Origin of the sequence: Shewanella psychromarinicola (assembly GCF_003855155.1) — a bacterium.
Classification (GTDB): Bacteria; Pseudomonadota; Gammaproteobacteria; order Enterobacterales; family Shewanellaceae; genus Shewanella; species Shewanella psychromarinicola.
The window spans coordinates 4786734-4902076 of the sequence record NZ_CP034073.1; the positions used below are offsets into that span (position 1 = coordinate 4786734).

The following is a 115343-nucleotide window of genomic DNA, read 5'->3' on the forward strand; positions in this document are numbered from 1 at the left end:
TTATATTGGGAGGGCAACGTCCATGATCATATTAGTTGGTGGTGAAAAAGGCGGCAGTGGTAAAAGCTGTCTTGCGCAAAATATTGCGGTATTCCTGACCAAAGAGGCGAATGCAAGCGTGATTATGGTCGACTGTGATCCACAACGAACCACATCAGACTGGATCCAAGCCCGTAACAATAATCCTAAATTACCTGCTATTAACTGCGTGCAACTCTATGGAAAAATTCGTAATGACTTACTCAGCTTAGAGCAACATTACGACTACGTTATTGTCGATTGCGGTGGCCAAGATAATTTAGCCCTTAGAGCAACCATGTCAGTGGCATCCCATGTGTTAATGCCATTACGCCCCAAACGACGCGACTTAAAAACCGTCAGTCATTTAGACGATATCGTCGCCACTTGTTTGATGATTAACCCAAAAATGAAAGCGTCATTCGTGATCACGCAGTGCCCAAGTTTACCTAATCAGGCAAGCAGAATTATAGAAGCAAAAGATGTTTGTCGTACCTACGACATTAACGTGTTAGATGCGGTTAACTACAGTCGTAATATTTACGACGATAGTGAAGAATCGGGATTATCTGTATTTGAATTAGAGCCAAAAGGTAAAGCGGCATTAGAAATGCGCAGTATTGCCTGCGAATTACTCGAAATTACCGATGCAAAACAACTCATCGAACAGCGCAATACTGCATCAAATGTGACCACATTGAGAGGAAATTATGGGACTAGCCGATCTCAAGAAAAACGCTTCGTTATGTAAAAATACCACTAACATTGCGGTATCGATTGATGACTTTATTGCGGCAGCCGATTTATATGCTGCGGGTCAAGACCGTCCTCAACATGATGCAAAGCAAACAATTACGACAACCAATGCCGATAACCAGAGCAATATAATCGATTTTCTACAGCGTAAATATCCACAGTATCTTGAACCAATGGTGTCTGCGAATAAAAGCAAAAAACAGCCTTACAAACACTGTACATTTACCTTAAGTGAAACGGCAATAAATGAACTAACATTACTGAGCCAACAAGGAGTCATAGCAAAATCAAAACTCATCAGGCAATTGATTTCACAACATTTCAGTCTATCACCACAACAACAAAAAATGTTAGAGGCTAATTTTTCAGACCAGTAATACATCTTAAATACACCTAATAATTGCAAATAAGTACTCTTTTCTCCCCACCCTTTTGCTGGCAACAAATATGAGGTTAATATTTGTTAGTCAGTGCTTTTTTTTAAAGTTTAATGCCTTCATTCCAACCAAAAAGTTAATAGCCGACACCCTGATCACTATTTAGTTTTCACTAAAGCTTGAATTTGTTCAATCGCTACCCCATTAATTATTAATACTCACAGTATGAAAAAATGAGCAATGCACTCATCGGCAAGCTCCAGTAATCAATAATGATGGGTTCGAGACAATAATTTAACTCCCCTTCGACCACCAGGACATGTCTATGATCGCGATTATAATATTGCTCGTTATATCAATGATAGCCGTGGGGTGGATCGTCAGTAGTCAATGGCGTATCAACCGTCAACGTAATATCGTCACCCGTCAGCCATTTCCCACACGATGGCGTAACATATTGAAAACCCGCTTTCCATACTTTAAAGCCATGCCGACGGATTTGCAGCTTCAGCTCAAAAAACATATTCAAATCTTTATCGATGAAAAACAATTTGTGGGTTGTAACGGATTCGAAATTAATGACGAAGTAAAAGTCACCATCGCAGCCCAAGCCTGTTTATTATTACTCAACCGTAAAACCGACTATTACCCTAAACTGAAGCAAATTTTAGTCTACCCAAGTGCATTTATTGTTGAGCAAAACCGAACTGGCCTCGGGGGAGTACAATCGACCCAACGTAATGTCTTGCTAGGTGAATCATGGGAGTATGGTAAAGTTGTTTTATCATGGAACAGCACTGTAGAAGGCGCGGCAGATCCATTTGATGGCAGTAATGTGGTCATACACGAATTTGCTCATCAACTTGATCAAGAAGATGGCAGCGCCAATGGCGCTCCTCCACTGCGAGATATCACTTCATATCGCTCATGGTCAACAACACTGGGGCAAGAGTTTCAGCAACTTCAGTATTGCGCTCAGCATCATATCCCGTCATTATTCAATTATTATGGCGCGACCAATCCGGCGGAGTTTTTTGCGGTGATCAGTGAAACTTTTTTCGAACGACCTGTAGAGTTTTATCAACAACATCAACAATTGTATAAAGAATTGAGCCAATTTTATCAGCTAGATCCCATAAATTGGCACTAGAATACTAATAGTAAAAACATCATAATAATTCACAATATGAAAAGGGATACTATGCAATCAATTATCCACCGACTCGGTTTTATTGCCGTGTTAATGACCACAGTGACGGCTTTTGACTTACACGCAACGCAGGCGGAAGAATTAACCACAGAACAAAGTCAAACCGAGCCGAAAAATGAACACGTGAGTCAACAAGTGAGCTCCGAAAGCGAAGCTGTGATTAAAGACATCAATCAAAAAAACGAGTTAATTGACAGCCAAGGTTTATCTGCAAAAGACAGCCAAGCTGTTAGTGGCTTATTAAATCAATTACATGAAAGTGCTGCTGCAGCAGACTGGAGTACTTATTTTAGTCTTTATCACCCACAAGCCGTGTTTATTGGCACCGATGCATCAGAGCGTTGGAATATGATTGAATTTGAGCGCTATGCTAAACCCACTCAAGGTTGGCACTACGATGTAAAATCGCGTCACTTGTTACAAATTGACGATACGATTGTATTTGACGAACAGCTCTACAGCCCAGCTTATGGCGTCAGCCGTGGTACTGGCGCGTTAGTACAAACAGTTGATGGTTGGAAAATTGCTCAGTATCATTTGAGTTTCCCAATCCCAAACGACAAAGCTAAACGTATTACCAGCTTAATTATGCAATAAGGATTTAAGGATATGGTGGCCATTGTCGATTATCATGACCACCATAAAACTGAATACCTAATACCTAATACCTAATACCTAATACCTAATATCTAAAGCTTAGCTTTTAAGATTGTCGGTAATTGCACAACATTCAGCATTCAAGAATCAATAATCCTTCTATGTCATTGACACCCTAAAACACACATTCGCTAGTTCACTAAAGTGTGTAAAACTGTCGAAATCTTCTTGCTCAAAATGACGTTCAGAACCCTGCCTATCGGCATAGAATAACCCTAACACTTTATGACCTACACAGAGTGGCGCTAATAAAAAACCATGTTGAGAAAAACGTTCAACTAGCACATCATCAACTTGTACTTTGCATTCATTACTGGTTGGTGTATTTACCCAAAAGCTCTTTTTTTGCCCCACACATTGAGTGAAAACCGATGTTGGATCATCAAGTTCAATCACAAAGGCTTGTTTTAATAACTCTGCACCATCACCCATCATCACTCTGGGTTGTAATAATTTACGGCTCGGTGATAGTAACAACACGCCACAACGATCCAAGCCAACACCGGTTAGCATCCCTTCTAATGTGGTGTGCATTATTTGATTAAAATCAGTTTTCTCCACCGCATAATGAGTGAGTTGCCTCAATTTTCTTAATTGATAACCTTGGTTGGTTTGTCGTATCTCTGTGGGCTCAATCGGAGAATCGGCTTTTTCTAATACGTCGCCAGTATTAGGTAAATAAGACACTATGGCTTTGGCACCATATTCAATGGCTAACTTATGGGTGATGTCACTGCAATCAATGAATCGTTGTGTAAACTCATCCACACTGATGTCTAACATGTCTGCGGCTTGGGATAAGCGCTTATGTAATTCTTCAGCATTAACGTTAGGCTGAGAAACAATTTCTGATAACTTATTCGCTAAAAATATACAACGGATCTCAGGCATGCGCTCATCAGGTTGTGCTAAAGACTTAATCAATACTTCACCTAAACCCCAACTTCTGGCAATACTTTGGGTAAGCTGAGGAAATGAGGTGCCAAGTTCAGCTCGGATCAGTGATTTTTGCTCAATGTTATCCTCAATGGTTAATAATTTTTTATCCAGTTGCTCGGTCTGCTCACCACCCATACTCCAAAAAGCACTTTCACCTATCCGATATAACAAAGAGGCAATAAACACTTCTTCACGCAACGACTCGCCCTTGTCGCTCATCATCATTCGAGCCAACATCGCCGCTTGAAATGACTGCGCCATCAGCTTTAATAAACGCTGGTAAACACCTTCTGAAAGGTGTTTATTTTCTAATAAGCTGGTCAGTAATTTAGCGGTAAGACAGATATTGCGAATAGTATCAAAACCTAGCACCACAGCCGCGCGGCTAACCGTTGAGACTTGACTAATGCCTTTGTTGTATATGGCGCTGTTAGCCACTCGTAAAATACGTGACGTTAATGCGTTATCGTGCATCACACTTCGACCTAATAAAGATAACGAAGACACATCGTCTTTTGCCAGCCTTTCTAAATCAAGCACGGTTGAACATAATGCAGGCATTTCTTGATCACTGATCCGTTTAGTCCAGTAATCAGCCCCTTTTTGCGGAGTCATAGGTTTCAAAAAAACAGCCTAAATGTAACAAATATTATTTTCAGTATACTCAATTTCATCACAGTGTCTTGTAGATATTGTTACTCGCTCAAGCTAGCTCACGTATCAACGCAAAAACAACACTTTCGGCATCCTCAATCATACTGACTGGCAAGTTAACAAAATTGACTCTAGCACACTGAATAAACGACAATTTATATTGTGATTAATCACTTTATTTAGGCTCTGCTTATCTTTTTGCTTAGGAGTGGTCTGAGGTGCAACCCACCAATGCCATATTAAGGTCAATCCGTGGGATTTTTGGATAAATGAGTAGGTAAAAAAAAACGGCTCGCAAGAGCCGCAATCACAAATAATGTGGTTAAAAAAGCTTACCGGGAGGAAGTACCCAAACAATCAGGATCAACAACTAAGCATATACTTATAATCCATCATACTTGGATAAAAATCCCGTACGACCTGTAGGTGAGCCGCACGGGGTTACAACAGTCACAAAGTGACTAAGCTTGTAAAATGGTCAGGCAACTATCTTAGAACTGTTCTTCTTCAGTAGAGCCCGTTAGTGCAGTTACTGAAGACTTACCGCCTTGGATACATGTTGTTACTTGATCGAAGTAACCAGTACCCACTTCTTGCTGATGCGACACGAAAGTGTAACCTTTCTTAGCTGCAGCAAATTCAAGTTCTTGTACTTTTTCAACATAATGCTTCATGCCTTCGCCACGTGCATAGTCATAGGCTAAATCGAACATGTTGTACCACATGTTATGAATGCCTGCTAACGTGATGAACTGGTACTTGTAGCCCATGTTTGATAACTCTTGCTGGAATTTAGCAATTGTTACATCATCCAAGTTCTTCTTCCAGTTGAACGAAGGAGAACAGTTATAAGCAAGTAGTTGATCTGGGTACTGTGCATGAATGGCATCAGCAAACTTCTTCGCTTCTTCAAGACAAGGTTTAGCGGTTTCACACCAAATTAAGTCAGCATAAGGTGCGTAGGCAAGACCACGAGAAATCGCTTGGTCTAAGCCAGCTTTAACGCGGTAGAAACCTTCGTTAGTTCGCTCGCCTGTCACAAAGTCACGGTCATATTCATCACAATCTGAAGTCATTAAATCGGCAGCATTAGCATCAGTACGTGCAATAACTAACGTATCTACACCGCTCACATCTGCAGCTAAACGGGCAGCAACAAGCTTTTGTACTGCTTCTTGGGTTGGCACTAGAACTTTACCGCCCATGTGACCACACTTTTTAACAGACGCGAGTTGGTCTTCAAAGTGAACCCCAGCAGCACCAGCATCAATCATCGACTTCATTAGTTCGAAAGCATTTAGTACGCCACCAAAACCCGCTTCTGCATCTGCAATAATAGGTAGGAAATAGTCAGTGTAATTGTCATCACCAGGATTGACTTCTTTGCCCCATTGAATTTGGTCAGCGCGGCGGAATGAGTTATTAATACGGCTTACTACTGCTGGTACAGAGTTAGCTGGGTATAGTGATTGGTCAGGATACATAGTGCCCGCTAAGTTAGCGTCCGCAGCAACCTGCCAGCCTGATAAATAAATCGCTTCAATACCCGCTTTTGCTTGTTGTACAGCTTGACCACCTGTAAGTGCACCAAGAGAGTTAACGTAGCCTTTCTTAGCGCCGCCATTAACCAGAGCCCACAATCTTGCGGCACCCAGTTTCGCAATCGTATTTTCTGGCACGACAGAGCCACGTAATGCGACGACTTCTTCAGCGGTAAAAGGACGCTTAACCGATTTCCAACGTGGATTTTCAGCCCAATCTTTCTTAATAGCATCAACCTGTTGCTGACGAGTTAGTTGTGTAGTCATAATGTCGCTCCTTCCTGTGTAATGGGTCGGCAAAGTGAATTTTTCGACTTTGCCTAATTCAGTAGTGTTGTAATTAATATTCTGATAACTGGCGTATTAAGCCGTTAGCAGTTCATATCCTGGTAATGTTAAGAAATCGACTAGCTCATCTGAAGTGGTAATTTGCTCGAACAGCCCTGCTGCTACAGTGAACTTGCCAGCATTAAAACGTTCAGCACCGAGCTCTTTCTTCACGTTGGCCATTTCTTCTTTCAACATGTCTTTAAATAATGTTTTGGTGACTAATTTGCCATTTGATAAGCTCTTGCCGTGTTGGATCCACTGCCAAATTGAAGTGCGCGATATCTCTGCTGTAGCAGCATCTTCCATCAAACCGTAAATCGGTACGCAACCATTACCCTGGATCCATGCTTCGATGTACTGCAAAGCAATGCGGATGTTCAAACGCATTCCCGCTTCCGTCTTCTCTCCATCGCAAGGCTCAAGTAATTCGCTGGCTAAAATCGGCGCATCCACATCACGGGTAATATGCAATTGATTGGTTCTATCGCCACCAATATAATCATTAAAAATTTTCATTGCGGTGTCGGCTAAACCTGGATGAGCAACCCAAGTACCATCGTGACCATTTCGGGCTTCTAACTCTTTATCGCCACGTACTTTTTGCAATACGAGTTCGTTAGTCGCTTCATCTTTGGCTGGAATAAACGCCGCCATACCACCCATCGCTAATGCGCCGCGTTTATGGCAGGTTTTAATCAGTAAGCGTGAATAGGCGCTTAAAAACTTAGTGTCCATGGTCACGGCTTGACGGTCTGGTAACACACGATCAGGGTATTTCTTTAATGTCTTAATATAGCTAAAGATATAGTCCCAACGACCACAATTAAGCGCGACAATGTTCGAACGAAGCTCATAAAGGATCTCCTCCATTTCAAACACCGCAGGTAAAGTCTCAATTAAACACGTACATTTAATCGTGCCAGGCTGTAAGCAAAAACGCTCTTCCACAAAGGCAAAGACTTTCGCCCACCAACGCGCTTCCAGATGGCTTTCTAACTTAGGAATATAAAAGTAAGGTCCTGAGTTGTTAGCTAACAGTTGGCGATAGTTATGATAAAAGTACATTGCAAAATCAACTAAACCACCAGGAATAGGTTTACCTTTGTATTCAATGTGTTTTTCAATAAGATGCAAACCACGTACACGTGCAATTAATACCGCAGGGTCTGGATTAAGCGAATAATGCTTACCTGTTCCTGGGGCGGTAAAATCAATATCACCACGTACGGCATCACGAAGGTTAATTTGACCTTCTACAATCTTTAGCCAGCTTGGTGCTAAGGAGTCCTCAAAGTCAGCCATAAACACTTTTACATTGGCGTTCATCGCGTTGATGATCATTTTACGGTCAACCGGACCGGTAATTTCAACACGTCGGTCAGTTAGATCTTCAGGCATGCCGCGAATAGTCCAATCACCATCACGTATCGCACGAGTTTCAGGTAAAAAGTCTGGCAACTCACCGCCATCAATACGAGCTTGTTTATGTTGACGTTTACTTAACAACTCAGGTACTTCATCAACAAACTTTGCGCATAACGAATCAAGGAAAGTCACGGCGCCAGAGTTAAAGACCTCATCTTGGCCGTTGACAGTGGGACCAATAAACGTGAGATCGGTTTTAAGCGAATCATCAGCATTTGCTGTGGACTTACTGTATTGAGCTACCAATTGTTCTGCGGTCATATTTGGCTCCCTAAGTGCTATCAGTGTTGATAGTGCTATATGTGTTGATGTTGGTTGTCATGCTTCATTACTTAAACAGACTAGTTATTGCTATCACTCACATTGAATCGTAAAGCTAAGCACCACTATCACGGCCTACGCTTAAATGTTTCAAATCAAGTTCAATAAAAAGTATGCCCATAATCGTTAACTGAAACTGACGGTTAACCTGAAAGTTAAAAATACAAACGTTCAAATGTTTGTTTCGTACTAAAAACTAACCAAAAACGTTTGTAATTGCAACAGTTAATACTTTACCAAAACCGCCTTAAACACAGTGTCGACGATCACACAAATTGGTAATACCAAAGAATAAAAAGCAATTAAGCTAATGATTAATATTAACTTTAATAATTAGAGTTTATACTTTAAACGAGTGGGTACAAATTCATCTTACCAATTGACCAGTAAACTGAAATAGTATAAAAGCTTGTAATTTAATTACTTAATGTAAATATATATTTACATAACTTTAGTCTAAATTGTTGAATTAAACAATTTGATAACGTTTTTAACTTACCTATACGTAACTACATTTTATTGTTTAAAAACAAGATACTAAACTAAAGCAGTCAACTCAAAAATTTAAACAACCGTTTTAAATTTACGTTCACGTAAACGTTATAAAAAAAGACATTAGGACGTTTAAAAGTGTGAGTTACGTCACCCGATCAACAAGATCAAGCAGATTGGTCTGTTTTAAATAAAATTAAATTTTTTTTTTAAAAAATGAAAAAAGTTCACGAATGGGGCAATAGAGAACCAAAATGGTGCAGTCGAAAGTATTAAACAGCGGTGATCGCAACGCTACGCTCACTGCATGGCAGTAAGCGGTCAATTAAGCGGTGGAGCCCGATATCATCAAGCTTTTAGATCGGCATGCCAAGGTAATAAATCACTTAAATCAGCAAATTTATCCCGTTGTGGCAGTTCCGTGAAAAGTTTTTGGAAGTAAAAGTACGGGTTAATATCGTTGGCACGGCAAGTCATCACCAAGCTATAAAGTGCAGCACTGGCTTTTGCACCATTTACCGATTGGCAGAACATCCAGTTTTTCCGCCCCGTCGTAAACGGCCTGATATCGCGTTCAGTGACATTATTATCAATGCCTAATTCACCTGATTCAAGGTAACGCCTCAGTTTTTCCCACTGATTCAATGTGTACTTGATTGCTACCCCAATTTTACTTTTGGGCAGGACTGTTTTCTCGCTTTTTTCTAACCATTCATGCAACGATGTTAAGATTGGCTCAGCCTTTTCCTGCCGGAGTGATTTTCGCTTATCGGGCGGTAATGTTTTTGCCCGCTTTTCTATTGCATACAGTTTTTGAATATAATTGATACCGACTGTTGCTTTGCCGGTTTTCTTCGGTTGCACCGCTAAGGCATCGTGGAATTTGCGTCTGGCGTGTGCCCAGCACCCGACTGGCATTATTCCTTCTATATTGTCGTAAACACTGTAACCATCACATTGTAAATATCCGGCATAATCTGCTAGAAATGCTTCTGGGCAACTGCGTGCACGACTCGGTTGATAATCATAAATAACAACAGGGTTATCGCTAAATTCATTGCTGCGATAGACCCACATATAGGATTTAGTTGCTGCTTTTCTATCTGGTTCATCCAATACTTGCACCGTTGTTTCATCTGCGCACAGCGTTGATTGAGCGAGTAGATTAGCTTTCATCGCAGCAATTAACGGCCTAACTAATTCGGCACTGGCTATGCACCAATTGGCCAGTGTAGCGCGGCTAATATTTAAACCGCCACGGGCAAATATGTCGGTTAACCGATAAAGCGGTAGGGCATCACAGTATTTGGCGGTCACCACAGCCGCAAGCGCTTCAGGGCTGGCGATACTCTGGGGGATCGGCTGTGCAGGCTTAGGCGCGGTAATGACAGAGGTACTGGTTGATGTTGTTTCACATTCACGGCAAGCATACTTGGTTTGCCTGTGCTTAATGACGCTGATCTTCTCTGGAATAATGTTGACTTGTTCGCTTTCTTGCACACCGCATTCACGCATCACATGACCACAGCAATCGCACATAGGGCTGTCAAGAGTATAAGATCTTTCTTCACGTTCAAGGTGCTCAGGTAATCGTTTTCGACCCGTTTTACCTTGTTGTTTATTTTCATTTTTATTTGTGGATTGATCCTGCTCAGCTTCATTGAATGTGCCTTTCGGCATTTTCTCACTGCGTTGACCAAACTGCTTATTGCGGTTGAGTTGCAATTGTTCCAAAGCGATATTAAGGCGGTTTTCCAAGTCTTTATTTTTAGCATTGAGCACCTGATTTTCATGCTGCAACATTGCCAGCATTTTTTTTAGTTGTTCAATATTATCAGGCTGTTCAGTTGTCATTAATTAGCGTTCAAGACCAATAGATAGCGCTAGTTTGCCTGCTGTATTTGATCATGCAACCGCTATTTAGCGATCCAGTGATGATCACCTCACTGTCAGGCCATTTAAGGGTTTATGCCCATGGGATACTTCTAACGATAAGCCTGATAGTAACCAATTTAGCTGATGCTGGTTGATTGTCAGCGCGTCTTGTTCGTCGTTAGCGCCAGGCCACTTAAAGCGACCTTTTTCTAGCCGCCGATAGTAAAGCCAAAAACCATTAGTATCCCAAAATAAAATCTTAATTTTGTCCCGGTGGCGATTACAAAAAATAAACCAGGCTTGATTCAACGGATCCATTTCCAATACATCACTGACGATTAAAGATAAGCCATCAATGGCTTTACGCATGTCGGTATGGCCGGTAACAAGATAAATCTGCTTATGTGGTGTCATGCTGATAGCACGCGTAAAAATTGTTGTAATTTGCTTGGCGCTAATGAGGCTGGAAAAGAAAACAGATAGCCGTTGGGCAATGCCAGCGTGAGTGGCTGGTCAGGTTTAATTTCAAGAAAAATCAGCGGCACCACTTTTTGCTTAGTTGATGACGAATGCGGGTTAAGTTTTTTAGTCCACGCATAAAATGTAGATAGGGTTAAGTCATTGGTTTTACAAAATTCAGCTTTGGTTAATTTACTTTCAGTTTGCTGCTGAAAAATGCGTTGCCAGTATTGTATTTTATCGTTTTTTGACATGATTATTTTCCTAGATTTAGTTAGGAAATAATCATGTCACATTTGAAGATTATTGGTATGTGCGGTTAATTGAGCGCTTACGCATGGCAGTTATCGACTTATCGATAATTCATCAACCATTTCTAGCGTGAACAGAGTCATGCTTATACGCTACGTGGCGGGAAAAATTGAGAAAGCGTTGAGAAAGAGCTAACAAAGAGAGTCATAAGGTGGGCGGTTAATGTTTGCTACAAGGGGGCTTGATAGGATTTTGCTTTAAGCAACTTGGGGCAGAGACTTTACCCTCTTAACCACAACAGCTGGGGGCCGATTTTAGCCGCAATGACATGGGGTGCTATCATAAGCCTGATTCGATTATTGTCAGCTTGTCTGATGACGGCGGTTTCATGGTGTCGTTGTAACATACCGCACAATTTCGACCGTTATGTTTGGCCTTATAAAGGGCTAAATCGGCACGGTGAATTAATGGATCAAGGCTTAAATCATTTTTATCGACACTGCTAATGCCACAACTGATGGTAACCGTAAAATCGTGGCCAGAGAAACGAGTGTTAATATTGGCAACTTCACTGCGGATCTGTTCGGCTAAATCAGCAGCTATATTTTCAGTCTGCTTGGGCATAAAGATAGCAAACTCTTCCCCGCCCATTCGAGTAAAAATATGAGTAGAGTTCAACATATCACCAATCACATGAGTCACCTTTTTTAATACCCAGTCACCGGTGGCATGGCCATATTGATCATTAATATTTTTAAATAAGTCCAAATCCATCAACATAACTGAGAATGACTCGCCAAGCGTTTGAGCTTGAATGAATTCATTTTCCGCCATCTCTTGTCCTGTACGGCGGTTAAAAATCCCCGTTAATCCATCTCGCTGCGCTTGTTTCATAAATTGATTACGTTGCAACCAAGCAGATACCAATAACAATAATAAACCAACAGAAAGACCCACAAGTAACGTTGAGATCATGATGGAGGAGCTTTTTTCCTTCATGACTAAATCTTTTTGTTTTATCAGTAACTCGTGATCTTGGATCAAACTGGTATTCTCACGATTTTTTTCAACGCTATCAAAGCGGGCCATTTGATAAGCATTTTCTTTTACTTTCTGTTCATCAAGCAATTGCTTAGCCAGTGCAGAAGCGACAACTTGATATTGGTACGCTTTATCAAAGTGACCACGTTTACCTGCAATCAAAGAAAGGACTTCATTAACACGCTTTTTTACTTGCATGTTACTGGGTTTATTAGGTAAAGCATTGACTAATTGGGCAAACATTTTAGCTTGTTGGTAATCGCCTGAATGAAAATAAATAACGCTTAAATAAGACTGTATTTCATTTATTTCAACTTTAAATTTAAACTTTTGGTAGCGTTCTAAAGCCACTAGGTACAAACTTTCGGCTGCCGCATATTGTCCTTTATCAAACAGCACATTGCCTTGCCCCTTAATAGACATAATCTCAATTAAAGGAAGGCCATGATCTTTACAATACACTCGGGTGTCTTTGAATAATGTTTCAGCTTGATCAAAGTGCTGTAATTTTAAATGCGCTACAGAAAGGAGTAGCATTGAAAAACATTGATTTCGTGGATCTGCACCCTGGTTTAAACTCAGTGCTAATTGTGAAATTCGTAGCATTTCGTCATAAGCACCGAGTTGTAAGTACACGTTCGACAAGCGATTATAAGACTTTATTTTTATGCTGTTATCTTGATAATTTTCGATACGAGAAAAATTTTCCTCTAAGAGAGAAAAAGCTCGTTGATAGTTTCGCTGCGCTATATTTACGGTAATTTTAAATAAATAAATATTTGTCAGAACTTCCCCTGTTGGGTTAAACGTTAACGCTTTATCTAATGCCTTATCCGCTTCAACAAAATCGCCCAAATAAATATACTTTGCACTTAATAACCCATACAAACGACTGTGTTGTTGAGCCGTTAACAATGACTCAGAAGATAATGCAGCATCAATTTGTTCAATGGCTTGATTAATATCAGTCTGCAATGACTTTTCAATAGCATCTAAGCCTTTATCATAATCAATGCTAGCGGCAATCGCCGTACAGCTCAAAAACGATACAAAGATTATAAATATGTAGGGTAATTTTTTTAACAAAATAACTACTCTGTTGGATTTAGCACAATCAAATACATCGCCATTTCTTTGTCGCCGGACAACTGGCTGATGCGCGTTTTGTCGCCAGACATTACCGCTTCAATCTCTTCTTCTGTTAATCCATTTGATTTCATTACGCCGCGAGGATCACGCTTATATGCTTCTAATAGCGCAGCATTAGTCCCCAGTTTAGTAAAAAATGTACTTATGTTCGACATGTTATTGCTCTCTATTTTAAGAATTTATTATAGTTTTTTATTGTTAATTCATAATCATAATGACATAACAGGTTGCAACTCAACACCTAAAGAGCATGCTACTGATTTAGCTAGCGTTCATAAGCTGGAGTGTACTTTACACTCCAGTGGAATTAACAACAAACGGTGCTAGTTGTTACCCTTACATTAGCTGACAATTTCAATGAGCCATATTCTAAATGTGCCGATTAACATTGGCAAAAGGGTATTCCATCATTGCTGCATCCATATCCAGCATTATAAAAAAATCGTCATGTTAACCATAATAACTCTCTTATTGTATCGTATAATCTTTTAATTTTAACAGTCACTTACCCCATATCTAATGCTGTTATGCCTAATTTAGCCAACATTTCATGGTTAAGAGTGATTTGGCTCGCAGGAGGGATCAATAATGTGCTAATCGTCGTTAACCTAGCCTCTGGCAATGCCGACAGCGATATACGCTCTATCACTGGTGATTGAAATGGCAAATTTGCTGCTTCATATATAATCACTTGATGGTTAAGCGGATACCACTGAGATAAATGTTCAACCAAAACCTGCAATCTCGCTTCAGTGGTACTAAATTGAGTCAAGGTGTGTTCGCCAGCAAGGGCTATCTGCCAAAGTAACAGGTGCGTGGTAGGATCAGGGACATGGTGATAAAGCATGAATTGAGTAGCCTCAAAGCTTTGGTGACCACTATTGCCAGGATCGATGCCTAAATCGGCCCACAAACACGCTTCGGCTGAAATCCCCGGTAACATGCTCGCGTCGTAACCTTCAGCACGGGCTTGTTTAATGGATAAATGCGCCACACAAGCAAACACCCCTGGGTGCCCATATAATGCGCACACAACTAATTTCCCTAGGCGCACTTCATCTAAAACGGCATTGATCATTTCAGCATAAGTATCACGGCGATTTTTTATCTCATCGTGTTGAGCATAGTAAACTTGTAGTGAACGCACATCAGCATTAAGCGACATCAGCCACCGTTCAGAAAAACCATCGGGCACTAACGAAAACACCACATCAGCATGTTCAATATAACTCAAACTTAATAAGCCTATTTGCCCAGCAAGCTGTAACCCGGTTCCAACACAAATAAGCTTACCTTGGTTTGCACTAGCTAATGTTGTTACCTGCGATGGATGAATAGTCATGGTGGTTTCTTATTATTGTAATCACTACAACTTATATAAAATATAAATTATCAGTGACTTATACATAAATAGCATTTGATATCGACAAATATTAGCTCGAGCGTTTTAAATCGAACAATTTAACAACATCTTACCAACATTTCTGCTGTAACGATAAATAAAAATGAAAATTTACTATAAATTTATTTCTCCGAAAAATGGAACTTAGCGCGCTAAATTGACTCAAAGCCACAACATCTTCTAATAGCCCCTTGTCAGCATAGGGACAGCTTGGGTATGATGACCGACAGAATTTAGGAAGTAGCGCAGACAATGATAAACAAAAAACAAAGTCTTACCCTTGTAAGCGCAGTAGCGCTTTCATTATCTCTTAGCGGATGCAGTGTGTTTGATTGGTTGATTTATAAACCAGACGTGCCGCAAGGCAACTACATGGAAACACAGCAAGTCGATAAACTTCGTATCGACATGACTAAAGAGCAAACCGAATATATTTTAGGTCGCCCAGTATTGCGCGACAGCTTCTCCGATGACACTTGGTATTATGTGTATCATTTCAAAAGTGGTCGAGATGCTAGCATTACCCATAAAGAATTGATTATTCACTTTAATGGCGACAAAGTTTCCAGTGTTGTCGGTGATTATGACCTCAGTAACGATTTTAATACCCCGCTTGGGCAAAGCTCATTACCCTCGGTCAACCAGCCTGATCTTAAGCCTTTATTACCTGAAGTTCGCCCAGATGCGAAACCTTTGGTTGAAGAGCAACGTCCGACGTTAAAAAATCAAGCTAAAACCGATAATGAAGCGTTATAAGTCAAATGCCACCATGTGATTTAAGCAAAAAAAAGCAGGACCTCTATTGAGGAGCCTGCTTTTTTTTTGCTATATAGCTCATCTCTTAGCCCGAGTTGAGATTGATTAACCTTAGTTCGGCATAAGGGCGGTTTGATAACCGTTTAGTATCCTAAGCGAAGGTTAGTTGACTTTGGCACCGGTAATTTTATTAATACGACCTTCATCTTTGGCCTTTTCGGCGCGCTTACGACGCACATCTTTAGGATCTGCAATTAACGGGCGATAAATTTCGACACGCTGCCCAGGAACGAGCACTTCATCATGTTTAGCCTGACGGCTAAATACCCCAAGCTTAACCTCTTCAAGGTTAATATCAGGAAAAAATAGCACCATATCACTTTGCTTAACGGCTTCAATAAATGTGGTTCCTGGCGACACCATAATCGGAATAATTTTCTGTTGTTTTGGCAATGCATAAATAACATCTACCGAGAATTTTTCTGTTGCATTAATCACGATAAATCACCTTTGCCCTGTCGGTAAATGCCATCACCATCGACGACATTAAATCCTTAAATACCTTACCAAACGCCATATCAACAAGCACACTAGAAAATTCGAAGTCTAAATCGAATTCAACTTTACAGGCATCTTCAGTCAGCTCGGTAAATGTCCACAAGCCATGCATATACTTAAACGGGCCATTTTCCAATTCAAGTGAAATCGATTTGGCGCGAACAACTTGATTGCGCGTGGTAAATGTTTTACTGATCCCCGCTTTACTGACATCAACCGAAGCCACCATGGTTTTACCATCAAACTCAAGCACCTTCCCCCCAACACATCCGGGTAGAAAAGCATGATACGATTCAACATCATTGACTAAATCATACATCTGTAAGGCACTAAATCTAACCAGTACATTCTTGGAAATCTTGGGCATCTGACATCACTATCCTTAATACAATAGCCCGATTTTATCACGTTAAACAAAAAAGGCATCTTTGAGAGTGTTAAATCACGTTGGAAATAACACAATCACTAAGAAACTGGGTATAATCGTTGAAAGATCAAAAATCTCCCCCATATCTATTAGTTAATAGATTAACTTAATAGAGTTTATCAAATGGGCTCACTGCGGGTTGTCCAGCACCATCCTTCAGGTCAATAACGGCAATCAGACGGTAATAACTATGGTAAAAAAGAAATCAGCAAAAAATTCCTCAGCGAGCATCGCACGTAATAAACGCGCGACCTTTGAATACCGCATCGAAGAAAAGGTCGAAGCGGGATTACAACTTATGGGCTGGGAAGTTAAGTCCATTCGTATGGGGAAAGTCAACTTATCTGATTGTTATGTATATATTAAAGAGGGTGAAGCCTTTATGCATGGTTGTACTATTCAACCACTTAATACCGCTTCAACCCATGTAATATGTGATCCCATCAGAACAAAAAAACTGCTATTAAAGCGCAAAGAAATTGACAAACTTGCCGGCCTAATTGAACGTCAAGGCTACACCTTAGTGCCATTATCAATGTACTGGCGTAAAGGCGCTTGGGTAAAAGTAGAAATAGGTTTAGGTAAAGGTAAAAAAGATCACGATAAACGTGAAGACACCAAAGAACGCGAATGGAAAATTGAAAAAGCGCGTGTCATGAAAAAAGACAAAGAGAACGCTTAATCTCATCAATAGACCTTTGAAGTGAATAACACTGATAAGTCTTTAACTAACAGAGCTCTATTACGAAGTTGAGCCTATTACGAACAGATAGTGAACAAACGATTATATTTTGTTAATGGACGCTAGGTATTCATCTAACAACACGCTATAGTTAACTCAATTGGGGGCGATTCTGGATTCGACAGGATTCACGAAACCCAAGGAGCATGTCGAGGGGCGGTTGGCCTCGTAAAAAGCCGCACCGTTATAGTTGCAAACGACTCTAACTACTCTCTAGCAGCTTAGGCTAGCTAGCCATCAACCACACGTTTCGCACGTGGACAGTGGATTCTGATGGTCATATTACAGTGTGCTAGCGAGGGAACTCCGTCCGGGGGTGAACCGCGAAACAGTACCGGACTCACCAAGTAGCATCCTGTCTTTCGGAGACTGCTTGGTTAAATAAAAGAGAGACTAAACATGTAGTGCCGAGGATGTAGGCTTTCTGGACGCGGGTTCAAGTCCCGCCGCCTCCACCAATTTATAGAAGGGCTTAGCAGCAATGCTAAGCCCTTTTTGTTTGTCTATTTTTGGGTGGCAACATTTTATACTTCGATTAACTGGTCGTAATCATTCAATTTAAAAAATAACATCAACGTCGTGGCGCTTCGCCCACACCAGACCAAGAGGAAATCAACGGCTATTCCCTCTTGGAACTCCCAGCCGCCCCGCAACATTTTCAAACAGCGAAAAGGTCGCCATGGGGTCAGATCCAGCTTTTAACCTCATTTGAATCTTGCCTCGGTCTTATTCGAAAATGCTAACGCTTCCGATAGGCCATCCTTGGCCAACGAAAGCTAGCCTGACGTCCTGTCAGGCTCACGCTATTTTCTTCAACGTCCTCAAGTTCAGAGTTGAATTTGTCCCTTTTAAAGTCAGTATATCTGACACGTTTATGCCCCATTACGCGTTAGCAAGGGAACGAAGCACCGCCAATATAGCCTTATATTATCTAATCCATTGTGACTAAAGTCAGTATCAATCTAAAAGTACTAGTTAGATAATTACGCTGTTAGAGTTCTACACTGATATCCATGTGAAAAAAGAGCTAAAAACTGTCATTTAATGCTCGATTATCCTCCTCTATTTCGATAGGCTGTTATGTAACCAGTTAAATTTTGAGAAAAAATGAAGCCAGTAGTTCCTGCGAGTGAAAGAGTTTTTAGACTCTATCTATCATATTGTGTAAGTCCAACCCTAGACACGTTGTTTAACTTACTAAACGCAATAGCTCACTTATTTGCAGGGCGTTATAATTACAGGAATTAGTATTGTGAGAAAATTTATATCCATATTTATTCTGTTTATTTTCCCATTAGATATTTTAGCCTCTCCAATTGAGGATCAGGTTATCATAGATCTTGCAATGGCCAATGTAGCATGTGCCGCAGTCCAAAGCGTTAACCCAGAGGCCGTTAACTCCTCATATGGTAATTTTTTCAATGATTCAGTTCATTTATATCATCAGTTTCATGGTATGAGTAAAGAAAAATCAGAAAAAAATCAAAAGGCTTTTTACAAAATAATAACCTCAGAAAATGCTGTTAAAGCCCAGTCATTAAATTCAGTTGTTGGTGCAAAAAAATATCTATCACAATATTTAATTAAAACTGATGCAAACTCATGTAGTGAGTTGAAAAAAATAGCAAACAAAGTTTTAGTTAAATACGATGTCGAGTTATAACAAGGTCAAGCAACATCGTTCGCTTCGCTCTCTGGACAGACTTGCGCTTGCACCTTTAGTACATGGCTTCGACATTGTTGCACAAAATTCACAATCACAGGACTGCCGTTGGCGGCGATATAAGTGCGAGTAGTTTTATGGAAAAATCAAAACAAAATTTGCTTCTGCTAGAGAAAGCACTCGATCGTATCAAGTTACCACGTTCCGATAATGTAATGGTTTCTAGCTCGTATTACTCGATATGTATGGAGCATTATCGTTCAATTTTAATCTTGCTTGAATTACGCCTCTACAGTTCAGCAAGTGCACTGTTAAGAAGCCTTTTCGAAAGTTATGTTAGAGGGTTATGGTTTTACTATTGTTCTAGTGACAGCGATATTACTTTGTTAAAAAAGGACAAATTTGAAAAGGAATTTGGGATGTTGGTAAAAGAAATTGAAAAGAATACTGTAGCGGGCTTATTAAGTGCCAAGAAAAATAATTGGGGCACTCTAAATGGGTTAACACACTCAGGAGCAGGACAAGTTTTTCGAAGAGTTTCTGATGATAATATATCTTCTAATTTTGATGCCGGATTTATTGAAGACACTATGAAATTTGCGAATAACTACGGTTTGCTTGCTGCTGGTCAGCTTGCCTTGATAAGTGGTGATAAGAAAGCTCAGGCAGCAGTCCTTGAAATAAAGAAAGCTTCAGATATAGATAAATAGTACTTATCAGCTAATCAAGAGTGATTCGGTACTGGTGGCGTTTTGGTATTTAAGTACTATGCTGCTTGGTTATTGTGCTTCACTGCTTAAATGAGCGTTACAGTGTGCTCGAACACCATATATTTACTAATCCCACGACATATCTTTAGACCCTTTACTCTAAGTTATTTTTGTCCAAAAGAGAGCTTGGAAGTGACCAAACATTATTATGGTGGTAAAAATAGGACTCAGTTCGATTTGTTGGACTAATCCCTACTATGGCTTCCGATTTGAATGTATCCATACCATCAGCAGGGTTGCTAGTTAGCCTTTATGCCCTTGGTGTAGCCATCGGCGCACCTGTTTTGACCGCGTTAACTGGAAGGTTGAACCGTAAATATGTATTGCTCGCCGTGATGTCTTCATTTGTGGTTGGCAACTTGTTGTCATGGCTAGCTCCAAGTTATGATACTTTGATTGTGGCCCCGTATTTTGATCAACTAGTCATTTTATGTTCAGTATTTTCCTCCTTTTGCTTTCGCGTAACTATCTTTGTAGATTAAATTACGCAAAAGCAAAAAGGTTTACTGAATTTAGGTGAAAAGGCTAATTAAATATATACCTTTTAGTGTTTACTTCTAATAAAGTTTCTATAATTTTGATTTTGTTATGGATTACTTAAGATTTAAATCCTGCCGCAGTCATCAATAATTTAAATCCCATAGATACTATGCCTAACGAAAGCACACTTATAACCCAGATACTCAGAAGCCATAGCCATTGCTGGAGTGCTCTATTGAGTTTCATTTTAACCTCCGTAATGATTAATTAGTGGTAAGCTTCGCCTTCTTTTACTTTTCCGGCGAAGACGTAATAACTCCAAAATGTATATGCAAGGATCACAGGAAGAATGATCAACGCACCATAAAGCATGAAACTGAGGCTTTCTTTTGGGGGCTGCAGCTTGCCATATTGAAATGTTAGGAGGAATGATGTTGGGCCATAGGCTGATCCCAAGACCAGCAAAGCCAAGAAAAAAAATCATTAATGCCATTAAAAAGGGTGATGTTTCTTTTTGCTTTTTGACTGAATCAAATGTTTTCCAGCACAAAACAGCAGTCAGTAAGGGCACTGGAGCTAATAGGAATAGATTGGGTAGCGTAAACCAACGTTCGGCAATGGATACGCTAGTAAGTGGTGTCCATACGCTCACAACAATTATCGCAACAATAAGTAAGCTGAGAATGTTAGGCACGAAAGTAAATATGGTCTGTTGCAGCTCACCTTCAGTTTTCGTTAGCAACCAAGTGCTACCAAGTAATGCATATGCTGCCAACAGACCAAAGCCACAAAATAGTGGGAATGGAGTGAGCCAATCTAACTGCCCACCTGCAAATACACAACCTTCAACAGTAAATCCTTGAACGACAGCACCAACGACGACACCTTGGCAATAGGTGGTAATAATTGAGCCTACCATAAAGGCGCGATCCCAGAATTTAAGGTGACTAGGTAGTGCTTTAAAACGAAACTCAAAGGCAACGCCCCGAAAAATTAGTGCGACTAGCATCAGTGTCAGTGGAATGGTTAACGCTTCAAGAATTATCGAGTAAGCGAGTGGGAAGGCGCCAAATAGCGCTGCGCCACCAAGTACTATCCACGTTTCATTACCATCCCAAACGGGGGCAACACTATTAACCATGACATCTTTTTGTGAACTGCTTTGAACAAAAGGCATCACAATTCCTATGCCTAAATCAAAACCATCCATGAAAATGTACATCAAGGTAGCAAAGATGATGATACCAAACCAAACAACCGAAAGATCCAATTCCATAACGATTACCTCAAGTCATGCCGTAAATTTAAAGTCGACCAGAAATTGTAGAAATTTCATGGGAGCCAGTGTTGTGAGCATCATCTAGCTGAGGCCCCTGTTTCATTTGGCGTATCATGTAGAAGTAACCAAATCCAAAGACGAGGCTGTAAACAATGAAGAAACATAGAAGGCTAATACTCATTTGTAAGTCACTATGGGCCGATACAGCATCTTTAGTTTTCATCAGTCCGTATACAACCCAAGGCTGACGACCGACTTCGGTGGTAAACCAACCTGCAAGTATGGCAATTAACCCGGCTGGCCCCATTAAAAGACAGAACTTTAGATACCAACCTGTATTATAAAGGCGCTGTTTTTTACGCAGCCAAAGACTGTAGAAACCTTGTAAAATCATGAGTATTCCAAGTGCGACCATAATTCTAAAAGACCAAAATACGACTAGTGAGTTAGGTCTTTCATCCTTTGGAAAGTCTTTCAATGCTGGAATGGGTTCTACCAAACTGTGTTTGAGTATCAAGCTGCCAAGGACTGGTATTTCAAGCGCGTAGTCAGTACGTTCTGTTTCCATATTCGGGAATCCAAACAGAATCAATGGACTTGGGCCACCGTCAGAGTTATCCCAGTGCCCTTCTATCGCTGCAATTTTTGCAGGTTGATGTTCAAGCGTATTAAGGCCATGTATGTCCCCTATATAGGCTTGGATCGGTGCAACAAGAACTAACATCCACATTGCCATCGAAAACATTTTCTTTACTGGGCCAGTTTTGTTGCCCTTGAGCAGATGCCAGGCTGCGCAAGCACCGACAAATACAGCAGTGCTGAGAAATGCTGCGACACCCATATGAACTAATCTGTATGGAAATGAAGGGTTAAAAATGACAGCAAACCAATCGGTTGGGACTACTTGACCATTGATAATCTCGTAACCGGTTGGGGTTTGCATCCAACTGTTAGAGGCGAGGATCCAAAAAGTGGAGAGTATGGTTCCCAGAGCTACCATACAGGTGGCAAAAAAGTGTAGCTTATCGCCTACTCGCTGCCAGCCAAAGAGCATAACACCAAGAAAACCTGCTTCTAAGAAAAAAGCGGTCAGCACTTCATAGGTGAGTAACGGCCCTGTAATACTACCGGCAAAATATGAAAAACCACTCCAATTTGTTCCAAATTGATAGGCCATAACAAGGCCTGAAACAACACCCATACCAAAGTTTACAGCAAAAATCTTTGACCAAAAAAGGTAGAGAATTTTGTAGTCAGGATTGCGTGTTTTGAGGCTTAAACCCTCCAAAACGGCAAGATAGCTAGCCAGTCCAATGGTTATTGTTGGAAAAATAATGTGGAAAGATACTGTAAATGCAAACTGTATCCGTGCTAATAAAAAAGCATCGAACTCGAACATAAGCTAGCCTTATTCATTTTAGAAGGTCGTAATATTAATTGATGGACAAGGAGATCAGTAGACACAGAAATTAAGTCTGAATATATAACAGATGGTTTTTATCGGTGTTATAATCTGGAAGGTGTTAATTGTTATGGTGAATTCGAATTGGCAAAGTATGAAGATCTGGTTTATCAACTCAAACGTCAGATAAAATCTGGAGTCTGGCGTGCGGGCGATAAATTACCGTCGCTTAGAAAACAGTCTGCACATAGTGGTCTAAGTTTGATGACAGTTTTACATGCTTATCAAGTCTTGGAGTCTCAAGGTTATGTGGTTTCTCAAGCGCGTTCAGGCTATCGTGTGACACCTGAGTTAAAAGAAACTGAACCTCATCTGCATGCTGCGGTGTCGTTAACTGAAAAAGTTGATATTAACGACTTTGTGTTTGAAGTGCTGCAAGCAGGTCGTAACCCGTATATGGTTAATTTTGGTTTCGCGTATCCAGATCCTAGTTTGTATCCACGCCAACAAGTTAATCGTTCGCTAATGTCTGCCGCCCGAAATCTACCTATTTCTAGTACATTCGATAATTTACCGCCTGGTAATGAAGAGTTAAGAACGATCCTTGCTAAACGGTATGCGACAAAAGGAGTTAACATATCGCCTGAGGAGATTGTGATTACCGCCGGAGCACTCGAAGCGTTAAATCTCAGCTTGCAAGTGTGCACCAAACCGGGTGATTGGGTGGTGGTTGAATCTCCCACGTTTTATGGTGCGCTTCAATCATTAGAGCGACTGGGATTAAAGGCCTTGTCGGTAAGAACGGATACAATAACAGGAATTGATCTCGATGCTTTGGAAAAGGCATTTCAATCCCATGATGTAAAGGCGTGTTGGTTGATGAGCAATCATCAGAATCCACTGGGTTTTACACTGACATTAGAGAAGAAGCAGTCGTTAAATGATCTGCTTAATCGTTATAACGTGGCCTTGATTGAAGATGATGTCTATGGAGAGCTTTATCAAGAAGGCACTCCCGTTATGCCAGTCAAACAGTTTGATCAAATCGGAAACGTAATGCTTTGTTCTTCTTTTTCAAAATCTTTGGTTTCGGGGTTCAGAATAGGTTGGGTAGCAGCAGGGAAACGTGCGTTGGAGATGCAAAAGTTGCAATTAATGAGCACGCTCGCAACAAGTGCGCCAATTCAATTAGCGCTAACTGATTACTTAAGTAAGTGTAATTACGAAACCCATTTAAAGCAGTTGAGAAAAAAACTTCACGAACGAAAAGGGCAGATGGAGTGTTTACTTACTAAGTACTTACCTTCAGGAGTTAATATAACGAGTCAGCTGGGAGGTTATTTTATTTGGGTAGAACTTCCGCTTGGTATTGATGCTGTGGATGTATTTCATGCTGCTATAAAACAAAACATCAGCATTGCGCCGGGAAAAATGTTCAGTGTGACCGAACACTACAATCATTGTATGAGATTGAACGCGTCCTTTGCACTGAATGACAAAACAGTACAAGCAATAATGACATTAGGACAAATAATCAGTGAATGTATGGTGGCGAATGAATCAACAATATTAGCAACTTCGGTATAACGCTTTAAATTCATGTGTAAAATGATGAAAGATTTTTATATTACTAGCACCCATTAGTTAGTTTTAAACTTGAGATAACGCATCTAAGTTCTAACCCGAAAGCTCTGATGCTCAAGATCTGATATAGATATAGCCGTCATTTCTGTATCTACTTTCGTATGCCCTCTACTTTTATAATGCCGTTCCTTTATTTGTGTTCAAGGTTTGTAGAGCCTTGGGTATAGATTTTTACTACGTATCGGAAATACTAATGAGTAATGTAAAAACAGCAGCACTACGTGCGCTCCAATTGATGGACCTAACAACCTTAAGCGACAGTGATACCGATGATAAAATTATCGAGTTGTGTAAGCTTGCTAAAACCCTTGTCGGTAATACCGCTGGCATATGCATCTATCCGCGCTTCATTCCTATCGCCAAAAAACAACTGAGAGCACAAGGTACATCCAACATTCGAGTGGTCACTGTGACTAATTTTCCTCATGGAAATGATGATGTTGAAATAGCCGTTGCTGAAACAAAAGCTGCAGTTGCCTATGGCGCAGATGATGTCGATGTTGTGTTTCCATATCGCGCGTTAATATCGGGTAATGAGGATGTTTGTTTTGAGCTTATTGAGCAATGTAAAGCTGCTTGCGGTAGTAATATTTTCTTCAAAGTGATTATTGAGTCTGGTGAGCTAAAAACGCCTGAACTAATCAAAAGAGCCTCCGAAATATCCATTAAAGCGGGTGCTGATATGATCAAAACCTCTACGGGGAAAGTGCCCGTCAATGCGACGCCAGAAGCTGCTGAAATTATGTTATCAGTCATCAAACAGATGGGCGTTGAAAGTAGCGTTGGTTTTAAGGCCTCTGGTGGCGTTCAGACTGCAGAAGAAGCCAAACTATATTTAGATATGGTTGATAATATTATTGGGGACGGTTGGGCCGACAACTCTAAACACTATCGTTTTGGTGCTTCTAGCTTGTTATCTAATCTACTTCATACGCTAGGTGAAGCAAAAATAGACGTTGACGCTAAATATTAGATTGAGCATTTATGAGCGTTCCGATTCGACAAGATGTTATCGATAACTCTTCGCTGTGCTAGTAGCAAATCATCGCTATTGACCATAAGCACTTTGACTAAATACTACATAAATCGTGGTGGTTTTTTTTGAATAATACCAAGGGCAGTTTTTTTATGGTTGCTTCGATGGCGGCGTTTTCCGTTGAAGATATGCTTATCAAAGCGGCGGCAGAGACGGCATCAATTGGCCAAATTTTAGCATTATTTGGTCTAGGTGGAATGCTTGTGTTTATATTTTTAACTTGGCGTAAGGGAGGGCGAGTTTTTCATCCTGCCATACTCTCAGCACCATTATTAATACGCGCCGTTTGTGAAGTTATTGGTCGATTCTGTTTCGCTTTAGCGATCACGTTAACACCGTTATCGAGTGCATCGGCGATTTTGCAGGCCACACCATTGATAGCAATGGTTGGTGCAGCTTTGTTGTTCGGTGAGAGTATCGGATTTAAGAGGTGGTTGGCTGTTTTCGTCGGTTTTGTGGGCGTACTGATGATTATTCGCCCCGGTTTCGCCGGCTTTGAGGTCAACTCTATTTTTGCGGTGGTGGCTACCTTAGGCTTTGCTGGCCGTGATTTAGCGACACGTGCCGCTCCACCTGTGCTTTCTAACACTCAAATTGGAGTCTATGGTTTTTCGGTGTTAATTCCAACAGGTTTGGTGATAATGGCTTATCAAGGTCAACCATTTCAATTTGGTTTTATGTTAGCGGCGCAGATTGTAGGGGCAATAGTCTTTGGTGTTATGGCCTATAATGCGTTGACCATCGCTATGCGTACTGGTGATGTATCAGTAGTGTCTCCATTTCGTTATTCCCGTTTATTATTTGCTTTGATTTTAGGTATTTTCATTTTTGGAGAGTCTCTTGATGTGCCCACTTTACTCGGGAGTCTGCTAATCGTGTTGAGTGGTGGTTATACGCTAATTCAAAATCGTAAAAAAGTACCTGAAAATCTAAGTATCTAGTATGTGTAATGGCTAACTGAATCTAGCCTCTTGTTTCGAAGTTATCAGTACTGTAGTGGCATAGTTATTTTGGCCACTACAATGCAACCTTCACTGTCCAGTTGTGCGCATTAGTAAATTCGTCTCGATTCAACGCTATACCACTAAAGTTTAGAATCTTATAAAAAAACACTTTCAAAGTAATGTAACCAATATCAAATACATTAATATATTTCTGTATTTGATATTGGATACAAAATATTATCTATGTCTCTATTTAAGATTGCAATGTAACTAAGAAGTCTCTCGAACGTAAGTGGTTTGAACTAAGGTTTTTTGTACTAACACTTTAACATGGCCATATATGGACGCTCCCGGTGAGTCAAGATAATACTCTGCTCACCGAAGGCTTTTGGGCCTTAGTTTTCTATTCTACTGCTTCACTCTTGTCATTGCTTTTGATGCGACTCATTTACCGCTAAAAGCGGTTGTACTGTCATATATACGGGCTTAACAGTCTAGCTGCGCCCCTAATGAAATCCGTACCACTGCGCCTGTATATGTCACTTTTTACATGGCCACCCATGATTACTGGCTAAATATCTAACAATAACCTACGCTTTATTTACCCTTTCAAAATGGTAATTGAAGATGGCCAGACCAAGACGAACAATTGTTAGTTTAGATGACACACCTTATTACCACTGCTGTTCACGTGTGGTGCGTAAGGCTTTTCTGTGTGGTATCGATAATTCAACAGGCGAGAATTTTGAGCATCGGCGTGAATGGGTTGGTTTACGCATCCTTGAATTGGCGACCATCTTTGCTATTGATATATGTGCCTACGCAGTCATGAGCAATCACTTAGATGTCGTGATTAAGGTTAATGCAGATAAAGTGAAACACTGGTCAGATAAAGACGTGCTGGTACAGTGGCACAAAGGTTTTAAAGGGACATTACTGACGCAGAAATTTGTTAAGGGTGAAGACCTAAACCAATTTGAGCGACAAACGGTCAATGAATGCATCACAGAGTATCGTAAACGGTTAATTGATATCAGTTGGTTTATGCGCTCCCTGAGTGAGCCGATTGCCAGACAGGCAAATAAAGAAGATAAATGTACTGGCAGATTCTGGGAAGGGCGGTTTAAATCGCAAGCATTATTAGACGAAGCAGCCGTTCTGAGCTGTATGGCTTATGTCGATTTGAATCCTATCCGGGCCAAAATGGCCAGCACACCAGAAATGTCAGATTACACCAGTATTCAACGCCGAATAAACTCAGCGATAAAAGGTGAACAACCAACAGCGTTATTGCGTTTTGTCGGTAATGAGCGTGTAAACATGCCTAATGGTTTAATGTTCAGTGTAAAAGACTATATTGTGCTGGTGGAAGATACTGGGCGAATTATTCGAGAGGATAAACGGGGTGCAATTAGTTCAAGCAGCCAAGCTATTCTCAATAGACTCAACATACCTGCCGAGAACTGGCTAAAAATTACTACAGAGTTTGGCTCATTATTCAAAGGCGCGGTAGGGGCGTTACCTGCCTTAACAGAATATTGTGAGCATTTAGAACGGAAGCGACGCCAAGGCGCGGCAAACTGCCAGCGTTGGTTGTGTGCTTAAACGCTAACTCTTAACTCTATAACACCACTTTCCACTTGATTGATATCAGGCTTTTCTGCTGTGTTAAATCGACCATAAACTTTATAAACTTTATAAACTTTGTGGGGTCAGTGTAAACTTTGTTTGAACACCATACATTTACTAATCCCACGATCCACCTTTAGACCCTTTGCTCTAAATGATTTATGTCCAAAAGTGAGTTAGAGCGCTTAGTTACAAACAAGGTTGAATCGAAGATAACTAAACGACAGGTGCAATCGCGGCTGTGACCATCGAGAACATGGATGTTTTCGCAGAGCGCCCATGGATGGGTTTACAGCGTGTCACAGAAGTGATTTCACTTGGGGATCACCACTGGGCAAGCATGCGTTCGGGCATTTCTAAACAATATACCTTTGGAACAACAAGAACCCGTTCAGGTGTGGCGGCGGGACTTGAACCGGTGTCCATAAAAAATCCCCGTTGGCATTGCTGCCTGCGGGGATTTTTTGTTAATCAGCCTAAAGCTGATTAATGGTCACTTACATGTGATTTACTATGTTCTGCTCAATCGTTATTAGCTTTGTTTTTTAACAAACTTTGATTTCAGCATCATTTGGCCATTGCCATCGACTTTACAATCGATGTCGTGGTCGCCATCGACAAGGTGGTTAATCACGGCTTTGGTGCCAACTTTAAGCACTAGCGATGAGCCTTTGACTTTAAGATCTTTGATTAAGGTGACTTTGTCGCCTTCTGCTAATAAGTTGCCGTTGGCATCTTTTAAAATGATAGCGTCTGGATCAACCACTTCTTCATTTGGGTTCCATTCATTAGCACATTCTGGGCAAATTAATAATGTACCGTCTGAATAAGCGTACGGAGACTCACATTTTGGGCATGGCGGGATTACATCACTCATATCTTTACTCTCTGTGTTCTTGGCAGTTGTCGAACATGTTAATAGCGCTAATACGCAGTTCGACAGGCTTTATCGATTGGCGTGAGATAGAAAAGTATCTACCCTGCCGAATATTGTAATGGCATTATAATGCTATTATCACAAGTTGACTACCCTAGGCAGTGCAGCAACCGAATTAACTTAACGATAGTGAAGACCAACGTTAGCTTTTCACTTGTGGATTGGGACGACTTTGGCTATCACTAAAACTCACATCGTGCTTTTGCAGATATTCACGAATAAGCTGACGAGTGACTTGTGATGGCGTGAGATCTTGAGCGGCACACAGCTGCTCAAATGCCTGCTTTTTTAACGGGTCCATTAATACGGTAAAACGTGCAGTTTTATTTTCCACTGTGGGCGAGCCTTTAATGACAACATGATAATTTGATTGTAATGCAGTGTGTTGATAAAGGCCATATTCTGTATTGGTTATTTACGCTGAAATTCATTCGAACTCAGGCGTCATTAGGTTGATTTACCTAAATGAGCCTTAACTCGAATGTTTATGGTTTAAGCAATACTCGCTATACGCGGTAACAATGTATTAAAGCACGGTCTGGACGATACATCATCTAGCAGGCAATCTTGCACTACCTGGCGCAACATCGTGGCTTGTGACGTATCTGGGTTATCGATGAGGTTTAGCATATCATCGACCAAATAACCAAACGCCCTAACCTCAATCGCTTGGATTAACTGCCGCCGCTGTGGGGTAAATTGTTTTAAATTTGATGCCGCGCCAAAATCGCCAAATAATACATAATCGTCTTGGTTTATCATGATGTTGTGGGCATAAAGATCACCATGGCTAATGCCATTTTGATGTAAATGAGCCAAAATATCAGCCATTTGGCTAGCAATATAAGTAATGCGCTGCCAAGTAAATACCGTTTGCGGCTCAAAAGTGTCGCGGCTACAGGTTTGCAACGACGGTGGTAAACCTAAATTGCCGAAGCTTGGCGGAATAAGTTGCATCACTAAGCCCAGTTGATCGGGCTGATTAATTTGTGCCACCACATTAATTAAATTAGGGTGTTCACCCGCGGTTAGGCAGCAATCAAGCTCATCTGCTGGATAACCGTCACTGGTGATCATACCTTTAAACAGCTTAATGGCGATATCTACGTCGCTGCTAAAGTGGCTAATGTTTGAGTTTCCTGCATGGTGACCTGCTTGATAAATTAGCCCAGATGCACCCTGACCGAGCAACTGACCTAAGCTAAATTGGCGTAATGGCACGGTGGGAACTCGAGTATTGTCGCAATGTTCAACATGACTAAATGCATTACCCGCAAAAGCCAGCCAGGCTAAGTTAGGTAATTGAAATAACCACTCAGGTAAATCGGTAAGCTGGTTTGCAGATAAACGAATAAGTGCCAATTGATGGCAATTTGCCATGCTAGCGGGTAGCGAGGTGAGCCTATTACCTGCTAGTGCCAGCTTCTCGAGGCGATAACATTGACCTAAACTGTCAGGCAACTGCTCTATCTGGTTGTCGGTTAAGATTAACCAGCGGGTTTGTTTTGGAATGGCACTGTCTGGCACGCTGCGGATTTGATTGGCTTTAAAACCTATCATCTCTAAATTAGGACATTGACCTAATACTGCTGGCAGATGATCAAATAGGTTATTAGACAAAAATAGGATTTTAAGTTGATGCAAGTCGGCAAAGTTAGCCGGCAATGACGACAATTGGTTGTTGCTAAGATCAAGTACTTCTAAGGTATCGGCTAGCTCAAACAAGTTAACCGGAAACTCAGTGAGTTGTGCTGCGATATTGACCCGTTGATAACCCAGTAACAAACCATCGTTTAATTGTTGCAGTGTTTGCATCATGCATCTCTTTGCCTAAAATTGCCGACATAGTAATAGACAGCACTCACTGAGACAAATTTCTGACAAAAAAAAGACCACAGCAAAAGCAGTGGCCAAGACGGAAACTAAAAAACACAAATTGGGGTTGATAATTTTAGCGCCACTTCTCACACATAAAATAGCTGTTAGAAGTGGATTCCTACAAAATACGTTTAACTAACCTCTACTGAAGTTAATAACGCAAAAAACAACAAACAAAAAACAAAAACAAGGTTAAATCAATTCAGCTAACATAGCGCCGTCGTAGCTGACTAATTCAACGCCATCACGTATTTTTGCTACGTAATCAGGATTGGCAATAAATGGACGACCAATAGCCAGTAAATCAAACTTGTTCTCGCTAATCGCTGTGCTACCCGTTTCAGCAGTGTAGCTACCCACACCCACTAACGTACCGGTATAAACACTGCGCATATAAGCCGATATACTGCCACCTAAGTAATCAAACTGCATTGAGTCGTCAAAAATACCACCATGTAAAAAGGCTAAATTTCGTTTCGCCAACTCAGGTAATAAATAGTCAAAAACATCACGGTCGCGAGGATCTGCTGCCATATTGAAATAGGCGCCAGGAGAGACTCGAAGAGCGGTGCGATCTGCGCCAATTCTGGCAACCACAGCATCAACCACTTCTAAGGCAAAGCGAGACATGTTTTCTGGTGTTTGACCGTATTCGTCTACACGACGGTTGTTATCATAGTGTAAGAATTGGTCAATTAAATAGCCATTTGCACCATGAATTTCGACACCATCAAAGCCAGCATCAATTGCGTTTGCAGCGGCTTGGGAATAATCAGCTACTAATTGCTTAATATCGTCTACCGTGGCGGCCTTTGGGGTTTGATAAACCAATTCGCGCATTCTAGGCACAGTGCCTTCCACGACTTGTGCTGAAGAAGATAATACATCGCCACCACCAAAAAAGTGCGGGTGTGCAACACGGCCGGTATGCCAAAGCTGAGCAAAGATTTTACCGTTATTTTTGTGTACGGCATCGGTAACGACACGCCAGCCATCAATTTGAGCCGGGGTAAATAAACCTGGGGTATTTGGGTAGCCCTGGCCATCTGGACGAATAATTGTCGCTTCGCTGATAATAAGACCCGCTTCAGCTCGGCGTGCATAATAATCGGCAATCATCTGTGTCGGCACAAGGTCATCATCTGCCATACAACGCGTTAATGGTGCCATTAAAATCTTGTTTGATAATGTTAGGGTGTCGTTAAGTTTGTAAGGGGTAAATAAACTCGCCGTCATGTGATAATCTCCTTTCTTGAATATGCGTTCAAGATTAATCTTATTTGAATACACATTCAAGTAATTTTTGAATAGTCGAGCTATTTTAGTTAGACTAAACCGAAATGAGTTATCACGCTTTGTTGTTACCAGAAGTGACAGAATATGAGACATGCTGAATTTGATAGAGAAAAAGTATTAAGAGCAGCCATGAGTGCTTTTACGGTGAACGGTTATGCCAAAACCAGCATGCAGGATCTTACCAAAGCCACTGGCTTACATCCTGGGTCAATTTATTGTGCGTTTGACAATAAAAAAGGCTTACTGCTTGCAGCCATAGGTCAATATCAACAAGACAGAGGCCAGCAATTTCAGCAACTGTTTACTGATGAAAACTCGATAATAGACAACTTACGTCGATACTTGGATAGCATTTTACAGGAATGCTTAAGTTGCGATGCTAGCCAATCATGTTTATTAACTAAAACACTCAGTGAAATGGGCGAGCAAGATGACGATATTCGCCAAATGTCGGCCCAATGTTTAGCCACTTGGCATGGCTCATTAGTGCAAGTATTCGAACAAGTAAAAGCAAAAAAATTAATTCCTGCCGACAGCGACTGTGATTTTTTAGCCCAATATATGATGATGGGAATATATGGGATGCGCACCATCGCTCATACCAATCCTAGCAAAACGCTATTGCAGGCGTTAGCGGATAAACTGCTCGATGATTTACTACGATGTGATTAGCATTATTATTTCATGCTAAACAACATAAAACGTGCATAAAAAACACCAAAAAAGCATAAAAAAAAGACACACTCGGTGTCTTCTTGGTTATGTTAGCTTGATGACTACTATCTTTAGCTCACGACACGTTGTGAAAAAACACGTTCACCCAATGAGTTAAGTATTTTGCACTCGCCTTCTAATACCGCAATAATCGATTTACCTCGGCGAAACGACTCAGGGATAATTACGCGTCCACTGTGACTGACTTGCAGATCGGTCATCACAGCATTATGCATTTCTAAGCCAACAGGGGCTTCGTAATACAAAATAGTCACTGTCGGATTTGAAGTTTGACCTTCGGCAGATACAGATTTCATATTCGGACTCTCATTTCAACATACTGATTCAGTGTAGAAATGATATTGATAATGTCACTTATCAACACATCTCAGAGTAAAATGGATGAACCAATAGACTCTTTGTACTGAATTCATCCAGGGAGAGAAGTCCTTTCTCATTATTTTTATATTTTGGTTTTAAACAACCTTTTACAATTAAATCGTATTTTAGATTTATTATCGATGGTAGGCGTTTAAACATGAACTTAACACATTTGATGTGTAAATATGAATAGTGATAGCCTAAAAGTATGACGTGCTAGATCTAAATTCTATAATACCTATCGGGTTATCAAGCCTATTTATGTGAAATTTAGAACCAGCACCTAAACAGCACAACTTATTCCTGCTAGAATCGGTGACAATTTTTAGCCTTAAACATTTAATAAAACGAGATTAAGATGGGCAGAGCATATCAAAATAAAAAAGAGGACATGGCGAAAACCGCTGGCCAAAAGACACGTATTTACTCACGTTATGGTAAAGAGATTTATATTTGCGCTAAAGGTGGCGTTGACCCAGAGGGCAACTTAGCCCTACGTAGCTTGATCGCCCGCGCGAAGAAAGATCAAGTTCCGGCACACGTTATTGAACGTGCCATTGAAAAAGCACGTGGTGGTGGTGGTGAAGATTATGATACCGCCCGCTATGAAGGTTTTGGTCCTGGCGGATGTATGGTTATTGTTGACTGTTTAACTGACAACAGTAACCGCACATTTACTCAAGTTCGCCAAGCGTTTGTTAAAAATGATGCCAAGCTGGGCGGCCCTGGTACTGTTGGCCATATGTTCGAACATCAAGCAGTATTTGTGTTTGATGGTGATGATGATGATGATGAAGCCATTTTAGAACTGCTTATGATGGCTGACGTCGACGTTGCCGATGTAGAACTAGAAGATGGTATCATCAGCGTATTTACGCCAGTATCAGAGTTTAATAATGCCCGCACTGTGTTAATTGAAGCCTTTCCTAAGATTGACTTTAAGGTAGAAAACTTAGCCTTTGTGCCACAAACCATGACTGAACTGACTGGTGAAGATATTGAAAATTTTGATAAGTTCTTAGCGGCTCTTGATGATTGTGATGACGTGCAACACGTGTATCACAATGCTGAGATTGATGAAGAATAAATCAAACTAGAACGAGAGACTATAAAAGCCTAGGAACTAGATCGCTTCGCTGCTAGATGCTATAAAATCTAAAGCATAGAGCCTAGTACGCTAGGCGGCTAGATCCTATAACAGAGATGACAAGCGCTGACAGTCGATGGCAAGCCAAGAGCCTAGAACGCTGCTAGTACGCTACGCGGCTAGAGACTATAAAATCTTGGTAGCTAGCGATAACGAGCGATGACATCCGATAACAAGCCAAGTGCTAGACCGTTCTATCCGTGAGCGTAGCGTTCGCTTGTTATCGTTTCCTAGCAGGACGCAGTCCGCCCTAGCAGCGAAGCGATACTAGCAGGACGCAGTCCGTCCTAGCAGCGAAGCGATACTAGCAGGACGCAGTCCGTCCTAGCAGCGAAGCGATACTAGCAGGACGCAGTCCGCCCTAGCATCTAGCCTTCTTACCTTTACCGAATCAAACAAAAAAACGCAGCTTAAGCTGCGTTTTTTGGCGTCGTTTAATAAACGATTTTGGTTAGCGTAAGTCCATTTCTTGAACTTTTTCGTAGGCGATTTCAGGCGCAGTGACATCTGGTTTTTCATGTAAATCTGCTTTTAATTGGCCTTTACGATGCTTTAGTGCCGCATCTAATTTTCTAGCGGCGCTCGTAATAGCCGGATACATGACTAAATCAGTACCTTTAGCTGCAATGCTAGTTCCTTCATAGTTAGTTCTAATTTCAACATCATACTCACCATGCTCTTTAGCAATGATGATATCTAGCGAGATAAGCGTGGGAAAATGGTTAGCTATTTTAGCGAATTTTTCATCTACGTGTTGTTTGACAGTATCCGTAACATCAACATGGTGACCAGAAAGATTTATTTTCATAGATTGTCCTTAAAAGAATTTACTTGCCAAATTTATCGCGTGTTACAACTGCATGCTGACATAAATAGGCTTGTTGTACAAATGCAGGCTGACATATTTAGACATGGGACATGAGCTTTGTGTCACAAGTACTCAAGTCTACAAAGTGTTTTATATCTACTTGTGAACTTCAACTACTATGCCATTAATAAAAGTTGATTAAAACGTGCATGGGGTATATCAAACTGACCTAACCCTTACTTGATTAAACACCAGATTACTGATTAAGTATAGACACAATTTAGTGACAAAGGTTGCAACTTTTGGGTTGTTTACACAAGTGATTACAAACCAAACAAATAATTACTAAAAGCAGTTGTTTTATAAACAACTATACATTTTTTGCCTGTTAAGGCTTATATAAATGAAACCGAATTAATCATTAGAAAGGATAATTATGGCCACTAATCAACTCCAAATCGATATTATTTCAGACGTAATGTGCCCTTGGTGTATTGTCGGCTACCGTCGTCTTGAACAAGCACTAAGTCAATTTAATGATTTAGAGGTTAAAATACAGTGGCATCCGTTTGAACTTAACCCCACGATGGGGCCAGAAGGTCAACACTTAGGCGAACACATTGCTGAGAAATACGGTTCAACACCGGAGCAAAGTGCTCAAAATCGTCAACGATTAACCCAAATGGGTGCTGATTTAGGCTTTGAATTTAATTTTTCTGATTCATCACGCATTTACAACACGCTACTTGCCCACCAGCTGCTGTATTGGGCTGCAGAGTCAGGTAAGCAAACCGAATTAAAACTGGCTTTATTTAGCAGCTACTTTACTCAGCAGCAGAATCCCGATGACATTGAAGTCTTAATTAATATTGCCACGCAGGTTGGCTTAGATGCCGATGAAGCTAGAGTTGTACTCAGCGACAAGCGCTATGAAAAAGCCGTTAAAGAAGCAGAGCAACTTTGGATCAGTCGCGGGATTCAAGCTGTGCCAGCTATAGTGTTTAATCAGCAATATCTAGTGTCTGGGGCACAAGAACCCGCCACTATTGCTGAATTGATCACCAAGCTGACCACCGAAGAAGCTTAATTGGTTTACCTCACCTCAACTCGGGTTAAAAAATGGGGAGAATAAGCTAACATCGGAATAATTGATTATCTCAGTTTAAAACCCAAACTGAGTTTAGTGAGCCTCAGTGGGCAACTCATGGCGTTCACATAGACTGATTTATCTTTATAGCCCTATTTAAAGCCAAACTGTGGCTAAATAAACAAAACCAGCGCAAGCTAGTTTTTGTTTATTTAAAGAGATAGGCGTAGCCTCTTTGCCCTCGGTTTTAAAATTCGTGATATCAAACCGAACAGTAGCTTGCCTGTAGTGAATAGATGCCATTTTTATATCTGTTTTCTCGAGCGAGTCCATGGACATTCAGCTACGCTTGGTGTTGAATCAACAGATGTTAGTTATCGTTTAAGTCAGCATCTATAAACGGTATGTTAAATCGTTATAAATACCACTATTAGGTGGTTTTGGGAGTACAAAATGAGCTTTAAATTAACGGTGAATTGGCAATCTTCACCAAGTGAAGACGGTGAATTTAATCGCGACCATGAGGTGAAATTTGGCAGTGGACAAACGATCCAAGCCTCGTCGGCATCAGAATACAAAGGCAATGCAGACAAAGTTAACCCAGAAGAAAGCTTACTAGCAGCTTTGTCGTCGTGCCACATGTTGACCTTTTTAGCGATTGCCCATTTAAAGCGACTGCCAGTGACCCATTATGTTGATAATGCCACCGCTGATTTAGGTAAAAATGATGCCGGTAAAGTCGCCGTGGTCAAAATGACGCTTGAACCCAAAGTCACTTTTGCTGAAGGGATTGAAGTAGACCAAGAGACATTGGCAAAAATTCATGCCAAGGCCCATGCAAACTGCTTTATTGCCAATTCATTAGCGTGTGTAGTTGAGATAAAATAGCGCAAGCGTAATGGTTGCAATAGCTTCATATGCCCGCGCAACATAAGTACATTGAACCCATATCTACAAAAACCCCAAGTAATCACTTGGGGTTTTGTCAATAAGCTAATCATTATCGCGGTTTTATATCCGCAGCCGGCCCTATTTTAGGTAAAGGCTGACCTTGTAAAGGGTTGATCGGTTGTTGTACTAACTCATCTTTTAAATAGCTAATCGCCGCATTCAGCTGAGCGTCTTTACCGTTAAAAGTCGCATAAGGTAAATTATCAACCTCAATGTCGGGGTCAACCCCATGACCTTCGACGATCCAACGCCCATCAATGGCATATTGTGGATATTCTGCCACCCTCGCCATGCCATTATCGGTCACCGAATTACGCCCCGATAACCACACGCCAGCGCCGGCAGTTTGTTTACCAATAATCGGCGCGATGCTTAATGCTTTGATCCCAGCGGAAAAGGTTTCACCATCTGAGTAAGTCATTTGATCAGCCAACACCACTAAGTGACCTCTGAACGTTTGCTGCATATTGGCATTGGTGCTGCCGTGTGTTGGCTGCCAAAATGCCCATGCACGGCGCAATAGCTTTTCAATAATCCAACTGTCAATGTTGCCACCGCGATTTCGGCGCACATCAATAATTAACCCGTCTTTGTCGTAATTGGTATAAAACTCGCGGGCAAAACTTTCTACATCACCAGAGCCCATGGCATACAAATGTAAATAGCCAATGTTGCCATTGGAGGCTTTGGCGACTTTGTCGCCATTATGCTCTACCCAGTCCAGATAACGTAGTTTGGCATCGGTGCCAATATCGTGCGGCGTCACTACGGTATTAATGGCCGTTTTACCCCGCATCAGTCCCAGTAGCACTTGTTTATTGCCTTGGTTACGCAGCAATTGAGTCACATCGGCAATATTAGTCACTTTTTTACCGTTAATGGCGCGAATAATATCCTCTTCTTGGGCATCCACTTCAATACGCGCCAGCGGTGATGCAGACAATGGCAATTCGGCATCGGTTTGATAAATATGGCTAATAAGCACACCTTTATCGGTTTGAGTCAGCCTAGCACCTAATGCAGCTGCTTTGGCAGCATCCGCGTCTTGGGTAATATCACCGCCGCGCACTTGTGAATGTAACGAGTTAAGCTCGCCCATCATTTGCATAAAAATATCATTGAGCTCGTTGCGATCGGTTAACCTATCAACCAAAGGTTGGTACTTGGTTTTGGCGGCTTGCCAATCTACCCCACGCATTTTAGGGTCAAAAAACGAGTCACGGTGCATTAGCCATGCATCTTCAAAGATCTGCTGCCATTCTTGCGGTGGTGATATACTCAATTGCCATTGATCTGTACTGACTTTCGCTCGCGATACATCGCTTGGCAGTTTGTCGCCCGCATCCACAATCATGATGTTTTTAGGATCTGATTGCTTACGCAGCATTAATTTACTGCCATCTTTTGATAACGAATATTGGCCCACATCCTCGCTAAAGGTATCGACTTTAAGGTTTAGCGGATCAAACTTAATCAGTTTTAGCTCGCTGCTTTGTTCATTGCCATCAAGTAAATACAGTTTGTCTTTTGCCGCCGTTAAGCTTTGGTAATTACCCGCATCAACAGGCACTTGCCATAGGCGTTGGTTTAATCCATCCCAATCCACCTTGGTTCTACCGCCCATTTCCTGCTCTTTATCCGTTTTTTTAGCCTCTTTTTTGACAGTCAGTTCCGTTGGTTTTGCAAATGGGAATGACGCTTTAGCATCTAACGCTAAAGCAAATATTTGGGTCCGTTTGTCAAAAATAGGCCCCATATTGCGGTCGCCCCATGGCGAGCCAGGATTGGCTTTAAATTCGCGATTAGACAAGAAATACAACCATTTACCGTCGTGGCTAAAACTCGGTGAAAACGACTCGTATTTGTCTGTGGTTAAGGTTTGTGCTTTTGACTCGTTAATTGAATACAACACGATTTGTGGCCGCTGTTTACCAATTTCAGCTTTTGTCAGGGCAATAAACCGACTGTCACCAGACCATTTAATGTCTTGATAAGGACCAAGGCCTTCGCCATTTTTGATGATTTTCTGGTTATTGTCGCGAGTTAAATCCAGTAACCACACGTTGCCCATGTAATCGTCGGAGACCAAATAACGTCCATTAGGTGATAACGACAAGCTGGTACGCAAGGTGTTGCCATCTTTGGTTAACTGTTTGGCCCCAGCAGAGCCGTCTGCAGGATATTGCCAAATTTCTTGCTCTCCCGATGCATCGCTAATGCCATAAACCCATTTACCATCATCACTAAGCAGTGCATCGCGCACGCGGCTATTGGCTGATGAGTCTATTTGCACTAAGCGGCGGCCATCATTACTGGCAATAGCCACATGGCTACGGGCAGTAATTACCACGTTGTCGCCTTGATGGGCAAAGACGGTTGAGGTGGCGAAATCCATTGGGTCGTTAACCCATTGCTCGCGGCGATGGGCAAAGTCACTGGTGAGTTCGATATTTAACCTTGATTGGGCAAGATCGGCTAAGTTTAACAACTTGATATCGGCGCCCTGCTGGAACACAATGCGGCCATTATTAAGCTGGGCATCGCGCACCTGCCAATCGGTATATTGAGTGTGTTGTTTACTATCTTTGCCATCTAGGGTCATCGACCAAATATTGTCATTACCAGACTTATCACTGACAAAATAGACCCGTTGATTCCATAACATCGGCTGCTTAACAGAACCCTCATGGGCACTGGTTAACTGCTGTGCTTCTTGTTTACTACCCAGCTTATAACGCCAAATTTCACCTTTAGCGCCGCCGCGATAGACTTTGACATTATCGCCACTGACTTGCAGACCAAATTGAGTAAAGTAAACATACTCACCTTTGTCATCAATAGTGCCTTCTACGGCGTCAGCTAAGGGTAAGTCTGTGATGGTTAACGTTTGCGGGTTAACGGTTTTTAACACCCAAAAATTAGCGGGCCCAAAGGCATTGTCGGTGGAATATAACACCTCTCCTGATGCGGTCCAGCCTTGCAGGCGCACCCGGCTGTTTTCAAAACTTACCCGCTTAGCCACTCCGCCCTGAATAGGCATCACATACACTTCGGTTGCGCCTTCATAATTGGCGGTGTAAGCCACCCACTTGCCGTCTTTTGAAATAGTTGCGTCCATTTCTTCGGCGGCCAAACTGGTTAAGCGACTGGCTTTAGTTTGGTTGAGTTGGGTTATCCACAGATCGCCTTCGGCGGTAAACACTAAGGTTTGATCGTGCAATGCTGGGGCGCGGTAATAGCCTTGATTTGAGGCATTAGCCACGACTATTGATGAGCAAGCTAAAGTACCTAAAACCAACATACAATGCACAACGGAGCGACGAAGTTTCATGGTGAGGAGCGTCCTTATAAAGTCGATATCTAGAGTTAAATCAATATCAATTAACGTATTATATTTATCCGTTCACATTATCAGAGTTGTGGCTAATTTTGCAGCAAAAATATGTAACGAACCACAATTTGAAATAATAAACAGCTCAGCAGTAATTCAATTTGAGATAATAAACGGCTAAGCAGTGATCGCTTAGCCGTTAGTGTTTTAATGTCTCGTATTTCCCTTACTGCGAAGTCAGTTGCAGTACAATTTTATGGTATTGCTCATAAAGTGGGTGGGACGGATCAGATAGCTCAGGGAAGCGTTGATCTATGGTGATCATATAACGTTCAGCCTGAATCAGTTTATTGTCGGCCATTAGTGCTTGTAACCGAGCCAAGGCGACATCAGCAGTATCTAATTGAATGTCCCCTTTTAACGATCCATTAAATGACTGTTTCACTTGTAGTCCCTCCTTGGCATGGCTGCTTGAGTGCAGTTCTAGTACTTTCTTTTGTCCTTCTTCATTTACTTTGGCAGGTGTTGGCGCCGCACTCATTACCGCGGATGATTTATCTGCCATTTGAGATTCAACTGTTCCGTTGTTATCAGATGCTTCACTCATTGCTTCACGATTAACACGTTCGTTATTCATTGGCGCTGAACTCATCGATAATCCCTGAACGGCAATTGATTCTGCTGCTGCGGCATCTTCAACTGGTGACTCAGTTAGTTTAGGCACGTCCGATGTCGATTTGGCCTGCTTAAATGATGACTGCTGAGCAGGTACGCCTTGTTCAATATCAATTCCAACTTGTTTTTGCAGGCTTGGGGTTAACATAAACAATCCCGCCACCAGCAATACCGACGCCGCGCTTGAAAACACCCATGCATTGCGTTGCCACATTGATTTTTTAGGTGAACTGACTTTAGATACATTCGCATCCGAACGCGCTTTGGTTAATATGGCCTCATCCAGTTCAGCCGATGGTTGTTCCAGTGGTTTCTGGTGATAAGCATCTTTGATTTCTGTTTGTAATGCAGTGAACTCTGCATCATGATCTAATTGTTTATTCATAATGTTGTCTCCTGCCTTTGGGTAGCAATACATTGCTTAATACTCTGATAAGCATAACGAATACGGCTTTTGGTGGCTTCTAAGGTGACGTTGGCGATGTCGCTGATCATCGCAGCGGTCATGCCCATTTCGATGTTGAGTAAAAAAGCCTCTTTTTGCACTGGCGGCAGTTTGGCAATGCAATTTTTCATCATCTCAACTTGTTGCTGTTGCTGTACTTGTGGCTCAGGCGAGGCTTGATCATCTGCTTGTAGGCTATCCATGGTTTCACCTTCACCAAGCGGTGTCACCTTGTCGAGCGGCTTAACAGCACGCACATGGTCAATCAATAAGTTATGGGCAATTTTATATAACCAAGTGGTGAATTTGGCCGTGACTTGATATTGCCTCACCGCATTAATCACCTTACCCCAGGTGTCTTGATACAAATCTTCGGCTAATTGTTGGTTATGTAATTGGCGAACAAAATAACGATACAAAGGCCCTTTGTGTTTAAGGTACAAGGCCTCGAACGCGCGGACGTCACCCGCTTGGTAGTCGAGCATCAGTTGCTCGTCACTTCCCACTTGGGGAATTAACGGCTCATCCTTAGGGTATATTGATGTTTGCACCATTTTATCCTTTTTGTGACGCATTTATTGGCTAACCGAACGAGTGTCTGGCTCAGTAATCATAAGCTGTCTCTCGAGTACACTTGCGGTTTTTAGCATTTGCACAAACTCATGGCGATAACCAAATCGGTCTTGGCCCATTGCAGACTGAGCAAGTACAATTAACTTAGCATAATCAGTATCGTGGACATAATTATTATGATTAAGCAATTGCCCAAACCCCGCGACTGCGGCGGCAAAGCGGAAATCATCGCTGGCTTGATGCAAATGAGTCAGCTGCTGATCGCGGCTAATGGGATAAGCGATTAATTGACTGTTTTGCTCGCCACTCGCTTTATAACGCAGCTTTAAATAAGCCACTTCATTTGCAATGTGTTGATGAACTTTAGCTTCATCAATTTGCGTCGATTCTGTGACAGCATAACGCAGCGGATCCACTAAACGATTTTGGCTATCGTTATAACGTATCTCGTACAGCGCGGTGACGGTATGACCCGCACCAATCTCGCCTGCATCAATAGCGTCGTTATTAAAGTCACTACGATTTAACAACCGGTTTTCGTAACCAATAAGTCGATACTCAGACACCACCGCCGGGTTAAATTCAATTTGCACTTTGACATCGTGGGCAATAGTTAACAGTGTGGCACTGAGTTGATCAACTAGCACTTTTCGCGCTTCATTTAAGGTATCGATAAACGCATATTGACCGTTAGCTTTATTTGATAATTGTTCCAGCAAATGGTCATTATAACTGGCAGTAGCAGAACCCAGACCAAAGGCAAGCGTAGATAAACCAATACCACTTTTACTTTGACTGGTGACAAAATCAACCAATTGCTGATGATCTGTCATCCCCAAGTTAAAGTCACCGTCGGTGGCCAAAATAACTCGGTTACTGCCGTTTTCGATAAAGTGCTTTTGCGCTAATTGATACGCTAACTGAATACCTTGGCTACCATTAGTGCCACCTTGTGCAGTTAACTGACTAAGGGCTGTTTTAATGGCGGTAAAGTCATTACCTGCAACACCGTCAAGCACCACACCGCTGGCACCGGCGTACACCACTATCGATACTTTATCTTGCGCCGATAATTGCTGACTCAGCATCAGCATGGCTTGTTTCAATAAAGGCAATTTATCAGCAGACGACATAGAGCCTGACACATCAAGCAGTAGCACTAAATTACTTGCACCAAGCTGGTCTGCTGCAACATCAAAACCTTTAATGCCAATGCGCAATAACTGAGTATCAGCATTATACGGTGAGGGTGCTAATTCAGTATTAACGCTAAAGGGCTGCTCAGTGGTTGTCGGTACTGGGTAGTCATAACTAAAGTAGTTCACTAACTCTTCTACCCTAACGGTATTCTTAACCGGCAGTTGGCCTTGATTGATTAATCTGCGGGTGGTGCTGTAACTGCCAGTATCAACATCGATTGAAAACGTCGATACCGGCGTTTCACCGGCAACCATATTGCCGTTTTGTACTAGCGACTCAAATTTGTCATTAGCATTAGGTGCTAATAACAAGCTGCGATCGCTTGCGCTGACATGCTGAGGACTCACAATACGCTGCGCCATTGACGCTGCCATGACTTTAGCGCTGCGATGCACCTCCTTTGATCCTTGGTATGCATCAGCCTGTGGCTCAGATGCCATCACTAAACCTGCTACCTCAGATAACTCGGGACGCGCTTGTGCAGAGGAATCCGTTTTACTCGCGGATTGAATTTTAGAAGCGGGCTGACTTTGTTTCGCACTGTCTTTGGACTCTTGCGCACAACCACTGACAATAATCGCGCTAATGACTATGGCTAATGCACTGCGAGTGAGTTGCTTATTGACATCGTTCATGGTTTTTCCCTCATCTATCGACTTGTTATTCATATTGGTTACGTCAACAAAGTGACCTTGCATACAGCTAATAACGAGCGAAATAGGTAAAAGGGTTACAAAAAGAATTCTTTACTCCATTATTCATCAATGTTCGATACGAACTTGTGGTGAATATAAAATGTGTTTAAATAGTTTTCGTATTTAGAAACTGAGTGTTAGCCTCAAGAAACACTGAAATGCAGCCAACAGAGCACGGCTTATGCTATTATTTAGCACCTTTTTTATCGCCTTAATATTGACGTTAATCGCCCGCGGTTCCTACTGAGCGAATTAGCCAAATATACTAATAGAATAAGTACGTTAAGGAGTTAACATGCAAGCCCTAGTTGCTGTTGTAATGGGTTCTAAAAGTGATTGGCCTACAATGGAAGCCGCCGCTGAAATTATGGATAAGTTACAAGTGCCTTATCATGTTGAAGTCGTTTCAGCCCACAGAACACCAGACAAGCTAATGGAATTTGCACGTTCTGCTGCAGATAAAGGCTATAAAGTCATTATTGGTGGTGCAGGCGGAGCAGCCCATTTACCTGGCATGATAGCCTCTAAAACCCGCTTGCCTGTATTGGGTGTCCCAGTGCAAAGCAAGGCCTTATCTGGCATGGACAGTTTATTGTCGATTGTACAAATGCCTAAAGGGATTGCCGTTGGCACCTTAGCCATTGGTACTGCCGGCGCGTTTAACGCAGGTTTATTAGCCAGCCAAATTTTGGCGATTAGCGATGCCGCTTTAGCTGAGCGTTTAGAAGCATTTCGTGATGAGCAAACTCGCGCGATCCTTGATAATCCCGATCCGAGAGAAGACTAATGACCTTGCCAAAAAATCTATGGGTATTGGGCGATGGTCAATTAGGTGCCATGCTCAGTCATGCAGGCCAACCGCTAGGTATTAATGTGCGTCCGGTTGATATTATGACACCATCAGATGTGCAGTTACCGCTTGAAGCTGACGACATCATTACCGCCGAACGCGAACAATGGCCAGAGTCACAGCTGAGTTTACAACTCAGCCAACACCCACATTTTATTAATGGCCCAGTATTTGGTCGTTTAGCTGATCGTTTTAGCCAAAAAAGTCTGCTCGATGAATTAGCTGTCGCCACATCGCCTTGGCAGTTAATTAATGACAATACCACCACGCAAACACTACATAATGCCTATGGTGAACGGGTATTATTAAAACGTCGCACCGGCGGTTATGACGGTAAAGGCCAACATTGGCTCAAGCAGGCAGAAGCGACAACCATCCCTGCCGATTGGCGCAATGAAGCCATCGCCGAACAAGCGATTAACTTTGATGAAGAAGTGTCGTTAGTGGGTGTGCGCACCCAAGACGGGCGCTGTTTATTTTATCCGTTGGCGTTAAACCTACATCAAGACGGTATTTTAATGGCATCGATTGCGCCATTAACTCGCTTAGCACCTTTGCAGGCCGAAGCTGAAGACATGCTCAGTAAGGTGATGCATGACCTTGAATATGTGGGCGTGATGGCGATGGAGTGTTTCCGTGTTGGTGAACACTTAATGGTCAATGAGTTAGCCCCTAGAGTGCACAACTCGGGCCATTGGACTCAAGCGGGTTGTCACATAAACCAGTTTGAATTGCACTTACGTGCCTTATGCAATTTACCTTTGCATCAGCCACAAGTGAACTTTCAATGTGTGATGGTTAACCTGATTGGGATTGATAAAGACGATAGATGGTTAAGCCTGCCAAATGCTGAACTGTTTTGGTACAACAAAGAAGTTCGCGTGGGCCGTAAAGTGGGTCACTTGAATCTGTCTGTGCATAATAAAGCGATGTTAGATGACAGCATTAGCCAACTAAAAGCTTGGATGCCACAGCAATATCAAGCACCGCTGGATTGGATTTTGGCCGAATTTATCAAATAGGTTTATCACATAAAGTTGCCAATAAGTATGTTAAATAACAAAAAAGGAGCCTAGGCTCCTTTTTTGTTATTTAACGTATGGGTTAACCAAAAAACACTCGCCATAACCATGACGAATCTAAATTTTCTTTACATTGATGATATTGCGCCGCGTAGGTTTTTGAACGTTTATCCACTTTATTGGCTACTGGCGTTAACCATTTTTTGGCTTTATAACTGCCGCGTTTATAACCGCCCCAACCTTCGTGATAATTTAAGTATTGGTTTTTAGCGTCCCACTTAGACACGCCATTAATTTTATGGGTTTTGTAAATAAACCAGCCCATAAAGTCCATCGCATCGTCAAAATCACTGCGGCTAGACCAACTATTACCGGTTTCTCGAACGTAATCATCCCAGGTCATGGTTTTAGCTTGCGCGTAACCATAGGCGTCACTGGCACGGCCGGTGGGAATAAAACCTAAAAAGTATTGCATTGGTGGTGCAGCATTATGTTTGAATGAACTTTCTTGATACATCATGGCTAAGGGGACATGAACTGGCACGCCCCATTTTTCACGCGTATTGACTGCAGCGTCATACCACGAGCGATGTTCTTTAAAAATAGCACACAGGTCATCTGGCTCTTGCGGTGGCGACGTGGCGCATCCCGTTAATGACAGTAATACCGTTGCGCTAACTACGCCTAAAAAACACTTCATAACACCTCTGCCAGTATCTAAGATATTGATTCTTGACTTAGTTTTACATCAATTAAAAACCAATGCAATTATCCTTAGGAAACAACCATTATTTCAACAATGCGCCTCAAACTGAAAAAACTGAGTGGCTCTGATTGAGCACATAATTAATGGAATTGGTATTACCGTTTCATTTCACATTGATGCGATTCTGTTTGCCATACAACAGGCTGCCAATACAATGAATTTTGGCCTATATAGATTTTGTCGGTATTGAATTTGGCGCCAATATGATAACGCTGATCGGCTGCAACATTGACCGTAAATACTTTCACCTTACGAGCAGACAATAACACTTTTAATTCAGGTGAGTTGATCAGTTCAGCAACAGTAAACTTATGCTCACCTGGCGATAATAAATAATTGGGTCTTGAAATAACCGCAACATCATCTAAGTGAGTCACCACTACACGGTATAAATTGGCACTGTTGTCGGGCGCTAAGTAGCTCGATACTGTGCCACATTGAACCATTTCATCTGGCGATGAAGCACAGCCATTTAGGGCTAATGCCGCTACCGCGACAACCAGCACTCGCCAAGATGAAAAAAACTGCATGATTATTTCGCCTCGAAAGTGCCCGCAGGAACCACATCACAAAAATAGTTTTCTAAGAAAGTGGTAAAATTATCTTGTGGTTGAGCCTCTAGACTTTGCTGTTCAAGTAAAGAGAGTTTGGCCTCATTTTTATAGGTTTGCTCAATATCATGGCTTAATGGGTAATGACTTAAAAACTGATGATAATCATCGGCCAATTGCTTAACCCACACACTGTGATCTGTGCCCTTAACAACGACCTCTTGCATCACCTTGCCTGATAACGTTTTATCAGGATCATCAATCGCTTCAGCCCATGTGCTTAACGCGTCTTGGTAAGCATGGCTAGCATCACCATCGAGTAACTTCGCGAGAGTCGCTAATTGTTCAAATAGCTCGTGCATCCATTGCGTTAAGCTAATGGCCTTAGCATTACGCTGTAATTCAAGTCCAGGCTTGCGCCCTTCTAATACAACGGCTTTCAGGTTAGCACCAATTTCAGCTTCACCGACCGCGTCGGTGTCTTCAGATGGCGACAATAAGCAGTACAATAAAAATAGATCCAGAAAACGCACTTGAGTGGCATCGATCCCAACCGGGCTAAATGGATTGACATCTAAAGCGCGCACTTCAATATACTCAACGCCTGCACGCGATAGGGCCTGCGAAGGTTTTTCACCTTTTTGGGCAACACGTTTAGCGCGAATAGGTGCATAAAACTCATTTTCAATCTGCAAAATATTACTGTTTAACTGACGAAATTCACCATCAACATTGACACCAATTTGCTCAAACTGTTTCGATGGCATTTTAATTGCGGCGCCCACGCCCTCAAGATAATCAGGCAATGAGTTATAGCTAATATTGAGCGTATCTTGTTCTTTGTTGGTATAACCTAAATCACTCATGCGCAATGATGTTGCATAAGGAAGATATAAGGTGCCTTTACCGGTTTTTTCAAACTCAAAATCGACGTCTTGATCTTTTATAAATGAGCTACATAATGCCGGTGTTGAGCCAAATAAATACGGTAATACCCATACTAAACGGCGGTAATTACGGATCAGTCCAAAATAAGATTCAGAAATGAAGTCTTCAAAATTAATACTTTTGCTACAACAAGCGCTGCCATTGCCGTTAGCAATTTTGTCGTCATATAGACGTTGCCATAAATCTTGCGAAACAGAGAAATTAAAATGAACCCCGGAAATAATCTGCATTAACGCACCATAACGATGGGTTAATCCTTTACGATATAAGGTTTTCATTTTACCGTTATTGGAGGTTCCATAATGTGCTACAGGGATATCGCTTACTTTACCTACATAGCATGGCATGCTAACAGGCCAGAGTTTTTGACCGTTTAAGTTACGCACACTGTAAGCATGTGTTTGGGTTAACCCCTCTAATAATTCATCAATGCTATGACAAACTGGCGTAATAAATTCTAATAGGGACTCGCTATAATCGGTAGTAATACGCGAATGCGTCAGCGCAGAACCGAGCGATTTTGGATGTTCATCTTGTGCTAAATGACCATTTTCATCAATACGCAATGCTTCACGCTCAATTCCACGTAACATGCCCAATAAAGACTCACGGCCTTGAGTGTCGCTTAAGTGTTCGACTTTTTCATTGAAAGACTTCAATTTACTACTCTCTTTTATGGATTCGCATTGCGAGTAAACAGCTAGACCTGATGATAAACGAGATGATTAGTGATACGCGAAAAAAATGTAACTAAGTATAAATCAACTTGTTTATAGGTCTTAAATTAAAAATGGCAACACTCTCTGTCACCCTTGATGGAGCCTTAAACATTATCTTTTATTTAGCGGATAACCGACACAAAATGATATGACGATTAAAGCACACCAATTAGCTCAACCTATTATATACCCAAGTCACTTCAACATGCTCGTTTCAGTACTCCTGTAGGATAACAGAACAGGGCAGTGATTGAAGACAATGGTGACGCCTTACCGAGAGCGTCGCTTCGCGACTGATAGGTTCTAGGAACTCGCAAGCTCGCCAGAGGGCGGTGCTTCGCTCCTTCTAGGTGCTAGGTTTTAGGTCCTAGATTCTAGAAGCGTAGCGTCCTCGAAGACCGCAGGTTGTCCTAGCAGCCGCAGGCGCTCTATTCCTAGACCCTAGTTGGACGCAGTCCGCCTAGAACCTAGCAGCGAAGCGTATATGTCCTGTATATATGGTTAACACTAGCGTATTTCAAGGCTAGTGTTAACCTTCGTAGTAACAAGTGTTCAACTAGTCGACAAGTGTCACCATTTCAATCTGATACCCCAGCGCTTTTAGTTGAGGTTCAACGATGGATTTATCACCGACAACTAACATCACCATCGTATTGATATCTAATAATTTACTGGCAAGTTTATTTAACTCATCCGTCGAAATGGTTTTAACAATTTCATCTTGCTGAGCGGTAAAGTTTCTATCTAACTGATAGCGCTGGATCATCCTTAAAAAACCGGCTTTTTGATACGGAGTTTCGTATTCTAACGCTTGGCTTTGCGCAATCGAACTGCGCATAAAGGCACTTTCTTCGTCGGTCATACCTGATGCTTGGTAAGCATTAATTTCGTTGACAAACTCAGCCAACGCTAAGCCGGTCACATCGCTTCTGACGCTGGCATTGGCAATAAACTGACCCGAATCTTCAGCACCACTAAATTGAGTGCGAGCGCCATAAGTGTAACCTTTATCTTCACGTAGATTAAGATTGATACGGCTGTTAAATGCTCCCCCTAATGGATAGTTCATCAAATAAGCCTTAAAGTAATCACCCGTTGTGTCGTAAGGTAACGACACTTGGCCAATATCAATGACCGACTGAGCGGCTCCCGGTTTATCAATCAAATAAATGGTGTTTTTATGGTGTGTTGGCAGTGCAGGTAATGCGGCAACCTGAGTCGCCTCGCCTTGCCATTCATTAAACATCGACAATTTTGGCATGATCTGTTGCTGATTTAAGTCTGACACCACCACCATTTGAGCATTACCGGCACGATATTGCTGCTGATAAAATTGCTTCACATCAGCCAGTGTTAATGCCGATATTGAGGTTATGGTGCCATCACTGCTGATCCCCATTGGGCTATCGGCACCGTATAGCAATTTTGAAAAGCCACTGCGAGCAAGATAGTTCGCATCGGACATTTGATGTTGCAAGCCTTGCAACTGCTGCTGCTTCAGTCTTTCAAAATCTGCCGCCACAAAACCTGGGCTAAATAAGCGCTCTTTAACGATGGCAAGCGTGGCATCAAGATTTTCGGTCAAACTTGATACTTTAATGTAACTCTGTGAATTACTCGCGCCAAAGCTAATTGACGAACCCAGCAGATCAAGCGCGCCAGCCAGTGCTTCACTGCTGCGTTGCGCACTTGACTCATTAAGCATGGACGCAGTTAACTCGGCCAGACCCGCCTGATTGATGGGTGCTAAGCGATGACCGCCATCTAAATAAATAAGCAATTCGACCGTTGGGGTTTCATCACTTTCGGTGCCCATGACGTTAATGCCATTGGCGAGTTGACTGTCCCACAATTGTGGCACGGTCAATAACGGTGCGGCGGCAGACGACGGCATTTTATTACGATCAAATGAGGATTTAGCTAAGGTAATATCGGTTAATCCCGTTACCGCATCTTGTGCTATTGGCAAGGTACTAGGCTCGAAATTATCAGCATGGGCAATCAATTGCGTTTGCCCTTCTGGCACCACACTCATCACTACCATTGGCTTATTTTTAATGTAGGTATTAAACACGCGCATCACATCGGCTTGGGTCACATTGGCATAACGGGCTAAATCTGATGCCACCATGTCCGGTTTGCCAAAAAAGGTTTGATTGGAGGCAAGTGTTGATACTTTTCCGGCCACGCTTTGCATCCCAAAAATAGTCGACGCTTCGAACTGCACTTTGACTTTCTGTAAGTCGTCGTCGGTAACACCGCGTTGTTCAAACTCAGCGATGGTTTGATTAATTTTGATTTCAAGTTCAGCAAGACTGCCGCCTTTAGCGGGGTTCGCCACTGCGTACAGTGATAGCTGGCAGGTGAGCTCTTGGCAAGGATGGCTCACCGCAGCTTGTACCGCATAGCCATCTTTGACTAAGTTTTTATAAATGAGCGAGGTTTTGCCGCCACCGAGAATATTGGCCAGTAGATCTAATGGCGCTTCATCTTTGTGCTGCACGTAAACCGTTGGGAAACCTATATAAATCAATGGCAAATGTACTTTGTCTTCCATTGAGATATAACGAGTTTTATCCAATGTCACCATGGTTTTAGCGTCAGGCTTAACCTTAGGTCCTGCTGGGATTTCACCAAAATACTTATTTACCCACGTCAGCGTTTGCATTTCATTAAAGTCACCACCAATGGTTAAGGTGGCATTGTTAGGCCCATACCAACGTTGGAAGAAATGCTTCACGTCATCAACCGTGGCGCGATTTAAATCGTCTGGCCAGCCAATTACAGGCCAAGAGTACGGATGCCCCGCAGGATAAAATGCTTGGTTAAAACGCTCATTCAATCGCCCGTATGGACGGTTATCAATCCGCTGTGCGCGTTCATTTTTAACGGTTTCTCGCTGTACTTCGAATTTTTCGCTCGTCAGTGCGGGTAAGAAAAAGCCCATACGATCTGACTCTAACCAGAGCATTTTTTCTAATTGGTTACTCGGCACCGTTTCAAAGTAATTGGTTCTGTCGGTATTGGTGCTACCGTTCAATGTTCCGCCGGCTTCAGTAACAACTTTAAAATGCTGTTCGTCACCAACATGTTGCGATCCTTGGAACATCATGTGTTCAAATAGATGGGCAAAACCACTGCGGCCGGCTAATTCACGCGCCGATCCCACATGGTAGGTTACATCGACATGAACTAAAGGATCAGACTTGTCTTGATGTAAAATAACGGTTAAGCCATTGGCTAACTGATATTTTTTATAGGGAATACTGACTTGATTTTCGGACGCAGTGGCCGTTTCAATTAAGCTCACGCCTTGGGGTAAACTCGGTGATTTGTGGGCGTCATATGCACAACCACTCAATGCCGCACTGATAGCTGCAGCGAATATCCATTGATTTACATTTAGTTTCAAAATCGACTCCTTTCTTATTACAACAAACATAACCACAGTTGCAGAAATGACAAAATATCAATACTCAACCATATACATAACCAAGAATACGATGACGCTGTAACGTAATAGCTTACCGATAAACATCAACAATGAAGCAGGCACAATGGGCATTTTCAGCCACCCAGCCAGTAAACATAACAAATCACCGATTATCGGTAACCAAGACAATAGTAAGGCCCACAGACCATATTTTTCAATCCATGCCAGTGCATAGCGATATTGACGTCGTTGAATATCTTGTGGATTTTTGGCTAATCGCCCTGCACGACCAAGGCCATAGCTGGTTATCGCCCCCAGCGTATTCCCTATGCTGGCCAGTATCAATAATTCAAGCCATGATGATGGTGTTTGATTCAATAATCCTACGAGTAACACTTCAGAGCCGCCAGGCAATAAGGTTGCGGCAAAAAAAGCGCCGCTGAACATCAACCACAAACTGGTCATTGATAACCCTTTTTACTAGTGTTCATATTCATTTAACGAACCCATTCATAGTGTTTTCATCATACTGACGAAGTGACAACATCACTATTTGTCGATGAATTTGCTCAGCCGATATCTTAACGTTAATCTGCTCAGAGTAAATGCGTAACAACATGATAGCTAGGGCCGATTGCTCTTTTGGGGCAACAATTTGTTCGCAAAAAAAATGATTAACACTTTGGATGAATATGATGTGGCGCAAATATTAGCGACAAAGACGCTTGTTTACCCATAAACTCACCTGTTTAGGCAAATACTGCTAGCAGCAGTGGTTTTTTCTACTGCGTTATCACTTATTCATCTACAACAACTCAACCTCATTAACTCTGCCTGTAGAAAATTGCCACAAACAGCTACAAAAAATCATCTTCAAATATCAACAGGCTCTCATCAAATGGTGACAACATCCATTACCTCAAAGCTTCATTTTGTGCCACGCCATTTAGGTGCATTGGCCCGTTATAGCTTAATCAGTTAATGATTAGTAAAAAAACGTAAAGTTATAATAACAAAGTTAATTATTCATATAAGTTATAATAACAAAGTTAGTTATTCATCTAAGTTATAATAAAATAACGTTGTTTGTCATTCGTTCAGTTCATACAATGCAGTTAATATTTATTAACCTTATCAGGTTGATTAGCGAACGGTTGAGTATAAACACCATCCATCGCCTTCAACAAGCTAGACAGTAATACAGCACCATATCGCCATCGAAAGGTTTAGCTTTTAGTAATTAATCACTCATTAGTGAACGTAATGAGTCAAGCACAACGACGTTGTCTAGTCAGATTTAGTGACGTCATAATGACATAATTTGGAACTTTCATGATATTGAAAACGCTCAATCGCATCCCTTTTTGGCAGAAAGTCATTGCTGGTTTTGTTTTGGGGACGCTCACAGGCGTCGGCTTAGGTGAATCAGCCGTGATGTTAAAACCGCTTGGCGATTTGTTCATTAGTGCCATTAAAATGCTGGTCGCTCCTTTGGTATTTTGCGCCATAGTGGTCAGTATTACGTCGCTGGGTTCGCAAGGTAATTTAAAACGCTTAAGCTTTAAAACCTTAGCCATGTTTATGTTTACTGGCACGATAGCTTCATTTATTGGGTTAACGGTTGGCAGTCTTATGGACATGGGCGGTAACCTCGCGTTAGCCACCTCTGAAGTGCGTGAACGAGATATCCCTGGCTTCGCACAAGTGCTGCTTAACATGATCCCTGTTAATCCATTTGCCTCTTTAGCTGACGGCAATGTATTGCAAATCATCGTTTTTGCCGCTTTGGTTGGTATCGCCATTAATACTGTTGGTGAGAAAGCTGCCCCCTTAAAAAATGCCATCGAAGCCGGTGCTGAAGTGATGTTCCAATTAACACGTATGGTGTTAAAGCTAACGCCAATTGGTGTATTTGGCTTAATGGCATGGGTTGTGGGCGAGTATGGGTTAAGCACGTTATTGCCTTTAGGTAAGTTTATTCTTGCGATTTATATTGCCGCCTCAATACACATAGTGTTTGTGTATGGCGGATTAGTGAAATTTGCTGCTGGTCTTAGTCCGTTGAAGTTTTTCCGCAAAGCCATACCAGCACAAATTGTCGCCTTTAGTACCGCATCAAGTTTTGGAACCTTGCCAGCAAGTACTCGCTGTACTGAGGCTATGGGAGTATCAAAACGTTACAGTGCTTTTGTGTTGCCATTAGGTGCAACCATGAATATGGACGGTTGTGGCGGAATTTACCCTGCCATTGCGGCCATTTTTATTGCTCAAATTTATGGCATCTCGCTCGATATGACTGACTATATGTTGATTGCGGTAACCGCAACGGTCGCGTCTATCGGAACCGCGGGTGTACCGGGTAGCGCGATGGTAATGTTAACAGTGACATTAGGCGTTATTGGTTTACCACTTGAAGGTATTGCCTTTATCGCAGCCATTGACCGTATTGTTGATATGATCCGCACTGCAACCAATATCACTGGCGATATGATGACCGCGGTTGTGATAGGTAAAAGTGAAGGCCAGCTTGATGTTGAACAGTTTTACTCTGACGAAACACCGGTGCAACAACCAGCCGTTTCGTGATGTTTCGCGCTAATAGCGTCAAATAGTAATAAAAAAGCGAGTATCTATTGATACTCGCTTTTTTACAAAATAGTACGCTTATCGTTTATTGATGATTAGAATTTAGCGTTTGCCCACAACCACACTTTATCGGTATCGACTTTACCAGCGCCGGCATCGCCCGCTGAGTAAGCGGCGTATTTAACGCCTACGGTATAATGTTTATCAATAGGTAAACTAAATACCGCATCTACTTCGTTACCTAAATCATTAACAGTGGCACTTGACTCGTCAGCTTCAAAATCATGATAAACCAGCGCCCATTTGCCGCCCACTAAGCTACCACCGACTGACACATAAGTATCGGCCAAGCCTTGCTTGGGTGTGGCTAAGAATTGATCTGACCAACCATTAAATGCGTGCAAAGTGGCCAGTGGCGTCGCAAAACCGTACTCGCCATTGTCAGAACCGAGTAATTCATAACCTACTTTAAAGGTTAAACCGCTAACACCTACACCGATTTCTCCTAGCATATAATCTGCAGAATATGAGGTTGTTGCCTTGTCAGCATCTTGAGTGGCATATTCTAGGGTATAAAGTAGTTTAATTTTATCGAGATTTTTGGCACCAGCAAAGCGAACACCATAGGTGTCAATACCATTGTCAATGTTAGTATCTTCTTCGAGTAAATAGCCATAAGCGCTAAGCTTACCCAAACCTAAATTGTATGATGCATTGATGATGTGATCTTTTGAATCAATGTCTTTAATGTCAGCAAAAATACGGTTGCGTTTGTAGAGGTAGCCATAATCAATGCTAAAGTCATTAATACCATATTGCAGGGTGACAGCATCGAATGTTTGGCGATCTTGACGCCAGCCGACATGGCCTAAGAAACGCATGTTATCAAGTGCTATCACTTGGCGACCCACTTTGGCTTTAAAGCCACTGCGTTTGTATTGTAAGAACGCTTGGTCTAATTCAGTGGTTTCAGGGTCTGCAATCACTGAGTAATCAGTATTATTGCCAATGGCGTCGTTGTAATCATTTACCCCAGCCACACTGCGAGAGTCTTCAAACTCAACCAAAGCGCTTAATCCATAATACTCGGCCGTCGCAAAGGTTAAGCGGGTACGCAAGGTCAATGCATCGGCATCTTTCAATGCATTTTCTTGATCGACCGATTCATAGCGTAAATTTAAATTCGCGTTTACGGTACCTTGAGTAACAGCATCGGCAACCGAAGTAACTTTGACGTCTGCGGCATTGGCGCTTCCCATGGCCAATAACACCGAACAGGTTAATGCTGATAAAGCCCATTTTTTAGCTGCAGTAGAATTGTGGCAAGCCTTATCTGCAACTTGACTAGCAAGCAGTTTGTTATTCATCTTACATCCCTAATTGTTATTTTGAGTTAAGTTAAGTTAAATTACCGGTAAGTTAAATATACGTAAAATATATGACTATCAAGTTAACTGGTATTAACTTTAGCGGCTTCACGAATCCATTTCCGTGATTTATCCTGCATTTTAGATGCTTGTTTGCCTAGATATTGACGCTAATTCAAAATTTGCGACTTTTGACCGGTAAAATTAACGGCCTGTCGAACTAATAGTATTTTAGGCTGATGTTATCTTGGTAATAAAACCATTAACAAAAACGGTAACTTAGATACCTATAAAGAGGTATACGGATAAGCTTTCTGCTAAAAATGGACTTTAGTATATGTTATCTTTCGATTTGTGATACCCAATATGATGGACATACAAATAAGCTAAAATACCAATATTCAGGGTGAGTCAGTGAACACTTCTTAAACTGATATAGTGCGTTTAATGAACAGATAGCACTCTTAACATATTCGTAACCTAGTCGGTTTGTTGTTTTTATTTGCAGGCTAAGAGTAGCATTTAAAAAGTAACCGTTTGGGCAATTTCTTCTTACCAATATAGTTTGTAAAACATACCGCCTTGCTGTTTATCTTTGACACCTATGTGATAAAGACTAATGCTAGGGCAAACAATTCTTTCACAACCATAACGCCACGATTGCTCAGTATTAAAAGTTAACTATGCCAATATAAATCCAATAGCAGTATCTACTTTACCTTTGAGATAAAAACAAAAAAGCCAATGCTGGCGCATTGGCTTTTCAACTCAATCGATAACGTTTAGCCTAACACTGCCAACAATACGCCGGCGGCAACGGCACTACCCAACACACCGGCAACGTTAGGGCCCATGGCGTGCATTAACAAGAAGTTTTGGTTGTTAGACTCCAATCCCACTTTATTCACCACACGGGCTGCCATTGGCACAGCAGAAACACCTGCAGCACCAATAAGCGGATTGATTTTCCCCCCAGTAAGCTTACTCATTAATTTAGCCATCAATACACCAGAAGCGGTACCAATACTAAATGCGACCGCGCCAAGGATTAAAATACCGAGGGTTTCGATACGCAGAAATTGATCAGCTGATAATTTAGAGCCGACAGCAAGACCTAAAAAGATCGTCACAATGTTGATTAACTCATTTTGAGCCGTTTTCGATAAACGGTCTACCACGCCTGATTCGCGCATTAAATTACCCAAACAGAACATGCCGATTAATGGCGTTGCTGCAGGTAAAAATAAAATGGTTAATCCTAGTACCATCAATGGAAAAATAATTTTTTCCATTTTGCTGACTTCACGCAATTGCTCCATTTTGATTTCACGTTCAGCTTTGGTGGTCAGTAGCCTCATGATAGGAGGCTGAATTAACGGCACGAGCGCCATGTAGGAATAGGCCGCAACCGCAATGGCACCTAACAATTCAGGCGCTAGTTTGGAGGCTAAGAAAATCGCTGTAGGACCATCGGCACCTCCAATAATGGCAATGGCAGCGGCATCTTGCATACTAAACTCAAAACCAGGCACCCAATTTAAGGCAATAGCACCCAGTAGTGTCACAAAAATGCCAAATTGTGCCGCAGCACCAAGTAATAAGGTTTTAGGGTTGGCAATTAATGCCCCAAAGTCAGTTAATGCACCTACCCCCATAAAAATGAGCAATGGGAATACACCGGTTTCGATCCCTACATGATAGGCGTAGAACAGCAAACCACCTTCATCGGTAAAGCCAGCGTTTGGGATGTTGGCTAATATAGCGCCAAATCCAATGGGTAATAATAATAGTGGTTCAAAACCTTTAATTATTGCTAAAAATAGCAATAAACAACCAACCGCCATCATCAGTAGTTGACCACCACTAAAGTTGGCGACACCCGTTTCGCCCCAAAAGGCCAATAATCCTTCCATTTAGACCTCTTATGTTAGTGATAACAATGTAGAACCTACGGTTACACTGTCACCCTGCTTAACCGCTAACTGAATGACTACACCATCTTCTTGGGCACGAATTTCAGTTTCCATTTTCATCGCTTCAAGGATAATGATCACTTCACCGGCTTTGACTGCATGACCATTATCGACTAACACTTTAAAAATATTCCCCGATAAGGGTGCCGCCATGGTGCACTTAATCTCACCCGTAGTGGCTGAGGCCGCTGGTGCTGGCGTTGTAGCAACCGGCGCGGCTGAGGTGGGTGCAATATGGCTGATATCACCACCTTCACTCACTTCCACCACAAAACGTTGCCCTTCGACATTAACCGTATAAGTTGCTGGGCCACTATCGGTGTTAACTTGAAGATCATCGGCACTTGGAACAGGTTCAAAGGCATCGGGGTTGCCACGATTCTTAAGAAACTGTAGACCAATTTGGTTAAACAGCGCATAAGTCATCACGTCATCGTCAACATCAGCTGCTAAGGTGAAACCTTGCTCCGCAGACTTTTGAGCTAACTCTGCACGCAACTTGTCCAATTCAGGTGCAATCAAATCTGCCGGACGACAGGTAATGGCTTGTTCACCTTTAAGTACTCGAGCTTGAAGTTCGGCATTCACAGGTGCTGGCGTGGCGCCATATTCGCCTTTCAATACCCCTTCGGTTTCTTTGGTCATCGACTTGTAACGCTCGCCCATTAGTACGTTAATGACCGATTGCGAACCGACAATTTGCGATGTGGGCGTTACCAGCGGAGGAAAACCTAAGTCCTCGCGCACCCGTGGGATTTCGTCCAGCACCGCATCCATTTTGTCTGCTGCGCCCTGCTCTTTAAGCTGACTTTCCATGTTGGTTAACATGCCGCCAGGCACTTGAGCACGTAAAATTCGTGAATCTATCCCTTTTAACGTACCTTCAAAACGCACATATTTTTTACGCACCTCACGAAAGTAAGCGGCGATCTCTTCGAGCAGCACCATATCGTAACCGGTTGCTCTGTCAGTATCTTCAACCATGGCCACTAATGTTTCTGTCGCGCTGTGACCATAGGTTTGGCTCATCGATGAAATAGCGGTATCCAATACGTCTACGCCCGCTTCAATCGCTTTCTGATAGGTCGCAGTACTGAGGCCAGTCGTCGCATGACAATGCATAGATATCATTAAGTCGGTTTGCGACTTTAAACGACTGATAAGCTCATAGGCTTGCATAGGCTTAAGTAAACCGGCCATATCCTTAATGCATAATGAATCGGCGCCCATATCCTCAAGACGCTTGGCCATATCAACCCATGTATCAATGGTATGAACAGGACTTGTGGTAAAAGAAATAGTCCCTTGGGCATGACCACCGACATTTTTAACTGCTTTAACTGCCGTTTCTAAATTACGTACATCATTCATGGCATCAAAAATACGAAAAACATCCACGCCATTAGCATGCGCCCGTTCGACAAAACGAGTGACGACATCATCGGCATAATGGCGATAACCTAATAGATTTTGGCCTCGAAGCAGCATTTGCTGTGGTGTATTAGGCATGGCTTTTTTCAATTCGCGAATACGATCCCATGGATCTTCGCCTAAATAACGAATGCATGAATCAAATGTAGCGCCGCCCCATGACTCGAGTGACCAAAAACCCACTTTGTCTAATAGCGGCGCGATGGGTAGCATATCGTCGATACGTAAACGGGTTGCCAGTAATGATTGGTGTGCGTCACGCAGAGCGACATCGGTTAATGCTAATGGCTTGATCATAATGACTCCAAATTTATTTTGCGCGGTATTGATGTATCGCTGAGGTAATTGCGGCAATCAGCTTAGGATCTAAGCCGGTATGTCCCGGTGCACAAGGTGTTGCTGGCACTGGTGTAGCTGTCGCTGTCGCTTCTGGTGCAGGAAAAAGCTTGGCAATAATGCCAATAGCGATGATTAAGATGCTCAAAAAAATAAACACTAAGCCCATGCCCATTACCATGATGCCTAGTGCATCGGATAACTGCTCTGATATCGATGTCATGTATTCTCACTTTGTCTGTTAAACATCAAACAATTGCGTTGACTATTATGTACCGTCCCCAATGCGCGGTCACGGTGCAAAGTCACAAACTTGCACCAAGACAACAACCGCTTAACGACAACATAAAAAACTTAAACTATTTAGGAAAGCATAAATATTCAAGCTCTACGCTTATTCAATGACGTTATATTTCATGGTAAAAACAGCAAACTGAGGCTGCAAACCCAAATTCTGCCACGAAATATAAACAATTTATAACAAAAATGCTATCTTTTTGTAAATTGGTCTTACCAAATAAGTAACATTCAATAATGTCGACTAAATAAAATTCAATAAATAAGTCAAAAAAATACTAAATCTGCAATAGAATTGGCAATAACACCTTTAAATTGATAAAACCATAATTCAATCATAAGTATACTTATACTTTGTTGATTTAACACCTTGATAAAATAAATGATTAGTTATGATATGGATAACAAGTGAATAAAGATGTAAATATCACCTTTAATTTGTAAGCGTCCGGCGAACTACGCCTTGTCTAGCTTAACCTGCCAGGGTAAGAGACTGTTGAGGTCACAATCAGGGTAGGATAATTGTTCTAAGCAGTGTTCGATGTAATCGAACGGGATGAGTCCATTCGCTTTAGCCGTTTCTATGATGCTGTACAAAATTGCACTCGCCTCAGCGCCGCGATGGTTGTGATTGAATAGCCAGTTTTTACGGCCTATCACAAACGGTTTTACTGCCCGCTCTGCGCGGTTGTTGTCGATATTGAGGCGACTGTCTTGCGTGTAACAACTCAGCTTTGACCATTGATTGAGGCTGTAATGGATGGCTTTGCCTAGCGGACTTTCCTTTGATACTTGCAGCACTGATTTATCCAACCATTGCCTAAATAACCCCAGCTGAGCACGTGAGTGGGTGCGCCTAAAATACAATCGCTCTTCCAGGCTCAGTGCTTGTATTTGGGTTTCAATACGGTACAGCTTGGCTATCATGCTCAGCGCCATATCCGCTTTACTGATTTTGCCTACTTTGGGCTTGCCTTGTGCTATTAGCGCTTCTTTGAATTTACGCCGCGCATGAGCCCAACAACCGACCAGTTTATTGTTTGCCTGCTGATAAGCCGCGTAACCATCGACTTGTAAATAACCATTAAATACCGTTTGCTCGGTGGCCAGAAAACGGCTCACGCAGGTGCCCGCGCGGCTACCGTCTTGATAGTCGTACAGTACTATATTGCGCAAACCTTGATATCGAGGCTCAGTGCTTGGTTTATCCGCGCCAGCGCAATACACCCACATGTAGGATTTCACCCGCTCATCGTTAATCACTTTGAGCGTGGTCTCATCGGCGTGGATGACATCTTGTGTTAATAGATGTTGGTGCAGTAAATCATGTAAGGGCTTGAACAGCGCTGCAGATTTCATCATCCAATCCGCCATGGTTTGCCGGCTTAATGCGATACCATGTTGCTTGAACAGGGTTTCTTGCCGGTAAAGGGGTAATGCGTACTGATATTTACTGGTAATGAGCTGGCTTAACAAGCTTGGCGTCGCCACGCTTTTAGGGATAGGACTGACTGGCACGGGCGCTTGTTTGATATTGGCCTGGGGTCCTTTAGTCTCACAATGCTTGCAGCTGTATTTTAATCTAACGTGCTCAATCACACTGATTTTCGCCGGAATAAACTTCAGCTTCTCACTACTGTCTTGGCCCATTAACGCCAGCTCATGACCACAGCACTCACACTGCTTATCTTCATCACTGATGTCATGGATAATCACTTCACGTGGCAGGTCTTTAGGCAGTAATTTACGCTTGGCGCGCTGTTTAGGTGACACAGGTGCGTCAGCATCTGCTGTTAATTCAACAGGCTCATCAACCGTCACTTCTGCTTCGTTAAACAACTCACCTTGATAGTCATGGCTTTCACTGCTGGCGCCGAAACGTTGTTGCTGGGCTAAGCGGAATTGTTCAAGCAAACGCTGCACAGAGTGTTTAAGTTCGGCGATTTCAGCGTCTTTCAACTCGATAACATTATCTTTAGCCGCCAGCGTCTCAAGCAATAATTGCTTAAGTAAATCAACGTCATTGGGTAAGTTATCAGGGCTTAATTTCATGGTGTTATTATATCAAATATCCCATTAAATAAGGCTAAAGCAGTGATCTAATTATCGAAAACAGCCTTCTCAATGGCGATCAATTAACTGTAATTCAAGCCGTTCACATGCTGATGCCCCAGGACATCAAAGCCAGATAACAGCCAATGAAACTGTTGCTCAGATAAACTCAGGCACTCATCAGTACTTTTCGTCGGCCACTTAAACTTATCCTGCTCGAGGCGTTTGTACCACAGTGCAAAGCCGGTGTTATCCCAGTAGAGGATTTTTAATTTATCACGGCCTTTATTACAAAAGACAAACACACTGCCGTCGCTGGCCTGTAAGGATAATTGCTGCTCAACGATAACAGCTAAGCCATTTATCGATTTACGAAAATCCACCGGTGCACGGTGCAGATAAACACACGGAAGCTCACGAAACATCAACATGCTTGTAGGCCTTTTATAATCTCCAGCAGGTAGCGTGGGGGTAAGGTGCTGGGGAAAGTCCATAGCCCTGTATGATGCTGAAAATGGATAGCCTGGGCTGAAGCGGAAGGTTGAGCTTGGGTTGTCATCGCTGTCGGCGATGTCACGGTAGCCTTAACAAACGGCGCTATCTGTTGGGTGCCCGTTTTAGCCATGTCCGCTTTGCGGGCGTAAAACCCACTAAGACTAAGCTTGTGCACACGACAAAAATTTGAAATCGTTAAGCCGCTAGCGGATTGCTGTTGTATCAAAGCAGCCCAATCTTGATGTGAACGTGTAGCCATGTTAACTCCTGATGTCATTATCAGTCGTTAAGATAAAGGCTCGATGAGCGCAGTTGAAGACGTACTTGCCCGGACGCATACTTTAATTTGATAAAGAGGTTACGGTTAAATGAGAAAAGGCTGTTAAAATTAACAAAAAAAAAGCCCCACATTAATGCAGGGCTTTTTTATTATGGTGCGCGTGGGAGGAGTCGAACCTCCGACCGCCTGGTTCGTAGCCAGGTACTCTATCCAGCTGAGCTACACGCGCAAAATCAGTACAAGATGCCATTCATAAATATTGCTATAGTCAGCACTTTAACAATACTCACTCTACTTAATGAATGGCGGAGAGGGAGGGATTCGAACCCTCGATGGGATTTAAAGCCCATACTCCCTTAGCAGGGGAGCGCCTTCGGCCACTCGGCCACCTCTCCGCAATATATGGTGCGCGTGGGAGGAGTCGAACCTCCGACCGCCTGGTTCGTAGCCAGGTACTCTATCCAGCTGAGCTACACGCGCATAAATTGGGTCTTAGTGAAACATGAATGGTGCGCGTGGGAGGAGTCGAACCTCCGACCGCCTGGTTCGTAGCCAGGTACTCTATCCAGCTGAGCTACACGCGCATTCATGATTAACACTTTACTATGTAATGGTGCGGATGGGAGGAGTCGAACCTCCGACCGCCTGGTTCGTAGCCAGGTACTCTATCCAGCTGAGCTACATCCGCATTCATGGTTCACATTTTAATAGATAATGGTGCGGATGGGAGGAGTCGAACCTCCGACCGCCTGGTTCGTAGCCAGGTACTCTATCCAGCTGAGCTACATCCGCATCGTATATCTATTGTAAGAAATGGCGGAGAGGGAGGGATTCGAACCCTCGATGGGATTTAAAGCCCATACTCCCTTAGCAGGGGAGCGCCTTCGGCCACTCGGCCACCTCTCCGTTTCTTGGCGCACATCTTACTGTTTGATGAAAATAAGTCAAACCCTTTTTAGGAAACCTAACTTCATTTGGACTGTTTTTAATCACATTGGATATAATAGGCTCAAATAATCATCAAAACCGTGTTATTTATTATGAATAATGGTTTTAAATAACCGTAACAATTTCATTAAGTCTCTGTTCATTCTACGAGAGTTTTAACCTTTTTTGGCAAGCGACATATTTGAAGACATCGTTGATCTCGATAAGGTAACTTCTACACGGCATATACTCGGCACTCAGTTGCCGCTCAACATCATGTTAAGCGACACAGACAATCGCCGGATAGGGTCTTAGCTAGTTAGCCTCAATTCTGGATAATATACGGTTTTTCCAAGTTGAGGTTAACTTATCAGGACTGATTTAAACTAAAGCGGCAATTTCTTTGCCGTGCAAAAAACAAAAAAGTCAGCAAATGCTGACTTTGATGATATCGAGCATATATCTGCCCGAAATTAAAAACTGCCCGAAATTAGAAATTTCCATCTTCAGAAGGCGTACCTGACTTCTCAGATTGAATACGCTGATAGATCTCTTCACGATGAACAGACACTTCTTTAGGTGCATTAACACCTATACGTACCTGGTTACCTTTAACACCTAACACAGTAACTGTGACTTCGTCACCGATCATTAATGTTTCGCCTACTCGACGAGTCAAAATTAGCATTCGATTGCTCCTTTAGTTCGATCTGCATAACACGCTTTATCCGTAATATGCGCTCATTATAAGGTTTGCTTTACATAAAATCATAGTATCAATTTCAAAATACGTCAGTTTATAAAGCATATTCTATTAGGAAATCATAAAATTTGACGATTGGTCGTCTTTTAAAACGAGATTAACGTAAAATAAACCAATTTACGTTATACCACTCAGTTGTTAAATAATTCATTACAGCAAACCAATAACAAAAACGATAGGAAGGGAAAACAAATACCAAGTGCTATATTTGAGCACACAATAAGTACTGTCCAACTAACAATCCTTTTAAACGCTTTTACTGCTAGCAAGATAGTTCACTATGCCAAATCTGCTCATAGCACTCAAGACATAAAGTCGCATATCTTAGACTTCATGTCTCAATTGCTATCAAAAACGCTAATCTACAGATTTCATTAACGTAAACGTTCGTTTACCCATGGTTCCACAAGGGCTAATGCTGCGGCTAGATTCTCAGGCTGAGAACCACCCGCTTGTGCCATATCTGGACGACCACCACCCTTACCACCAACCTGTTGTGCAACCATTGCCACGAGCTCGCCCGCTTTGACCTTTTTAGTTAAATCATTGCTGACGCCAGCAATTAAATTCACTTTACCGTCTTTAGCTGTGCCGAGCACAATAATCGCAGACTTTAGTTTTTGCTTTAGCTCATCTTGTAAACCACGGAGTGAACCTGGGTCAATACCGTTAAGCTGTTTAACTAACAGTTTAACACCATTTATCTCCACTGCATCCCCTGCCATATCGGCACTGGCTGCTGCGGCTAACTTATCTTTCAACTGAGACAACTCTTTTTCTAACTGTTTGACTTTATCTAACTGCGCTTTTAATTTAGCCACAACAGATGCACTGTCTGATTTAAGTAGTTGCGCGGTTTCATCTAACACGGCTTGCTGATCGGCAATATAAGCCATAGCAGCAACACCAGTGACGGCTTCAATACGACGCACACCTGCAGCAATACCGCCCTCTGAAGTGATTTTAAATAAACCAATATCGCCCGTGCGGCCAACATGAGTACCGCCACATAACTCGATAGAGAAATCGCCCATAGTGACAACACGTACCTGATCATCGTATTTCTCACCAAATAAAGCCATTGCGCCTTTTTCTTTAGCTTCATCAATGGCCATTTCAGTGGTGCAAAGTGCATGGTTACGGCGAATTTGGGTGTTAACTAAGTCTTCTACAGCTTTCAACTCTGATGGTTTGAGCGCTTCAGAATGAGCAAAGTCAAAACGTAGGCGTTCAGGGTTCACTAATGAGCCTTTTTGAGACACATGAGAACCTAACACTTGGCGTAATGCAGCATGCAATAAGTGAGTCACGGAATGATTTAACTGAGTACGATGACGTAACTTTTTATCCACTTGCGCGATTAACTGCTGGCCTAGCACTAATTGGCCTTGAGTTAATTGACCCTCATGACCTGTAGCCGGACCAAACTTATGCGTATCAGCAACGTTAAATACCACACCATCGGCTGTCAGTTGGCCTTTATCACCCACCTGCCCACCTGCCTCAGCATAAAATGGGGTGTTGTCTAATACGACAACGGCATCTTGACCCGCAACCACGGTATCAACCGCTTTACCGTCAACATATAAAGCAATTACGTTCGGCTGCCCTGTGAGTTCGGTATAACCACTGAAAGAGGTTTGTGCATCAATAATTAGCTGACTATTATAATCTGCACCAAAGTTACCTGCGGCTTGCGCACGGCTTCTTTGCTGCGCCATTGCAACGTCAAAGCCGGCTTCATCAACATTAATATCGCGTTCACGACAAACATCAGCCGTTAAATCAATAGGGAAACCATAGGTGTCATACAGCTTAAATACGGTGTCGCCATCTAAAGTATCACCTTGGAGGGTGTTCAGCGCGCCATCTAAAATCACTAAACCGCGCTCAAGGGTACGGGCAAACTGCTCTTCTTCGGCTTTTAAGGCTTTTTCAACAATGGCTTGAGATTGTGTTAACCCATTTGCGGCATCGCCCATTACGCTGATAAGCGTTGGCACTAATTTATAGAAAAAGGCGTCAGTCGCACCAAGCTTATTGCCATGGCGAACAGCTCGGCGAATAATGCGACGTAATACGTAACCGCGGCCTTCATTTGATGGCATCACACCATCGGCAATTAAAAATGCACATGAACGGATATGATCAGCGATGACGCGTAGTGACTTATCTTCTAAATCAGTAATACCAATAATATTAGCGGCTTGAGCAATCAACTGCTTAAAAATATCGATTTCGTAGTTTGAATGTACACCCTGCATAATGGCAGCAATACGCTCAATACCCATGCCGGTATCGACTGAAGGTTTAGGTAGTGGCAACATTTCACCGTCTGCTTGACGGTTATACTGCATAAATACAATATTCCAAATTTCAATAAAGCGATCGCCATCTTCTTCAGGTGTGCCAGGGCGGCCACCCCAAATATGATCGCCATGATCGTAGAAAATCTCGCTACAAGGGCCACAAGGTCCGGTATCACCCATCTGCCAGAAGTTATCTGACGCAAACGATGCACCTTTGTTATCGCCAATACGGATCATGTTTTCAGCTGACACACCAATTTTTTTAGTCCATAGGTCATAGGCTTCGTCATCTGTTTCATAAATGGTGACACATAAGCGTTCTTTTGGCAGCTTGAGTGTTTCGGTTAAAAAGGTCCATGCGAATCGAATCGCATCTTCTTTAAAGTAATCGCCAAAACTGAAGTTACCTAGCATTTCAAAAAAGGTATGGTGACGAGCGGTATAACCCACATTATCAAGATCATTATGCTTACCGCCCGCACGAACACAACGCTGAGATGTTGTTGCGCGGCTGTAATTACGCTTATCCATACCGAGGAACACATCTTTAAATTGGTTCATGCCCGCATTGGTAAATAACAGTGTTGGGTCATTGGTGGGAACGAGCGAGCTGCTATCAACAACCTGATGTCCGTTATCTTCAAAGTACTTTAAAAATGCACTTCTTAACTCTGCTGTAGTCTGAAACATAAATGGTCCTGAATAGAGAAAATACAAAAGTAACGAGCTTGGCATGCAAGCCAGTAAATGTTGGCATTATATACTGAATTTACGTCAACATGCGAGATGAGTGGTTTGATTCCCCTCTTAGTTGAAATCCATAAGAGTAGCCAATAACAAGCAAATATTAAAATCCACTGACCATAGGCATTACTATTGCAATTAGGCGTTATAAATAGGGCTATTAGATTGAGTGCAATAAATATTAGCGGGTCTTAACAGAAAGTAATTTGTTCATGAACACAAATTAGCAGTAAAAAGTAATCAATAAGAGGCTGGCTGCTTTAACGAGTCGTGTGTTGCTACGCGTAAGTTGCAGATATAAAAATGGCTACTTGAGGTGGGCTTTGTTGGACGTTGATGTTAAAACAGTGAATAACTACGGGGTATATACCCGTGATCATTGAAAATGCTTGATTTTGTCCCAAATGGGATCATCATAGCCCCATGAAACAAATTACACTCTCGCCAGAACAAAAAGTAGCATTGGAAACTCGACATAAAAGCTCGAGTGATAGGCGTGAGTGTGATCGCATTAAAGCCATTTTACTACGCGATGAAAATTGGCCAACGCCAATGATTGCCCAAGCGTTACGTATTCACGAAACGACCGTAGTTCGATACATTGATGCCTATGCTCACGACCAAAAACTCACGTGTAATAGTGGCGGCTCCTTAAGTTATCTGAGTCAAGAGCAAACTGAACTATTGATTGCACACCTGTGTGAGGTGACCTACTTGCATAGCCATCAAATAGTCGCTTATATCTCAGAACAATTTCAGATTAAGTACACAGTGTCAGGCCTCAATAAATGGCTGCATAAACATCAGTTCAGCTATAAAAACCCTAAAGGGGTTCCTCACAAATTTGATGAAGACAAACAAACGGCTTTCATTGAATATTATGAGCAACTAAAATCCTCGTTAACCCCTGATGAACCGTTATTATTTATGGATGCGGTTCATCCGACCCAAGCCACAAAAATCACCGCTGGCTGGATAAAAAAAGGCGTTGATAAACCGATAGAAACGACGGGAAGCCGAACCCGTATTAACGTGGTTGGTGCAATCCGACTTGGTCACTTAACAGAAGCGGTCATTGAGCAATATAGCAAAACGGTTAACGGTGCATCCATCATCGATTTTTTAAACCAAATTAGAGCGCGTTACTCAACAAGTGGTGTTATCCATTTGGTGCTTGATGGCGCTGGATACCATCGAAATGCCTTAGTGGTTAAAGAGGCTGAACATCTGAATATAACATTGCATTACCTGCCACCTTATAGTCCAAATTTAAACCCAATAGAACGATTGTGGAAGGTAATGAATAAGCATGCGAGGAATGGGCAATACTTCGCAACGACAAAAGAATTCCGACGAAAAATCACTGACTTTTTTAGCATCACCCTCCCCGATATTGCCGATACACTCGGTGATACAATTAATGATAACTTTCAGAAATTAAAAACTGCAGTTTGAATTCACTTGAGTATAAGTATTAATACCATTAACACTTATGCTGTACTCATGTACTCATGTACTCATGTACTCATGTACTCATGTACTCAATGATAAAAAACATATTGAAGTGATAGGATCGTTAACTGCTAATCACTATTGTTAGGGTCATTATACTGACTCATCATTAGGAACATCATTAAGTGCGTATGTACTTACAGGATATTTCATGGCGGGAATATTCGCGGCGCGCAAGATGCGCTACCGCGATATATTTGACTGACTGGCTTAGAATACCTCGCCAGTTTCAAGATCGACATTCTCATCATTTTCAGTTTTTGAGCCTGATGCATTAGCACCACCGTTCAATAACATAGCACGAAGAGTGGTATTGATTTCACTGGCAATGGCTGGGTTTTCAGTTAGAAACTTACCCGCATTAGAGCGGCCTTGACCAATTTTTTCGCCTTTGTAACTGTACCAAGAACCCGCTTTATCAACCAGCTTATGAGCAACGCCTAAGTCAACTAACTCACCGGTACGATTAATACCTTGTCCATAAAGAATTTGAAATTCAGCTTGCTTGAATGGAGCGGCAATTTTGTTTTTAACCACTTTAACGCGGGTTTCATTACCCACGACTTCGTCGCCCTCTTTAATTGCACCTATACGACGAATATCTAAACGAACTGAAGCGTAGAACTTAAGCGCGTTACCACCAGTAGTCGTTTCTGGACTACCGAACATAACACCAATTTTCATCCGAATTTGGTTAATGAAAATAAGCAAAGTATTAGATTGCTTGAGGTTACCAGCAAGTTTACGCATTGCTTGGCTCATCATACGAGCGGCTAGGCCCATATGCGAATCACCAATTTCACCTTCAATTTCAGCTTTTGGCGTTAACGCTGCAACAGAATCGACCACAATAACGTCGACAGCACCAGAGCGGGTTAACGCATCACAAATTTCTAATGCTTGCTCACCGGTGTCTGGCTGTGAACAAAGTAAGTTATCAATATCTACGCCTAGCTTTTTGGCATAAATAGGGTCAAGTGCATGCTCAGCATCAATAAACGCACAGGTTTTACCTTCGCGTTGCGCCGCTGCAATCACTTCCAGAGTTAACGTCGTTTTACCTGATGACTCTGGGCCGTAGACTTCAACGATACGTCCCAGTGGCAAACCACCCGCACCTAGAGCGACATCCAATGAAAGTGAACCGGTAGAGATAGTTTCAACATCCATTGTGCGATCTTCGCCCAACTTCATAATTGAGCCTTTACCAAATTGCTTTTCAATCTGACTTAAAACGGCGGCAAGTGCTTTCTCTTTATTTGGATCAACCTTCATTATAAAACCCTCTAAGGCATTCAATACGTTTAGTAAAATGCTGTTTTGACTTAGGTGAAATGATGTAAACCATTTCAGTATGTTCATCAGTATACTGTATAGTCATACAGTATCAAGTGCTGAGCGCAATTTATTTTTTAACCTGTGATAATTGCCTTTTCACATCAATATTTTATCCAGATATACTTTTTATTATGAATCTATTTATACGCTGGGGACAAATATTGTTAAGATTAGCCCCATAAAATTACGCCCCCTAAGATTGATTAAATAGTGAAGTGTTCATAATGACAGTAATTGATACCAGCGATTTAGAAAAACACACCCCGATGATGCGTCAGTATTTGAGCTTAAAAGCTGCTCATGCTGATATGTTATTGTTTTATCGGATGGGTGATTTTTATGAACTGTTTTACGATGATGCTAAACGCGCTTCTGAAATGTTGGGCATTTCTCTCACCGCTCGCGGGAAAAGTGGCGGCGATCCTATTCCCATGGCAGGTATTCCCTATCATGCCGTTGAGGGCTATTTAGCAAAATTAGTTAACATAGGTCAGTCTGTGGCCATTTGTGAGCAAATTGGTGACCCCGCAACATCAAAAGGTCCAGTAGAACGCCAAGTCGTGCGTATTGTCACTCCAGGCACTCTAACCGACGAAGCCCTACTGCAAGAAAAACAAGACAATTTACTGGCGGCACTTTATCAAGGTAAAAACGGATTTGGATATGCCACACTGGATATTTCATCAGGTCGTTTTGTGGTTGCAGAGTTACCCACCCGTGAAGCATTAGAAGCTGAATTACAACGCACGAATCCTGCCGAATTACTTTACAGTGAAGATTTTACTGACATGTTATTAATCAATAATATGAAAGGCATTCGTCGCCGTCCAGAATGGGAGTTTGAGTACGATACTTGTGTGAATTTACTGCTCAGTCAATTTGGCACCAAAGATTTACATGGTTTTGGGATGAGTGATGCTCGATTGGCGTTACAAGCTGCAGGTTGTTTAATGCAGTATGTAAAAGATACTCAAAAAATGGCGTTGCCACATATCAACGCCATTGTACGTTTTAATCAATCGGAATCGATAATTTTAGATGCCGCGACTCGACGTAACTTAGAATTAACACAAAACTTGTCTGGCGGACGTGAGAACACTCTTACGTGGGTATTAGATAATACCGCAACCCCTATGGGAAGCCGCATGTTACAGCGCTGGATCCACGAACCATTACGACATCGCCAAACGATTCAATATCGCCATAACGCTGTCAGCGAATTGATTGAGCGAGACTTATATCAGACGCTACATGAACAGCTAAAAAGCTTAGGTGATATTGAACGTATTATGGCACGTTTGGCACTACGCAGCGCCAGACCACGTGACTTTTCACGTTTAAAGCAAGCATTAACACTTCTGCCTGAGATCCAGCAAACCTTAGCGGTATGCCAGCAACCTCGATTGAGTACATTAGTCCAATTATTAGGTGAATTCCCACAACAACACGACCTATTAGCACGCGCTATTGTAGACAATCCGCCCATGTTAATTCGTGATGGTGGCGTTATCCGTACTGGCTACAATAATGAATTAGACGAATGGCGAAAGTTAAGTGAAGGGGCAAGTGATTATTTAATCGAACTTGAAGCTCGCGAGAAACAACAAACAGGGATTAATACCTTAAAAGTGGGTTATAACCGCGTCCATGGTTACTATATTGAAGTGAGCCGTTTACAGTCAGACAGAGTGCCACTGAGTTATCAACGCCGCCAAACACTTAAAGGGACTGAGCGTTATATCACCCCAGAGTTGAAAGAATACGAAGAAAAAGTACTCTCAAGTCAGGGAAAAGCACTCGCACTTGAAAAACAACTTTGGGAACAGCTGTTTGACTTATTACTGCCAAAATTACAAGAGTTACAGCAGTTTGCTACTGCTGCTGCAGAACTTGATATATTGAGTAATTTTGCAGAACGTGCCCAGACCTTTAATTACCAATGTCCGCAAATGACTCACGAAACTGGTATTCATATTGATGCGGGTCGCCACCCAGTGGTTGAACGAGTCAGCCAAGCGGCGTTTATTGCTAACCCTGTCGCTTTAACACCGCAACGGCAAATGCTAATCGTTACCGGTCCTAATATGGGCGGTAAATCAACCTATATGCGTCAAGTGGCGCTCATTACATTAATGGCACACATTGGCTGTTTTGTGCCCGCAGATTCTGCTCAAATAGGTGAGATTGACCGTATTTTTACCCGCATTGGTGCCTCTGATGATTTGGCATCGGGTCGCTCAACCTTCATGGTTGAAATGACCGAAACCGCCAACATTTTGCATAATGCAACCGCAAACAGTTTGGTGTTGATGGATGAAATAGGCCGTGGTACTTCAACCTATGATGGGTTAGCGCTCGCGTGGTCTGCTGCAGAATATCTCGCTAAAAACCTTAGTGCACTGACATTATTTGCCACTCATTATTTTGAACTCACCCAACTGCCCGAACTGTTACCGTCAGTGATTAATGTGCACTTAGATGCCATAGAACACGATGACACCATTGCTTTTATGCATTCGGTACAAGAAGGTGCGGCAAGTAAAAGTTATGGTCTGCAAGTTGCGGCGCTCGCAGGTGTTCCGGCCTCAGTCATTAAAGCGGCAAAACAAAAACTGCATCAACTTGAAAACCGTGACATGAGTTTATCACAGCAAAATCCGACCCAAGTGAGCATGAATTTATTACCTCCAATACCAGAGCCGTCGCCAGTGTTGGACAAGTTAGCGCAAATTAATCCTGATGATTTAACCCCTAAACAGGCATTAGATTATTTATATGAATTAAAGCGTTTAAATAACGTAAGCTAACAAATAACGTAAGTTAACAAATAATGCCGTTTGGTAGCTTACCCATCTCTTATACCGAGTTGAGGTTATTGAAACCGTGGAAGTCGGCCAAGGCTTCCACTCCAATACTGCATTTCGCGACCATGTAGCACAGCAACAATGATAGGCTGACACAATAAGCAGGAATAATGAGAGACTAAAAACGAGAGACTGAAATGGACTAAAAGTGGGGACGCGGCGTCAAAAAACATCGGGGGGGGTGAGGCAAATTGTTTAACAAACTTTTTATCTTAACAAACGATTGAGCTTACGTTTACATCGATTAAGCTCAAATAAATTAACGAGATAAACCTAAATACATGAGATGGAGTATTAACCACTCATATAGGTTCTCAACCCGAATACCGACAAAACCTTAAGCTGTACTTATTGAACAATTATCGATTCAATATTCATTAGTCTCTGAATAATGCTTCAACTGAAAGCCCTTGCGCGCCAAGTAAATCTTTTAAGCGTTTGAGAGCTTCAACTTGAATTTGGCGCACTCGCTCACGGGTTAACCCGATTTCAGCACCGACATTTTCTAATGTTGAAGGTTCATATCCGAGTAAACCAAAACGTCTCGCCAGCACTTCACGTTGTTTAGTATTAAGCTCATTTAACCACTCTACAATCGAATTAGATAAATCTTCATTTTGTACGCGATAATCTGGACCGACGGAATCATCATCAGCAATGACATCTATTAATGCTTTCTCATTATCGCCACTAAATGGCGAGTCTACCGAGGTAATTCTTTCATTTAGTTTTAACATGCGACTGACATCACCAGTGGATACATCTAATTTTTCGGCAATCTCTTCTGCGGTAGGTTCATGGTCAAGTTTTTGAGCAAGTTGTCTTGCTGTGCGCAAGTACACATTTAATTCTTTAACAATATGGATGGGTAAACGGATAGTGCGAGTCTGGTTCATTATCGCTCGTTCGATGGTTTGTCTAATCCACCATGTTGCATAAGTGGAGAATCGGAAACCACGTTCAGGGTCAAATTTTTCTACCGCTCTGATTAAACCTAAGTTACCTTCTTCGATAAGATCGAGTAGCGCTAAACCACGATTGTTATATCTTCTGGAAATTTTAACGACAAGGCGAAGGTTGCTTTCGATCATGCGGTTGCGAGATTTTTCGCAGCCTTTGAGGGCTTTACGTGAAAAAAACACTTCTTCCTCTGCAGTCAGTAGCGGAGAAAAACCTATCTCACCTAAATATAATTGAGTAGCATCTAAATTTTTCTGTAAGTCATCTTGGACTTTTTCTTCAATCTCGAGTTGTTGTACCAAATCACGGTGATCGGTTGTATCTCCCGGTGGTTGTTTAGCTAGATCGACAAGATATTCTGCTGAAGCAGTATTATTTTTGCGGCTCATAATTGCTCTCCCAAACCTAATTTATGTTATTTAATCTACTGCAATTGCTTATCCTCCGTTAATTATGTGACTAAACAATTACTGTTTAGGTAGATATCGTAATGGGTTGACAGACTTACCATGAAAGCGCACTTCAAAGTGAAGCATAACTTGATTAGTCCCGGTACTGCCCATTTTTGCAACTGTTTGACCTGCACTCACATATTGCTTTTCTTTAACCAGTATCGTGTCGGCATGCGCATAAGCACTTAAAAAATCATCATTATGCTTGATAATCACTAAGTTGCCATACCCGCGCAGTGCATTACCTGCATACACGACTCTCCCATCTGCTGCGGCTTTAATAATATCGCCGCGGTTACCAGCAATCTTTATCCCTTGATTGCCTTGTTCTGATGCCGAAAAATATCCAACTATTCGACCTCTAACTGGCCAGTGCCATTGCTGAACTTGCTGTGGCAAATTTGCGACAGAACCTATTGCACTTTGGTTAATTGTTTGCTGGGTAGTTGTTACAGAATACGCAGGCTTGACTTTGTGATCAAGAACTTTTTTCGTTCTGGCTGAAACTACTGCTGGGCTTGGCTTTGGAATATCCTTCGGTTTGATTGTTTCTAATTGAGAACGATTTGAGCTCGAAATATATGGTTTGGTAACGGCTTGTGTTTGTACAGAAGTAACATAAGGTTGAGGTGCTCGAACGGTTGTCGATGGACGATTATTAGTGGCCGCTAAATTAAGTACTTGCCCAGGATAAATAATGTAAGGAGACGATAAATGGTTCAAACGGGCAACGTCCACAAAATTACGCCCTGCCCCCCAAGCAATTGAATAAAGCGTGTCACCTTTCTTTACTTTGTATTTGTTCGTTTTTAATGAGCCTTTATGATAACGAGGACCATGATTATTTGACGATAAACTGTCAACCGGCGCGGGACGATCAGCTTGAAAGCTGCATCCAGTGAGCATAATTGCTAAGACCAAAAAGTGTGGCCAACCGGTATTCATCAAACAAAATCCTTTTAGGAGAGGTACGTGATTGTTAGGCTAAAACAAGCTTGTTGCAAACGAAAATATCGTTAATGTATCAAACCTCATTTTATCATGTTGACTAAGCTCAACTCGGGATAAGAGACGGGATAAATCGATAAAAACAGGTTTACGCCAAGTCTGCAATATCAAACTTGCCATTTGTGTTGCCAACAAGGCCCATTGCGCGTCAATAGCTTGCCTATTGCAATGCAATAGATATAGCAGGACAAAGAGCTGAGGTTAACTATGCCAAATCGCCATTAATTAAAGGAACAAATTTAACTGACTCAATGATCTCAGATTGGAATGCCTGTCCGACACGGGTAATTTTAAGCAATTGTTGGGTGTCTTCTCCCACCGGAATAATTAATACACCACGGTCAGATAATTGTTCAAGCAATGCTTGAGGTACCCTTGCTGCAGCGGCCGTCACCATAATGCCATCAAATGGCCCTCGATTTGGCCACCCTTGCCAACCGTCGCCATATTTGAATGATACATTATGTAGGTCTAGGCGCTTTAGTCTTTGACGAGCTTGTATTTGTAATGCTTTGATACGTTCAATAGTGCATAACTCTGGAATTAACGATGCTAAAATAGCAGCCTGATAGCCTGAACCGGTTCCAATCTCTAATACTTTTTGAGGGTTATGCTGTAACAGAAGCTCAGTCATTCGAGCCACAATGTAAGGTTGTGAAATTGTCTGTCCCTGCCCGATTGGTAATGCAGTATTTTCATACGCCTTATGAGCTAATGCACCATCAAGGAACAATTCCCGTGGTGTTATTGCTACAGCATGCAATACGGCAGGATGTCGGATCCCTGCATCAGACAATTTCTTGGCCAAATTTATTGCTGATGTTGAAGCTACCGGTGTCATATTTTTATTATCCAATCGGCTAATCCATCAAGTTGATTGTATGCCGTCAAATCAACTGTTAGGGGGGTTATTGATACATATCCTGCTGCTACTGCATCGAAATCGGTCCCTTCACCTGCATCTTGTTCACTTCCAACAGGCCCAAGCCAGTATATATCTTTACCCGCTGGATCTTGGGTTTTTATCATACCTTCTGCTTTATGCCGTGCACCTAAACGGGTGACTTTAATCCCTTTAATTTCTGCTATCGGTAAATCGGGGACATTAACATTTAACATTTGATCACGACTAATAGGATGAGCCAACAACCCTTTTACAATTTTAGTCGCATAAACCGCAGCAGTATCGTAATGAATTAATGATTTTCCCACGAGAGACACCGCTATGGCTGGCAGACCTAAAAAACGCCCTTCCATTGCAGCGGCAACGGTACCTGAATATAAGGTGTCATCTCCCATATTCGCACCGGCATTAATACCGGAAACCACTATGTCGGGTTCCGTAAGGCACAGCTGCCTAATAGCGAGATGAACACAGTCAGTTGGAGTGCCATTAACAGCAATATAGCCATTACCTAAATTATTGATTCTCAATGGATTAGTTAAGGTTAATGAGTTACTCGCACCCGAACAATTACGATCAGGTGCAACTGTTAACACTTGGGCAAACTCGCTCAGTGCGTTACTTAACGCAATAATACCGGCCGCACTCACACCATCATCATTACTGACTAAAATATTAATCATTCATTAGCACTCTTCATTGGATTGTGCTTGTTGATCCGCAACCATCTCTTTTCGCTGTGATTCTTGAATATCTTGATAATCAGCAAGTTCACGTAACATCGACGTGGCATAACTGCCGGCCGGCAACACAAACTCAAGGGTAAGTATATTCGCTTCAAACTGCCATTTTATCCCTTGAGGCTCAAGCAATAAGGGTCGTCTTTCTTGTGATAAGCCCGCATCTTCGAGTCCTTGCAAGTCAGTTGATAAATCTGTTAATGGTGCCAGTTCAACGGCTAATGCTTCGGCTTGCGCTAATGGTATACCTTTGCCCCACAACGGGGCTGAAAGTTGAATATCTTTTTCTGCTAAGCGACTATTGAGAACCTCATCCCACGTTTCAGCGGTAAAATAGCTTTTACTGCCAGCTAACATCACGCAATCGCCTGCTAATGTGTCAGTATGATGATGGGCTAAACGAAATGACACCACTTGATTAAACACATTGGAACGTACTGCTGATAAATACATGCTGCGTTTATGACGATCTTTTACGTTGCGACCACCGCTGAGCATTTGTCGACCCCAAATGAGGTTTTTACCGTCGTGGCCAAAACGTTGCTCGCCAAAGTAATTGGGTACACCTAACTTAGCAATCTGTTGTAGACGTGTTTCAACATCGGCAATATCGGTTATATTGCGTAATGTCAGCACAAACCGATTTCCGATCAAGGCGCCTATACGCAGTTTTTTACTGTGGCGGCTGCTCGACAAAATCGTTAATTTCTCATTATTAAGCTCTGTCCACTCAGGGGTTTCTTTACCCGGAATACGTACCCCAAACCATTGTTCGGTAATAGCATTTTTATCTTTCTGGCCAGCGAAGGTCACTTCTTTCGGATGAACTTTAGCGAACTTAGCCAATATTTCAGCAACATAGACCGTATTCATGCCGTTTTTACGCACATGGAGCATATGATGCTCGCCTTCGCCTGTTGGCGTAAAAGGCAAAATTTCTTTAACAATAAAATCGCTATTATAGGTACGTAAATCAGCTTGGCTTATTGGTTTACCAAAAAGGTAATGTAATTCTTTCATGTGCCAGAATTCTCTATATTTTGTAGGTTATCGACTCGTCATCAACACAACAGCTTCAACAGCAATGCCTTCTTTACGTCCAGTAAAACCGAGTTTCTCGGTCGTCGTCGCTTTAACATTAATGTTATCGATATCCGTTTGTAAATCGGCACTAAGGCACTGACGTATAGCCTCAATATGTGGCGCCATCTTAGGTGCTTGAGCAATAATGGTGACATCTAAATTACCTAATATAAATTGCTTTTGCAGTGCAAGTTGATAACAGTGTTTTAATAACACACGACTATCGGCACCCGCAAAGTCGGCATCCGTATCAGGAAAATGTTGACCTATATCCCCTAACGCCATCGCGCCTAATATCGCATCACTAATAGCATGCAATACCACATCACCGTCAGAATGGGCGATGAGCCCACTGTCATAAGGAACCGTCACACCACCTAAAATGAGTGGGTTATCACCGCCAAACTTATGCACATCAAAACCATGACCAATACGAATATTCATTTAAAACCTTATATTAACTTGTTATGAGGCGATATTAACAAGTGTTGTTTATAACTGTTCAATTTATTTTTGTGACATAAACAAGGCCGCCAACTGTAAATCATCTGGATGAGTCACTTTAATGTTATCCATTCGGCCTTGAACCAGACCCGGCATGACTCCCGCCCATTCCATTGCACTGGCTTCATCGGTAATAGAGACATGGGCCGCTAGTGCGGCCGATAAATGGCTGCGTAAAGATGATACGGGAAAAAACTGTGGGGTTAATGCATGCCATAGCAACGCGCGATCGACAGTACTGACAATATGACCACTAGCGTCACTTCGCTTCATGGTGTCACGAACTGGCGCAGCAAGAATGGCGCCTTGAGGATGAATGTGTACAGACTCAATCAATTGGGTAATATCTTCGTGGCTTACACAAGGTCTTGCGGCATCATGAACCAGAGCCCACGCATTAGGATTAAGAGTCTGTGCATAATCTAATGCCGCTAAAACAGAATCAGCGCGTTCTTCACCACCAATGACTTGGGTTAACTTAGGATGTTGAGATTGTGGTAACTTACTGAAATACTTATCTTCTGGGTGTAGAGCTACCACCACCAAGTCTATTTCAGAATGAGCCAATAATGCATCTAATGTATGTGCGAGGATGCTTTGTTGCCCAAGCATTAAATATTGCTTAGGTTTATCAGCCCCCATGCGGCTACCAACACCCGCGGCAGGAACAATAGCAATAATAGAACGAGGATTGTTTAGCATATTAGCAGTACCAAAATTGAAAGTAATATGATTAAGAGTTTTGCCTGCGGTGTTACACAGTATTAACGATTAAATTGGTTTAGCTCACGTAGTTCACTGCCTACTACCCGATAAAACGTTTCGCCTTCTTTAACCATACCCAACTCGTTGCGGGCACGTTCTTCAATCGCTTCGGTGCCACGTTTTAAATCGATAATCTCTTCTTTGAGGATTTGATTTCGAGCGACTAGCTTATCATTACTTTGTTCTTGGGCCGCTATTTGGGTTTGCAGCACGACATATTCTGAAAAATTGTTATCGCCCTGCCAAAGTCGGTACTGTAAAAGTGACAATAAACAAATCAGTAAAAATAGTAATCGTTTCATAATATTAAGTTATGTCGAAGTAACCCCTAGAAAACATGTCCGTTATAGTACAACACAAAAGGCCACCCAGTGGTGGCCTTTTTCAGTTAAAGCAAAAAAAATTATGCTTGGCCTTTCACTTCTTTAAGACCGTTGTAAGGTGCTTTTGAACCTAGGGCTTCTTCGATACGTAGCAATTGGTTGTATTTCGCAACACGGTCACTACGGCTTAGTGACCCTGTTTTAATTTGGCCTGCCGCGGTACCAACAGCTAAATCAGCAATCGTTGAATCTTCTGTCTCGCCACTACGGTGAGAGATTACAACAGTAAAGCCTGCATCTTTAGCCATTTTAATGGCAGCCAAGGTTTCAGTTAATGTACCGATTTGGTTGAATTTAATTAGGATAGAGTTAGCGATACCATTGTCGATACCACGCTTAAGAATTTTTGTATTTGTTACGAATAGATCGTCACCCACTAATTGGATTTTATCGCCCATTAGTTTAGTTTGGTGAGCGAAACCATCCCAGTCAGACTCGTCAAGACCATCTTCGATAGAAACGATTGGGTAACGTGTAGTAAGATCTTGTAAGAAGAAATTAAATTCTTCAGAAGTGAATTTTTTGCCTTCACCTTTAAGATCGTAAATATTTGCTTCTTTGTCGTAAAACTCAGATGCAGCACAATCCATCGCTAACGTGATGTCTTTACCTAACTCGTAACCAGCGTTTGCAACAGCCACTTTGATTGCAGCAAGTGCCGCTTCGTTAGAGGCTAGGTTAGGCGCAAAACCACCTTCATCACCCACAGCCGTTGAGTGACCGTCAGCTTTAAGCACTTTAGCTAAGCTGTGGAATACTTCCGCGCCCATACGTAAGCCTTCACGGAAAGTCTTAGCACCAACGGGTTGGATCATGAACTCTTGAATATCAACGCTATTATCTGCGTGCTCGCCACCATTGATGATATTCATCATTGGAAGTGGCATAGAGTAAACACCAGGTGTACCGTTTAAATCAGCAATGTGAGCATATAAAGGTACGTGTTTAGCTGCCGCAGCCGCTTTAGCAGCCGCAAGAGACACAGCAAGAATCGCGTTAGCGCCAAATTTTGCTTTGTTTTCTGTGCCATCTAAGTCAATCATGATTTGGTCAAGTTCAGCTTGAGCCAATGCATCTTTACCTTTAAGCGCTGCAGCAATTGGGCCATTTACAGCAGCAACGGCCTTAAGTACACCTTTACCTAAGTAACGTGTTTTGTCGCCATCACGAAGCTCTAATGCTTCGCGACTACCGGTAGAGGCGCCAGATGGTGCCGCAGCCATACCCACAAAACCACCTTCTAAATGCACTTCTGCTTCAACCGTTGGGTTACCACGCGAATCCATAATCTCGCGACCAATCACTTTAATGATGTTAGCCATAATTCCCTCGTACTTTGTGTAAGTAAATTAAAAAATTAAAAGAAATAAAAAGTTAATACCAATACAAAAGCATAAAACACTCAGAAAAGCAGATTTATTGGTATGTAACTTTCAGTTTTGTAATTTAAATTCGATTTGTGCTTAGGATAAATCTAATTGGACTTTGCTTCAACTTAGTTTTCACTCTCGTTTGAGATCATAGGTGCGATTATTTGATCTCGCGCAAGCATTTTGAATAAAAAAGCCGTTAATGCATGCATTAACGGCTTGTTGATTAAACGATGTCGCGTTTTTGATACGCATAAGAAGCGGCAATAAACCCTTCAAATAATGGATGCCCATCGCGCGGTGTTGAGGTGAATTCTGGATGGAATTGACCCGCAACAAACCATGGATGATCAGCAAGCTCAATCATCTCAATCAATTTACGATCAGAAGACAATCCACTGAATATTAGGCCCGCTTGTTCTAAACGCTCAATATAATTATTGTTAACTTCGTAACGATGACGATGGCGTTCAACACAAGTATTTGACTTGTAAGCTATTGCAGCTTTAGAGCCTTCTTTCAAATGGCAAAGCTGTGCGCCTAAACGCATTGTGCCACCTAAGTCAGACGATTCATGACGTTGTTCAATATCGCCATCATCGTTAATCCATTCAGTGATTAACCCTACCACTGGATGTGGAGTCTGCTGATTAAACTCCGTTGAATGTGCACCTTCTAAACCGGCAACATTACGTGCAAATTCAATTAACGCCACTTGCAAGCCTAAACAAATACCAAAGTAAGGTAGTTTGTTTTCACGGGCAAATTTAGCAGCAAAAATCTTACCTTCTATGCCACGCTCACCAAAGCCACCTGGGACTAAAATACCGTCTAGGCCTTGCAACACTTCTTCGCCTTTGGCTTCAACCGTTTGCGAATCGATGTATTTAATATTGACCGTCACACGGTTTTTTATACCCGCATGCTTTAATGCTTCGTTAACTGATTTATAGGCATCAGGTAGTTCAATGTATTTACCAACCATACCAATGGTCACTTCACCATTAGGGTTAGCTTCTTGGTAAATAACATGTTCCCATTCAGACAAATCGGCTTCGTTGCAATCGAGGTTGAAACGTTTGATAACCAGATCATCCAATCCTTGCGAGCGTAATAATGCAGGGATTTTATAGATGCTATCTACGTCTTTTAATGAAATAACCGCCCGTTCTTCAACATTACAGAATAGCGAGATTTTGGCTTTTTCAATTGCTGGAACCGCACGGTCGCCACGACAAACCAGTACATCCGGAGCAATACCAATAGAGCGTAACTCTTTAACAGAGTGCTGAGTTGGCTTGGTTTTAATTTCACCTGCAGCGCCTAAGAATGGCACTAAGGTTAAATGCATAAATAACGTGCGTTCACGTCCTAGCTCTGCACCTAATTGACGAATAGACTCAAGAAACGGTAATGATTCAATATCACCTACAGTGCCACCGATTTCCACAATCGCCACATCATGGCCTTCACCACCGGCTAACACTCTTGCTTTAATGGCATTAGTAATATGAGGGATAACCTGAATCGTTGCGCCTAAATAATCACCACGACGTTCTTTACTAATGACTTCTTCGTAAATACGGCCAGTAGTAAAGTTATTGCGGCGATTCATTTTGGTGCGAATAAAACGTTCGTAATGACCTAAGTCGAGATCGGTTTCAGCACCATCTTCAGTGACGAAAACTTCACCGTGCTGAGTGGGACTCATGGTACCCGGATCGACGTTAATATAAGGGTCAAGTTTCATAATGGTTACATTGAGGCCACGCGCCTCTAAAATTGCCGCCAGCGAAGCTGCTGCAATGCCTTTACCTAGTGATGAAACAACGCCACCAGTAACGAAGATATACCTTGTAGTCATGCTGAACCTGAGAAATATATTGGAAAAAAACGTGCTTGTAAGAAAGCACTAGGATGGGACGATATTATAGCAAAGCCACCTCGTTTCGACAAACTTAAACGCGCTAATTTTAGCTTAATTTGCGTTTTCATCTTGTTTCACCGCATTCCAGTACCGGTCTAATTCGTCCAGAGTATGGTTTTCTATAGGTTTGCCGTTTTCAGCTACGTGCTGCTCTACACCTCGAAATCTACGTTCAAATTTCTGATTGGCTTGGCGTAGAGCTTGCTCAGGATCAACCTTTAAATGACGGGCGAGATTGACTACGGCAAATAGCAAATCACCCATTTCATCAACAATCCTAGGCTGATAGAAATCAGGGTTTTGATCCCGTTTACTCACCTCAACCAGCACTTCATCTATTTCTTCATGTACTTTGGCAACCACAGGGGCCAGTTCTGCCCAATCAAAACCGACTTTAGCGACTCGATGTTGAATTTTTCGTGCTCGGGTTAGCGCAGGTAATGCTTGGGGAATATCATCTAAAGCGGAGTGCAGTTGTTTTTGCTGACGTTCAGACCCTTTTAATTTATCCCACGCGAGGCTTAAATCATCGGTATTGGTGATTGCCACAGTCGCTTCGGTTTCTGGCTGGGCAAACACGTGCGGATGACGACGAATCAACTTATCACTAATGCGCTCAATCACGGTGGAAAAATCAAACTTACCTTGCTCTTGCCCCAGTTGACAATAAAACACCACCTGAAACAGTAAATCACCCAGTTCATCAGGTAATTCCTCCCATGCTTGTCGCTCAATCGTATCAACGACCTCGTAAGCCTCTTCTAATGTAAAGGGCACTATACTGGCAAAGTCTTGAGCCAGATCCCAAGGGCAACCAGAATCAGGATTGCGTAATTGCTGCATGATGGTCAGTAACGATTGAATATCTGCCATAGAAAGGGCCTCTTTTGGGGGTGAAACCTAATAAAAAAAGGCACCTAATAAGTAGATGCCTGTTCAATTAATACATGAGGTTATTTATAATCGACGAGATTCAATAACACCATCAACTTGCGACAGTTTCGCGATAATTCGTGATAAACCATCTAAATTATACAGCTCAAGTTCAAGCTCTACGGTGGCTGTTTGGCTTTTAACATCAGAAGATGAACTCATGGCCATCACATTGGATTTTTCTGCTGCAAGCACTGTGGTTAAATCTCGCAGTAAACCACTGCGATCATTGGCAAGGACTCTTACGCGGATACGATAACCACCAGAGTAGTTTTCCCCCCAAATGACATCCACGCTACGTTCAGGATGAGCGCGCATTAACTCTTTTACTTGCTCGCAATCACTGCGGTGCACAGAGATACCCCGTCCCATAGTAATATAGCCAAAAATCTCATCGCCAGGTACCGGTTGGCAACAACGTGCAATGTGGCTCATTAAATTACCCACACCATTGACTTCAACTTGGCCTTTACTCGATCTTTTAGGTTTATTTGACGCTTTCTTTATAATATCTTCAAGTAAGTCTTCGTCAGTGTCTTCTACCTTATGAATTAAGGTGTCAGTAAAGTTAACCACTTGATTTAAGCGTAGGTCTCCCCCACCGATGGCAGCCAGCATGTCATCCATTGAATTTAAATTAAAGCGCTCAACCGCCACGACTGCGTCTTTAACTTTTAAACCTACACGGGCTAATTCAGACTCAAGCATCTCTTTACCCGCGGCAATATTTTTATCGCGGTCTTGTTGTTTAAACCAATGTTGTATTTTTGAGCGCGAACGGGATGATTTTATATAACCTAAATTAAGATTAAGCCAGTCACGTTTAGGGTTTGGGGTTTTTGAGGTGATAATTTCAATACGCTCACCGGTTTCAACTTGGTAAGTGAATGGTACAATGCGGCCATCGACTTTGGCGCCAATGCACTTATGACCCACTTGTGAGTGAATATAGTAAGCAAAATCGAGCACAGTTGAGCCTAACGGTAAGTCGACGACTTCTCCGCTAGGGGTGAATACATACACTCGGTCTTCAAAGACTTGACTGCGGACTTCGTCAACCAAATTACCACTTTCGGCCACATCTTCTTGCCACTGTAAAATTTTACGCAGCCAATTAATTTTTTCTTCGTAACCCGTTTGTTTGGTGGTACTGGCACCTTCTTTGTATTTCCAATGCGCGGCGACCCCAAGTTCAGCGTCTTGATGCATCGCTTCGGTACGAATTTGAATTTCTACTGTTTTGCCTTCAGGCCCAACAACCACAGTATGAATAGATTGATAACCATTAGGTTTTGGATTGGCGACATAATCGTCAAACTCACGCGGAATATGATGCCAAAGGTCGTGTACAACCCCTAATGCACCATAGCAATCTTGTAATCTGTCGGTAACGATACGTACAGCTCGAACGTCAAAAAGCTCATCAAACTTAAGATCTTTGCCCTTCATTTTGCGCCAAATACTGTAAATGTGCTTAGGACGACCGTACACTTTAGCGCGAATATCATCACTGTCTAAACGCTGTTGCAACTGGGTCACAAATTTGTCGATAAACACTTCACGATCAACACGCTTGCCATCAAGTTGTTTGGCGATGTCTTTATAAACCGTTGGATGTAAATAGCGAAAAGAAATGTCCTCAAGTTCCCACTTAAGCTGGCCAATCCCCAAACGGTTTGCTAATGGTGCATAGATATCGGCAATTTCACGCGCTAACAACACCCGAGTTTCTTCATCGGAATTTTTTACCGCGCGCAGTAAACACACTCGTTCGGCTAATTTGATCACTACGGCGCGAACATCTTCAACCATTGCCAATAGCATTTTTCGAATATTGTCGATTTGCGGTTCAGCATCACGTGAGTTTTTACTGACTTTTAACGCCCCAATGGCATTCATGGTCACGACGCTGGCGACTAATTTGGCAAGATTATCACCGTATTGCGCTATAATTTGCTCTTCATTGAGAACGCCAGCATCCAGGAGCAAAAACAACACTGCGGCTTGCAGCGTTTCAATGTCCATATTCAGCGGCGCAAGAATTTCAATCATTTCACGTGCACGTGCCAGCAACTCGGTGTGAGCCAGTTTATTTTTAACCGGTAAGGCCTCAACATGCTGGATCAATTCCAATAAGGTTTGCGCGTCATCTTTATCGACAAGATAACGAGCCACCCATTCATCTAGATGGAATGCTTGCGTATTAAAATGTGCTTCGCGAACAGATACCATGAACCCTTCCTTAGCCGCATGACCGACTGATATTCAACCATAGCATCCACTCAAATCGGTGCAGACATGGTGTTAAAACAACTAAACGGCCTATCTTGAAAATCTACATTGTGTTGTCAATTCAATAGTGCTCAGTTGAACAAATTTTTAGCATACCTATCGTGTATGGCTAAAACTGATGTTTATTTATCTAATTCAAATAACACCATCGCTTCAATATGGTGTGTCTGCGGGAACATATCAACTAAACCCACTTGGGCAATACGATAACCATTGGCTAATAATACACTACTGTCGCGGGCTAAACTTGCTGGATTACATGAAACATAGACCACTTTTTTAGGTTGCATTTTCTGTAACCATTGTAAACTTTCAAAGGCTCCTGCTCGAGCAGGATCAAGCAACAGCTTATCAATTTTGCCTAACCAGGTTTGTGTCGATAAATCGGCACTCAAATCAGCATGATGAAAGGTGACATTATCTAACTGGTTATCAATAGCATTTTGTTTAGCTTGTTGCACCATTTCAGGTACACCTTCAACACCTATAACCTCTGCAGCTCGTCGAGCCAAGGGTAAACTGAAATTACCCACACCACAAAACAAGTCTAGAATACGCTCACCAGCCTGAGGGGCTAACCACTCAATGGCTTGATCCACCATGGCCTGATTAATAGCACCATTAACCTGAACAAAATTGCCTGGCGTGAACGAGCAGCGAACCGATTCCTGTGCAAGATGATAATAAGGTAACGCGACTACATCATCATTGGCTTGTGACAACGGATACAATTGCGTCAATTGACCAGCATCATCTTGCAATAATAAGTTAAGTTGATGTTTTTCAGCAAAGCCCGTTAACCAACGAATATCGGATGCTGGCAAGACTTTGGTGACTCTTAATACGGCAAAATTACCGTTATCGGCTTGGGTAAGTTCAACATGCCCTAAACTAGCCTTAGCTTTGAGTTGATTTAAATTAACCGCCAATGGGGTAATTAACGCGGATAAAGACTCTGCTAATACAGGGCACTGCTGAATAGAGACAATTTTATTGCTATTTGCTGCACGAAATCCAAGTTGTAGCCGCTGAGAATTTTTATCGAATAATGTTGCCAATCTGGCACGTCGACGGTAATGCCACGCCTCTCCCACTAAAGGTTCTGCGATGATATCGGCTTCAATGGTTTTAGCACTGGACAGCTTGCTGATGAGATCAACTAAACTAGTTTGCTTATGATCGCGTTGCACATTAGTGTCCATATGCTGTAAATCACAGCCGCCGCATTGATGATAATGAGGACAATGAGGGGTGATTCGATGAGCAGATGCCACATCAATAGCAATTAACTTGGCCTTAGCATAGCTTTTCTTTTGTTCCACAAATTGTACTGTGGCCGTCTCTCCTGGCAGCACACCAGGAATAAACACAATTTTACCTTGATGTTGCGCTATGCCCGCACCTAAATGGTCAAGTTGAGTCACGCTGAGGCTGAGCTTTGCTGATAATTGCTTAGATTTGTTCGGTTTTGCTTGGAAAAATTGTGCCATTTCGGCCTCAGGTATTGAATAAAAAACTAGTCAAGAGTGCGCCATATCTGGCAGTCTAGACGCAATATCAACGATTTAGTAATAGGGACACACCTAACTACCATGAAAAGTGCCAACAATATGACCAAATATAGCCTACGCTCTTGGGTTCTGGTACTTGCGTTAGCACCCACTATCGTAGTGGGTATTCTACTTGGAAGTTATTTCACGATAAACCGCTTTTATGAATTAGAACAAACCTTAATTGAAAAAGGCAGCAATATTGTTGAACCGTTAGCCATTGCCAGTGAATTTAGTATTATTAATCAAGATCGTGAATCCACTAAACGTATACTCGCCGCATCGCAAATTAACAACGCATCATTGATCCTCTCTATTGCGGTTTTTGATGCCGAAAACCAACTCTTTGTGACCTCGCACTACCACAAAGATTTTGAATCTATGCGCTACAAACAAGCTTTGGCAAACTTACTCGGGACAGAAAATGAAACAATTGGCGATACGTTAGTCATTCGTGTGCCAATAATATCTCATACTGGCTTAGAACCAAAACCGGTTGCCAGTATGAATCGCCCGAGTGATGGCAACATCGATAACAATTCCTCAGTCAATGATACCGTAGAGCCCATTTACAACAGTCAACAAGAGCGGATATTAGGATACATTTCAGTATTACTGAATAAGGAAAACGCCCTGCTCGAGCAACATCGAGCGGCAATCGCCGCGTTTATTATCGTATTAATTGGCGTACAATTTAACCTGTTTTTTACCTTTCGCTTAGTCAAACACGTTAACTACCCCATTACAGAAATGGTTCGTGTAGTCGCCAAAATCCGTGAAGGTAAGCTTGATACTCGCCTAGAAGGCAACTTAATTGGTGAACTTGACTTGCTTAAACGAGGCATCAACGCAATGGCAGGCTCATTGTCAGAATATCACGATGAAATGCAGCAAAACATTGATCAAGCCACCTCAGATTTACGTGAAACCCTTGAACAGATTGAAATTCAAAACGTTGAGCTCGACATTGCCAAAAAACGGGCCCTTGAAGCGAGCCGTATAAAATCTGAATTTTTAGCTAACATGTCCCATGAGTTACGAACACCACTTAATGGCGTCATTGGATTTGCAAAGCAGCTACTCAAAACACCATTGCATACCAGCCAGCTCGACTACATTAAAACCATTGAACGCAGTGCCAGTAACTTACTCGGCATTATCAACGACATTCTCGATTTCTCGAAACTAGAAGCCGGTAAAATGGTATTAGAGAAAATGCCATTCGCACTACGTGAAACACTCACAGAAACCTTGACGATTATAGCTGGTAGCGCCCAAGAGAAAGGCCTAGAACTGGTTATCGACATCGACGCGAATGTACCAGAGAGCGTCAGTGGTGACGCGATGAGAGTCAGTCAAATTATTACCAACTTAGTCGGTAACGCTATCAAATTTACCGACAAGGGCAGCGTAATACTCAAGATACACTTGGTAGGTCAAGACGAAGATAACATCACCTTACGCTGCGAAATTATCGATACCGGTATTGGTGTTAATGAAAGCCAACAAGAGTATCTATTCCAAGCATTTGGCCAGGCCGACTCATCTATCTCACGCCGCTTTGGCGGCACAGGACTAGGCTTGGTGATCACCAAACGCTTAATTAACCAAATGGGTGGCCAAATAGGCTTTACCTCTGCGCCAAATAAAGGCTCAAATTTCTGGTTTATTCTGCCGCTTGGGATTAGTCAATTCGAAATTGGTGAAGTACTTACCGTTGATGTATTGCAACATAAATCAGTATTGTTGTATGAGCCTCGGGAATTAACCCGCGATACATTAAATCGCCGCTTAGTGTCATGGCAATTAATTATCACTAATGTTGCAAATCTAGAAAACCTCACATCAGTATTACAAAGTAAAACCAGCAAGTTTGATTACATCATCATGAGCTGTCATGGTTTTGCGGACAATACGGTCTTTATCCATTTCTTGCAACAAGCCAGGCAGCATACCGACTGCCTTATTTTATTGCATGACTATTTAAATCAAGACATGATCATCAATGTGCTCAAAGCCAATGCAGATGTATTACTCAACACTCCAGTCAGCGATTTTACCCTAGCACATCATTTAATCTATCCTCCGGTGCCTTCAACTTCAGTGCGTCTCCCTGAACTGATTAGCCCAGACCCATCGCCACGCCTGAAAGCATCGGTATTAGCCGTTGACGATAATATGGCCAATCTAAAGTTAATTGATACTTTACTCAAAGAATTAGTTGAGAATGTGGTCACAGTCAATAATGGCGACGATGCGATAAAGCAAACTAAGGCACAAGCGTTTGACTTAATCTTTATGGATATTCAAATGCCTGGAACTGACGGCATTAGCGCAACCCAGCAAATACGCTCAGAATCACTCAATCGTAATACGCCCATCATTGCAGTAACGGCACACGCTATCGCCGAAGAGCGTAACAATATTTTAGCCAGTGGTATGGATGGTTTTTTACCCAAACCCATTGATGAACTATCACTAAAAGGGGTGATTAGCCGCTGGATAACTAAACCACAATTGACCCATTTTGATTCCCATGTACTAAATTGGGATTTGTGTTTAACCCAAGCGAACCAAAAAACAGATTTAGCCTTAGATATGTTAAAGATGTTGGTTCATTCATTACCCGAAACAACAGCCGCTATCGATACAGCATTCATAGCCAGAGACGCACAGACATTACTCCAAGCCGTACATAAGCTGCATGGTGCAACATGTTATTGCGGCGTACCGACAACACAAAAGCTGTGTAGGGATATTGAGTCAGGATTAAAGCATAAAATTGACATCGATGACTTAGAACCTGAAATACTAGAGTTACTTGATGAGTTAACTAAGGTAGAATCGGCAGCAAATCAAGTAATAAACCAGCTATCAGTGGATGTACCCCATGACCAGTAAAACCGGTTTTTTTAAACGCCTAAAGGCATTATCGTTACCTCAAAAGCAGCTTTTTGCCCTCGCACTGTGCCAACGAATGCTGCCCAACTACCAACTGTTTTCTGAAGTCTGTGAGTTTGGCCAACCACAGGTCCTAAGCACGGCATTAGAGTTATTATGGCAAAGCCAATATGACAAAAAGCTTAAATTCAATATTGATGTGCATTTGCAACGTCTGGATGAAAACACCCCTGATCCAAGCCAATTTGAAGCCTATGGTGCTTATCCCGCCATGGATGCTGCAGTGGCCATTGCCACTTTAATGGGTGCAATAGACGGAAAAATTGAAGAAGATATTACTAATATCAGTAAGTTATCATCAAGTACTGTGGCTAACTACATTGAGGCTATTAGTGAGGAATCATTAATGGATGAAGCGCTGGATGAATTTGTGTTTTCACACCCAGTAATGGAAGAAGAAAAACAATTACAAGGTATGTTACTCGACATTATCGAAGCCAATCCTGAGATCAACATCGAGTTGGTTAAAGGTTTACGTAAAGATATTATCGAAACGGGTGTGTCTAATATCGGCATTAGTCTATAGCAATACTATCAATAGATTTTACTTAGCCTGGAAACTATTCCAGGCTTTTTATTGAGCGTCATAGCCAAAATTTTTTATCACAGTGTCAGCGGCAGCAACCCACATAGAGAAACCGATAACTGGACGTGAATGACCGGTCATTAAGCTCGGCGGGGATTATTATTAGTACGATTATCGCATCGAAGAAAACAAGTAACTTTTTTAGTGATTTTTTACGCTAAATGAACAATATTTACCCAATCAAAAGTATTAAAGGCCTGTTTTAGCTTAAAATCAAAAATAAACGCTCGTTTAACTTTAGCCTAATTGCATCCTGCTATCAAAAAGCAGTACAGTGATCTTATTATCACTTTGCTAAGGAATTGCGAGGAATGTCCAGTATTCTTACCCCGCTAATCGCTGTATTTATAATTATGCTTCTCGGCAGTATCATTCAGAAATTGAGACTTTTACCACCAGACACCGATCTGATCCTCAATCAATTTGTCTATTACATAGCCTTCCCAGCGATTTTACTCATTGTTTTAGCTGAAACTCACATTGAAGACATTATTCAGTGGGGCTTTGTTGGTGGCTTTAGCTTGGCGATGATCATTACTTATGCGCTGGTCATTGGCGTATCACTATGGTGCAAGCCTAAGCAGCAAGCGGTTGCCGCAATGCGGGCGTTAAACGCCACGTTTGGCAATACTGCATTTATTGGTATTCCATTGCTGAGCCTATTGTTCCCGGGTCACAAAATGGCATTAGTGGCCGCAGCGATTGCCAGCTTGCTGTCGGTGTTCATGTTCGCGTTTGCTTTAGTCTCTATTGAACTGGCCAGCCGTAATAAACAATCAACCGACCATGCCATCATCATCATGGCTAATGCACTGTATAAAAACCCGATAGTGGTCGGCAGTCTTATTGGCATAGGCCTATCGGCATTTCATATCACCTTACCCGCTAGCCTGGCGTTAGTGCTGCACCAAGTGGGAAACACCTCCAGTCCTTGTGCACTGTTTGCCATCGGAATGGTACTTGCCAAAGCGTTACGGCATCAGTCAATCACGAACATGTTCAGTCTTAGCTTGATTGCAGAACTGAGTTTAATCAACTTACTCAAGATAATTATTCAGCCCCTTATTGCCTTTGGATTACTCAAACTCTTCGGCGTAGAACACGAGTTACTGACTATGGGAGTCCTGTTAGCAGCCTTACCAACTGCAGCAAGTGTGTATTTATTGGCAGACCGATACCAAATTAATGCCAATGGCAGTGCCCAAGGGATTTTATATGGCACATTAGTCACTTTTATTAGTTTGCCTATAATAGAAACACTTTTAAAATCATATGCTTGATAATTGACCGAGTTAAGGCGATAAAATAATCAGTGATATTTTTATGCCAACCACTTTACTGTATATAAAAACAGTATATACTGTTTATCAATACAGTGGTTTAGTCGCTTCATTGAAAGGGATTCATTATGCTTTGCCAACTCAGCATCAATAATTTTGCTATCGTGCGTTTTTTAGAACTCGACTTTAAAGCCGGTATGACAAGCATCACCGGAGAAACCGGTGCAGGTAAATCGATTGCTATCGATGCCCTTGGGTTATGTCTTGGTAATCGCAGTGATGCCAATACCATCAGACCCGGCGCAACGAAAACTGAAGTGAGCGCGCGGTTTACGCTCCACGATGTCCCTTTAGCTAAACGCTGGCTTGAAGATAACGATCTCGATGCTGAAGATGGATGTATTTTACGTCGAACCATTAATAATGATGGCCGATCTAGAGCCTATATTAATAGTAATCCGGTCCCGGTTTCGCAATTAAAAGCCGTTGGTCAACTCCTGATAGGCATTCATGGCCAACATGCTCACCATGCCATGCTTAAAAATGATCATCAGTTAGCCTTACTCGACAGCTACGCTAACCACAAGTTGTTACTTGATGCCGTCAGTGCCAGCTATCAGCGCTGCAAGCAAGTGGAAAACGAGCTAAAGCATCTTGAGCAAGCTCAGCACGAACGCATTTCGCGTCAACAGCTGCTGCAATATCAAGTAGAAGAGCTTAATGAGTTCAACTTAGGCTTGGAAGAATTTGATGAAATAGAACAAGAACACAAACGCTTAGCCAATGGCACAGATTTAATTGAACGTTGCCAAGCTGGTTTACATTTATTGACCGAAAGTGATGAAGGCAATATAGAATCGCTGCTTAATAAAGTGGCCAGTATTGCTGATACGCTTCAAGGCTATGATGAATCCCTTGCTCCTATCGGCACTATGATCAGCGATGCGTTAATTCAAGTACAAGAAAGCGCTAGCGAAATTGAAAGTTATTTAAGCAGTTTAGAGCTTGATCCAGAACATTTTGCCTATTTAGAAAAACGCCTTTCAACGGCAATGCAATTGGCGCGTAAGCATCATGTGAGTGCTGATAAGTTGGCGCTACATCATCAAGCATTGATGAGTGAATTGGCCGAACTTGCTGACGACGAAACTAAATTAGATGGTATAAGACAGCAACTTGAAGCCACCAGAAATGCCTATTTAACCAATGCACAAAAACTAAGTCAAAGCCGTAGCCGTTATGCTAAAGAACTCGATAAATTGGTCACTCAGTCAATCCATGAATTGAATATGCCTAAGGGCAAGTTCTATATTCAGGTTAACTATGAAGCAACTAATATCAGCTTAAATGGTTGCGACCAAATTGAGTTTATGGTTACCACTAATCCCGGCCAACCTTTGCAACCTATTTCAAAAGTAGCCTCAGGCGGCGAACTATCACGCATTGGCTTAGGCATTCAGGTGATTACCGCCAGAAAAGTCGCCACTCCGACGCTTATTTTTGATGAAGTGGATGTGGGCATTTCGGGTCCTACCGCTTCGGTTGTTGGCCGTATGTTACGCAGCCTTGGCGAGTCGACTCAAGTTTTGTGCGTGACTCATTTGCCACAAGTGGCGGGTAACGGTCATCAGCATATGTTTGTCAACAAATTCAATAAAGCAGGTAGTACAGAAACCACCATGCAGGCCTTGGATAAAGATCAACGGGTGAATGAACTTGCGCGCTTATTAGGTGGTGATGTCATTACCGAAAATACCTTGGCTAATGCCCGTGAGTTGTTGCAATAATCGTTATGCACTTATAAAAAGCAAATCAATATGTTAATGTAAAGTTAACATGGATTTACGGATAAATCATAATGCTGAAAGTAATAAAGGGCTTGGGTGTTTTTGTCGGGCTAATATGTAGCTTACTGGTCTTTATTGTTGTCTGTTTAGTGGCCATTAATGCAACAGACAGAACAAAGTCACCTAACACGCTATTAGTTGAAAACTGGCTAAAGCAACAGCCTATCGATCCAAGCGAAAATGGTTTTGTATATTTACAAACTTTTATCGGCATTTTTCAGGATGTAACGGCTAAAGAAGTGGCCACTACATTAAGTTTCAATGATGAAGAAGATCAACTACTACGCGATTACAAAAAATCGTGTTATCAAACTGATGTGGCAACCTGTAATGAATTTCTTGAAAAGAATAACGAAAGTATTTTACAAGCAATTCATGCACACAAAACCGATGCAACCCATTATAGCAAGCTGATTGAAATGCCTTATTGGCAAGAAGATATTCAGTATTTAACACCTGAAAATCTTTTTAAATGGGCGCCACTACTTAAATTACGAACAATCAGTGAACTTACCGTTTTAATAAACCTTGACGGATCCCCTAACCTTAACGTGAATGAAGCCTTGTTAACATTTTTAAATAAAGATGCTCAATTCTGGAATATGGTTTATCACTCATCTCGCTCTATATTCAACCATATGATTGCCGTTAGCGTAATCAAATCTCAACTTAACTTTGCCAGCACCTTAGCTAAGACACTTGATACCGCGGTTTCAAACAAAGTCACAACTTGGCAAACGCCATTCGAATTAACTAATAGCGATTTTGAGAGAGTATTTTCTGGTGAATGGCAGTTTGCTCAAAATGTCAGACAACAAATGTTAATTGAAGTGCAGTCTGATAAGGTAGCTTTTTATGAAAAATGGTTAGCAAATGCTTTGTATAAGCCCACAGACAGTGACAACCTCATGGCTGAGTATATTGTTAGCTTAGTTAAGGAACCGGTTTCAACAACCTCTGAACACACGGTCATAAAACCGGATTACTGCTCTTTCGACAATTATATAAAGCAATTATGGATATCACGTTACAATCCGATTGGTAAACTATTTAACTGCACCGTTTATGAAACAGATTATAAGCAACGTTTAACTAATATAAATAAAGATTTAGAGCAATTGCGAACTAATCTACTTACCGAAAAATCATCTTAATAACATCACATCGACTGATTTTATTTAATACCGTTAGCGACAAAAGAGCACAAATATGCTTTTTTTTGGTTTATAAATCTTTATATAAAGTACTTAATCTGAAATAGAGATAAAAGATGAGAAGGTAATAAAATGAACACGCTTAGCCATATATCGATCTAAACTTGTTGTTTGTTAATAAGACGCAGCCTCTTGTTACTGGTTGCGTTAATAGTAAGTCTTTCAACTCAGTTAGGAAAGGACTGTTTGATAGTCGTTTGTTATCCAAAATTCAGGTTACTTATAGATAATACACTGCAAGCTGCACACCGATTAACGAAAACACACCCGCCAATACATCATCAATCATAATCCCAAAACCACCATGCACTTTGGCATCAAGCCAACGTATAGGCCATGGCTTTATAATGTCAAAAAAGCGAAATAATACAAAACCGAGAGCTAACCATATAAAACCTAAAGGCGCGGCAATCATGGTGATCATCAACCCAACCACTTCATCCCACACAATAGCGCCATGGTCGTGTACACCCATATCTCTAGCCGCTTTCCCACAAATATAGAATCCGGCAAGCATACTAATACAGGTGATGATGAGGTAATTCGTTAAGCTTAACTGCTGCATGAGCAACACTATGGGCACTGCGGCTAAGGTACCAAAGGTACCCGGCGCTTTGGCCGCTTTACCGCTGCCAAAGCCTAATGCCAAAAAATGAATTGGGTGGGCTAAAGACAGTTTTTTAACGAATTTATCTTGGGTTAATAGTCTCATAGTACTCAATTAAAAATGCACAAAGCCACGTGAAATAGGGGTAAATGCTTGCCCATTTTCTACTAGTTTTAATTTATCGCCGGCGCTGATCTGACCAATTTTAACAAACTTCACCCCAGCATGAATTAGCGCGGTATCAATTGCACCGCGTTGTGACTCTGGCACAGTAAATAAAAGTTCGTAGTCTTCACCGCCAGTTAATGCATAACTTAATGCATCTTCACGACTAAGATTGGCTTTAAGTGAGTTTGATAAAGGAATGAGATCCACATCAATGATGGCGCCGACTTTCGATGCCGATAACACATGTCCAATATCAGACATTAAGCCATCAGACAAATCAATAGCGCTTGTGGCTAGAGTGCGTAGTGCTTGACCTGCCAACACACGAGGCGTTGGGTAATAATGGCGGTTAATCAGATATTGTTTATCTTCAGCGTTAACGGTCTTAACACCTCTGATAATATCAAGGCCTAAGGCTGAATCACCTAGGGTTCCCGTCACATAGATCCAGTCTCCTCTTTTTGCACCTGCACGGGTTAATGCTGTACCTTTAGGGACTTGACCATTAATCGTAATGCTGATACTGCGCGGACCACGGGTGGTATCACCACCAATGAGTGCAATACCATAATATTCAGCAATATCAAAAAGGCCGGCACTGAACTGGGCTAACCAAGGTTCATCAACACAGGGTAACGTCAGTGCTAATGTAAACCAAGCGGGCTCTGCCCCCATTGCGGCAAGATCAGAAAGGTTAACCGCTAGCGATTTATAACCTAAAGCATGAGCTGGAATGTCTGCTAAAAAATGGATATTTTCAACAAGGGTATCACAAGAAATTGCTAAAGATTTCTTGTCCGCAGGATTCACTAACGCACAGTCATCGCCGATGCTTAACTCAACATCGCGCCTTTTTTGACCTTTATTGCGGAAGTAATGTTCGATGAGTTGAAATTCTTTCACATTCAGTCTGGTACGGTAAACCGTCCACCTTAATTTTGAAACAATTAATAACAAATGAAAACGGTATCCGAAGATACCGTTCTGGTGTTACTTATGCTTCACTAACTTATCAAGCAAGCCGTTGACAAATTTGTGACTATCTTCAGCACCAAACGCTTTCGCTAACTCGATACCTTCGTTAATAGCCACTTTAAACGGCACATCTTTACGGAAGGTCAACTCGTAAGTTGCCAGACGCACAATGGCTTTTTCTACTGGTGACACTTCTTCAAAATTACGATCAAGATGTGGCTTTAACAGCTCATCAATTTGCGATATTTTTGATGCTACACCGGTTAATAGCTCACGAAAATAAGCGACATCAACACCGTCAGTGTTCTGTTCAGTTAAAAACTCATGTTCTACGTCAGCAACTTTGTTTTTACTTAACTGCCATGAATAAATGGCTTGAACGGCTAAACGGCGGGCCTTACGGCGCTCTGAAGGTTTCATACTTTTCCTACTATTACAGCTGTTGTTCTAGTTGTTGCAGTACATTAACCATTTCAAGCAAACTAAGGGCAGCTTCGCCACCTTTGTTACCTGCTTTAGTACCTGAACGCTCAATAGCTTGCTCAATGGTATCTGTAGTTAATACACCGAATGAAACAGGAAGATCGTACTCTAATGCAACTTGTGCAAGACCTTTGTTACATTCACCAGCAACAAATTCAAAATGAGGTGTACCGCCACGGATGACAGCACCTAATGCAATGATCCCGTCAAACTTTCCACTTGCAGCAACACGTTTTGCAGCAAGCGGTAATTCAACTGCACCAGGCACTCGAACAACAGTAATGTTGTCGTCACTGACCTGGCCGAAACGCTTTAATGTGTCTATTGCACCGTCAAGCAGACTTTCAACTAAAAAGCTATTGAATCGCGATATTACAATCGCCACTTTGGCATTTTTCGCTTCGATATTACCTTGAACTACGTTCATTCTATCTTACCTAAATTAGCTAAAGCACCCCGCTCGGGGCAAAAAAGAGGCGCTATGATATCACAGCCGAAAGCCCTGAGCGCTATGCAATTAATGAAATTATTAAATTTACCATAAGCCAAAATTATTCAGCTATATAATCCGTTACTTCTAAACCAAAACCTGACAAGGAATGGTAACGCTTTGGCGAACTTAATAAGCGCATTGTACTGACACCTAGACTCGACAGAATTTGCGAGCCGACGCCAACACGACGTGATGTTCCTTGCCACATGGCTCCTGCTGGTGATTGGCCATTATCTTCGGCCTCAAACGCTTTCACTTTTGCCAGAATCTGACTTGAATGCTCAACGTTACCCAGTAACACCAATACGCCACCTTCTAAAGCAATGCGTTGCATGGCTTTTTCTAATGGCCAGCTACGCGTTTGATCTCGCTCAGAATGCAGTAAATCGTTAAAGGTATTTTGCAAATGCACACGCACTAAACAATTAGGCTTCACTTCATCTTTAACCAATGCGTAGTGTAATTGATTATCAATAGTGTCTCTAAATGTCACCATAGTAAAATCACCAAAACGAGTCGGTAGTTTACATTGAGCTTCGCGTACAACCGTGGTTTCGTTGGTGTTACGGTATTCAATTAGGTCTGCAATGGTACCGATTTTAATCCCATGCTTTTGACTGAATATTTCTAAATCAGGACAGCGCGCCATGGTGCCGTCTTCATTTAAAATTTCAACAATCACAGCTGAAGGTTCACAGCCAGCTAAGCGCGCTAAATCGCAACCGGCTTCAGTATGGCCAGCACGCGTCAATACCCCGCCTTCTTGTGCCATTAACGGAAAAATATGCCCAGGTTGTACTAAATCAGAGGCTTTGGCATCTTTGGCAACAGCGACTTGAACGGTCACGGCTCGGTCATGAGCTGAGATCCCGGTTGTGACCCCGGTCGCCGCTTCAATTGATACGGTAAAGTTAGTCGAGAACTGCGCATTGTTGTTGGTGACCATTAAAGGCAAGTTAAGCTGCTGACAACGCTCTTTGGTCATGGTTTGGCAAATTAATCCGCGGCCATAGGTTGCCATGAAATTGATTGCAGCAGGCGTCACTTTATCAGCGGCCATGATCAAATCACCTTCATTCTCTCTGTCTTCATCATCCATCAAGATAACCATCTTACCTTGACGAATATCTTCAATGATTTCTTCTATGTTATGTAGCGCCATTGTCAGACCTTTCTCTATTAAGTTTTTGATTTTAAATAATTAAATCAATTTGCATTTTGTATTTATTATTTTGAATCATGTATTGTGCATAATCTTTGAGTACAATTTTTTATGCTTGGAGCGATTAGCGCAAAAATCCAGACTTAGCTAATAATTCCATCGTCACACCCGATGACGGCTGTGCTTGGCTAGCATCAGGTTGCATTAAACGCTCTAAATAGCGGGCAATTAAATCCACTTCGATGTTCACGCTGTCACCAACTTTGAGATCCACCAGCGTGGTTTCACCCGCAGTATGAGGCACGATGGTTAATCTAAAACGAGTTCCATCAACTTCATTGACGGTCAAACTAACGCCATCAATGGTGACCGATCCTTTGTGAGCAATGTAGCGACTTAATTGAACCGGTACCGATAACCAAAACTCAAGTGCCTTGCCTCGGTAAGCACATTGCTCAATTTTTGCAATGCCATCAACGTGGCCGCTGACCATGTGTCCACCCAACCTCGTGGTCGCCGTAACGGCTTTTTCAAGATTAACCTTTTGGCCAACTTGATAACGACTAAAACCAGTTAATTCTACTGTTTCAGCCGATATATCCGCAACGTAGCTATCGCCTAAACGCTCAACAACGGTCAAGCACACGCCATTTGTGGCAATGCTATCACCCAGGTTTACATCGGTTAAATCCAACTTGCCGCTGGCAACGGTTAAGCGGATATCGTTACCTTTGCGATCAATTTTACGTAATGTACCAAGGGCTTCGATTATCCCAGTAAACATAATGACTCACTTTTTGCTTTTAAACTTTGCAGTTGTTCAGGTTTTTCTTAAACAACTGCCACATTAATAGGGTTGATTATATCTGAGGATATAACGCTTATCTTGTCCAACGTTGCGCTCATCAATTAATTGCAATGCCGGCGTTTGCTCCATGGCACTGTAATCGGGTAACTGCAACATATTACGTCCATGGCTGCCTAACAGTTTAGGCGCTTGATAAAGCACAATGTCATCGGCGAGGCCTTGAGCGACAAACGCCCCAGCTAAGGTCGCACCCGCTTCGACTAAAACAGAATTAGTATGCTGGCCTAAATACGTTAGCAAAGCTAACAATGGGATCCTGCCCGACGAGTCACATTCTAATTGTAAAAAAGAAACGTGTTGTGGAAAAGCAGCTTTAGCACTTTGGGAATATTGACAGCCAGAAACCAGTAAAATAGGACTTTGAATTGAAAATAACCTTTGTGTTGCCGTCAGTCTCGCTCTGCTGTCTAGCACAACCCTTAAAGGTTGGAAAATTTCATCTTTTGTATGGCGAGTGGTTAACTCACCTAACGCCTCATAGCGCACATTAAGGCTAGGGTCATCGATAAGGATTGTTTCAACGCCTGTGATTAATGCACAGTGGCTGGCACGGTATTTTTGCACATCGGCTCGTGCAGCACTGCCGGTAATCCACTTTGACACCCCATTAGACAGGGCGGTTTTACCGTCTAAACTGGCGGCTATTTTAACCGTGACCCAAGGAAGCCTAGTTTTCATGCGCTTCATAAAGCCTAGATTGAGATCATAAGCTTGTTGGCTGAGTAGTCCTACATCGACCTTAATTCCAGCCTCACGTAACATGGTGATACCGCGGCCTGACACTTCTGGGTTCGCATCGGTCACAGCAACAACGACTCGCGCAACCTTGGCGTTAATTAACCCTGAAGCGCAAGGTGGCGTACGACCATAATGACTGCAAGGTTCTAAGGTTACATAGGCGGTGGCGCCTTGAGCGCTATGACCATTATCAAGCACCATTTTCAGCGCATTGACTTCAGCGTGGCCTTCGCCAGCACGCTGATGGAAACCCTCACCGATAATCTTATTCTGATAGACAATGACACAACCAACACAGGGGTTGGGCCTAGTGGTATAACGGCCTTTCTCGGCAAGCGCTATAGCACGGCTCATCATTTGGGTGTCAAAAGTAGGCCCGTTGGACATGATAGATAATCTCTTATTGCTTAGATGCCATGATAACCGTTAAAAACGGTCATTACACAGCATTACTTTTGCAACTTAGCAATGGCCTCGCCAAATTGTGACACATCTTCAAACGCACGATAAACAGAGGCGAAACGAATGTAAGCCACCTTATCAAGGTTCATCAACTGTTCCATCATAAGATTACCAATCATTTCCGAATCCACTTCGCGCTCACCAGTCGCGCGCAGCATTGATTTAATTTTTGTCAACGCTTGATCAATGTCATCAATAGAAACCGGACGTTTTTCAACGGCACGCAACATGCCGCCGCGCAGTTTCTCTTCATCAAATGGTTGTCGGGTGCCATCGCGTTTTATCACTCTAGGCATGACTAATTCAGCGCCTTCAAAGGTGGTAAAACGTTCATGACATTCGGTACATTCCCGGCGACGACGGACTTGGTGACCATCAGCCACTAATCGAGAATCTATCACTTTGGTATCGGTCGCGCTACAAAAAGGGCAATGCATTAGGACTCCTGCAGAAAAAATGGCCGCTAGCAATTAGCGGCCATTAAAGTTTATCCTATTTGGTGAACAAGGTTAACCTAAACCTGTATCAACAGACATCCAAATACGATTAACCGTATACAGGGAATCGAGCACACAAGGTCAATACTTGACCTTTTACGCGCTCAATAACCGCTGTATTAGATGCATCATCAAGAATGTCACAAATCCAACCGGTCAATTCTTTCGCTTCAGCTTCTTTAAAGCCGCGACGAGTAATGGCTGGTGTACCAATACGAACACCAGAGGTCACAAACGGTGAACGAGGGTCGTTAGGCACTGAATTTTTGTTAACGGTAATGTTGGCACTGCCTAAGGCTGCGTCGGCTTCTTTACCGGTTAAATCGCGGCCAATTAAGTCAACCAACATTAAATGGTTTTCAGTACCGCCAGAAACGATTTTGTAACCGCGGGCTAAAAACACTTCAACCATGGCTTTGGCATTTTTAACAACTTGCTGTTGGTATACTTTAAATTCTGGCTCTAGTGCTTCTTTAAATGCGACCGCTTTACCTGCGATAACATGCATTAAAGGACCCCCCTGACCACCAGGGAATACTGCTGAGTTTAGTTTTTTATATAAAACTTCATCATCGGCTGCAGAAATAATAATCCCGCCGCGTGGGCCGGCTAATGTTTTATGGGTTGTTGACGTTATTACATGAGCATAAGGCACTGGCGTTGGATAAACACCTGCGGCAATTAAGCCTGCCACGTGGGCCATATCAACAAACAAATAAGCACCAATTTTGTCGGCAATCTCGCGCATTCTCGCCCAGTCAACAATACCTGAAAAAGCCGAAAAACCGCCGATCATCATTTTAGCCTTATGTTCAATGGCTAAACGCTCCATTTCGTCATAATCAATTTTGCCAGACTCATCAATACCGTAGGGAATGATGTTGTAAAGCTTGCCAGAAAAATTAACCGGTGAACCGTGGGTCAAATGACCACCATGAGCAAGGTTCATCCCTAAAACGGTATCGCCTGGCTGCAATAACGCCATAAATACGGCACTGTTTGCTTGCGAACCTGAATGAGGCTGTACGTTAGCGTATGTTGCACCAAATAATTCTTTTGCGCGTTCAATCGCTAATGTTTCAATCACATCAACGTATTCGCACCCACCATAATAACGCTTACCTGGATAACCTTCAGCATACTTGTTGGTTAACTGAGAACCTTGAGCTTCCATCACACGAGGACTGGTATAGTTTTCAGATGCAATCAATTCAATGTGTTCTTCTTGACGACAAGTTTCATCTTCAATGGCTTTAAATAATTCTGGATCATAATCCGCAATATTCATCGCTTTCTTCAACATGCTAGCTCCAACATCATTATCTGTATAGTAGGGTTGCGCGTTATTCTACCCTGCAACGATGATGATTCAAAGTAGAAACAACATGAAATTCACTGTGTTCTGAATACAAAACTATTCATGTTTATGGCGCCAAGTGGCCAGATCCTTCATTCTTTTTGACCTAAAAAGCGCTGTGGATTAAATCACACAATTGCCTGTTGAGTTCAGCTCATAATACAGTAGAATTATCATCATCTTTGTTGACAATTAGACAGTATAATTATGGCTCAATTTGTATACAGCATGCTTCGTGTGGGTAAAATTGTCCCACCTAAAAAGCAAATTTTGAAAGACATTTCATTAAGCTTCTTTCCTGGCGCCAAAATTGGTGTACTCGGATTAAACGGTTCAGGTAAATCGACATTGCTGCGCATCATGGCCGGTATAGATACCGAAATTGAAGGTGAAGCGCGTCCAATGCCTGGACTAAAAATTGGTTATTTACCGCAAGAGCCGCGCTTAAACGAGCAACAAACGGTTCGCGAGGCCGTCGAAGAAGCCCTGAGTGAAGCCAAAAATGCATTGATCCGTTTAGATGCTGTTTACGCCGCTTATGCTGAACCCGATGCAGATTTTGATGCCCTAGCCAAAGAACAAGGTGAGTTAGAAGCCATCATCCAATCTCAAGATGCACACAATCTTGATCATATTCTAGACCGTGCAGCAAACGCGTTACGTCTGCCCGATTGGGATGAAAAAATTGCTGTACTGTCCGGTGGTGAACGTCGACGGGTAGCCCTTTGTCGCTTGTTACTTGAAAAGCCTGAAATGCTATTACTCGACGAACCGACAAACCACTTGGATGCTGAATCCGTCGCATGGTTAGAGCACTTTTTACAAGAGTATTCTGGCACCGTAGTCGCTATTACCCATGACCGCTATTTCTTAGACAATGCAGCAGGCTGGATTTTAGAACTCGACCGTGGTGAAGGGATCCCCTGGGAAGGTAACTACTCCTCGTGGCTTGAGCAGAAAGATGCCCGTTTGCAACAAGAATCTTCAACACAAAGTGCTCGTCAAAAAACTATCGCAAAAGAATTAGAATGGATACGTCAAGGTGCGAAAGGCCGCCAATCTAAGGGCAAAGCCCGTATGGCGCGTTTTGAAGAACTCAACACTAACGATTACCAAAAACGTAACGAGACCAACGAATTGTTTATTCCACCAGGGCCACGCCTCGGTGATAAAGTGATTGAAGTGACTAACTTAACAAAATCCTATGGTGATCGCGTATTGATTGACGATCTTACCTTTACCGTTCCCAAGGGCGCCATTGTGGGGATTATCGGAGCTAACGGTGCGGGTAAGTCGACGTTATTCAAAATGATCTCAGGCGAAGAACAACCAGACAGTGGCTCGATTTCTGTGGGTGACTCAGTTCAAATTGCTTCTGTTGAGCAGTTCCGTGATTCAATGAATGATAAAAATACCGTGTGGCAAGAGATTTCTGGCGGCCACGATATTATGCGGATCAATAATACTGAAATTTCGAGCCGTGCTTATGTCGGACGTTTTAACTTCCGTGGTGGCGATCAGCAAAAAATCATCGGCACCTTATCGGGTGGCGAGCGCAACCGAGTACACTTAGCCAAATTAATACAAGCCGGTGGCAACGTATTATTACTCGACGAACCTACCAACGACTTGGACGTAGAAACATTACGTGCCCTAGAAGAAGCGTTATTAGAGTTCCCCGGTTGTGCGATGGTTATTTCACATGACCGTTGGTTCCTTGACCGTATCGCTACCCATATTCTGGATTACCGAGACGAAGGTAAAGTGAGTTTCTATGAAGGTAACTATACTGAGTATTCAACTTGGTTAAAAGATAGCTTAGGCACCGATATAGTAGAACCGCATCGATTAAAATATAAGCGGTTAAATAAGTAATCTCCGCTAAGGATAATAAAAGGCTATCAAACAGCCCTTTGCCCCGCTCACGATGTTACACAATAAAGCAGAGCCTAAGCGCTCTGCTTTATTGTATTTGAGCGTATTGAATGATTATGCTCAGATTAAACGATAAAAATATCAACCTACAGCAACATTTTGTCAATTCATTATGAGCAATACACCATAATCTGTTTATAAAGCGAAAAATAACTTCCGTATTATAAATTACCAAGCTGTTTTTACTTTTTACTGATTAAATTCAGTTTATTACCGAGTTTTAACGATTTCAGTTTGTAAGCCAGTTTAACGGTGATATCAGTGAGATACGGTTCAATTTACCGTGTTTTATTGTACCAACTCATTTTCGGCACTCGAAGTCATTACCGCGGCAGAAAAACAGAGCCTCAATAAAATTGAACATCAATACGATATCGATATCCTGCTCATCACGCTTAACGACAATTTTTCACCGTTTAATAGAAAAGTCGATGACATTGACGTGCGGAAAAAAGCAATTATTTTAGAACGACAACGATATAACGAATTCATTGCACTATTACCTAAGGTTATTCGCACTAATACGGCGATAGCCGAAACCGATAAAAAAATTGAAAAATCTGTTTCTTTAATCGATGAATTAACTCAAAAACCACAACAAGACGGCAAACATCTTGAAACTGAAAAAGTACTCATATTAACTGAATATGAGGCGATAAATAAAAAACGTGCCACTAAAAGTCAGCCATTAGTTAACTCAAAAAAGATATTACTAATCATTTAATTACCGATTTATCGAAATCAAGTCGCACACAGCCAGTCGTTTAAATAGTTCGATTCAGTGTTCAACATACCCCTCTATCGCAGATTGATTGAAAGAGTCCAAAAGCAGCATTTTATCCAATACCGCTAATGATCTTTACCGCAGCTGGCAGTGAAAACCGTATTGCGGTAGCAACTGTGATATTCTTCAATATGGCATTTGCGACCGTTGTCGCCCTATTGGTGATCCCCGCAATGTACCGACTCATCTCTTCGTCAACTCACTCACTAGGGTTAGTTGAAGCACAACTTAATGACGCCATTGCCGCTCAAAAAGCGCAACAGCCTTAACCTTCACAGGTGTAATAATGACAACCCTTGCCGTATTCGTAGATGTGCAAAATATTTATTACACCTGTAAGCAAGGTTTTGGGCGTTCATTTAATTACCGCGCCTTGTATAAACGTTTATCCGCACAAGGCAATATTAGCCATGCTATCGCCTATGCGATTGCTCCGGCAGATGACGGACAGGTTAAATTTCAAGATGCACTAAAACATATTGGCTTTACGGTTAAAACTAAGCCTTATATTCAGCGTAGTGATGGCTCAGCCAAGGGAGATTGGGATGTCGGTATTACTATCGATATGCTTGAGATAGCCCCCATGGTAGATGAAGTTATTTTACTGTCTGGTGATGGTGATTTTGATTTGTTACTCAAAAAAATCAACCAAACGACCACATGCTACACCCATGTAGTAAGTGTTGAGCGCCTTACCGCAAAGTCGCTAACCGACCAATGTCAGCAATTTACCGCCATTGATAACACATTATTGATTTAGCCATTTACGCCATTACTTTATTTCGCATACGCTTTATCGACACTCTTTTACAATAGCTAATCCTGATGAGTGTCTATTAGCGGTTAAATCAATAATCGCTCTAGATAAGCGATTTAATGGTTTGTCTTTGCAAAAATGAAACCGCGACCGCATAGGGTTAGGGTTGTTATTGATGTCGCTTGTCAGTCAACAATTTCAAATCGATAAAGCTTTTCTCTACGCTATGCTAGCCAAAGAAATCAGTAACATTATGTAAAAAAAGAGCAACGGCTCGGCTTGTAACAAAAGTGATAGCGTCACGTTTTAATATAAAGGCATTACTCAAATGCTTAATGCTTAATGCTTAATGCTTAATGCTTAATGCTTAATGCTTGTCATTGTGTGCTTATAAGACACTTCGTGATGCAATACCAACTGTCGGATTAAGTAAATTATCCTGCCCAGGACAACGATAACAGACACGATCTAAAAATATGTTTTTTTGCTGTTAAGCTAAGTCGGCATCAATGCTGACATTATATCTTTGTGCTTAAAGCCCACCGGATCGTCAGTGGGTTTACTCAATAGACCACCTCTATTCATCACGGCATTCATCTGCACATTAAACTGAAATAACTTAATCCCATCTCCTGAGCCATCATTTTGGCTATGGCTGATATATCCCCAAACCACTTCAACATACTCGTTTCAGCGCTCCCGAAGAACAAGGCCTAAAGGCTAGGACGCTGCGTGGCTAGAACCTATAAAATCTTAGCAGCCAAGCGACACTTGAGCCTAACAAACCGAAGGTCGCTCTAGCAGCCATAGGGGCTCTTTAATTTGCACGGTGACTTTCCAGCTTTCGCCCGTTATGATATTTATTTCAATCATTTACCAGCCAAAATCGACGCCTTAACAAACTAACTTGATGACTAACACTATGGCTAGCCTATTGATCTATTAGCAAAACAATCAATTAGTTAATATTAATATTACTCTTTTCCGTTACCCTTATTATGACCATTAATCTATCACTGAGTCAGTTTGTAGGCATTAGCAGTAATCATATTCTAGCGGCTATTGATTGGCGATATTCGCAACAGAGGAAATATCACTTTAATAGTAAAGGTGCTATTATCCGCTTGGCGCAACAGGAACATTTAATAAAGGATTATATGTCGTTAATAGGTTACCCAAACGTCCTGCTTGGTTACATTCTAACTGGCAAAGTGTGGCGTATATTTGCTCAGGTTACTTTACTTGCACTTGTAAGCGCTTGCGTTATCGTCACCCCTAAAATGGCAGTGGCAGAATCACTAAGAATCACGTTAGCAGCAGAAGATAGTTGGCCCCCGTTTGCTGATGAAGTCGGCAGAGGTATTTCCCACAACATTATCAACCATGCTTTTGAGCAAGTTGATGTTGAGGTTTCCACAATTGTCGTACCTTACTCTCGGGGTCTGATTATGACCGAACGCGGCACTGTTGATGGCGTCTTTAATGTCACCCGTGAGCAGAGCACTATTGATCGCTTTGTATTTGGTAATGAACCTCTTTTTACCGTAACGGCTTCTTTTTTCTTTGCCAAAGAATACCCTAACATTGTGAATAATAAATGGCAGATCCCAACACAGAGCACGATTGGTATTGTGGATGGTTATGAATACGGAGATGAATTTATGACACTTGTAGAGAAACTGAAACTACACGTTATTACCGTTAATAGTCAGCGCCAATTGATCAATTTGCTATTAGTGGGCAGAATTGATACTGCGATTATGTATGATCTTGTCGCTGATGTTTACATCAACCAGATGGGTGTTAGCCGTGATATAAAAGCAAAATTTAACAATCATACCAGTGAAATATTTGTCGCGTTTTCTAAACATAATCCACAAGCAAAGCACCTTAGCCAATTACTCGATAAAGGACTGCTCACGTTACAAAAACAAGGCAAGTATCATCAACTGCTTCTGCCCTCAAATAATTAACCACAATACAATGAATAACATAAGGTCATAGTGTAATGAGCCATGTCTCTGTAGAGCCCAAATACAGTCCAGTTCACTCTTTTGCGGTACAAATTTATTATGAAGACACCGACTTTTCTGGTGTAGTGTACCATCCTAATTTTTTAAAGTATTTCGAACGCGCACGTGAACATGTCATTGGTGCGGATGTGCTTAGTCAACTTTGGCAGCAACAACAATTAGGTTTTGCTGTTTATCGCAGCGATATGTTATGTCACGATGGGGTTGAATTTGCAGAAATTATTGATGTTCGTACTCAATTTTATTTTGAAAGTAAGTATCGTACAGTGTGGAAACAGCAAATATGGCGTCCCAATGCCAAAAAGCCTGCGGTAACGGCAACCGTTGAAATGGTCTGCATGAACCAGAAGCGTCAACTTGCGCCTATGCCTGCAGAATTAATCGCCCATTTATCGTTGGGATCTTAGTCTTAGCATGGTCACCTAAAACGTTTCAATGTCGCCTTAAAGACCATTATGTTATGGGTGTTTAATTTGCGGATGATTAAGTTGCGAATAATTAAGTTGCGGATAAATGTGTTCAAACTCACTGGCAGTGAAAGGTTTCGCAAAGTAATCACCTTGAATCGTATCCACCCCAAAAAGATGTAACGTCTCTAAGACTGACTTAGATTCCACCCCTTCAACCGTCACTTCAAAACCTAAATTTTTAGCGAGATCGATACTGGTCTTAACAATTTGTTTCGCGGCTTTGGACGTTTCAAATTCATCTAAAAAGGCTTTATCAATTTTCACTTCATCTACGGGTAAATGACGTAAATAAGCCAAAGAAGAATGGCCGGTACCAAAGTCATCAATGGCCAATTTAACCCCGATATCTCGCAATTGATTTAAGGTCATAATAGTTTGTTCTAGTGATATCATTAAGGCGCTTTCGGTGATTTCAATCGTAATGGATTCGGCAGGAACCAGATACTGGGATAGTTTTGTGCCGACATCGACTGCCAAATTGGGATTATCTAAATCAGTTGATGACAAATTAAGCGCAACATTAACGTAAATCCCCATATTTCGCCATTTGGCTTGTTGAGCTAACACGTTATCCAGCACCCAAGGACTCAGAATATCAATCATTCCGGTTTGTTCCGCTAATGGAATAAATTCACTCGGTGAAATTAGTCCTAAGCTTTCATGCTGCCAACGGATCAATGCTTCTACCTGCTTACATTGGCCACTTTTTATATCTAATTTTGGTTGAAAAACCATAAATAATTGATCTTGCTTTAATCCTTTAGGCAAGCCATTAATGATTAGCAATTCTCGGTATTGCGCTTTATCATCATCCTGATCATAAAAAGCAATCGGCTGCTTTAATGCTTTGGCTTTCTTCAGGGCTAAATCTAAGCGGCGAAGCATCAAACTCGCATCCGCATGATGTTCACTTAATGACAACACCCCTAATTGCATTTTGATACTGATGGGCTGCTGTTCAATTTCAAATGGTCTTTGTAAGTCATTTTTTATGGTGAGCAACTGCTCGATAGTCAAGGGTTGGTGATAAAACAACAGAAACTCATTACCGTTCATCCGCGCAATAAACTGTGCTTTGCAATTAAGGCTATCGATCCGCTTTGCAAATGCTTTAAGCAGTTTGTCACCAAATAAAAAACCAAATAAATCATTCACAAAACGAAATTGGTGAATATCCACCAGCACCAGCATGCCTTCTGAAATCGGCATTCTAGCCAGCATTTTTCGTTTAAAACCGACACGATTGGCTAATCCGGTTAACTTATCCCGTTCGGTAATAAACAGGCTTGATTGATGTAAATCATGAAGAACGTTAATGAGCGGTTTTAACGATTTAGAAGAAGAGTCTATATTAAATGAATCTTGGTTAAGCAACCTGAGTTCAAGCGAGTGAGTTAATCGCTGAATAAATCGATGTTGGCGCCAATAAATAAATGCAACAATGCACAGCATAACTGCAATAATAAATAACATTGTTATCAGTAAATAATTCATCATGTTACAGTTTCAGTCTTGTGGTTTTTAGACATTAAACAGCATTGTATTTGGATAGTGTTCATTCTGGTATTGGCTCAAAGAGTAATATCCATAAAAAATATCCATTAATAATGGCTATTCGTAGCTTTGCTTAATTGAATGATACATCTCAATAAATTCATCACTGGCTAGATCTTCTGGTGTCACAGGTAACCCGCGCTCGGCAAACACCCCTAACCTTCCCTCTAAGTCTTCACCGGCACGAAGTTCACCCGTGTAGAATGCTGCGGATCGAATAAAATCAAGGTAAGTGACCGTGTTAGGCAGGTAGTGAAGATCAGACCAACGTTCAACCACTTCCATTACCTCTGGGGCAAAGTCCCATGTTTTTAATACAGCACGGCCAATCGGCCCCTGCATTTTACGCACTAAACTGCGTAAATCGTCAATTCGACTAAACAGTTCAGGTTGAGCTTCTGCTTCGGTTAATACCGGTAATGCACCAATATTATGCACTAAGCCCGCAAGGGTTAACGTATCACGATTTAATTTTTTAGTGGGATGACGCTTATTATACATTTCGAGCATGGCACAGGATGAAGCGGTGACCTCAATCGAGGTTTTCCATACTTCATCCATGACTTCCCACACCATTTCGTTAGTGGAGATAAATAACTGCTCCATGGCAACAGAAGTGGTAATAGATTTTATTTGCACTAAGCCAATACGGCTAACCGCAGCATTGATACTTTCCGCTTTGTTACCCCGTGAATACAAGGCACTGTTAGCCACTTTAATAATTCGAGCTGAGATAGCGGCATCTTGACCAATAATATCTGCGACTTGTTTAAGACTTGAATCTTGACGAGACACGACTTCTTGAACGCGCATGGCCACTTCTGGCAATGTCGGTAGCACTAAAGCATCATCTTTAAGCTTCTTTAATAGTCCAACCAAGAGTTGATGTTCCGTCGACATGGAGTCTCCATAAATATATAGTCAATAATGTTGTGATTATATACCCAAACCGATAACGTTTGCGATTACTCAACAAGCTAGAACTTAATTAATTGTCCACTGTTGTGCCAATTAATCGCTTAAATATTGCCTTTGTCATACTAAAAAGACAACCGACATCACAAATACCAAGGCTATATTTGTCCGCGCTAATATCCTTAAGTAAGCTTCCGACCTTGAGTTATGCAATATCCCATTAGGTCGAGAAAAACCATGTTTAAACCTGAATTATTATCTCCCGCTGGTACGCTTAAAAATATGCGTTACGCCTTTGCTTATGGTGCCGATGCCGTTTACGCAGGTCAACCTCGTTATAGCTTACGAGTCAGAAATAATGATTTCAAAATGGAAACGCTCGCCACCGGTATAGAAGAGGCTCATGCCCTTGGCAAAAAATTGTATGTTGTGAGTAATATTGCACCTCACAATGCCAAGCTAAAAACCTATATTAAAGACATGCAACCTGTCATTGCGATGAAGCCTGACGCCGTTATTATGTCAGACCCAGGGCTCATCATGATGGTCCGCGAGGCCTTTCCTGAGCAAGTGATTCACTTATCGGTTCAAGCTAACGCGATTAACTGGGCGTCAGTTAAATTCTGGCAACAGCAAGGCATTAAACGGGTAATTTTGTCTCGTGAATTGTCACTGGATGAAATTGAAGAAATTCGTCAACGTTGTCCCGATATTGAATTAGAAGTATTTGTTCACGGTGCACTTTGCATGGCGTATTCTGGCCGTTGTTTACTCTCTGGTTACATGAATAAACGCGACCCAAACCAAGGAACCTGTACTAATTCCTGTCGATGGAAATACGATGTGCACCAAGCACAGCAAACTGAGACCGGTGATATCATCCCTGTCGCCCCCACGGTACAGTTTGAATCGCCAACATTAGGTTCTGGCCAACCCAGTAGCGACATTGTCCTATTGCAAGAAGCCGGTCGACCTGGCGAGTATATGCCAGCGTTTGAAGATGAGCATGGCACCTACATCATGAACTCAAAAGATTTACGCGCTATTCAACATGTGGATCGCTTAACCCGAATGGGCGTGGATTCATTAAAAATTGAAGGCCGTACCAAATCTTTTTACTATGTCGCGCGCACGGCGCAATTATACCGCCAAGCCATTGAAGATGCGGCTGCTGGCAAAGATTTTGATCGAACCTTGATGAGCAACCTTGAAGGCTTAGCGCATCGCGGTTATACCGAAGGATTTTTACGTCGCCATGTCCATGACGAATATCAAAATTACCAATATGGTCACTCTGTCAGTGATAGCCAGCAATTTGTCGGTGAGTTTACCGGGCAACGAAATGCTCAAGGATTAGCTGAAATTGACGTTAAAAATAAATTTTCCGTCGGTGACAGTGTTGAAGTAATGACAACCGAAGGTAATTTTGTTATCACTATTGAATCGTTACTTAATCGCAAAGGCGAGTCAATCGATTCCGCGTTAGGCTCGGGGCACTTCGTGTTTCTAGCGCTGCCAGTGGATATTAATGTAAACAAAGCGATGTTAATGCGTAACCTACCTGAAGGGTTAGATACGCGAAACCCTCATCAACCCGGTTAACTTAAGGTTTTTATGGCATTAATCATTGACGATAGCTGCATCAATTGTGACATGTGCGAACCCGAATGCCCTAATGAGGCGATCACTATGGGTGAAGAGGTGTATGAAATTGATCCCGCATTGTGCACTGAATGCGTCGGGCATTACGACAAGCCGACTTGTGTATCGGTTTGTCCCATTGATTGTATTGATCCCGACCCAGAACATATAGAGTCACAAGATGCGCTATTAATAAAATACGCAGCAATCACGGGCAAACTGGCAGATTAACACCGGCAAGGACTATGTTGAACCTATGCCACCGACAGTCATTACCTTTAACGAAACGACTGTACATTCAACAATAGAGAGCGCTGCGCCATAAATAAAGACCTCTCTAACAGATAATGACCAATGCTATTGGATGATCTAGGCAACCCATGTCAAAGATTAGGAAACGAGATGAGGACATTAACCGTCAAGCAGACAACGCGGGCGACAAAACGTTAACCGCACCTTTTCTTAACACCTCCATATTAATAATGGCTTATCCACGATGGCGACATCAATAATGGCGACAGAGGGTTTTATTCGCCAATCGGAGTTAACGACAAAACGTTAACCGCACGATTTCTTAATACCTCCGTATTAATTATGGCTTATCAGCAATGGCGACAGAGGGTTTTATTCGCCAATCTAAGCTGACGACAAAACGTTAATCGTACCCTTTCTTAACACCTCCGTATTAATGATGGCTTATCAGCAATAGTGGCAGAGGGTTTTATTCGCCAACCTCAGCTGACGACAAAACGTTAACCGCACCCTTTCTTAACACC

General features: G+C 42.0%; 96 protein-coding genes, 7 tRNA genes, 1 other RNA gene and 3 pseudogenes. 37 read left to right on the forward strand and 70 right to left on the reverse strand.

Annotation, left to right across the window (positions count from 1 at the left end):
• Positions 1–22 precede the first annotated feature (22 nt).
• From EGC80_RS20780 to EGC80_RS20795, 4 genes are all read left to right on the forward strand, one after another.
• Entirely contained in the window at positions 23–769 is a 747-nt protein-coding gene (locus EGC80_RS20780) for an AAA family ATPase (protein WP_124011995.1), read from the forward strand.
• Complete coding sequence (locus EGC80_RS20785) at positions 729–1151, forward strand: hypothetical protein (protein ID WP_101032409.1); 423 nt, start codon at positions 729–731, stop codon at positions 1149–1151. The genes EGC80_RS20780 and EGC80_RS20785 overlap by 41 nt, the downstream gene beginning before the upstream one ends.
• A gap of 325 nt (positions 1152–1476) precedes the next feature.
• On the forward strand, positions 1477–2301 hold the full coding sequence (locus tag EGC80_RS20790) for a M90 family metallopeptidase (RefSeq protein ID WP_101032410.1): 825 nt from the start codon (positions 1477–1479) through the stop codon (positions 2299–2301).
• A gap of 51 nt (positions 2302–2352) precedes the next feature.
• Positions 2353–2958, forward strand: a complete 606-nt coding sequence (locus EGC80_RS20795) for a nuclear transport factor 2 family protein (RefSeq protein ID WP_124011996.1) — start codon at positions 2353–2355, stop codon at positions 2956–2958.
• A 159-nt stretch (positions 2959–3117) separates the two neighbouring features.
• On the opposite strand, the gene EGC80_RS20800 is transcribed toward EGC80_RS20795, so the two are convergent.
• The 9 genes from EGC80_RS20800 to EGC80_RS20840 form a co-directional block, all read right to left on the reverse strand.
• Positions 3118–4581, reverse strand: a complete 1464-nt coding sequence (locus EGC80_RS20800) for an HDOD domain-containing protein (protein ID WP_372491441.1) — start codon at positions 4579–4581, stop codon at positions 3118–3120.
• Positions 4582–5102: 521 nt separating this feature from the next.
• On the reverse strand, positions 5103–6419 hold the full coding sequence (aceA, locus tag EGC80_RS20805; protein ID WP_124011997.1) for an isocitrate lyase: 1317 nt from the start codon (positions 6417–6419) through the stop codon (positions 5103–5105).
• Positions 6420–6515: 96 nt separating this feature from the next.
• Complete coding sequence (gene aceB / locus EGC80_RS20810; RefSeq protein WP_124011998.1) at positions 6516–8168, reverse strand: malate synthase A; 1653 nt, start codon at positions 8166–8168, stop codon at positions 6516–6518.
• Positions 8169–9068: 900 nt separating this feature from the next.
• Positions 9069–10574, reverse strand: coding sequence for an IS66 family transposase (gene tnpC, locus EGC80_RS20815; protein WP_124011563.1), 1506 nt, complete (start codon positions 10572–10574; stop codon positions 9069–9071).
• Between the two features lie 84 nt (positions 10575–10658).
• Complete coding sequence (gene tnpB / locus EGC80_RS20820; RefSeq protein ID WP_124011564.1) at positions 10659–11009, reverse strand: IS66 family insertion sequence element accessory protein TnpB; 351 nt, start codon at positions 11007–11009, stop codon at positions 10659–10661.
• Complete coding sequence (tnpA, locus tag EGC80_RS20825) at positions 11006–11308, reverse strand: IS66 family insertion sequence element accessory protein TnpA (RefSeq protein WP_124693449.1); 303 nt, start codon at positions 11306–11308, stop codon at positions 11006–11008. The genes tnpB (EGC80_RS20820) and tnpA (EGC80_RS20825) overlap by 4 nt, the downstream gene beginning before the upstream one ends.
• Positions 11309–11645: 337 nt before the next feature.
• Entirely contained in the window at positions 11646–13388 is a 1743-nt protein-coding gene (locus EGC80_RS20830) for a tetratricopeptide repeat-containing diguanylate cyclase (protein WP_124011999.1), read from the reverse strand.
• Between the two features lie 50 nt (positions 13389–13438).
• Positions 13439–13651 (reverse strand): hypothetical protein, encoded by a 213-nt coding sequence (locus EGC80_RS20835; RefSeq protein ID WP_101032415.1) that lies wholly within the window; start codon positions 13649–13651, stop codon positions 13439–13441.
• 350 nt (positions 13652–14001) lie between these two features.
• Entirely contained in the window at positions 14002–14838 is an 837-nt protein-coding gene (locus EGC80_RS20840) for an SAM-dependent methyltransferase (protein WP_124012000.1), read from the reverse strand.
• A 312-nt stretch (positions 14839–15150) separates the two neighbouring features.
• On the opposite strand from EGC80_RS20840, the gene EGC80_RS20845 reads away from it, so the two are divergent.
• On the forward strand, positions 15151–15654 hold the full coding sequence (locus tag EGC80_RS20845) for an outer membrane protein assembly factor BamE (RefSeq protein WP_101032417.1): 504 nt from the start codon (positions 15151–15153) through the stop codon (positions 15652–15654).
• A 162-nt stretch (positions 15655–15816) separates the two neighbouring features.
• Here EGC80_RS20845 and EGC80_RS20850 read toward each other — a convergent pair whose 3' ends face one another.
• Both EGC80_RS20850 and EGC80_RS20855 read right to left on the reverse strand, forming a co-directional pair.
• Entirely contained in the window at positions 15817–16152 is a 336-nt protein-coding gene (locus tag EGC80_RS20850; RefSeq protein ID WP_101032418.1) for an RnfH family protein, read from the reverse strand.
• On the reverse strand, positions 16145–16579 hold the full coding sequence (locus tag EGC80_RS20855; protein WP_101032419.1) for an SRPBCC family protein: 435 nt from the start codon (positions 16577–16579) through the stop codon (positions 16145–16147). The genes EGC80_RS20850 and EGC80_RS20855 overlap by 8 nt, the downstream gene beginning before the upstream one ends.
• A 250-nt stretch (positions 16580–16829) precedes the next feature.
• Between EGC80_RS20855 and smpB the strand changes: the two genes are divergently transcribed.
• From smpB to EGC80_RS20880, 5 genes and pseudogenes are all read left to right on the forward strand, one after another.
• Positions 16830–17321, forward strand: a complete 492-nt coding sequence (smpB, locus tag EGC80_RS20860; RefSeq protein WP_101032420.1) for an SsrA-binding protein SmpB — start codon at positions 16830–16832, stop codon at positions 17319–17321.
• 162 nt (positions 17322–17483) lie between these two features.
• Positions 17484–17839, forward strand: a transfer-messenger RNA (tmRNA) gene (gene ssrA / locus EGC80_RS20865).
• 794 nt (positions 17840–18633) lie between these two features.
• On the forward strand, positions 18634–19044 hold the full coding sequence (locus EGC80_RS20870; RefSeq protein ID WP_124012001.1) for a hypothetical protein: 411 nt from the start codon (positions 18634–18636) through the stop codon (positions 19042–19044).
• Positions 19045–19181: 137 nt separating this feature from the next.
• Complete coding sequence (locus tag EGC80_RS20875) at positions 19182–19754, forward strand: DUF6988 family protein (protein WP_124012002.1); 573 nt, start codon at positions 19182–19184, stop codon at positions 19752–19754.
• Between the two features lie 239 nt (positions 19755–19993).
• Positions 19994–20218: pseudogene (locus EGC80_RS20880) on the forward strand (MFS transporter); the annotation flags it as partial.
• Between the two features lie 193 nt (positions 20219–20411).
• Here the strand turns inward: EGC80_RS20880 and EGC80_RS20885 are convergent.
• From EGC80_RS20885 to EGC80_RS20895, 3 genes and pseudogenes are all read right to left on the reverse strand, one after another.
• On the reverse strand, positions 20412–20540 hold the full coding sequence (locus EGC80_RS20885) for a DUF2474 domain-containing protein (protein ID WP_124012003.1): 129 nt from the start codon (positions 20538–20540) through the stop codon (positions 20412–20414).
• Positions 20541–20561: 21 nt separating this feature from the next.
• Positions 20562–21570, reverse strand: a pseudogene (gene cydB, locus EGC80_RS20890) (cytochrome d ubiquinol oxidase subunit II).
• Positions 21571–21598: 28 nt separating this feature from the next.
• Positions 21599–22972: a cytochrome ubiquinol oxidase subunit I gene (locus EGC80_RS20895; RefSeq protein ID WP_124012004.1), complete on the reverse strand. Its 1374-nt coding sequence runs from the start codon at positions 22970–22972 to the stop codon at positions 21599–21601.
• 147 nt (positions 22973–23119) lie between these two features.
• On the opposite strand from EGC80_RS20895, the gene EGC80_RS20900 reads away from it, so the two are divergent.
• The 5 genes from EGC80_RS20900 (at position 23120) to EGC80_RS20920 (ending at position 28718) form a co-directional block, all read left to right on the forward strand.
• Positions 23120–24562 (forward strand): aminotransferase-like domain-containing protein, encoded by a 1443-nt coding sequence (locus EGC80_RS20900; protein ID WP_124012005.1) that lies wholly within the window; start codon positions 23120–23122, stop codon positions 24560–24562.
• 250 nt (positions 24563–24812) lie between these two features.
• Positions 24813–25592: a deoxyribose-phosphate aldolase gene (gene deoC, locus EGC80_RS20905; RefSeq protein ID WP_124012006.1), complete on the forward strand. Its 780-nt coding sequence runs from the start codon at positions 24813–24815 to the stop codon at positions 25590–25592.
• Between the two features lie 128 nt (positions 25593–25720).
• Entirely contained in the window at positions 25721–26596 is an 876-nt protein-coding gene (locus tag EGC80_RS20910; RefSeq protein ID WP_233768559.1) for a DMT family transporter, read from the forward strand.
• Positions 26597–27226: 630 nt separating this feature from the next.
• Positions 27227–28204, forward strand: coding sequence for a transposase (locus EGC80_RS20915; protein ID WP_124012007.1), 978 nt, complete (start codon positions 27227–27229; stop codon positions 28202–28204).
• A gap of 265 nt (positions 28205–28469) precedes the next feature.
• Positions 28470–28718 carry a hypothetical protein gene (locus EGC80_RS20920; RefSeq protein ID WP_124012008.1) on the forward strand — a complete coding sequence of 83 codons (249 nt, stop codon included), beginning with the start codon at positions 28470–28472 and terminating at the stop codon, positions 28716–28718.
• A gap of 42 nt (positions 28719–28760) precedes the next feature.
• Here EGC80_RS20920 and EGC80_RS20925 read toward each other — a convergent pair whose 3' ends face one another.
• The 4 genes from EGC80_RS20925 to EGC80_RS20940 all read right to left on the reverse strand — a co-directional run bounded on the left by EGC80_RS20925 (position 28761) and on the right by EGC80_RS20940 (position 32279).
• Entirely contained in the window at positions 28761–29105 is a 345-nt protein-coding gene (locus EGC80_RS20925) for a zinc ribbon domain-containing protein YjdM (RefSeq protein WP_101032423.1), read from the reverse strand.
• Positions 29106–29307: 202 nt separating this feature from the next.
• Entirely contained in the window at positions 29308–29499 is a 192-nt protein-coding gene (locus EGC80_RS20930) for a CopG family transcriptional regulator (RefSeq protein ID WP_124012009.1), read from the reverse strand.
• Positions 29500–29657: 158 nt separating this feature from the next.
• Positions 29658–30980 carry a leucine-rich repeat-containing protein kinase family protein gene (locus EGC80_RS20935; protein WP_164839586.1) on the reverse strand — a complete coding sequence of 441 codons (1323 nt, stop codon included), beginning with the start codon at positions 30978–30980 and terminating at the stop codon, positions 29658–29660.
• A gap of 255 nt (positions 30981–31235) precedes the next feature.
• On the reverse strand, positions 31236–32279 hold the full coding sequence (locus EGC80_RS20940) for an alkene reductase (RefSeq protein WP_124012011.1): 1044 nt from the start codon (positions 32277–32279) through the stop codon (positions 31236–31238).
• 144 nt (positions 32280–32423) lie between these two features.
• Between EGC80_RS20940 and EGC80_RS20945 the strand changes: the two genes are divergently transcribed.
• Positions 32424–33011 carry a TetR/AcrR family transcriptional regulator gene (locus EGC80_RS20945; RefSeq protein WP_124012012.1) on the forward strand — a complete coding sequence of 196 codons (588 nt, stop codon included), beginning with the start codon at positions 32424–32426 and terminating at the stop codon, positions 33009–33011.
• A gap of 113 nt (positions 33012–33124) precedes the next feature.
• On the opposite strand, the gene EGC80_RS20950 is transcribed toward EGC80_RS20945, so the two are convergent.
• Positions 33125–33370, reverse strand: coding sequence for a TIGR02922 family protein (locus EGC80_RS20950; protein WP_124012013.1), 246 nt, complete (start codon positions 33368–33370; stop codon positions 33125–33127).
• Positions 33371–33792: 422 nt separating this feature from the next.
• Here EGC80_RS20950 and EGC80_RS20955 point away from each other — a divergent pair, with 422 nt between their 5' ends.
• On the forward strand, positions 33793–34521 hold the full coding sequence (locus tag EGC80_RS20955) for a YebC/PmpR family DNA-binding transcriptional regulator (RefSeq protein ID WP_124012014.1): 729 nt from the start codon (positions 33793–33795) through the stop codon (positions 34519–34521).
• A gap of 511 nt (positions 34522–35032) precedes the next feature.
• Here EGC80_RS20955 and hpf read toward each other — a convergent pair.
• Complete coding sequence (gene hpf / locus EGC80_RS20960) at positions 35033–35389, reverse strand: ribosome hibernation-promoting factor, HPF/YfiA family (RefSeq protein WP_124012015.1); 357 nt, start codon at positions 35387–35389, stop codon at positions 35033–35035.
• A 436-nt stretch (positions 35390–35825) separates the two neighbouring features.
• On the opposite strand from hpf, the gene EGC80_RS20965 reads away from it, so the two are divergent.
• On the forward strand, positions 35826–36476 hold the full coding sequence (locus EGC80_RS20965; protein WP_124012016.1) for a DsbA family oxidoreductase: 651 nt from the start codon (positions 35826–35828) through the stop codon (positions 36474–36476).
• Between the two features lie 453 nt (positions 36477–36929).
• Positions 36930–37364: an OsmC family protein gene (locus tag EGC80_RS20970; protein WP_124012017.1), complete on the forward strand. Its 435-nt coding sequence runs from the start codon at positions 36930–36932 to the stop codon at positions 37362–37364.
• 112 nt (positions 37365–37476) lie between these two features.
• On the opposite strand, the gene EGC80_RS20975 is transcribed toward EGC80_RS20970, so the two are convergent.
• The 4 genes from EGC80_RS20975 to EGC80_RS20990 form a co-directional block, all read right to left on the reverse strand.
• Complete coding sequence (locus EGC80_RS20975; protein WP_124012018.1) at positions 37477–40758, reverse strand: S41 family peptidase; 3282 nt, start codon at positions 40756–40758, stop codon at positions 37477–37479.
• A 226-nt stretch (positions 40759–40984) separates the two neighbouring features.
• Entirely contained in the window at positions 40985–41818 is an 834-nt protein-coding gene (locus EGC80_RS20980) for a hypothetical protein (RefSeq protein WP_124012019.1), read from the reverse strand.
• Positions 41815–42432: a sigma-70 family RNA polymerase sigma factor gene (locus EGC80_RS20985; protein WP_164839514.1), complete on the reverse strand. Its 618-nt coding sequence runs from the start codon at positions 42430–42432 to the stop codon at positions 41815–41817. The genes EGC80_RS20980 and EGC80_RS20985 overlap by 4 nt, the downstream gene beginning before the upstream one ends.
• A gap of 21 nt (positions 42433–42453) precedes the next feature.
• Entirely contained in the window at positions 42454–44286 is a 1833-nt protein-coding gene (locus tag EGC80_RS20990) for a vWA domain-containing protein (RefSeq protein WP_124012021.1), read from the reverse strand.
• A gap of 355 nt (positions 44287–44641) precedes the next feature.
• On the opposite strand from EGC80_RS20990, the gene purE reads away from it, so the two are divergent.
• Together purE and purK are read left to right on the forward strand one after the other, a co-directional pair.
• Positions 44642–45133, forward strand: a complete 492-nt coding sequence (gene purE / locus EGC80_RS20995) for a 5-(carboxyamino)imidazole ribonucleotide mutase (protein ID WP_101032438.1) — start codon at positions 44642–44644, stop codon at positions 45131–45133.
• The gene (gene purK / locus EGC80_RS21000) at positions 45133–46218 is read left to right on the forward strand and encodes a 5-(carboxyamino)imidazole ribonucleotide synthase (protein ID WP_124012022.1); all 1086 of its coding nucleotides are present in this window, start codon (positions 45133–45135) and stop codon (positions 46216–46218) included. Before purE ends, purK begins: the two co-directional genes overlap by 1 nt.
• Before the next feature lie 82 nt (positions 46219–46300).
• Here purK and EGC80_RS21005 read toward each other — a convergent pair whose 3' ends face one another.
• From EGC80_RS21005 to EGC80_RS21025, 5 genes are all read right to left on the reverse strand, one after another.
• The gene (locus tag EGC80_RS21005; RefSeq protein ID WP_124012023.1) at positions 46301–46918 is read right to left on the reverse strand and encodes a transglycosylase SLT domain-containing protein; all 618 of its coding nucleotides are present in this window, start codon (positions 46916–46918) and stop codon (positions 46301–46303) included.
• 161 nt (positions 46919–47079) lie between these two features.
• Positions 47080–47514, reverse strand: a complete 435-nt coding sequence (locus tag EGC80_RS21010; protein ID WP_124012024.1) for a hypothetical protein — start codon at positions 47512–47514, stop codon at positions 47080–47082.
• A gap of 2 nt (positions 47515–47516) precedes the next feature.
• Positions 47517–49160 carry a glutamate--cysteine ligase gene (gene gshA, locus EGC80_RS21015; RefSeq protein ID WP_267898649.1) on the reverse strand — a complete coding sequence of 548 codons (1644 nt, stop codon included), beginning with the start codon at positions 49158–49160 and terminating at the stop codon, positions 47517–47519.
• Positions 49161–49758: 598 nt separating this feature from the next.
• On the reverse strand, positions 49759–52614 hold the full coding sequence (locus tag EGC80_RS21020) for a M16 family metallopeptidase (RefSeq protein WP_372491474.1): 2856 nt from the start codon (positions 52612–52614) through the stop codon (positions 49759–49761).
• A 57-nt stretch (positions 52615–52671) separates the two neighbouring features.
• Positions 52672–53100 carry a YqaA family protein gene (locus EGC80_RS21025; RefSeq protein WP_101032444.1) on the reverse strand — a complete coding sequence of 143 codons (429 nt, stop codon included), beginning with the start codon at positions 53098–53100 and terminating at the stop codon, positions 52672–52674.
• An 867-nt stretch (positions 53101–53967) separates the two neighbouring features.
• Here EGC80_RS21025 and EGC80_RS21030 point away from each other — a divergent pair.
• Complete coding sequence (locus tag EGC80_RS21030) at positions 53968–55221, forward strand: dicarboxylate/amino acid:cation symporter (RefSeq protein WP_124012027.1); 1254 nt, start codon at positions 53968–53970, stop codon at positions 55219–55221.
• A gap of 95 nt (positions 55222–55316) precedes the next feature.
• On the opposite strand, the gene EGC80_RS21035 is transcribed toward EGC80_RS21030, so the two are convergent.
• From EGC80_RS21035 to alaS, 16 genes are all read right to left on the reverse strand, one after another.
• Positions 55317–56480, reverse strand: a complete 1164-nt coding sequence (locus tag EGC80_RS21035; protein ID WP_233768671.1) for an alginate export family protein — start codon at positions 56478–56480, stop codon at positions 55317–55319.
• 890 nt (positions 56481–57370) lie between these two features.
• Positions 57371–58501: a sodium ion-translocating decarboxylase subunit beta gene (locus EGC80_RS21040; protein WP_124012029.1), complete on the reverse strand. Its 1131-nt coding sequence runs from the start codon at positions 58499–58501 to the stop codon at positions 57371–57373.
• Positions 58502–58510: 9 nt separating this feature from the next.
• Positions 58511–60289 (reverse strand): sodium-extruding oxaloacetate decarboxylase subunit alpha, encoded by a 1779-nt coding sequence (oadA, locus tag EGC80_RS21045; RefSeq protein ID WP_124012030.1) that lies wholly within the window; start codon positions 60287–60289, stop codon positions 58511–58513.
• A gap of 13 nt (positions 60290–60302) precedes the next feature.
• On the reverse strand, positions 60303–60551 hold the full coding sequence (locus EGC80_RS21050; RefSeq protein ID WP_101032449.1) for an OadG family transporter subunit: 249 nt from the start codon (positions 60549–60551) through the stop codon (positions 60303–60305).
• Positions 60552–61081: 530 nt separating this feature from the next.
• The gene (gene tnpC / locus EGC80_RS21055) at positions 61082–62677 is read right to left on the reverse strand and encodes an IS66 family transposase (RefSeq protein ID WP_124012031.1); all 1596 of its coding nucleotides are present in this window, start codon (positions 62675–62677) and stop codon (positions 61082–61084) included.
• A gap of 83 nt (positions 62678–62760) precedes the next feature.
• Positions 62761–63108, reverse strand: a complete 348-nt coding sequence (tnpB, locus tag EGC80_RS21060) for an IS66 family insertion sequence element accessory protein TnpB (protein WP_164839515.1) — start codon at positions 63106–63108, stop codon at positions 62761–62763.
• Positions 63102–63431, reverse strand: coding sequence for an IS66 family insertion sequence element accessory protein TnpA (gene tnpA / locus EGC80_RS21065; protein ID WP_124012032.1), 330 nt, complete (start codon positions 63429–63431; stop codon positions 63102–63104). The genes tnpB (EGC80_RS21060) and tnpA (EGC80_RS21065) overlap by 7 nt, the downstream gene beginning before the upstream one ends.
• Positions 63432–63604: 173 nt before the next feature.
• Positions 63605–63681 (reverse strand) — tRNA-Arg (locus EGC80_RS21070).
• A 74-nt stretch (positions 63682–63755) separates the two neighbouring features.
• Positions 63756–63847: transfer RNA gene (locus tag EGC80_RS21075), tRNA-Ser, on the reverse strand.
• An 8-nt stretch (positions 63848–63855) separates the two neighbouring features.
• Positions 63856–63932 (reverse strand) — tRNA-Arg (locus EGC80_RS21080).
• A 27-nt stretch (positions 63933–63959) separates the two neighbouring features.
• Positions 63960–64036, reverse strand: a tRNA-Arg gene (locus tag EGC80_RS21085).
• A gap of 27 nt (positions 64037–64063) precedes the next feature.
• Positions 64064–64140: transfer RNA gene (locus EGC80_RS21090), tRNA-Arg, on the reverse strand.
• A 27-nt stretch (positions 64141–64167) separates the two neighbouring features.
• A tRNA-Arg gene (locus EGC80_RS21095) sits at positions 64168–64244 on the reverse strand.
• Positions 64245–64266: 22 nt separating this feature from the next.
• Positions 64267–64358: transfer RNA gene (locus EGC80_RS21100), tRNA-Ser, on the reverse strand.
• Between the two features lie 511 nt (positions 64359–64869).
• On the reverse strand, positions 64870–65067 hold the full coding sequence (gene csrA, locus EGC80_RS21105) for a carbon storage regulator CsrA (protein WP_076496509.1): 198 nt from the start codon (positions 65065–65067) through the stop codon (positions 64870–64872).
• Between the two features lie 449 nt (positions 65068–65516).
• Complete coding sequence (gene alaS, locus EGC80_RS21110; RefSeq protein WP_124012033.1) at positions 65517–68141, reverse strand: alanine--tRNA ligase; 2625 nt, start codon at positions 68139–68141, stop codon at positions 65517–65519.
• A 477-nt stretch (positions 68142–68618) separates the two neighbouring features.
• Here alaS and EGC80_RS21115 point away from each other — a divergent pair, with 477 nt between their 5' ends.
• Positions 68619–69650, forward strand: coding sequence for an IS630 family transposase (locus EGC80_RS21115; protein WP_124012034.1), 1032 nt, complete (start codon positions 68619–68621; stop codon positions 69648–69650).
• A 267-nt stretch (positions 69651–69917) separates the two neighbouring features.
• Here the strand turns inward: EGC80_RS21115 and recA are convergent, their stop codons facing one another.
• Positions 69918–70982 carry a recombinase RecA gene (gene recA / locus EGC80_RS21120; RefSeq protein WP_101032451.1) on the reverse strand — a complete coding sequence of 355 codons (1065 nt, stop codon included), beginning with the start codon at positions 70980–70982 and terminating at the stop codon, positions 69918–69920.
• Between the two features lie 287 nt (positions 70983–71269).
• Between recA and mutS the strand changes: the two genes are divergently transcribed.
• Positions 71270–73852: a DNA mismatch repair protein MutS gene (gene mutS / locus EGC80_RS21125; protein WP_124012035.1), complete on the forward strand. Its 2583-nt coding sequence runs from the start codon at positions 71270–71272 to the stop codon at positions 73850–73852.
• Positions 73853–74286: 434 nt separating this feature from the next.
• Here the strand turns inward: mutS and rpoS are convergent, their stop codons facing one another.
• The 13 genes from rpoS to rlmD all read right to left on the reverse strand — a co-directional run bounded on the left by rpoS (position 74287) and on the right by rlmD (position 88720).
• Positions 74287–75258, reverse strand: a complete 972-nt coding sequence (gene rpoS / locus EGC80_RS21130; RefSeq protein WP_101032453.1) for an RNA polymerase sigma factor RpoS — start codon at positions 75256–75258, stop codon at positions 74287–74289.
• 78 nt (positions 75259–75336) lie between these two features.
• Positions 75337–76269 (reverse strand): peptidoglycan DD-metalloendopeptidase family protein, encoded by a 933-nt coding sequence (locus EGC80_RS21135; protein WP_372491483.1) that lies wholly within the window; start codon positions 76267–76269, stop codon positions 75337–75339.
• A gap of 265 nt (positions 76270–76534) precedes the next feature.
• Positions 76535–77170 carry a protein-L-isoaspartate(D-aspartate) O-methyltransferase gene (locus EGC80_RS21140; protein WP_101034721.1) on the reverse strand — a complete coding sequence of 212 codons (636 nt, stop codon included), beginning with the start codon at positions 77168–77170 and terminating at the stop codon, positions 76535–76537.
• A complete protein-coding gene (surE, locus tag EGC80_RS21145; protein ID WP_124012036.1) occupies positions 77167–77916 on the reverse strand; it encodes a 5'/3'-nucleotidase SurE in 750 nt (249 codons plus the stop codon). Before surE ends, EGC80_RS21140 begins: the two co-directional genes overlap by 4 nt.
• Positions 77917–77919: 3 nt before the next feature.
• Entirely contained in the window at positions 77920–78993 is a 1074-nt protein-coding gene (truD, locus tag EGC80_RS21150) for a tRNA pseudouridine(13) synthase TruD (protein ID WP_124012037.1), read from the reverse strand.
• A gap of 27 nt (positions 78994–79020) precedes the next feature.
• Positions 79021–79500 (reverse strand): 2-C-methyl-D-erythritol 2,4-cyclodiphosphate synthase, encoded by a 480-nt coding sequence (gene ispF / locus EGC80_RS21155; protein ID WP_101032457.1) that lies wholly within the window; start codon positions 79498–79500, stop codon positions 79021–79023.
• A 63-nt stretch (positions 79501–79563) separates the two neighbouring features.
• The gene (ispD, locus tag EGC80_RS21160) at positions 79564–80262 is read right to left on the reverse strand and encodes a 2-C-methyl-D-erythritol 4-phosphate cytidylyltransferase (protein WP_124012038.1); all 699 of its coding nucleotides are present in this window, start codon (positions 80260–80262) and stop codon (positions 79564–79566) included.
• Positions 80263–80324: 62 nt separating this feature from the next.
• A complete protein-coding gene (gene ftsB, locus EGC80_RS21165) occupies positions 80325–80627 on the reverse strand; it encodes a cell division protein FtsB (protein ID WP_101032459.1) in 303 nt (100 codons plus the stop codon).
• 101 nt (positions 80628–80728) lie between these two features.
• The gene (eno, locus tag EGC80_RS21170; RefSeq protein ID WP_101032460.1) at positions 80729–82030 is read right to left on the reverse strand and encodes a phosphopyruvate hydratase; all 1302 of its coding nucleotides are present in this window, start codon (positions 82028–82030) and stop codon (positions 80729–80731) included.
• Positions 82031–82304: 274 nt separating this feature from the next.
• The gene (locus EGC80_RS21175) at positions 82305–83942 is read right to left on the reverse strand and encodes a CTP synthase (protein ID WP_101032461.1); all 1638 of its coding nucleotides are present in this window, start codon (positions 83940–83942) and stop codon (positions 82305–82307) included.
• Positions 83943–84056: 114 nt separating this feature from the next.
• Positions 84057–84878, reverse strand: a complete 822-nt coding sequence (mazG, locus tag EGC80_RS21180; RefSeq protein WP_124012039.1) for a nucleoside triphosphate pyrophosphohydrolase — start codon at positions 84876–84878, stop codon at positions 84057–84059.
• A gap of 84 nt (positions 84879–84962) precedes the next feature.
• On the reverse strand, positions 84963–87170 hold the full coding sequence (relA, locus tag EGC80_RS21185; protein WP_101032463.1) for a GTP diphosphokinase: 2208 nt from the start codon (positions 87168–87170) through the stop codon (positions 84963–84965).
• Positions 87171–87352: 182 nt separating this feature from the next.
• The gene (rlmD, locus tag EGC80_RS21190; protein ID WP_124012040.1) at positions 87353–88720 is read right to left on the reverse strand and encodes a 23S rRNA (uracil(1939)-C(5))-methyltransferase RlmD; all 1368 of its coding nucleotides are present in this window, start codon (positions 88718–88720) and stop codon (positions 87353–87355) included.
• 120 nt (positions 88721–88840) lie between these two features.
• Between rlmD and barA the strand changes: the two genes are divergently transcribed.
• From barA to EGC80_RS21215, 5 genes are all read left to right on the forward strand, one after another.
• Positions 88841–91681 carry a two-component sensor histidine kinase BarA gene (gene barA, locus EGC80_RS21195; protein ID WP_443729202.1) on the forward strand — a complete coding sequence of 947 codons (2841 nt, stop codon included), beginning with the start codon at positions 88841–88843 and terminating at the stop codon, positions 91679–91681.
• Positions 91671–92267 carry a YjaG family protein gene (locus EGC80_RS21200; RefSeq protein WP_101032466.1) on the forward strand — a complete coding sequence of 199 codons (597 nt, stop codon included), beginning with the start codon at positions 91671–91673 and terminating at the stop codon, positions 92265–92267. Before barA ends, EGC80_RS21200 begins: the two co-directional genes overlap by 11 nt.
• Positions 92268–92638: 371 nt before the next feature.
• Positions 92639–93607, forward strand: coding sequence for an AEC family transporter (locus tag EGC80_RS21205; protein ID WP_101032467.1), 969 nt, complete (start codon positions 92639–92641; stop codon positions 93605–93607).
• A 128-nt stretch (positions 93608–93735) separates the two neighbouring features.
• Positions 93736–95394, forward strand: coding sequence for a DNA repair protein RecN (gene recN, locus EGC80_RS21210; protein ID WP_124012042.1), 1659 nt, complete (start codon positions 93736–93738; stop codon positions 95392–95394).
• A gap of 149 nt (positions 95395–95543) precedes the next feature.
• The gene (locus EGC80_RS21215; RefSeq protein ID WP_124012043.1) at positions 95544–96608 is read left to right on the forward strand and encodes a hypothetical protein; all 1065 of its coding nucleotides are present in this window, start codon (positions 95544–95546) and stop codon (positions 96606–96608) included.
• A 280-nt stretch (positions 96609–96888) separates the two neighbouring features.
• On the opposite strand, the gene EGC80_RS21220 is transcribed toward EGC80_RS21215, so the two are convergent.
• The 9 genes from EGC80_RS21220 to glyA form a co-directional block, all read right to left on the reverse strand.
• The gene (locus EGC80_RS21220) at positions 96889–97380 is read right to left on the reverse strand and encodes a phosphatidylglycerophosphatase A family protein (RefSeq protein WP_124012044.1); all 492 of its coding nucleotides are present in this window, start codon (positions 97378–97380) and stop codon (positions 96889–96891) included.
• Between the two features lie 9 nt (positions 97381–97389).
• Positions 97390–98346 (reverse strand): thiamine-phosphate kinase, encoded by a 957-nt coding sequence (thiL, locus tag EGC80_RS21225; protein ID WP_124012045.1) that lies wholly within the window; start codon positions 98344–98346, stop codon positions 97390–97392.
• 87 nt (positions 98347–98433) lie between these two features.
• Positions 98434–98838 (reverse strand): transcription antitermination factor NusB, encoded by a 405-nt coding sequence (gene nusB / locus EGC80_RS21230; protein WP_101032472.1) that lies wholly within the window; start codon positions 98836–98838, stop codon positions 98434–98436.
• 13 nt (positions 98839–98851) lie between these two features.
• Positions 98852–99328: a 6,7-dimethyl-8-ribityllumazine synthase gene (gene ribH / locus EGC80_RS21235; RefSeq protein ID WP_011636512.1), complete on the reverse strand. Its 477-nt coding sequence runs from the start codon at positions 99326–99328 to the stop codon at positions 98852–98854.
• A 124-nt stretch (positions 99329–99452) separates the two neighbouring features.
• Positions 99453–100556, reverse strand: coding sequence for a bifunctional 3,4-dihydroxy-2-butanone-4-phosphate synthase/GTP cyclohydrolase II (ribBA, locus tag EGC80_RS21240; protein ID WP_101032473.1), 1104 nt, complete (start codon positions 100554–100556; stop codon positions 99453–99455).
• A 124-nt stretch (positions 100557–100680) separates the two neighbouring features.
• Positions 100681–101340: a riboflavin synthase gene (locus EGC80_RS21245; RefSeq protein WP_124012046.1), complete on the reverse strand. Its 660-nt coding sequence runs from the start codon at positions 101338–101340 to the stop codon at positions 100681–100683.
• Positions 101341–101403: 63 nt separating this feature from the next.
• A complete protein-coding gene (gene ribD, locus EGC80_RS21250) occupies positions 101404–102549 on the reverse strand; it encodes a bifunctional diaminohydroxyphosphoribosylaminopyrimidine deaminase/5-amino-6-(5-phosphoribosylamino)uracil reductase RibD (protein WP_124012047.1) in 1146 nt (381 codons plus the stop codon).
• Positions 102550–102611: 62 nt separating this feature from the next.
• On the reverse strand, positions 102612–103061 hold the full coding sequence (gene nrdR / locus EGC80_RS21255) for a transcriptional regulator NrdR (RefSeq protein ID WP_101032476.1): 450 nt from the start codon (positions 103059–103061) through the stop codon (positions 102612–102614).
• Positions 103062–103170: 109 nt separating this feature from the next.
• Positions 103171–104424: a serine hydroxymethyltransferase gene (gene glyA, locus EGC80_RS21260; protein ID WP_124012048.1), complete on the reverse strand. Its 1254-nt coding sequence runs from the start codon at positions 104422–104424 to the stop codon at positions 103171–103173.
• A 261-nt stretch (positions 104425–104685) separates the two neighbouring features.
• Between glyA and ettA the strand changes: the two genes are divergently transcribed.
• The 6 genes and pseudogenes from ettA to EGC80_RS21295 all read left to right on the forward strand — a co-directional run bounded on the left by ettA (position 104686) and on the right by EGC80_RS21295 (position 110394).
• Positions 104686–106353, forward strand: a complete 1668-nt coding sequence (ettA, locus tag EGC80_RS21265; protein WP_124012049.1) for an energy-dependent translational throttle protein EttA — start codon at positions 104686–104688, stop codon at positions 106351–106353.
• Positions 106354–106696: 343 nt separating this feature from the next.
• A complete protein-coding gene (locus EGC80_RS21270) occupies positions 106697–107137 on the forward strand; it encodes a hypothetical protein (RefSeq protein ID WP_124012050.1) in 441 nt (146 codons plus the stop codon).
• Positions 107138–107256: 119 nt separating this feature from the next.
• A pseudogene (locus EGC80_RS21275) lies at positions 107257–107466 on the forward strand (efflux RND transporter permease subunit); the annotation flags it as partial.
• 17 nt (positions 107467–107483) lie between these two features.
• Positions 107484–107957, forward strand: coding sequence for a LabA-like NYN domain-containing protein (locus EGC80_RS21280; RefSeq protein ID WP_101032479.1), 474 nt, complete (start codon positions 107484–107486; stop codon positions 107955–107957).
• A gap of 995 nt (positions 107958–108952) precedes the next feature.
• Positions 108953–109927 carry a substrate-binding periplasmic protein gene (locus EGC80_RS21290; protein WP_233768560.1) on the forward strand — a complete coding sequence of 325 codons (975 nt, stop codon included), beginning with the start codon at positions 108953–108955 and terminating at the stop codon, positions 109925–109927.
• Between the two features lie 35 nt (positions 109928–109962).
• Positions 109963–110394 carry an acyl-CoA thioesterase gene (locus EGC80_RS21295; RefSeq protein WP_124012051.1) on the forward strand — a complete coding sequence of 144 codons (432 nt, stop codon included), beginning with the start codon at positions 109963–109965 and terminating at the stop codon, positions 110392–110394.
• A gap of 51 nt (positions 110395–110445) precedes the next feature.
• Here EGC80_RS21295 and EGC80_RS21300 read toward each other — a convergent pair whose 3' ends face one another.
• Positions 110446–111930, reverse strand: coding sequence for a putative bifunctional diguanylate cyclase/phosphodiesterase (locus EGC80_RS21300; RefSeq protein ID WP_233768561.1), 1485 nt, complete (start codon positions 111928–111930; stop codon positions 110446–110448).
• Positions 111931–112068: 138 nt separating this feature from the next.
• Positions 112069–112911: an HDOD domain-containing protein gene (locus EGC80_RS21305; RefSeq protein WP_101032481.1), complete on the reverse strand. Its 843-nt coding sequence runs from the start codon at positions 112909–112911 to the stop codon at positions 112069–112071.
• 252 nt (positions 112912–113163) lie between these two features.
• Here EGC80_RS21305 and trhP point away from each other — a divergent pair, with 252 nt between their 5' ends.
• Both trhP and EGC80_RS21315 read left to right on the forward strand, forming a co-directional pair.
• Positions 113164–114528, forward strand: a complete 1365-nt coding sequence (trhP, locus tag EGC80_RS21310; protein ID WP_101032482.1) for a prephenate-dependent tRNA uridine(34) hydroxylase TrhP — start codon at positions 113164–113166, stop codon at positions 114526–114528.
• A gap of 12 nt (positions 114529–114540) precedes the next feature.
• Positions 114541–114798, forward strand: a complete 258-nt coding sequence (locus EGC80_RS21315) for a YfhL family 4Fe-4S dicluster ferredoxin (RefSeq protein WP_124012052.1) — start codon at positions 114541–114543, stop codon at positions 114796–114798.
• The last annotated feature ends 545 nt before the right edge of the window (positions 114799–115343 follow it).

Coding starts and splice junctions, on each gene's coding strand:
- EGC80_RS21030 (WP_124012027.1), top strand. CDS start 53,968: ATGATATTGAAAACGCTCAATCGCATCCCTTTTTGGCAGAAAGTCATT.
- oadA (WP_124012030.1), bottom strand. CDS start 60,289: ATGATCAAGCCATTAGCATTAACCGATGTCGCTCTGCGTGACGCACAC.
- alaS (WP_124012033.1), bottom strand. CDS start 68,141: ATGTTTCAGACTACAGCAGAGTTAAGAAGTGCATTTTTAAAGTACTTT.
- EGC80_RS20965 (WP_124012016.1), top strand. CDS start 35,826: ATGGCCACTAATCAACTCCAAATCGATATTATTTCAGACGTAATGTGC.
- ribH (WP_011636512.1), bottom strand. CDS start 99,328: ATGAACGTAGTTCAAGGTAATATCGAAGCGAAAAATGCCAAAGTGGCG.
- mazG (WP_124012039.1), bottom strand. CDS start 84,878: ATGGCAGATATTCAATCGTTACTGACCATCATGCAGCAATTACGCAAT.
- EGC80_RS20885 (WP_124012003.1), bottom strand. CDS start 20,540: ATGAAACTCAATAGAGCACTCCAGCAATGGCTATGGCTTCTGAGTATC.
- EGC80_RS20970 (WP_124012017.1), top strand. CDS start 36,930: ATGAGCTTTAAATTAACGGTGAATTGGCAATCTTCACCAAGTGAAGAC.
- EGC80_RS20855 (WP_101032419.1), bottom strand. CDS start 16,579: ATGCCCAAGATTTCCAAGAATGTACTGGTTAGATTTAGTGCCTTACAG.
- EGC80_RS20790 (WP_101032410.1), top strand. CDS start 1,477: ATGATCGCGATTATAATATTGCTCGTTATATCAATGATAGCCGTGGGG.
- EGC80_RS20875 (WP_124012002.1), top strand. CDS start 19,182: ATGGAAAAATCAAAACAAAATTTGCTTCTGCTAGAGAAAGCACTCGAT.
- tnpC (WP_124011563.1), bottom strand. CDS start 10,574: ATGACAACTGAACAGCCTGATAATATTGAACAACTAAAAAAAATGCTG.
- EGC80_RS21245 (WP_124012046.1), bottom strand. CDS start 101,340: ATGTTTACTGGGATAATCGAAGCCCTTGGTACATTACGTAAAATTGAT.
- nrdR (WP_101032476.1), bottom strand. CDS start 103,061: ATGCATTGCCCTTTTTGTAGCGCGACCGATACCAAAGTGATAGATTCT.
- EGC80_RS20845 (WP_101032417.1), top strand. CDS start 15,151: ATGATAAACAAAAAACAAAGTCTTACCCTTGTAAGCGCAGTAGCGCTT.
- tnpA (WP_124012032.1), bottom strand. CDS start 63,431: ATGGCTACACGTTCACATCAAGATTGGGCTGCTTTGATACAACAGCAA.
- EGC80_RS21300 (WP_233768561.1), bottom strand. CDS start 111,930: ATGTTATTTATTATTGCAGTTATGCTGTGCATTGTTGCATTTATTTAT.
- EGC80_RS21040 (WP_124012029.1), bottom strand. CDS start 58,501: ATGGAAGGATTATTGGCCTTTTGGGGCGAAACGGGTGTCGCCAACTTT.
- truD (WP_124012037.1), bottom strand. CDS start 78,993: ATGAAAGAATTACATTACCTTTTTGGTAAACCAATAAGCCAAGCTGAT.
- eno (WP_101032460.1), bottom strand. CDS start 82,030: ATGGCTAACATCATTAAAGTGATTGGTCGCGAGATTATGGATTCGCGT.
- recA (WP_101032451.1), bottom strand. CDS start 70,982: ATGAAGGTTGATCCAAATAAAGAGAAAGCACTTGCCGCCGTTTTAAGT.
- barA (WP_443729202.1), top strand. CDS start 88,841: ATGACCAAATATAGCCTACGCTCTTGGGTTCTGGTACTTGCGTTAGCA.
- EGC80_RS20935 (WP_164839586.1), bottom strand. CDS start 30,980: ATGCAAACACTGCAACAATTAAACGATGGTTTGTTACTGGGTTATCAA.
- EGC80_RS21005 (WP_124012023.1), bottom strand. CDS start 46,918: ATGAAGTGTTTTTTAGGCGTAGTTAGCGCAACGGTATTACTGTCATTA.
- tnpC (WP_124012031.1), bottom strand. CDS start 62,677: ATGAAATTAAGCCCTGATAACTTACCCAATGACGTTGATTTACTTAAG.
- EGC80_RS21115 (WP_124012034.1), top strand. CDS start 68,619: ATGAAACAAATTACACTCTCGCCAGAACAAAAAGTAGCATTGGAAACT.
- EGC80_RS20955 (WP_124012014.1), top strand. CDS start 33,793: ATGGGCAGAGCATATCAAAATAAAAAAGAGGACATGGCGAAAACCGCT.
- ispF (WP_101032457.1), bottom strand. CDS start 79,500: ATGAATATTCGTATTGGTCATGGTTTTGATGTGCATAAGTTTGGCGGT.
- EGC80_RS20985 (WP_164839514.1), bottom strand. CDS start 42,432: ATGGTGCAAACATCAATATACCCTAAGGATGAGCCGTTAATTCCCCAA.
- EGC80_RS21175 (WP_101032461.1), bottom strand. CDS start 83,942: ATGACTACAAGGTATATCTTCGTTACTGGTGGCGTTGTTTCATCACTA.
- EGC80_RS21035 (WP_233768671.1), bottom strand. CDS start 56,480: ATGGGAAGCGCCAATGCCGCAGACGTCAAAGTTACTTCGGTTGCCGAT.
- EGC80_RS21220 (WP_124012044.1), bottom strand. CDS start 97,380: ATGAGACTATTAACCCAAGATAAATTCGTTAAAAAACTGTCTTTAGCC.
- EGC80_RS21295 (WP_124012051.1), top strand. CDS start 109,963: ATGAGCCATGTCTCTGTAGAGCCCAAATACAGTCCAGTTCACTCTTTT.
- rlmD (WP_124012040.1), bottom strand. CDS start 88,720: ATGGCACAATTTTTCCAAGCAAAACCGAACAAATCTAAGCAATTATCA.
- smpB (WP_101032420.1), top strand. CDS start 16,830: ATGGTAAAAAAGAAATCAGCAAAAAATTCCTCAGCGAGCATCGCACGT.
- EGC80_RS21010 (WP_124012024.1), bottom strand. CDS start 47,514: ATGCAGTTTTTTTCATCTTGGCGAGTGCTGGTTGTCGCGGTAGCGGCA.
- EGC80_RS21315 (WP_124012052.1), top strand. CDS start 114,541: ATGGCATTAATCATTGACGATAGCTGCATCAATTGTGACATGTGCGAA.
- relA (WP_101032463.1), bottom strand. CDS start 87,170: ATGGTATCTGTTCGCGAAGCACATTTTAATACGCAAGCATTCCATCTA.
- aceA (WP_124011997.1), bottom strand. CDS start 6,419: ATGACTACACAACTAACTCGTCAGCAACAGGTTGATGCTATTAAGAAA.
- tnpA (WP_124693449.1), bottom strand. CDS start 11,308: ATGTCAAAAAACGATAAAATACAATACTGGCAACGCATTTTTCAGCAG.
- EGC80_RS20895 (WP_124012004.1), bottom strand. CDS start 22,972: ATGTTCGAGTTCGATGCTTTTTTATTAGCACGGATACAGTTTGCATTT.
- rpoS (WP_101032453.1), bottom strand. CDS start 75,258: ATGAGCCGCAAAAATAATACTGCTTCAGCAGAATATCTTGTCGATCTA.
- nusB (WP_101032472.1), bottom strand. CDS start 98,838: ATGAAACCTTCAGAGCGCCGTAAGGCCCGCCGTTTAGCCGTTCAAGCC.
- EGC80_RS21140 (WP_101034721.1), bottom strand. CDS start 77,170: ATGACACCGGTAGCTTCAACATCAGCAATAAATTTGGCCAAGAAATTG.
- deoC (WP_124012006.1), top strand. CDS start 24,813: ATGAGTAATGTAAAAACAGCAGCACTACGTGCGCTCCAATTGATGGAC.
- EGC80_RS20925 (WP_101032423.1), bottom strand. CDS start 29,105: ATGAGTGATGTAATCCCGCCATGCCCAAAATGTGAGTCTCCGTACGCT.
- hpf (WP_124012015.1), bottom strand. CDS start 35,389: ATGAAAATAAATCTTTCTGGTCACCATGTTGATGTTACGGATACTGTC.
- EGC80_RS21280 (WP_101032479.1), top strand. CDS start 107,484: ATGACAACCCTTGCCGTATTCGTAGATGTGCAAAATATTTATTACACC.
- aceB (WP_124011998.1), bottom strand. CDS start 8,168: ATGACCGCAGAACAATTGGTAGCTCAATACAGTAAGTCCACAGCAAAT.
- EGC80_RS20780 (WP_124011995.1), top strand. CDS start 23: ATGATCATATTAGTTGGTGGTGAAAAAGGCGGCAGTGGTAAAAGCTGT.
- EGC80_RS20950 (WP_124012013.1), bottom strand. CDS start 33,370: ATGAAATCTGTATCTGCCGAAGGTCAAACTTCAAATCCGACAGTGACT.
- tnpB (WP_124011564.1), bottom strand. CDS start 11,009: ATGACACCACATAAGCAGATTTATCTTGTTACCGGCCATACCGACATG.
- EGC80_RS20980 (WP_124012019.1), bottom strand. CDS start 41,818: ATGAATAAACAATTAGATCATGATGCAGAGTTCACTGCATTACAAACA.
- EGC80_RS20940 (WP_124012011.1), bottom strand. CDS start 32,279: ATGACGGCGAGTTTATTTACCCCTTACAAACTTAACGACACCCTAACA.
- ribBA (WP_101032473.1), bottom strand. CDS start 100,556: ATGGCGCTACATAACATAGAAGAAATCATTGAAGATATTCGTCAAGGT.
- EGC80_RS20945 (WP_124012012.1), top strand. CDS start 32,424: ATGAGACATGCTGAATTTGATAGAGAAAAAGTATTAAGAGCAGCCATG.
- EGC80_RS20795 (WP_124011996.1), top strand. CDS start 2,353: ATGCAATCAATTATCCACCGACTCGGTTTTATTGCCGTGTTAATGACC.
- mutS (WP_124012035.1), top strand. CDS start 71,270: ATGACAGTAATTGATACCAGCGATTTAGAAAAACACACCCCGATGATG.
- EGC80_RS20975 (WP_124012018.1), bottom strand. CDS start 40,758: ATGAAACTTCGTCGCTCCGTTGTGCATTGTATGTTGGTTTTAGGTACT.
- ispD (WP_124012038.1), bottom strand. CDS start 80,262: ATGCTAAACAATCCTCGTTCTATTATTGCTATTGTTCCTGCCGCGGGT.
- glyA (WP_124012048.1), bottom strand. CDS start 104,424: ATGTTGAAGAAAGCGATGAATATTGCGGATTATGATCCAGAATTATTT.
- ettA (WP_124012049.1), top strand. CDS start 104,686: ATGGCTCAATTTGTATACAGCATGCTTCGTGTGGGTAAAATTGTCCCA.
- csrA (WP_076496509.1), bottom strand. CDS start 65,067: ATGCTAATTTTGACTCGTCGAGTAGGCGAAACATTAATGATCGGTGAC.
- EGC80_RS21025 (WP_101032444.1), bottom strand. CDS start 53,100: ATGACCAGTTTGTGGTTGATGTTCAGCGGCGCTTTTTTTGCCGCAACC.
- ribD (WP_124012047.1), bottom strand. CDS start 102,549: ATGTCCAACGGGCCTACTTTTGACACCCAAATGATGAGCCGTGCTATA.
- trhP (WP_101032482.1), top strand. CDS start 113,164: ATGTTTAAACCTGAATTATTATCTCCCGCTGGTACGCTTAAAAATATG.
- EGC80_RS20990 (WP_124012021.1), bottom strand. CDS start 44,286: ATGAACGATGTCAATAAGCAACTCACTCGCAGTGCATTAGCCATAGTC.
- EGC80_RS21200 (WP_101032466.1), top strand. CDS start 91,671: ATGACCAGTAAAACCGGTTTTTTTAAACGCCTAAAGGCATTATCGTTA.
- EGC80_RS21050 (WP_101032449.1), bottom strand. CDS start 60,551: ATGACATCGATATCAGAGCAGTTATCCGATGCACTAGGCATCATGGTA.
- surE (WP_124012036.1), bottom strand. CDS start 77,916: ATGATTAATATTTTAGTCAGTAATGATGATGGTGTGAGTGCGGCCGGT.
- EGC80_RS21305 (WP_101032481.1), bottom strand. CDS start 112,911: ATGTCGACGGAACATCAACTCTTGGTTGGACTATTAAAGAAGCTTAAA.
- recN (WP_124012042.1), top strand. CDS start 93,736: ATGCTTTGCCAACTCAGCATCAATAATTTTGCTATCGTGCGTTTTTTA.
- EGC80_RS21290 (WP_233768560.1), top strand. CDS start 108,953: ATGACCATTAATCTATCACTGAGTCAGTTTGTAGGCATTAGCAGTAAT.
- EGC80_RS20840 (WP_124012000.1), bottom strand. CDS start 14,838: ATGACTATTCATCCATCGCAGGTAACAACATTAGCTAGTGCAAACCAA.
- ftsB (WP_101032459.1), bottom strand. CDS start 80,627: ATGAAACGATTACTATTTTTACTGATTTGTTTATTGTCACTTTTACAG.
- EGC80_RS20785 (WP_101032409.1), top strand. CDS start 729: ATGGGACTAGCCGATCTCAAGAAAAACGCTTCGTTATGTAAAAATACC.
- EGC80_RS20835 (WP_101032415.1), bottom strand. CDS start 13,651: ATGTCGAACATAAGTACATTTTTTACTAAACTGGGGACTAATGCTGCG.
- tnpB (WP_164839515.1), bottom strand. CDS start 63,108: ATGTTGATGTTTCGTGAGCTTCCGTGTGTTTATCTGCACCGTGCACCG.
- purE (WP_101032438.1), top strand. CDS start 44,642: ATGCAAGCCCTAGTTGCTGTTGTAATGGGTTCTAAAAGTGATTGGCCT.
- EGC80_RS20915 (WP_124012007.1), top strand. CDS start 27,227: ATGGCCAGACCAAGACGAACAATTGTTAGTTTAGATGACACACCTTAT.
- purK (WP_124012022.1), top strand. CDS start 45,133: ATGACCTTGCCAAAAAATCTATGGGTATTGGGCGATGGTCAATTAGGT.
- EGC80_RS21205 (WP_101032467.1), top strand. CDS start 92,639: ATGTCCAGTATTCTTACCCCGCTAATCGCTGTATTTATAATTATGCTT.